Below are 111301 nucleotides of genomic sequence, written 5' to 3' on the forward strand. Positions count from 1 at the left end.
CGGTGAACCCTTCCGCCGCGACGCCATGAAAAAACCCGTCGCCGTCGCAGGCATCAACGCCAACGACATGAAACCGCAAGCCGAGGCGTAAGGTCAGTCAAAACAAGGACCCGGGTCTGACAGGACCCGGCAACCTTTGGGCTTTCCCGACGGGAAAGCCTGATTTTTTGATAGAGGAAGCATGATGCAAGATATGACTGCATCCCCATCACTGATGTCCAAAGCCGAGGCATTTGTGCGCAAGAACGGTCGCGGATTTCTTGTTTCCGTTGTTGTAGCCGCAGCGGCGAAATTTCTGTCCGAGCACTACGGCGCCCCGGCCATGCTGATGGCGCTTTTGCTGGGCATCGCGTTTCACTTTCTGGCGGAGGAAGACAGCGGAAGCTGCAGGCCCGGAATCGAATTTACCGCCCGCACCGTTTTGCGGTTTGGCGTGGCGCTGCTGGGCGCGCGCATCTCGGTGGAACTGATGATGAACCTCGGCTCGGATCTGATCCTTGTCGTGATCGCGGGCGTCATTCTGACGATCCTGTTTGGCCTTTTGGGCGCGCGTCTGCTGGGCCGCGGCTGGCGGTTCGGTATTCTGACAGGCGGGTCTGTTGCGATCTGCGGAGCATCTGCCGCGATGGCGCTGTCGGCCATTCTTCCCAAGAACGAACATTCCGAGCGCAACCTGATCTTCACGGTGCTGTCCGTGACCGTGCTGTCGACCATCGCAATGATCGCCTATCCGATCCTAACCGAAGCCTTTGATTTCAATGATGAGATTTCGGGCGTGTTTCTGGGTGGTACAATCCACGATGTTGCACAGGTGGTTGGTGCCGGGTTCTCGGTCTCGGATCAAACCGGTGAGGTCGCCACGCTGGTCAAGCTAATCCGCGTCGCCATGCTGGCCCCGGTTGTTCTGGTGATCTCGGCGCTGGTACGTCGCCACGCGGAGTTTGCCGAAGAGGGTAAGCGTCCCCCGATCCTCCCTATGTTCGTGGTTGGCTTTCTCGTCTTTGCGACGCTCAATTCGCTGGGGCTGATCCCGGCGATGGTGTCCGAGGCGATGTCGAGCCTCAGCCGGTGGGCGCTGCTGATTTCGATCGCTGCGGTAGGGATGAAAACCTCGCTCAAGCGCATTCTCGATGTGGGCGGGCAGGCCATTGCGCTGATCGTTGCTGAGACAGTGTTTATTGCGCTGTTCGTGCTGCTGGGCGTCTATCTGGTACATTACTGAAGCGGGTAAGGTGGCGTTTGGGTGCTTTGCGAATTGCCTGAACGCCAAGGGGGCTGATACCCGGCCCCTTAGCCCAGCGGCCTGCACCGTCACAGGCCCGCAACTAAAAAAGAAGGTGGAAAAATGAACACTCAGGTCATCAACCTTTTCGAAGCCCCCGAAACCCGTAGCGAACGCCGCCTTGCGGATTTGCCGGACCGCGTGGTTGAAGGCGACCCGTATCACAAGGTCGGTATGCATTTCACCAGCCCCGACGGAAAGTTGTCGGCCGGTACCTGGACATCGACGCCGGGCAAGTGGCATGCGTTCACGGACAAAGACGAATACTGCTATATCGTCGAGGGTCATTGCGCGCTGATTCATGAGGACGGAACCCGGCAGGATTTCCGCACCGGCGACAGTTTTATGATTCCGAACGGGTTTCGTGGGTTTTGGGAGGTGGTCGAGACCACAACCAAACACTTTGTCATTCGTGACCATAACTAAGGCGTACAAAGGATTGCGCGTCCCAAAATGCGCAACTTCACGGATCAGGTGGCCTGACCGGACCGCTTAAATTTCCCAGCGGTTCACTTTCTGAATATGTCCAGATTCCGGTCCAGCACCGCGCGTACATGCTTTCCAATGCCCGGTGCCTCGGAATTTCGGGGCCCAGCAACATTCAAAATTGCGATGGGCGTACTGTCCAACCAGGACCGAACCCTAAGCGCGCAAGCATCTGTCCCTTCCGTGACATCTACAACTAGATGCGGTTTTCCAGCCTCTCTGGCGAAAACAAGAGTTTGGTCCGTACCGGGGCTGTTTGAGCCATCCACAAAAATCAGTGTGGCGTCGCTGGTTTCAACGTTGCATCTTGTTCGTTCCGCAACATTTTCGGATTTCGTTTCCATCATTCCATTGAAGTGATCAGGAATGCGACCGGCTTCGTTGGCTCGCCCTTTGGGCACCCAACCCCCATAGGCAAGCCCGTTCTGGCGCGCAAATTCCAACGTCGCCAAATCCACACCGGTTTGCCCGCCTGACACAATCTTCATGGCATCTTCTCTCAGGTTTCGGCCAGCGTAGTCTCAACGCTTTGGTGCTGCAAACTGTTGATCCGAATTGCGGTGAAACCGGGGGTATTCACGACTTGAAGCAAGCGCGGGAAACGTCGTTGATGGACCTTGCAGCAGGGCGTCGAGAATACGCGTTCCGACCATAATATTGTCACGATGAAGTTTATGTCTGGCACAGAGCAGAAGATAACGGGAACAGGCATTGTTAAACGCCATAATTAACGCCGCAGCACAGCGTCACATGGATATCCGGTTGAATGCCTCGGGAGGGTATCGCGTTCGCATCGTCGAACGTCCGGGCCTTTGGATGTCGTCATCTGAGCTGGACGACCTGGTTGCCAAACTGCGTCAGGTGGCATCAAAAACTCTGCCCGCAGGGGATCTGACTTACGGTGTGTTCTCGGGCGATCGCGAAAGGCTGGGGCAATCGATCATTACTCTGGTGTCGCGTCGGGACGACAAGACACCAGTTGCCTTTAATGCTCTGGCGTTGATGGAGATTGATTTGGGGCACCGGACAGAACAGGTGCTGCATCTCGGGCTGGTCATGGTCGATCCGAACCTGCGCAGTCAGGGCCTGAGCTGGGTGCTGTACGGGTTGACGTGCGTACTGATGTTGTTCCGCAATGGCATGCGGCCTCTGTGGATATCAAATGTCACTCAGGTGCCCGCAGTGGTGGGGCTGGTCGGGCATGGGTTTGCGCGGGTTTTTCCAACGCCCGCTGGTGACGCGCAAAACCGGCGCAGTCTTCTGCACCTGATGCTGGCTCGCAAAATCATGCAGCACCACCGCTATGTGTTTGGTGTCGGGTCCGAGGCCGATTTTGACGAAGATCGCTTTGTCATTACCAATGCCTATACCGGGGGGTCGGATCACCTGAAGAAGACCTTTGCAGATGCGCCCAAGCATAGGGATCAGGCCATCAACGATTTTTGTCGCGAGCAGCTTGATTACGATCGTGGCGATGATGTTCTGCAATTGGGGCAGATGGATACGCCAACCGCGCTTTCTTATGTCGGGCGCGAGGTTCCCCGCGGATCGTTTGCCGCCGTAACGCTTGCCGTGGCCGCTGCGGTAATTCAACGTCTGGCGATGCCGCTGTGGCAATGGGCAGATACGCAGCGGGATTTTGGTATCCTGCGGGCAAGAGGGCAGGGGCAATGACCTTCTTTTCATATTCCGAATTCACGACGCGCAATCTCGGCTTTGTCTCTGAAGCCGACCAAGACACGCTGCGCAACTCCTGCGTATTTGTCTGCGGCACCGGTGGGATGGGAGGCAGTGTAATCATGACCCTGATCCGCGCCGGGGTGGGGCGATTGATCCTTGCCGATCTGGACAGTTTCGAAGTTTCGAACCTAAACCGGCAGTTGTTTGCGACCTTGGCGACTGTTGGCCGGGATAAGGCCATGGCGACCTGTGACCAGTGCCTTCAGATCAACCCTGAGGCCGAAATCGAAGTGCTGGGCGCAAACTGGTCTGATCAGGTGGATCGGCTGGTGCAAGCTGCAGATGTGGTCATCAATGGGACCGACGATCTTGGCGCAAGCCTGTTGCTATACCGGACAGCCCGCGCCAAGGGCCGCGCTGTGATTGATGCTTATGCGTCGCCGTTGCCGTCGGTTTACGTCACACAGCCCGCCGACCCGATGCCGGAACAACGTTTAGGTTACCCAACCCAAGGCACCGAATGGAACGCGTTGACACAAGAGATGCGCGATGGTGCTGCCGCTGCCGAGGCTGAATATGTGCTGACCCATTCTTCATCTCGTCATCATGTCGATCTTGCGTTGGCGGGTGAAGTGATTGCTGGGAAACGCAGCCGGATGTCCTTCGCGCCCATGGTGATCATGGCAGGCACGTTGATGGGGGGCGAGGCGTTGCACGCCGTCTTGGGGCGGGCGCATGGCGCGGATTATCGCGGCTGGTTTCTGAACCCCCATACCGGTAAGGTCGAACGCCCCTTACCCGGTGTTCTAGCTGCCATTATGCGGCCGTTAGTGCGTCGGCAAATGAACAAGCTGTTGGCGTCATGAGCGATACAGCCGCCTTTTTGTCTGACGCGTGGGTCTCGGCCTGCGCCGCATTGGGTGCGGTCATCGTGCTGTTGCATCTGAGTGATCTGGTGCGCAGGCCCGAGCTTGCCAGACGGTTTCGGTTCTGCCTGTGGCTACTTGTCATTCTGATGGTTGCTCGGATCGGACATTGGGGCGGCTGGGGATGGTTTTTTTCCGCTCTCACAAACTGTTGCGCCGCATTGTTGCCCTTGGCTGCGCTGCTTTTGGCCGAAGGTTTGTTGCGCCGCCATGCGCCTCCGGCATTAAAGCTGATATGCGTTTTAGGGGCAGCGGTGTTTGTGTTCCTGGGCCTCTTGCAATTTGCTAGCCTTGAGGTCTGGCGGCTGGCTGGTTTGTTGCTGTTCCAACTGGCAGGGCTGATAGGCGTGGCCTTGTTCGTGCTGAGGCGTGACTGCGACACCCTGTCACCAGCCGAGAACAGAACCATCAACAGAATGAGCCTGTCATTCCTGCTGATCCTGCCGTTTCTGGCTACAGATTTCATGCGCGAGGCGGTGATTGATGCACCGGTCCGATTGGGCGGTGTGGCCGTGCTGGTGTTGTGCTGGTTGTCCATTGGTATGAACCGGTCCGGATTGCGGGCAGTGGACATCTTACGAAGCTTTGGGATTGTTTTCTTGGTGACCGGACTTCTGACCCTGATCCTGTCGGGGCTCTTGCCTATGGACTGGAGCATCGCAGTGCAGGTCATGGCGGTCACGGTATCTGCGCTTATTCTGCTGGCGATCTGGCAGGCCGCAATTGCACTGCGGATCGAAGATCGCCAACTGATTGCATTGCGCGAGATTGCCGAGGTCGAGGGCCAAGGGCCAGAGGCCAGTCTCAGCCTGCTACGCCGCGCAGCAGGGGCACCGGACGCGGTTCTGGTGGAAGAGGCGGAATTGACGGAAATGGATGTAGACGACCTGACAACCTGCCTTACCGCTGCACCCGTCCAGCAACTGGGAACGGCTAGCGACGAGCAGGTCAATTGGCTGTTTGCCCGTTTCGATGCCACTCATGCCGTGCTGTTGTCTATCGCGCCACTCCGCGTAGTTATGATGAATAACCCAGACATCGCGACGCTGGACAGTACAGGGGCGGCCCTGCGTGCAGTGCAGCGGATGGCAGGCGTTGTGATGGCGAGGGGGGAAGCATGATCGACCTGTTGGAGCGGGATTTTCCGAGCTTCTTTGCCGCTCCGTTTCATGCCTATGGGCCTGATACGCCTTACGTTTCACCGATGAGAGCGGATCTGAAGCGGTTTTTGTCGCTCAACAACCCCCTGTTTTTCGAGGGTTCGGATTTTACCTACTTTACCGCTCTGCGTAGCGGAAAGCCGGTCGGCCGGATCACTGCGCATCTGCACCGTGCGTCGAATGAACTGCACGCCGAAGCCCGTGGGTGCTTTGGTTTCTTTGATTGCGCCGATGATCCCGAAACCGCCACCGTATTGCTGCAAGCCGCTGAGAATTGGGCCCGCACAAAGGGAATGACGCGACTGAGTGGTAATTTCAACCTGACGGCGATGCAGCAGGCCGGTGTCATGACCGGTGGGTTTGATCAGGCACCGTTTACCGATCAGATTTGGGGCGCGCCTTATCTGCCTGACCTCCTCAAGGCAAACGGGTATGCGCAGCATTTCCCAATGACCACTTTCGAACGCCGCTTGGACACCAGCCCAGCCCCACAGGTGTTGTCGGATGCGCAGCGCTCAGATTTGCTGGGGCAGGGTTTTTCCTTTGCACCGGTCACGCGCGCAACCATTGCGGCGCGGCTCGAGGATGCCCGCGCCATCCTGAACCGCAGTTTCAAGGACAACCCGATGTTTGTGCCGGTCTCAGCCGAAGAATTCACGTTTCAGGCAAAAGATTTGAAATGGATCATGGACCCGCGGATTTCCAAGGTTGTCCACTATCAAGGCAAACCCGCCGGAGCGGTGATTGCTATCCCGGACCTCAACCCGCTTTTGCGCAGGATCGGGTCACGGATGCGTTTGTCATTGCCTTGGCATTATCTGCGCTACAAATCTCGCCGTGACCGTGCCGTGGTGATTTTTCAGGGCGTGATGCCCGAGTTTCAAGGGCGTTCGGTCAACCCCTTGATGCTCAGTGAGATGACGGAAGACATGATTGCGGCTGGATATAAAACGGTGGGCGGCACATGGATCGCGGATGAAAATGCGGCCAGCCTCCGGCAAACCGAAAAGGCGGGGGCCGTACCGCTACATCGTTTGCATCTGTTTTCGAAGGAGCTGGTGTGATGGACCGCCAGGACTTTGAGCAGGTTGTTTCTCAGGCGATGCTGGCCCCCTCTGCCCACAACACGCAGCCGGCACGTTGGGCGCTGCGAGACGGAGCGATAGAAATTTACGCGGACCTCTTTAGGCGCTTGCCTGTAGGCGACCCCACTGATCGCGATCTTGAGGTCTCGTGCGGCGCGGCGGTCGAGGGCACTGTTCTGGCCATGGCCGCACATGGGGTAGGGGCCAAAGTGACGCTCGCCATCAGTACCACAGAAAAAAACCTGCGCCCCATTGCGCGCATTGTCACCAATGGGGCTCCGGACAACGAGGATATAGCATTGGCCTCGCTGGCGTCCGCGCGCCTGACGCATCGCGGCGGTTTTGCGCCGACGCCCCAGTCTGCCCTCCAAGGCTGGATGGCCGAGCACTTGACGCTTGTTACGGAGACGAAGCAGATCGATTGGTTGGCCGAACAGATTGACATCGCCTCGGCCCGGGTCATGCGTCCAAAACCTTTCCGCACCGAGCTGTTGCATTGGATGCGTTTGCGCAAGGGTGATGTGAACTATGACGTTGATGGCCTGAATCGCGATGTTTTGGCGATGGACGCCATCACGGCCAGGATGGTCCCGGTTGTTTTGGGAAGTGGGGTTTATGATCTGCTCAGCTCGCTGGGTCTTGGTCCGCAACTTTCGGGTGAGGCCGCTCGCAGTCGGAAAGCCGGGGCGATTGCTTTGTTTCATTGGCCTGCAGACAGATCGATGGTGCGGGCTGGGCGGGCGTTTTACAGAACTTGGTTACAGGCATCTGCACGTGGGTTGGTGGGCTGGCCTGCGGCGGCGCTGGCTGATGACCCTGATATACGCGCCGCTGTCACTGAGCGACTTGGTGTGCCGCGTGGTAGGGTGTTGTTCAATGCATTGCGGCTGGGGGTTGCCAACAAAGCCACCCCCAGCCGCGCGCGGCTATCACTGCGTGAGGTAATTGTTTAAGCGGCAATATTGTCCTCTACCTCTTTCAGAAGCTTTTCGGTCTTCGCCTCTTCGATCCGGTTGTGCAGTCGCTGGGATTCTTCGCGATCCCGCAGGGTCTTGGTGATCGACACGGTGGTATGAACCAGCATCAGTGCAGACATCGAGTAAAACCCTTTTGCCGCAAAACTGGCTTCGAGGAAGTAGATGCCACCGGCCATCATGGCCGCGGCGATAACGAATGAGACGATGGTGAACATGTTCCACGCGTTCGACTGGGGCAGGTTCAGATTTTCTTCGGCATTCATTGGTAAAGTCCTTTCAGTGTGTTGAATCTGGTACTTGAAGTTACTGTGATTTCGACTTGCTGGATTTCTGTGCCTTCTTCTTCAACCGTTCGAGCACTTCGTCGGCGCTTGAGCGCAGGGGCTTTCCACAGCCTGCCTCGGCCAGCCGATCCCGGATATTCTCCGCCGATCCGGTGGTTTCGAGCTCGGTCATGGCGCGGGCGGTTGCGTCCATTTCGCTCTGCCGCTCCTGCAGGCGCCGCAACGTATCTTCGGCTTCTCGCAGGGTAGATAGACCGCTGTCAGGGGCCACCTGCTGCAAGCGTTGGGTTTTGTCTGTCGCGGTGGCCAGACGCTGACCGCGCTGTAATTGCCGCAGTCGCGTCTCAGCCTCGCGCAGGACGGTACGCAACCGAGCGATTTCAGTGTCGAACCGGGCCTGCGCCTGGGTTGAAACATCACGCTCTGCCTCAAGATGGGCAATGGTATCGGCGGCGTCCTGCGCCAGATCCTCGCGGTTCTGCTGCAATGCGTCCAAAGTGCGGGTTTCCAAATCGGCAATCTGTTGGGTCAATCGCTCATGCTGTTTTTTCTCTTGTTCATTCTGAGCCATCGCAACCGCAACGGCCTTGCGAGACATCTGAACGGCATGGGCGCAATCGCGGATTTGCTGGCGTAAAATGGGAAGGGCGTGGCGATCCGTAACGACGGTTGCCGCCTCATAAGCCCGACCTCTTAACAATGTGGCAAACTGTTTGAACATCTTGATTTCCTCGTTTATGAACATTGTTCATGAGGTGAACATGCAGTGAATTTGAACATTGTTCAATGCAAAAAATGAACAATGTTCAAAAAAGCTCAAAGCTGGAGATTTAAGTGGTTAAGAATAAAAGGGAAAATCTGAAGAAAAATCTTCTAAATGCTGCTGAAAAGAGGATGGAATCGCATGGGTTGGCCGCCCTGCGTGCCCGTGATGTCACCAAAGATGCAGGTTGCGCACTGGGCAGTTTGTATAATGCGTATGAGGATCTGGACCTTTTGATTCTGGCGGTGAACTCGCGCACACTTGCACGTTTGCACACCGCTTTGCAGGACGCTGCCAATTCTATGGACACGCCCGAGGAGAAACTCCTGGCGCTGGCGTTGGCATATCTGCAATTCGGCACGGAAAACCAGAACCTCTGGGCAGCCTTGTTCGATCACAAAATGCCACCGGGGGTGCCTGTACCGCAGTGGCACCTTGAGGAACATGCGCTGTTGATCGCTGAGGTGATCGAACCGCTGTCCCAAATCAGCCCCGAAATGGATGAGGCCACTCTGGCCCTGCGTGCGCGCACTGTGTTTTCTGCCGTGCATGGGATCGTCAAGCTGTCGCTGGAGGGCCGGTTTGTCGCTTTGGACCCTGACGCGGTTCGATCAGAATTGTCGGAATTCCTTGTGTTGTATCTGCGCGGGTATCGCGGGAAGGGCGCACAAACCCCATGAAAAGCCGCCTCAAGTGGGCGGTGTTGTGGGATTTCTATTGCTGAACCGGGTAAAACCCGGACAAATTATCCTGATGGGCAGGGGCTGAAAAACGCATGGCGACACAATCTGAAAGCAGAGCCGTCTTTTTGACAGGCAGTCTGATGGGCCATGTCACTCGTATGTCCTTGACCACCAGTATCGGCCTGATGGCAATCTTCGCCGTTGATTTCGTCGATATGATCTTCATTTCGATGCTTGGGAACGATGCTTTGGCGGCGGCCGTGGGATATGCCGGAACACTTTTGTTTTTTACCAATTCGGTGAATGTCGGCCTGTCGATAGCTGCCGGAGCCTTGGTGGCACGTGAACTTGGGGCCGGGCGGCCCGAGCAGGCGCGCCAGTTCGGAACCAGCGTTGCGGTGCTGGGCGCTCTGACCGGGTTGATCGTTTCAATGATTGTCCTCTTCAACCTGACATTCTGCTTGTCCTTACTGGGGGCAGAGGGAGAGGTGCTGCGTCTGGCCGCCCGATATGTGTCTTTCATTTTACCAACCATGTGGGTGATGGCTGTCGCGATGACCGGGATGGCGGTGTTACGCGCTTACGGGGATGCGCGGCGTTCGATGCAGGCCACAATCTATGGTGGAGTGGTTAACGCGGTGCTGGACCCGATCCTGATTTTTGCGCTTGGGTTGGGGCTGGACGGCGCAGCCATCGCGTCTGTTATTGCACGCGTCTGTATTCTCATCACCGCGATCAGGCCGGCGGTGCGTGTGCATCGTGGTTTTGCCCGCCCCTCACTACCGCAAGTCCGAATGGATGTCCGGGCTGTGAGCACGATTGCGGTTCCCGCTGTGATGACAAACATCGCTACGCCCATCGGCAATGCCATCGTTATTCGCGAAGTGGCGCAATTTGGAACGGATGCCGTGGCAGGTATGGCGGTTATCGGGCGGCTGATGCCGGTGGCGTTTTCGGTGGTGTTTGCCCTGTCCGGGGCCATCGGACCAATTGTAGGGCAGAACTTTGGGGCCGGACAATATGACCGGGTGAAAGACACCTTTCTGGCCGGGGTAAAATTTACCGCCGTCTATGTCTGCTTGATGGCGGCGACGCTGTTCATATTACGCGCACCAATTGCGGATCTGTTCCAGGCGCAGGGTGAAACGCGGGCCTTGATATATCTGTTTTGCGGGCCATTGGCTTTGGCTTCGTTCTTCAACGGAGTAATCTTTGTCGCGAATGCCAGCTTCAACAATCTGGGTCACCCGGTCTATTCCACTTGGGTCAATTGGGGGCGGCACACTCTGGGAACTTGGCCCTTTGCCGTTGCCGGTGGTTATATTGCAGGTGCGCCCGGAGTGTTGTTGGGTCAGGCTCTCGGCGGTATTATTTTTGCGGCAATCTGTTGGGTTTTGGTGCGCCGGGTAGTGTCACATCTTTCCGTACCGCAGGCCGTCGATCCGTTCGCAGGACAGACCCGGTTGCAGGCGCTTTTCGGGCGACGTGGTTGGTAGGTGTATCAGTAGTCTCAAACTCGATCTTCCGGCCGCTCAGGGTTGATCACCGTTTACAACTGCAGCCCTTCGTCCGTTTGGGACGGGCAGATCTGTGCGCGACAATTTCGGTGTTCGAGGAAGGAAATGGCAGCCCGTAGGGGAATCGAACCCCTCTTTCCAGGTTGAAAACCTGGCGTCCTAACCGATAGACGAACGGGCCATTTGATCCAAACAAGCACAAGTGGCAGCCCGTAGGGGAATCGAACCCCTCTTTCCAGGTTGAAAACCTGGCGTCCTAACCGATAGACGAACGGGCCACGCTGGCTTGTGGAGGGCCTTTTACGGTTTACCTTACACCCCCGCAAGCCGAAAAATGCAGGGATGTGAAAGTTTTTTCCCACGCCCGAAATTGGGATCAATTTGCTTCTGCGGCGTCTTCAAGCCTTAGTTGTACAGACTGGCGTCCGCCCCAGGTGTTTACTTCAAGTCGCCCCGCGAAATGAAAGCGTGCACCGCCGTGATTGGACAGTTTTTCCCCCATGGGCCCGTCGAAGGCGCCAAAAGCGATGGCGTCTAAACCACCGCCCATTCCGTCGGTCAAGGATAGTTTCAGGTGGGTTTCGCCAACACGTTTGGCAAAGCGCACTTGCAGGTCTGGCAAGGCATATCGCGGGGCAGGAGCGCTGGCCCCAAACGGGCCTGCCTTTTCAATCTGCTCGATCAGATCAACAGTCGCTGCACCGGGCATCAATGCTCCGTCCAATTTTAAATCCGCCGGGCCGCCTTCGCCCGCGCCCTGTTTGGCTAGTAATTCGCTGAGCCGCTCCATCGCGGGCTCCAATTGGTCGCGCATGACGGTTAGGCCTGCTGCCATCTTGTGGCCTCCGCCTTTGACAAGTAGCCCCTCGGCCGCAAGCCTTTGGATTGAGGCGCCCAGATCAACGCCTGATACCGACCTGCCAGAACCTTTGCCTTCGTCCCCGTCGAAACCAATGACAATGGCGGGGCGGTTCGCGGTTTCCTTGAGGCGCGAGGCCACGATGCCGACCACACCGGGATGCCAGCCTTCACCTGCTGCCCAGACCAGAGGCGCATCCAACCCTCGTTCCTCAGCCTGTTCCATTGCCGCTGCCCGCACCGCGTTTTCAATGTCGCGCCGTTCGGTGTTCAACTCATCCAGCCGCTGCGACAACGCCTCAGCCTCGGTCATTGAATCTGTGCTGAGCAACCGCGCTCCCAGATCGGCCTGTCCAATCCGCCCTCCGGCATTCACACGCGGCCCGAGCAAGAAGCCCAGATGATAACTGTTGGGCGCGGCATCCATGCGGGCAACGTCGGACAACGCAACCAGCCCCGGTCTTTGCCGCTGGGCCATTACTTTCAACCCTTGCCGTACCAGCGCCCTGTTCGCACCGATCAGCGGCGCCACGTCGGCAACGGTTGCCAATGCCACAAGATCCAGCAGACTAATCAGGTCTGGGCATTTGGCACCGGCCTCACGCATTTGGCGCCCTGCCTCGACCAGCATCAGAAACACAACTCCGGCCGCGCAGAGATATCCCAGATCGCCGTCTTCGTCCTGCCGGTTCGGGTTCACGACGGCCACACAGTCCGGCAAAGTTTCTCCGCCCAGATGGTGATCCAGTACGATCACATCGGCCCCTTGCGCGGCAGCAATTGGTTCATGGCTGAGCGTGCCACAATCCACGCAGATAATCAGGTCATGATTAGCAGCCAGTTCCTGCATGGCGGGTACGTTCGGGCCGTACCCTTCGTCAATCCGGTCCGGCACATACAATGTTGCCTGACGACCCATCTGGCGCAGCCAGACAAGAAGTAGCGCAGCCGAACTGCCTCCATCCACGTCATAATCCGCAAATACCGCGACCCGTTCGTTGGCTTTCACGGCCCGCAGAAACCGTTGGGCTGCGGATTCCATGTCTTTCAGCGAACGCGGGTCGGGCAAAAGCTCTTTCAGTTTGGGCTCAAGAAAGCCTTGGGCTTCCATCGGCGGCACGCCCCTGCGCGCCAGCACCTGACACACCGCTTGTGGTAAGCCGACTTGCTGCACCAGCATTTCCGTTGCGCGGTCCACTTCGGGCTTTGGGCCAACCCAGCGCCGCCCGGACAATGAGTGTTCAACTCCAAGAAAGCTCATCGTCTGTCCCTCACATGCTAAGGCCGGACCCAATCGGACCCGGCCTCTTTATCATTTTCACAAATACTCTCACCGAAGGTGGTGGCGCAAGCCACTATACTGCGTCATGCGGCCATGTCGGTGTGCGATAGGACATGCGACGTACCGATCCGGTTTTCGAGCGCATCAACAGCGTGGTCGTTTCGACCCAGCCGGGCTCGCGCTTGATGCGCGGCAGTAACGAGCCTCCGGTCACGCCGGTTGCCGCAAAGATCACGTCCGCGGTCACCATCTCGTCGCGTGCATAGACGCGGTCCAGATCGGTGATGCCCGCCTTGGCCGCGCGGCCACGTTCGTCATCGTTGCGGAACAGCAGGCGGCCAAAGATCTGTCCACCCATGCATTTCAGTGCCGCTGCGGCCAGCACGCCTTCAGGTGCGCCACCTTGGCCCATGTACATGTCGATGCCGGTTACTTCGCTTTCGGCACAGTGCATGACGCCAGCCACGTCACCGTCGGTGATAAGGCGGATCGACGCGCCGGTGTCGCGCACTTCGGCAATCATCGCCTCGTGGCGGGGGCGCTCCAGAATGCAGACGGTGATGTCAGCGGGTTCGCAGCCTTTGGCTTTTGCCAGTGCTTCAACGCGCTCGCGTGGGCTCATGTCGAGATTGACGACACCCTCGGGAAAGCCCGGACCAATGGCCAGCTTGTCCATGTAAACGTCGGGCGCATGCAGCATCGAGCCGCGCGGTCCCATGGCGATCACGGTCAGCGCGTTCGGCATGTCTTTGGCGGTCAGGGTGGTGCCTTCCAGCGGGTCAAGGGCAATATCCACGCCCGGGCCGCTGCCGGTGCCAACCTCTTCGCCGATATACAGCATCGGCGCTTCGTCGCGCTCGCCTTCACCGATGACAACTACGCCTGCGATATCCAGCAGGTTCAGCTGCTCACGCATGGCATTCACGGCTGCCTGATCGGCGGCTTTTTCGTCGCCACGCCCGACCAGCGAAGCCGAAGCCAGTGCGGCCTGTTCTGCGACCCGCGCAAGGCCCAGAGACAGCAGTCGGTCGTTGAAATCAATCTTGGCAGCACTCATGTTTGGTATCCTCAGGTCAGTAAAGGCGCTTTGTTCGGCATAGCCTGCGTTTTATGCAGGCCGCAAGGGTCAAACCTCTTCAATCCGCAATGCGACGGGTTCTCCGTCAACAACGTGTGTGTTTCGCAGGCCGTCCAAAGCAACATCCAACGTGGCTTGCGTTGTCTTGTGGGTGACAATCAGGACCGGTGCGGTGCTTTCGGTATGGCCATACTGACGCATGCGGTCGATCGAAATGCCTGAATCGCCCAAAACGGCGGCTACTTTTGCCATCGCACCGGGTTTGTCGAGCAGCGCGAGGCGCAGATAATAGGGGGCGGGCAGGCCTGTTACGGCCGGCTTCGCCTCTTGCAGCGCGGCCGCTGGACGACCAAAGGTTGCGATTTGCAGCCCGCGCGCCAGATCGCAAACGTCGCCCATCACGGCGCTGGCGGTGGGGCCTTCGCCCGCGCCGGGGCCGCGCAGGACTACCTGCTCGACAGCGTCGCCTTCGATCACGACCATGTTGGTGCCGCCTTCCAGTTGCCCCAGAGGTGAACTGCTGGGCACAAGGCAAGGCTGCATCCGCTGTTCCAGACCGCGGGCCGAGCGTTGAGCAACACCCAGCAGCTTGATGCGATACCCCATATCGTCAGCCTGATGAATGTCATCCAGACTGATGTGCTGGATGCCTTCGATCTGAATGCCGTCGAAATTCGGCTTGGTGCCGAAAGCGATCGAGGACAGCAACGCCAGCTTGTGCGCCGCATCAATACCGCCCACGTCCAGATTTGGGTCAGCCTCAAGATATCCCAGCTGAGCGCATTCTTCGAACAAAGCGTTATAGCCCAGTTCCTGCGATTGCATGCGAGTCAGGATATAGTTGCAGGTGCCGTTCATCACGCCCATCACACGTGTGATTTCGTTGCCAACCAATCCTTCGGTCAGGGATTTGATAACAGGAATACCACCAGCCACAGCGGCCTCGAAACGAATGACGCGCCCGGCGGCCTCGGCCTTTTCAGCCAGTTCCTGGCCGTGGATCGCCAGTAGGGCTTTGTTTGCGGTGACCACATCCTTGCCAGTGGCTAGCGCCGCCTCAACCGAGTCTTTGGCCGGGCCACTGTCGCCACCGATCAATTCGACAAAAACGTCGATGTCATCCCGTTTTGCCAGTGCAACCGGGTCTGTTTCCCAGGCGTAGTCTGACAGGTTTACACCCCGGTCCTTGTTTGCGTCGCGCGCAGACACGGCGATGATTTCAATCGGCTTGCCAGTGCGTGCCTGCAACAGGTCCGCATGTCGACGGATAATCTTGACGACGCCCACGCCGACTGTTCCCAAGCCCGCAATTCCAAGCCGCAGTGCCTGTGTCATCCCGTGGGTTCCTTTCCGCTCGAATTTCTATGGTTTCAGGACCTTTGCCCGTTCAGCGCTGCCTTAGCGGGTTCGGCGCTAGGGTGCAATGCGTCGTCGCCTGTGAGGTGCCCGGAATTGCCGCAGGTCAGTTTATTTCTGCCCGTTGCAGCTTGTCGGCCTTTTTTTCCAGCTCTTTGCGTTGTGCAATCAGGTCTTTTTCGACCTCTGCCGCTTCGTTTATCGGATCCACCGGTGCACCCAGAGCTCCCTCCAGCGGTATAAGGGTCGGATAGCGTGCAGAGCTGATGTCAGGCACTTCTCGGCCTTCCAGATCCGGGAACTCAGCGCACCCGGCACAGGCGAGGACTAATATCAGCAAAGGCAGGGATTTCATCCGGCACTCTTTCAACGTCGATTGCAACCGTGATGCACCTTTTGCACTGTCGGTTCAAGCGGGCTTCTATCTGAACAAACGTTCAGATACGGTGATGCAATGGCACGTACTCAAGGTTCACATTCCGACATTACTGGCCCGCGAATCCGAAAGGCGGCGCTGGGGCTTTTTGCGCGTCACGGCTATGCGGCGGTGTCCATGCGCCAGATCGCGTCCGAGGTTGGGGTGCAGGCGGGCGCGCTTTACAACTATACTCCGGACAAACAAAGCCTGCTGTACAGGCTGATGCATGAGCACATGCAGGATTTGTTGTCAGCTTATGCAGAATTGAAGCCACCGTCAGATCCCGAACAGGCGCTGCGCCGCTTTGTCGGGTTTCATATCCGATTTCACCTGCAACGCCCGGACGAGGTGTTCATTGCCTATATGGAACTGCGTAACCTGACGCCCGAGAATTTTACCGAAATCGAGGCGCTTCGTCGCAACTATGAGGACGCCCTCGAGGCCATCCTGCGCAAAGGGCAGGAGGCCGGGATGTTTAATATTGCAGATACCAAAATCGCCACCCTGGCAGTGATTGCCATGCTGAACGGCGTGATGACCTGGTACCGCTCGGGCGGGCGTTTGTCGCTGGACGAGGTCGAGCAGATGTATTGGGACATGGTGCGCCGGTCGGTCTCAGCCTGACGGGATTAGTGCGCAGGGCGAATGAACGAGCCATTCCGCAGTTCCCGAAAAGCCTGCTCCAATTCCGCTTGCGTATTCATTACAATCGGACCGTGCCACGCGACTGGTTCGTTGATTGGTGCACCGGAAATCAGCAGAAACCGTACGCCTTCGGGCCCGGCCTGAACTGTGACTTCATCACCGGTGCCAAATCGAACAAGAGTCCTGTCGCCGGACATGTCTCGGATATTCACCTCTTGCCCGGCAACTTCCTTTTCCAGAAGCACTCCGGTGGGTTGTGAGGCATCAGCAAACGCGGCTTGGCCCTCAAACACATAAGCAAACGCTCGGCGATAGGTGTCGATGCGAAAGGTCTTCTTGACCCCGGCGGGGATATGAACATCCAGATACTGTGGATCGGCGGCAATCCCGTCGACCGGCCCAGTTTTTCCCCAGAACTCTCCGACGATTACCCGAACGGTCGTTCCATCGTCATCGGTGATTTCTGGGATGTCTTTGCTCTGTACGTCCTGATAGCGCGGTGCCGTCATCTTGTGCGCGGACGGAAGGTTTCCCCACAATTGGAACCCGTGCATCTGGCCCGCTTTGTTTCCTGCGGGCATTTCCTGATGAAGTATGCCAGAGCCAGCCGTCATCCACTGAACGTCCCCCGCACCTAATGTCCCGCTGTTGCCCAGCGAATCCGAGTGATCGACTGTGCCGGACAACACGTAAGTAATTGTCTCAATTCCACGATGCGGGTGCCAGGGGAATCCGGCCTGAAAATCTTGCGGACGCTCGTTCCTGAAGTCATCGAACAACAAGAACGGGTCAAGCTCGGACGGGTCCTGAAAGCCAAAGGCGCGGTGCAGCTTGACGCCTGCGCCTTCCATTGTGGGCTTGGATTTCCGGGTTTCCAAAATCGGTCGTATGGACATGGTGGTCTCCTGAAACTTGCGCGCAATGTATTCCCAGCACCGAAATGATCAATCGGCAGAAAAGAACGGGGACTGTGCGAAAATCAGCAGTATCGCCCCCCCTTGTCGTTTCTCAAACAAAACGGTTAAACCCAATCGAAAATAGCAGGGGCGCACATGCAACAAGAAGTACTGGCTACGATCAGGCCGTCACCCGGCAGAAGGTGGCTTGGTGTTGGGATGCTAAGCGTTGTCGGAGTGTTAGTCGTTTTTGTAGCCCTCGCAAAACCACCAGAACCCGCATGGCTGGTGTTTTTGCTAGTGGTTGGGGGCTGTGCATTCTGGCTGGCTTACCGGATGTGGCATGCGACCAATGACTGGATCGAGCTAACGCACGCTGAACTCAGAACAGGGTCGGGGCAGCTGATTGCCAAGGTCGAGGATATAGAATCTGTCGATCGCGGGGTCTTTGCGTTCAAACCGTCGAACGGGTTTCTGCTAAAGACGCGGGAACGTCAGGACAACTACTGGGCGCCCGGGCTGTGGTGGCGCTTGGGCCGCCGGGTAGGGGTCGGCGGAATGACAGCGGCCGCCGAAACCAAGTTTATGTCCGAAATCTTGTCTGCATTAATTGCGGACGGGGTCTAGGTCACAAGTTCGAAGCGATTTCATTGGTAAAGCGCGGGCGCGTGAACACAAAATTGGTGAATGTATGGTCGTCATCCACCCAAGCATTCTTGAAAATTGGTTCGTAACGATTTGATGTTTCGACGATGATCAAAGTGTCCTGATTTGGCATCGGTGGTAGAGAAGCCCGCAAATTTGCAATGTTGTCGTTATCCCAAACGTCATTGTACCCGCGTTCCGCTGACCACCTGACGTAGTGACGGTCATCTTCTTCATCGAACACGATCAGCGACATACGCAACTTCATTTCAGTGCGGTTATTCACCATCCTTTGCATCAGCAAATGCATGGAATCGACGTATGTTTGTGTCACGGCCTGAGTTTCGCGTGAGACCAGGTCACCGACCGTGTATGCAGCTTTCAGATTGGCAGCACTTTGACGAAAACCGTCAAAGAACGTGAATGCGAGAGTGACTGACCATACCAAAATCGGGAAGGCCAGAAGGGCTTCGACAGTTAGGACTCCATTTTCACTACGTGAGGTAGTGCCAAGGAATTCTCTGATTTTCAGGAAGAGGCGCATGGTTTATGGCTCCTGTACGAAAGCGGTGGTTGCGGTCAGAGCAATCTGCCCACCATCATCGGCCAGCGCCCGCCCCATCTGAGAGGTCGGGAAGATCGGATCGACTTGCGCGCACGCCCGAAGGATCATCAATTCGTTGGGTGCACCATTGACGAATTCCCGTACGGGCTTGACCTCTTCGGTATTGTCCGTGCAGTCCGCGTTGGCAGGGAGGCTGATACCGACAAACGCGTCCTGAACAATCATTTCAAGTCGCAAGTTGTTGTCGCAACCTCGGATTATACTTGCTTTGTCGCAAATCGAATCCTTGATTTCGTCGTGGGTCGGGTTGCTGCCGGTTCCCAGTCGAATGTCGCGTACGGCCAGATCGACGGCCCGTTCCAGCATTGATTGCTGAAGCGTGACCAGCGAGTATTCCACGGCGCTGAGAATGAAGAACATGAAAAGGGGGAAAAGAAGGACGAATTCAACCGTCACGGATCCGTCCTCGGTGCGCTTTAGGCGCAACGCTTTTCCCAAAATTCTCAGTGTCATTGGGTCAACCTAAGTTTTCTGATCGACGAAGCGATAGAGGCAAAGGCTTTTTCAAGATTCAAGCCATTCACATCGTAAACATGGCTGGCCGAGCTGGCGCAGTTCTTGATCGTCTTGACGCCGGCCGAAGGCGCTTCGAAGGCAATGCCATAAACGATGATGCCCTGATCCTTTGCGGAATTGCAGATGTGTTTGGTATGCTGGTTCTTAGCCGACGTTTCGACTTTGGAATACGCTTTACTGGTCCATTCGGCCCGCGCACTGGATTGATGTCCAAAAATGTAATCGGCGATGAAATACAGGGAAGCCCGGTTCAACAATTCAGGATAGGTCAGACGTTCGGCCGTACCAGGTTCTTCGTTTGTTGCGTTTTCCGGTTCCGGGTTACCATAAGGATTGTCTGCCCAAACTTCGCGCTGAGACCAGCGGAAATGCTTTGGCGTCCCTTGTGAATGATAGGCTGAGTAATCGCCTGCCAATATCTGGGGTACCTGAACCCATTGATTGTACTCATTCAATTCCCACTTGTAGCCCCATACATGTTCCGCGCCTGAATCCGGGTTGAACCAAACATCTGAATCACCTTCACGCAAGGAAGGGTTCAGCATGTACTGATCCGTATTCTGTCCATCGGTCATGACAATGGCGATTTTCAGAATGTCAGAGTCATAGTCAGATGGGCGTCCCCGGAAATGCGGTGGGACGATGTTTTCATCTGCAAGATCGGAGACAATGCCACGCATGCTGGGGTCCAACAGCGCGACGCCCCATTTCATTCCAACATCAATTGAAGTGTTGCCTTGTGCTGTAAGAGCCTTGATTTGGTCTTTCAGAGCTTGCAGATCGTCAGTGACCGGTGTGATCGCACTTCCTGCACGAACAGGGCAAACTGGAATTTCGATGCTGCCCTCCGAATAGGTGAAGGGATCGAAGTGTGCGGTACGTTCCAGGCGGTCGTCTCTGTGGAGATCTGAATCACTGTATTGTTCAGGGATGAAGTTCACGCAGTGAGAATAATTGTGCTCGTCAGTTACGTCTTCGAACTTGCTCAACAGAGACTCACCGGCATTAACCTGAGTGGCGTAAGGTATGATCGAGATCGAGATGTTCTGCCGAGTTTCATCTTTCGAAGTCAGCATCAACGTAACAAACTCAGTTGCTGCATCCTGAAGAAGCGCCAACTTGCTTTTGCCACCTGCTGTCGAATAGTTCGTCATCGAGCCAGAGATGTCGAGAATCAGCGATATTTCGACAGCACCAATCGCTTCTTCAGCCGCGCTGGCGGCTTGTGCTGTAAGAGTCTCGATGCCCGAGAAGGTCATGAAATGCGTAGGAACGATTGTTTCAGCTGTAGCTGTTACAGTTCTGGACCCAAATCCGCCTTCGACGGTCACCGTTTGCAGTTTTTCGATCAGGCCGGCCTTGTCGAGATACGCTTCCACGACGTCGCGAGGAGGGAGTTTTTGGTCAAGGTCAGCAGCCGCTAGAACCGCACGATCCAGTGTCGATTGCAAATTGGCGCGGTCGCGCTCATAGTTCATTACATCGACGCCAATCCCGGTCAGGGCAACAATAACCAGAAATCCAAGCAGCACGAATATGGTGAAAACACCGCCGTCTTCCTCTCGAGCAAAACGCCGAGCAGGTGAAGTTTCGCCAGATTGGTTTCCAGGGTTCCTTTGTAAAAAGTTCATTGCCATTTTGCAGACCTCGCTGAGCAGACATCCAAACTGCTAAGGAAAAGTTAATTCCCAGAAATTAACGTCGAATCGTGGCGGGAATTAGGCGAAAACGCCTCTGTCTTGGCCGGTTTCCTGGCAATTGAGGGATAATTATGGGGCGTTCTACACCTCTGTCTTTGATTGGGCGACAATGGGTTCGTCGTGTCTGGAATCCAGCGACTCAGCATAGGAGCGCAGAAATTTTCCCAGCTTTTTAAATTTTATTTCTGCTTAATTATTGATCGTTTGTGCATTGGGTGCGACAAAACGACAGAACGCAAGTCGTTCGATGGCACGGAGGGTTAAATGACGGCCACTAATGAACCCAGCTTTCGCGAGAGTGTAGATCTTATGTTCAACAGGGCGGCGTCCCTGATGGACCTGCCGCCAGGTTTGGAGGAAAAGATACGGGTCTGTAACGCCACTTATACAGTGCGTTTCGGTGTGCGTCTGCGTGGCGAGATTCATACGTTTACCGGGTACCGTTCGGTCCATTCCGAACATATGGAGCCGGTGAAGGGCGGTATCCGCTATGCGCTGGCAGTGAACCAGGACGAGGTTGAGGCGCTGGCGGCGCTGATGACGTACAAATGTGCGCTGGTTGAGACGCCGTTTGGGGGCTCAAAGGGCGGATTGTGCATTGACCCTCGCAAATACGAAGAGCATGAGCTGGAACAGATCACCCGTCGTTTTGCCTATGAATTGGCCAAACGTGACCTGATTAACCCGTCCCAGAATGTTCCCGCGCCCGATATGGGCACAGGCGAGCGTGAGATGGCGTGGATGGCGGATCAGTACGCGCGGATGAACACCACAGACATCAACGCGCGTGCTTGCGTGACCGGTAAACCGCTGAACGCGGGTGGGATCGCCGGGCGGGTTGAGGCGACTGGGCGGGGTATCCAATACGCCCTGCGTGAGTTTTTCCGCCACCCCAAGGATATTGAAAAGGCTGGGCTGTCCGGCAAGCTGGACGGCAAGCGGATCATCGTTCAGGGGCTTGGTAACGTGGGTTACCACGCTGCGAAATTCCTGAGCGAGGAAGACGGATCGCGCATTGTCGGCATTATCGAATGGGATGGTGCCCTGTATAATCCTGATGGCATAGACGTGGAATCCGTCCGTCAATGGATTGTTAAACACGGCGGGGTCAGCGGATATCCCGATGCAACCCATTCAGCCGAGGGCGGATCGGTCTTGGAGCAACCGTGCGATATTCTGATCCCGGCGGCGTTGGAGGGTGTGATCAATCTGGAAAACGCCGATCGCATCAAGGCACCGTTGATTATTGAGGCTGCGAACGGCCCGGTTACGGCTGGGGCTGATCAGGTTCTGCGCAAAAAGGGCACCGTTATCATTCCGGACATGTATGCCAATGCCGGCGGGGTGACTGTGTCTTATTTCGAATGGGTCAAGAACCTGAGCCACATTCGCTTTGGCCGGATGCAGCGCCGACAGGAGGAATCGCGGCACGAACTGATCGTCAGTGAGTTGGAGCGCTTGGATCGCTATCTGGGTGAGGCTTGGTCAATGTCTCCGGACTTCAAGTCCAAGTACCTCAAGGGCGCGGATGAGCTTGAGCTTGTGCGCTCGGGCCTGGATGACACCATGCGCATTGCCTACCAGTCCATGCGGGAGGTCTGGCACAGCCGTGATGATGTCGAAGACCTGCGCACGGCGGCCTATATTGTGGCCATCGACCGGGTCGCGAAAAGTTACCGCGCCAAGGGCCTCTGATCCTTGGTGTCAGGGGCGATCAGGTTCTGGCCTGATCGCCCCTGTTGCGGCCATGCCGAATTTGACCGCACAAGTCGAAATGGATGATGGCGGGCGCCGGGACAGGCGGGTAAGCTTCCGCGAAAGAATTGATTCCGGGAGATTCTGATGTTGCGTATCGCCATTGCGGCCCTTTTACTGGCCACACCTCTGGCTGCCGAGGAAACCAAAGAACAAAGCTGCAAGTACCAGTCCGAGGTTGTCGCGGCGATCCAAAAAGCGCGTCTGGACAAGGTAAAAGAACGGGATGTTCCGCAAGCGGTGGCAGATACGTCCCCGACGTGGCCGGAAAACTACAATGCAGCCATTCCACTGATCACGCCTTGGGTCTACGAACAGAAAATGCGCGATGTGCGTAAAAAGGACCTGGGTGCCGCTTGGCTGGAGCTGTGTTTGCAGCAGTAATCCACAATCAGACGAATTCGCTGTGGATAAGCGCGCCATCCCCTTGGCGCGCGTTTTCATTTCTGGCAGGTTTAGCGCATGTCTTTGCCCCCCGGATTTCTGGATGAACTACGCACCCGATTGAGCTTGTCTCAGGTCGTCGGGCGTAAAGTGATGTGGGATGCCCGCAAGTCCAATCAAGGTAAGGGGGACATGTGGGCCCCGTGCCCGTTTCACCATGAAAAGACGGCTTCGTTCCACGTCGATGACCAAAAGGGTTTTTATTATTGCTTTGGCTGCCATGCCAAGGGCGACGCGATCAGTTTTGTGAAAGAAACCGAGAATGTCTCGTTCATGGAAGCGGTCGAGATTTTGGCGCGCGAGGCCGGATTGCCCATGCCAGCCCGCGATCCGAAGGCGCAGGAAAAGCAGGACCGACGAAGCCAACTGGCTGAGGTGATGGAGCAGGCGGCGCAGTTCTTCCGCTTGCAGCTCAAGACCGGGGCAGGGACCGCCGCGCGGGATTACCTGACGCAGCGAGGGTTGAATGCGCAGGCCTTGGACCGGTGGGAGATTGGGTTTGCACCCGACGGGTGGCAGGCTCTGTGGGATCATCTGCGAGGCAAAAACGTACCCGAGGACCTGATCCTTGGTGCAGGGCTGGCCAAGCCGTCGAACAAGGGCAAGAAACCTTACGACACCTTCCGCAACCGGATCATGTACCCGATCCGCGATCCGCGTGGCCGCTGCATTGCCTTTGGTGGCCGGGCGATGGACCCCAATGACAATGCTAAATACCTGAACTCACCCGAGACCGAGTTGTTCGATAAAGGTCGCAGCCTTTATAACCACGGATCCGCAAGGCAATCTGCGGGTAAAGGGCAGCCGCTGATCGTGGCGGAAGGGTATATGGACGTGATTGCGCTGGTCGAGGCTGGGTTTGGTGCTTCGGTTGCACCGCTGGGTACGGCGATAACCGAACACCAGCTTCAATTGCTGTGGCGCATTTCGGACGAGCCGATTATCGCATTGGATGGTGACACCGCCGGTTTACGGGCTGCGATGCGGGCCGTCGATCTTGCCCTGCCTCTGCTGGAGGCCGGAAAATCCCTGCGCTTTGCACTGATGCCCGAAGGCAAAGACCCCGACGACCTGTTGCGTGTCGAAGGGCCGGGGGCAGTGCAGGCCGTTCTGGATGGGGCTATCCCGATGGTCAAACTGCTGTGGCAGCGAGAAACCGAAGGCAAGGTGTTCGACAGCCCCGAGCGCAAGGCGGCACTAGACAAGGTGCTACGCGACAAAATCAAGCTGATCCGCGACCCATCAATCCGCTCGCATTACGGCCAAGAGATCAAGGACCTGCGCTGGCAGTTGTTCCGTCCGCAGCGAAACCGACCATGGCAGCCGCGCGGCAAGTGGCAACCGCAGAAACAACCTGCAACGCCCGGTGCACGCGCCTCTTTCCTGGCCTCGTCCGAGGGGGCGGAAATACAGCTGCGTGAGGCGGCGATTCTGGCAATCACTGTGTTGAACCCGCAGGTTGTTGTGCAGTTCGAGCACCAGTTGGAAGAGATGGAGTGCCGCGATCCTGACCATGCGTCCCTGCGCCACGCTATTCTGCGTCATGCAATAGATGACCCGGACCACCTGCAAGACCACATTGCCGAAACTTTGGGGCCGGAAGCCCTTGAAAACCTGCTGGCCCTTCGCCATGTCGCAGTAATCCCCTGTGTGTATAAACCGGGCGATGTTGAGAAGGCCGAGATGACGCTGGCCGAGGAACTCGCAAAGATCAAAGCGCTCCGGGGGTTGGATGCTGAGATTGCCGAAGCAGAAGAGGAGCTGTCCGATCTGGCCGATGAGGCGTTGACTTACCGGCTGGCGCAAGCCGCCGAAGAGCGAAACCGTACAAGCCGCAGCCAGAATGAGGACAGGGCCATTTTCGACATCGCCGACAACGGCGCCCGAATCAACCGCGACGAGAAAGACGCGTTCAAGGCAATCATGTCCGGGATCAATTTTGAACGGAAACGCCGATAAAGTGGTGTTTTCGTAAGGCACTGGAAAAGAAAAACAGGTAAACGGGTGGCCGAATCACTTCTACGCGCTAATGATTCGGTACAAACGAATCACCCATCCCTGCAGGAGCATTGAATGGCCGCCAAAGACACGACCGAAGATCGCAAATCCGACGAGCAGGAACAGGAAATCTCGCTGGACATGAGCCAGGCCCAGGTCAAGAAGATGATCGCCGAGGCCCGTGAGAAAGGTTACATCACCTATGACCAGCTCAATCAGGTTCTGCCGCCTGATCAGGTGAGCTCGGAACAGATCGAAGATGTGATGTCGATGCTATCCGAAATGGGCATTAACATCATCGAAGATGAAGAGGCCGAAGAAGAAGAAAACAAGGGCTCGACCGAACTGACGACAACCGAAAGCAACCGTGAGGTTGCACTGGCTGGTGCTGCCACCGAAAAGCTGGATCGCACGGACGACCCGGTGCGCATGTACCTGCGCGAGATGGGATCGGTTGAACTGCTTAGCCGCGAGGGCGAGATTGCCATCGCCAAGCGGATCGAAGCTGGTCGCAACACCATGATCGCGGGGCTGTGTGAAAGCCCGCTGACATTCCAGGCGATTACTATCTGGCACGACGAATTGCTGTCCGAAGACATCTTGCTGCGTGACGTCATCGATCTGGAGGCCACGTTCGGCAACCAGATGGATGAAGATGGCGACGTCGAAGAACCGGTTGTGGACACCTCTGCGGTGCAAGCGGCCAAGCCTGCCAAGGAAACTGGCCCGGAGTTGGACGCAGATGGCAACCCGATTGCCAACGATGATGACGACGACGATGACGATCAGGCCAACATGTCGCTGGCCGCCATGGAAGCGGCCCTGAAAGATCAGGTTCTGACCACTCTCGAGCGGATTTCGACCGATTTCTCGATGCTGTCGGAAATGCAAGACAGCCGGATTTCGGCCACTCTGAACGAGGATGGCTCGTTCAGTGAGAAGGACGAAGAGACCTATCAAAAACTGCGCGCCGAGATTGTCGAACTGGTGAACGGGCTGCACCTGCACAACAATCGGATCGAGGCCCTGATTGACCAGCTTTATGGCATCAACCGCCGGATCATGTCGTTGGACAGCGCGATGGTGAAGCTGGCCGATCAGGCTCGCATCAACCGTCGTGAGTTTATTGATGCCTATCGTGGTCGCGAACTGGATCCGAACTGGCTGGCGGAAATGGCTGAAAAACCGGGCCGGGGTTGGCAGATGTTCATCGAACGCTCAACTGCCAAGGTCGAGGAGCTGCGCAACGACATGGCTCAGGTCGGTCAGTATGTCGGTCTGGATATCCCTGAATTCCGCCGCATCGTGCAACAGGTTCAAAAGGGCGAGAAAGAGGCGCGGCAGGCCAAGAAGGAAATGGTCGAGGCAAACCTGCGTCTGGTGATTTCGATCGCCAAAAAGTACACGAACCGCGGCCTGCAATTCCTTGATCTTATTCAGGAAGGCAACATCGGCCTGATGAAGGCTGTGGATAAGTTCGAATACCGCCGCGGTTATAAGTTCTCGACCTACGCGACCTGGTGGATTCGTCAGGCGATCACACGTTCGATTGCGGATCAGGCCCGCACGATCCGTATTCCGGTCCACATGATCGAGACGATCAACAAGCTGGTCCGGACCGGTCGCCAAATGCTGCACGAAATCGGCCGCGAGCCGACGCCGGAAGAGCTGGCCGAAAAGCTGCAAATGCCGCTTGAGAAGGTTCGCAAGGTGATGAAAATCGCCAAGGAGCCGATCTCGCTCGAGACGCCGATTGGCGACGAGGAAGACAGCCAGCTGGGCGATTTCATTGAGGACAAGAATGCTGTGCTGCCACTTGACAGCGCCATTCAGGAAAACCTCAAAGAAACGACAACCCGGGTATTGGCTTCGCTTACCCCGCGCGAGGAGCGGGTTCTGCGGATGCGTTTCGGCATCGGCATGAACACCGACCACACCCTGGAAGAGGTCGGCCAGCAGTTCAGCGTTACCCGTGAGCGTATCCGCCAGATCGAGGCGAAAGCGTTGCGGAAACTGAAACACCCCAGCCGGTCGCGTAAGTTGCGATCATTTCTGGATCAGTAGATTTCAAGGCGCCTCGGCTGAGGCGCCTTTTTTTGTGCTGCCCCGCGGTCGTTCACATTGACCTGTTCTGCGATCAAATTGGCGGGAACTCACAAGGCGTCGGGCAGACCTCTCTCTATATCTCCTTTGTCCACTCACGGGACAGGCCGGGGCGAGGTTGTATTGCTGATGACCCCCGGCCACCCGTTTCAGGTGTCGGACACAGGACTCAGACGACTCCGAAACGTGCTGGGCGCCTGACCGGTCCAGCGTTTGAAGGCGGTCGAAAATGCGGGCTGGTCAGAGTATCCCAGCGAATAGGCAATTTCGGACAGGGGCATTCGGTTTGTTATGAATGTTTGCGCCAAATCGCATCTTAGGTCATCGACGATTTCGCGATAGCTGATCCCTTCTTCTTTAAGCCGCCGGGCAAAGGTGCGGGAGCTCATCCCCAGATTTGCAGCTGCTTCGTCGGAATGGAGGATTGCACCGGGCATCGAACGGGTGATCAGCCCCTCGACCTGAGCCCGCAGCTTTTGTTGGGGCGAGCGCCGTTCGGCCAAAACACGTTCTCCATATTCCAGAAGATGTTCGCGCAGGTTCGAGTCATAGGTTGGAACCGGCATGTCCAATGACGAAGGTGCAATTACGATCTCTTGGCGTTCGGCGCCAAATACAACCGGGCATCCTACAAGCTTTTGAAAGGTGGCCCTATTTTCCCCAACCTCGTGTTGAAAGCGGATTTCGATGGGAAAGAAGTTGGTTTGCGTCAGGCTTCGCATCCGTGCCAGTCCTGCAAACATCAGAAACTCCGTTCGTCGATGATAGCGAGCAAAGCTGGCATCCTTCCATTCGGCTTCGATGGCGGCGAAGTTTCCGGCATGACGCAGGCTGAAGATTAGCGCGGGATCAATGATCCCGTGGAAACGTGAGGTATTCTCGATGACCTGCCTAAGGTCCCGCGAATACTTGCTGATATAGGCCGTCAGGCTGGAAGAGGATGAAAACTTCAACCCGGTCTGCGCGGCGAATGTGATATCCCCCAATGCATCGCAGGCGTATCGGACAAACAAAGCCTCTTGATGCGCGTCGTAAGTCGTTGCAGGCGGAGAGATCTTTTCCCGAGACAACTCACATTTTTCAAGTATCCGATCGGACAGGCCGGGATCATGCGCCTGTTGATCAAGTGCTTTGGTCAAAAGCTGGATGCGGGCAATATCAACTTCCATGACATTTTTTACGGTATACAGAGAATTTTTGCACGTTTTCGACGGGGGCGGGTCAAATCCAATACGACAATTGTCAGGAAATCGAATGTTTTTGTCCAGTGCGGGCAAGACCTGGGGCAGTGCGTTCACTTATTTAACGCCTTTGTCGGGTCAGTGTCTTGAAGGGGACAAGGCCAGAGCCACGGAAAACAGCAATACAGGTCCGATGGCTCCCCGGCACATTTCACCACCATTTCAAGGCGCGGTCCTCTTGTCGCATTGTCCGGTCTGAACAGCGGTGAAAGGGTGTATTCAGAGTAAGTTATCGGGCGCAGCTAACATGCCGGACCATGCGACGGTACGATTCATCGCTGATCAGGACCTTATCGTCTTTGACGGGGAGTGTGTTCTGTGTTCCGGGTTTTTTCGCTTCATGCTTGCGCGCGACACATTGCGTCGCTTCAACTATGCAACCGCACAATCTCGGTTAGGGAAACAACTGTATCGCGAGCTTGGTCTGCCAACGCAGGACTTTGAGACAAATCTGGTTGTCGTCAACGGACAGGTCTACCAACGTCTGGATGCGTTCGCGGCTGCCATGCGAGCCTTGCCGGGTATTTGGCCGGTTCTTTCGCTGTGCAGGTTTCTTCCGGGCGTTCTCAAAGACCCGCTGTACTTCGCCATAGCGCGGAACAGATACAGGATTTTCGGACGCGCAGAGACATGCATGATCCCGGACGCGGATTTGCGGTCACGATTTCTGCCCGGAGGATTTTGATTGCAACCTGACCCTTTTTACCAAACCCTCCCCACCGGAGCGATTTTACCGGCTGCCGTTCAACAACTGCATTGTAATCCGGGCCTTTATCGGGGCCGGTGTAGCGTTGAGAGGGGGAGGGGCTGGCTGAATGCGCTTTTCCTGCGACTGGGGCGCTTTCCTTCGTGTGCCGAGGACATTTCGGTGCAGGTCAACATTGACCACATTGGGCAGGAGTGGACCTGGGATCGTGACTTTGCGGGTCACACCACCCGTTCCCGGCTTACATACGATCAAGACACCAAAGGTGTACGTGAGAAACTAGGCTGGCTTACCCTGTGGTTGACGACCGAAGTCACGAATGGGTGTATGTTGATCCATATTCGACGCCTTACCATCTTGGGCGTTCCTTGCCCGGCTTTTCTGTTGCCGAAGTCCTCGACAGTAGAATGGCAGGATGAAAACGGGCGTTTTCAGTTTGATGTTTCCGCCGAAATGCCGGTTCTAAGGCGTTTGATCCGATATTGCGGTTGGCTGGTTCCCGTTCACGAGGTGGGATACGTTGACTGAATTCATCGTGAACCGGCGTTGCCCGATTACAAAGTAAACTATGTCCATGCTTACCTCGAAACAGGAAAGAGTATGATTATGAAACAGGCTTTTACATATGCCATTTTAGCCGCGCTGGTGCTTAGCGCTCCGGTCTCGGCGTCCAGCGGTCGTTTTGGGTTTCAGACGGTTTCCGTAAATAATTCCGTCTTTGAAGTGATCCCCAGAGGGCGCACAGATGTCGACGGCTACTGGTGCGCAGCCGCTGATTTCGCACGCAGAACACTTGGGGCAGGCTGGCAGCAGCGAATTTACGTCGTACGCGGTTACGGTCCAAGCGAAGCAACGGGTCGAAGGACTGCTGTTCAGTTTTCTCTTCAACAACCAGCAGCCCCTGCTCAGCAGAGCAATAGCTTTGTGTCTGTGGGATTTACACCGGGTGATAGCATGTCGGTGCAGGGGGCCAATGGCCGTTGCAATATACGCCCGATCCTCCGATGACAGCAGGCTGAGACATTGGTGCAGAGCGAGTTTATTATTTCGACGCAAGGTCCGGGATTGTACGAATTCACGGCGGATGTGCGAAACTGGATTAACCCGGTCGGGCGCGATGGGTTACTGACACTGTTTGTGCGGCATACGTCGTGCTCTCTGACTATTCAGGAAAATGCTGACCCTGAGGTGCAAACCGACCTGCGTGCCTTCTTCGAGAGGCTAGTGCCACCTTCGGATCACCCGTCAATGGCGTACCTGCGACACACATACGAAGGACCGGATGACATGCCCGCGCATATCAAGGCCGCCCTGTTGCCGGTGTCCTTGTCGATTCCCGTGATATCCGGGCAACCCGTACTGGGAACGTGGCAGGGTATTTACCTGTTCGAACACCGCTCTGCGCCGCACCATAGAAAGGTTGCAGCGCATTTCGCCTGACCCATTATCTTGCGGTGGAAATTTCCGACTACCCAAACTATAGCGGCTGCCCTATAGTTGTGGATAAGTAAGCCGAAGCGCTTACAAAAGAGGCCGAACCAGGGACGAGGAGACGGCGGATGCGCTGCCCGTTTTGCGGAAATATCGACACTCAAGTCAAAGACTCACGCCCGGCAGAGGATCACGTCGCGATCCGTAGGCGCCGGTTCTGCCCTGCATGCGGTGGGCGGTTTACCACGTATGAACGCGTCCAACTGCGCGATCTGGTGGTGATCAAGACCAATGGAAAACGTGAAGATTTTGACCGGGATAAGCTTGAGCGTTCGATCCGCATTTCGATGCAGAAACGCCCGATTGATCCGGAACGCATTGATCAGATGATCTCTGGTATCGTTCGACGTTTGGAAAGCATGGGCGAGACCGATATTCCGTCCAGTAAGATTGGCGAGATCGTCATGGAAGCTCTGGCGCGGATCGACACCGTGGCCTATGTTCGTTTTGCGAGTGTCTACAAGAATTTCCAGGCGGCCGATGACTTCGAGGAGTTTGTCCACGAACTGCGCCCGCCGCAGCCTTCGACGGACGAGTGAGCGAAACTGATAAGCGATATATGGCGCTGGCTTTGTCGTTGGGTCAGCGCGGTCAAGGGACGTGTTGGCCTAACCCGGCTGTCGGCTGCGTGATTGTGCGCGATGGTCGCATTGTTGGGCGTGGCTGGACACAACCAAGTGGCCGTCCGCACGGCGAAACCCTGGCCCTGGCCCAAGCCGGCGAGGCGGCGCGTGGCGCGACTGCCTATGTTTCATTGGAGCCTTGCTCTCATCATGGTCAAACGCCACCTTGCGCCGAAGCGTTGATCAAGGCTGGAGTGGTTCGTGTCGTCTCGGCTATCGAGGACAGCGATCCGCGTGTGGCCGGGCAAGGTTTTGCGATGCTGCGTGAGGCCGGGATCGAGGTCACCACGGGCGTTCTGGCCGATCAGGCCGCACGGGATCATGCGGGTTTCTTTCTGAAAACAGAACAAGGTCGGCCGTTTGTGACACTCAAGCTGGCCAGCAGCTTTGACGGTCGGATCGCTACGTCCAGCGGTCACAGCAAGTGGATTACCGGCCCCAAGGCGCGGCGGGCGGTACATGCCATGCGTGCACGTCACGACGCAGTGATGGTCGGCGCGGGCACAGCGCGGGCTGATGACCCTTCGCTGACTGTTCGCGATTTGGGCGTCGAAGTACAGCCCGTACGAGTAATTGTCTCGCGTCATCTGGACATACCGCTGATGGGCCATTTGGCGCGCACTGCTGCCGAGATTCCGGTCTGGCTGTGCCATGGGCCGCACCCGGACGCCGAACGTGCACGCGCGTGGGAGGGGTTGGGTGCGCGTTTAATCTCCTGCGCTTTGCAGGAGCATCACATCGATGCAGCCGACCTTTTGCAGCAACTGGGGCAGGCGGGGCTGACCCGCGTTTTTTGCGAGGGAGGCTCGGCGCTGGCAGCGTCTTTGTTGGCCGATGATCTTGTGGATGAGCTGGTCGGGTTTAGTGCGGGCCTGACCATCGGGGCCGAGGGCCTACCGGCCATTGGGTCTTTGGGGCTGGAAACGCTGGAAGCAGCGCCTCGGTTTGAACTGATCGAAACTCGGGCCGTCGGGCCAGATGTGCTGCATCGCTGGGCGCGGTCCCTGCGTTAACGGCGACGCCACAGATGCGCGTGTGTGGCAAACGCGCCTTGCAGTTTTGAGAGAATGCGCAGCGATGAACCAATGGCGGGATCATGCCCGTCTGTCAGGCGTTCCAGCGCGACTTCAACAGGGCAGGGTTGGCCCGTCACAGGATCCAGATAGCGCGGATAGTCAATCAGGGCAGCATGAACCAGCCCCAACAGGGAAAGCCGCGCCCCGCGCCGCGCGGGTACAGTTCCTAGATCTTCGGTCAGCCCCCACCCGGCATAGAATGGCGCGCCGAGTGTCGTAACGCGGACCCCGCGCAACAATGCTTCGAACCCGAGTAGTGAGGTCATGGTCCAGACCTCGTGCACCTGTGGCAGCAAGGCGGCTGGGTCGGTATTGGATGCTATGATATCGGCAAGGTCATTGTCTTCGACCGTGCCCTCGCGCAGTCTCGCTTCGACATCGGGATGAGGCTTGTAGATCAGGATCGCATTCGGGTTTGCCTCGCGCGCCGCACGAAGCAGGTCGGTATTCGTGCGTACCGTAGTGGCGCCGAGTAGGATCGAGGCGTCGTCTTCGACCTGCCCCGGCACAAGAATTCGGTGCCCTTCGGGTAAGTCTGGGGCTGGCCCTCCGGTGTTGTATTTGCTGAGTTTGCCCGTCACGATTTGCTCTATTAGCCGTTCCGCCCTTAATTCCTGATCGGGGCGCAGTGTTTCTCGCGACGCGATCAGCTCTTCCAACCGGCTCGGATGTGTCGGGTCGTAATAGATGCCCAAATCATCCGTCGCCAACGACACGGGCGGCACTAGACTGGCCCCGAGACCGCGAGAGCGTAAGAAACCGTCTTCGATTCTGACCGCGCCTTCAGCGCCACGGGCGTGGCTGGCCCAAACCATGTGGGGACGGTCGGAAGCTTCCGGTGGGGAGGCTACGAACCTTACCTTTTTCTCACGCCCGAACATTTTCTGAAGGTGCTTGCGCTTCCACAAACGCATGCCGGATGCAGTCCAGCCCTTGTGATCTTGCCGCCACGCCCGCGTCTGTGCCTCAAGCGTGTCCAGAACGGTTTCCAGTTCGCATAACCGTTCACGGTAGGGATCGTACCACGCAGGGTATAGTATCATCGCTGCTGCAAACAACTGGGCCCTTGTCAGGTTGCGCTGGCGGCGAGGCATGTAGACCTCATCCTGCGTCAGTCCCCAGCCCGCATAAAATGGCTGCCCAAAGACTCGGGGTTTGTGCCCCGCCATGATGGCCTCGAACCCAAGTTGCGACGACAAGGTGTAGACGCCCACAGCGCCTTCCAGCAGGGTCCAGGGGCTGATCGGCGCGCCGATCAGCGAAATTCTGTCAGACTGGTCCCGCTCCGAGAAATATCCGGTTCGATACCCCGCCAGTGTTTCCGGGTGCGTTTTAATCAGAATCCTGGCGCCTGGATTTTCCTCTTGCGCCATGACAAGCATCTCGCGAAACCGGGCTTCGTTTCCATCGCTGGCAGTAACCGACGCGTCGTCTCGAGCCTGATCTACTACCAGAACATATCCGGGCTCTGGCGGGGCTATGTCCGTTTCGATGGCCGAATATTTGCTAAGATGCAGTTCTCGAATCCTGTCAGCCGCGTAGCGTGCCCGGTTCAGCAGGGCAGTATCATCCAGCGGGTGCGTGGCCAGCAGGGCCTCAAGGTCCGATGGTTGCGCCGGATCGAAATGCGCCCCGGATTTGTCGAGCAGAAGTCCCAGTGGAGCCTCGCCAGTGCGCCCCGGGTGCAGCGAGCGGAGAAAGGGATCTTCAACGCGCAAAATTGGCACCTTGTGACGGGCTGCAATGGAAAGCCCGCGATGGGCAGTAGGGCTGTTGCCCCAAACTCCGACAATGTCTCCGTCCTTGGGCAGGCCCAACCGGATATCATAACCTTTGAGGTGTAAAATGCGCCGAATCCGGCCCTGCGTCAGGAAGCCGCCGTTATAAACAAGCAACCGGGTCCGCTGTGCACCGGCTGTTGGTTCACTTTGCATCAGCCGCCCGTCAGCGTGGCAACATTGGCAACCGGCGTCAGACCACCCGCGATCAGCGAGATCGACTTGCTCCATTGCGCATACGGAGCTTCGGTCACATAGATGGTGTCGTCGTCGCGAATGACGAAATCCCGCGCAATGAACAGTCCGTTGGGCGACGTGAGGTTCAACAGGTAGATCATGCGCTGATCACCTTGCAGGTCAGAGCGACCCATGACGGTGCGGGCGATGTCCTGCCGTTCCTTACGCAGTACGAAAATTCCGGTCGGGTCCGAGGAAATGGATTGTAGACCGCCTACCTGAGCCAGCGCTTCAAGCGCGGAAAGGTCCTGCGTGTCAAAGGCAACGCGGGATTGCCCGCCCGTTGCACCCAGCGCGATGTACGAGCGGCTGTCAGCCTCGACCAGAATGCGGTCTCCGCCCCGTAGAGCCACGTCCAGCTTGGGATTGAGGATCAAATCATCGTACCAGACCGTCCCGCGATCATTTCCCCGGATCAGCGTGACCTGCGCGATATCTGAGCCAACGGATACGCCACCGGCCTGAGATAGCATGCCGGACAAAGTGCGGCTGGGCCGCTCGATCGGGTAAACACCCGGCGCACCGATCTCTCCGGTCAAGGAAACCGTCGATCCATCCCCCGAGGTACGGCGGACTTCAACCTGTGGGTCAGGTGTCTGGTCCTGGAGTTTGCTGGTAATCAGCTGTCGCAGTTGCTCTGGCGTGTTGCCAGATGCCCGAATGCGTCCCGCATAGGGAACAAAGATGAACCCATCACTGTCGACTTGCATCTGCTCGAGGAGGGTGGCTGAACCTGTTTCTCCGGACAGCAGACCATCATCGACGTTTTCCCATATTGTCAGGCCCAAAATATCGCCGGGGCGTACGGTATCAGCCGCCAGGCTTTGCGCGCTGGTAAATGTGGAGGAAAACCCAAATTGCGGAATGGCGGCAGTGGCCTTTGTAACCCTGTCATCGACTTCAACCACAAACGCATTGCCGCCTTTCTCGACGGATCCAGACAAAATCTCAGATTTGTTCGGACCAGCCTTGGGCAGTTGGCATGCGGCCAAAAAGCCAATTGCGGCCACAAGGGAAATTCCCCTCATCCATCGGATTGGAAAGCGCTGCACTGCCGATTGTCCTCAGTCGTTTTGTGTCTTCTTTTGTTTGGCGCAGGCTACCCGGTTCGCCCGTCAACTTCCAGCATCAACCGGCCTAATTCACTCAACAAGTCTTAACTGTGGCGTCAGCGCCGCGTCGCCACCCAGCACGGTTTGGTAGGGGTCTTGAAGGTTCAACATTCGATCCACGACGCCTCTCAGTAATTGTCGGCGGCCACGGCGGGAATAGAAACCACCGGGTACTTGGCTCGTTTTCAGAAGAAACTGGCGGTAGGTTTGATAAGCGTTCAGATCGGGTGGCATCGGTGCTGCAAAAAACGCAGCCAGCGACTGGCGTGAAACAAACTCGGGCTTGTCGTAAACTGATTTACCGAAGATGCGCAGCGGGATGCCACGCCAAAGAACTTGTTGCCCGGCTGTCGAGTTGATTGTGACAGCGGAACTTGCATCATCCAGCAGCTTGGCGAGCTTCCCTCCGGGAACGTAATGCACGCGGTCCGCTATACCGTGCGCCTGCGCCATCTGCCGTACGCGGCGGTGCAATTGTTCGCGCTGGTTTTCAAGCGGATGCTCTTTGACCACCAGCCGGTGGTGCGCTGGGGCGCCTTTGGCGAACTCCTTGATCACGTCCGCTGCGAAATCGGCCATACATGAATAATCCGAATGCGATTGGACTGAACTATCGTGACCCAATTGCAGCAGAACGAGATGATAAGGATGTCCCGCCCGCCGAACACGTGCGGTCGCCAAACGGCGCTGGACTCGATGAACCGGCATTAGGGCCAGTCGCCTGAAATATAGCTTAGATTCCTGCGAGATCGGCAGTTCACGGTGCCGTCGAAAATGTCGGTATCGCTGGTTACGAAACATCACAAACCAGTGGTAGAGTGCGCCGTAAAATATGTGCTGCCGCATGTCTCCCCAATGCGACGGGGGCGGTGGTGTCTGGGATGCCGCATTTTCCAACCCGTGTTGCATCTGTTTGACTTCAAGCGACATCAGCCGAGAGTTTCCGTTCGAACCGAACCGCTCATACGTGACCCACCAGGGGCGCAGATACCCCTCTTCGAATACGTGGACAGTTACGCCCATAGCCTGCGCGATCTTTACGGCGCTGGCATGAACGGGGCGTATATCGCCATACAGCACAATGTCCGTAACCCTCTTGTCGCTGATCAATTGGGTAAGTTTGTCAGGCCAGAGTTCCAGTGCATCGAGGAATGGAATGAACGAAGTCTTATCGAACCAGAATACCTGATCACCTGCATTGAAGCCAACGCGCCAGACCTCGGCCCCCGAGGATTGCAACATCCGACCCAACCCGCTGAAGAACGGGCCGTGCGGTCCCTGCAGGAACAGGAAAACGCGGCGCCTCAGGCCTGTTGCGGGTGATGTCATCGATACTGCTCTGCCCTTTGTTGATAAATTTATGCCCGTTTTGACCATTCACGGCAAGGTGGGGCTTGCCCGTCCGGGCGCTTGGGCTTACCTCGGCTGGGAACACTGGGCCAGATTAGGAACTAAGGGTTAGCAGAATGTTTACAGGGATCGTGACAGATATCGGCACCGTAACCGAACTGGACCAGCAGGGCGATCTGCGGGCTCGGATTAAAACGGCTTATGACACGGCGGGCATTGATATCGGTGCTTCGATTGCCAGTGACGGCGTGTGCCTGACCGTAATTGCCTTGGGTAACGACTGGTATGATGTTCAGATCAGCGCAGAAACAGTGTCCAAAACCAATCTGGACACCTGGAAAGTTGGCAAGCGCGTCAACCTGGAGCGTGCGCTAAAAGTTGGCGATGAGCTTGGGGGGCATATTGTTTCAGGGCACGTGGATGGCGTGGCTGATGTGGTCGCGATTCAGGACGAAGGCGACAGCACCCGCGTTACCTTGCGCGCGCCCAAGGACCTCGCACGTTTTGTCGCGCCGAAAGGATCAGTTGCGTTGAACGGCACATCACTGACTGTCAACGATGTGGATGGGTGTGATTTCGGGATCAACTTCATCCCACACACCAAAGAGGTGACAACCTGGGGCGACGTATCCATAGGTGACCGTGTCAACCTCGAGATCGACACTCTGGCTCGCTATGTAGCCAGGCTTGCAGACTGGAACGGTGCCGAGCCCAAGTAGAAAGCTCTGGTCAGGACGCGGGCGAGATACCAGCAGACCAAAGCGACGAGCGTTCCGAGATAGCCGTCGACCGCGTAGTGCCATGCCAGATGCACCGAACCGATCTGGATGATTATCGCGAACACAGTGAACACCCAACCCAGCCAGCGCGCGTAGCGAAACGCGAAAAGTGCCATGATAACGCTGCTTGCGACGTGCATGCTGGGCATCGCGGAAATGCCACGGACCACGCCCTCGGTACTGAAGTTGTTAAAGAGCTTCTCATGCACTTCGAGGGCCCAAACAGGGCTGATCTCGTTTAGCATTTCAAGATTGCGCAGTTGCTGGGCAAATGTGTCGCCAAATCCGAATGCTTCGAAATAGACGGGGCCAACTGAAGAAAACATCGTCGCCAGAACATTGCCACCTAAGATGAACGTCAGGGCGAAGGCCACCAAATAGATCATCCCTCGTTCGGGATCGCGCCGATCATAAGCTGCTATAAACGCCATTACATAGATCAGTACGAACCAGACATGGTAAGCGACATTTATTATAGTCGTAACAAGTGGGTATCCGAAAACGGGCCAAAGCAGCGTCCAAACATCGAAGCCGCCATGCAGCATCCTATCCAGTTCGGCGAACATCGGATCCCAGGAAAAGGGCACAAAAACCGAGATCAGGTTCTTGAGGCATGTGAACGTGCTTGCCAGAACAGCAATGCCAACAAAGCACAACGTGCCGTCAAGAAGCCTCAAGTTTTGGGACGCAAATTTTTGGGTGTCTGAAAGAATCCAGTTAATTGGCTTTTCAGGTTTTACGCGGAACATTGCATAAAGAAGTCTCCACACTAAGAAAAACGCGGCGAAGACAACGGTGAACTTGAGGATCATCAACAGAATCGTGCCGAGGCTTGCCCAAAGCAACGTCCAATACGGAATACCGTTGAGTGAACTGATCACTGCGCCGACCAGCATGTGCAGCAGTACAATCGAAAGAAACAGGCGGTTACGCCAAAGCGACGCCCCAAGCGCTTGCCTGGTGGCAGCGAGGCTGGAATAAATTGTCCAGTGAACGAGTTGTGCCATTTGCTGAAATCTGACCGGTTAATTTCCCAGCGAAAATCCTGACACATTTCGGCGTGCGATGGGCGGCATCTGGGCATTTTTGTGGCCGTCTGGCGTTCAATAGTCACGGTTTGGGGTTATTGGTTTCGATCTGACGTCAAATTTGTCCGGTCATTGAAGTTGATGATCGACGCGTCTGACAGTGTGTCGTCGATGTATGCGGTCTGGCATTTGCCATCGGGTTGGTCTATCCACCCGTTCAAACTTGCTCTGCGAAAGGCTGCCTCATGAGCTTTGAAACCCCCGGACCCGTCGAAGCCCAGCTGCGCGACGCGATCAGCCCCATCGAAGACATCATCGAAGAGGCGCGCAAAGGCCGGATGTATATTCTGGTCGATCACGAGGATCGCGAGAATGAAGGCGATCTGGTCATTGCAGCCGAATTCGCCGATGCGGATGCAATCAATTTCATGGCGACCCACGGGCGCGGGCTGATCTGTCTGCCGATGACGGCCGAGAGAGTGGATGCTTTGGCCCTGCCGATGATGGCCGTGAACAACTCCTCGCGGCACGAGACAGCGTTCACCGTGTCTATCGAAGCGCGTGAGGGGGTATCGACCGGTATCTCGGCAGCTGATCGCGCGCTGACCGTGGCCACTGCGATCAACGAGCAGAACACGATGGCGCATATCGCAACACCGGGCCACATCTTCCCTCTGCGTGCCAAGCGGGGCGGGGTGCTGGTACGCGCGGGCCATACCGAAGCTGCCGTTGACATTTCTCGCCTGGCCGGGCTGAACCCGTCTGGCGTGATCTGCGAGATCATGAAGGCAGATGGCACCATGGCGCGGCTGCCCGATTTGGTGGCCTTTGCCAAAGAGCATGACATGAAGATCGGCACGATCAGTGATCTGATCACCTATCGGTCGCGCAATGACAATCTGGTGGTCGAAACCTCGCGGGAAACCGTCAACTCGGAATATGGCGGCGAATGGGAAATGCGGATCTTCACCGATCAGACTCATGGCATCGAGCATGTCGTAATGATCAAGGGGGATATCACCACGCCCGAACCGGTTCTGACCCGAACCCATGCCCTGCACGAAGCACCGGATATTCTGGGCCTCGGCCCGAAACCGGCGCAGGAACTGCCGCGTGCAATGGAGAAGATCGCCGAAGAGGGGCGCGGGGTGGTTTGCCTGTTCCGCCAGCCCCACAATTCGCTTTATGCCGCCGAGGACGAAGGCCCGCGTACCATCAAGCAAACCGGTCTGGGCGCACAGATCCTGTCCAAGATGGGCATTCAGGAACTGGAGTTGCTGACGGACTCGCCTGAAACCGTTTATCTGGGGCTCGACGCCTTTGGCCTGTCCATCGTCGGAACCCGCTCTATTCTCAAGGATGACTGATCGTGGCTGAACAAGACAAACACGGCGTTCTGCCGACACCGACCTTCGACAAGCCGGTAAAATTGCTTCTTGTGGTGGCTCCGTTCTATCGTGCCATTGCCGACAACATGGTCGCAGGTGCCAAAGCCGAGATTGAGGCCGCTGGCGGCACCTATGAGGTTGTCGAGGTGCCTGGCGCGCTGGAAATTCCCACCGCCATCGCAATGGCCGACCGTCAGTGCAATTTCGACGGCTACGTCGCGCTGGGCTGCGTCATTCGCGGTGAGACCACCCATTATGAAACCGTCTGCAATGACTCCAGCCGAGCCATTCAGCTGATGGGTTTGCAGGGCCTGTGTATCGGAAATGGTATCCTGACTGTTGAGAATGACGATCAGGCCGAAGTGCGCGCCAATCCCGAAAAGATGAATAAAGGCGGCGGAGCGGCCGCTGCGGCCTTGCATCTGATCGCACTCAGCCGTAAGTGGGGCGCTTCTAAAAAGGGCGTCGGGTTCAAACCGCCGTCCGAGTCCATCCTAGTGGCGGGCGACAGCAACGGATCCACGACAGCATGACCCAGACAGATGCGCCGAAACCGGCCAACCAGAAACGCCTGATGAAATCCGCCGCACGGCTGTACGCAGTGCAGGCGCTGTTCCAGATGGAGCAATCGGGCCAGACGACCGAACAGGTTGTGAACGAGTTTCTGGATCACCGGTTCGGTGCCGTCTACGAGGGCGAGGAGATGCTGGATGGCGATATCCGCGTCTTCCGCAAGCTGGTCGAGGATGCCGTGAATTATCAGGCGCCGATCGACCAGATGACCGACCGCGCGTTGGTCGCCAAATGGCCGATCGCACGCATTGACCCGACCCTGCGCGCTACATTCCGTGCCGCCGGGGCAGAGCTGACTCAAGGCGACACGCCGCCTAAAGTGGTCATCACCGAATTTGTTGATGTGGCCCGCGCCTTTTTCCCGGAAGGTAAAGAGCCCAAATTCGTCAACGCCGTGCTGGATCATATGGCGCGCGAGGCCAAGCCCGAGGCGTTCTGACGCCTTTACCCGGATCCCAGATGCGCTAGTTTGAAAGCATCAGCGCAATGAGGTCTGTCATGCCCAAACTGATCCGTTTGTACATCACTCAGGTGATATGGGGTTTTGTCATTTCGGCTATTTTTGTCGGGGTGCTTTTGGCATTGAACGTCGCCAACCTGCGCGGCTTGATAACCGGGTCTGATATTGGCCTGGTCGCGCTGGCGATGATCTGGTTCATGAACGGGATTGTCTTTGCCGGGGTACAGTTCGCCTATGCGATCATGAGCATGGCTGAAAAACCGGGCGGTCCACGTCGTGGCTCACCTGTTGTAAGCCGTTTCGAGCCCGCCGTAATCCGTCAGGACGCTCCTTCGGGCAAGTGAACTCTCTTTCGTAAAAATGTGGCGGGACCGCCAGTCAACCGTGCGGTGTGATTCCCGAGGACCTGTATGTACAGGTGGGCGCCGGGTAATCAGGCCAGGACCTGAACAGAGCCAGCCCCCTCGGAATTGCTTAAGGCCACCAGAATGCTACCAATCACAAGAAGGGCAGAACCCGCCACGCGCCTAAGTAGGGTGTATGACGGGCTTGCACAAGGGGTCAGGCGTCAACAGTTTCGTGCAATGCGGTGCGCATCTTGCCGAAATGCTCGTCCCAACCATTGTCCAGTGCGAGGATCAGCCCAAAGGCATCTGCACCTTGAGGCAACCCTTCGTGTTCCAGTTCAAGGCGTGTACCGCCGGCCACTGGCTCCAACGTCCATTTGACCACACTGACGGCGTCACCCATCGGTTTTACTGTGAATGTATATTCCAAATACTCTGGCGGGCGGGCAACGCGCACTTCACCCCAGATCAACAGATCGCCGCTGGTGGTTCCAAACATTTCAAGTTTCTGCCCCGCGGCCAGAGGGCGCTCGGGTTTATGGAACCATTCCGCCAGCCGGTCGGGTTCGGTCAGATAGGCCCAGACGGTCTTTGGGGTGGCCCGTAGAAAGATCGTTTTTTGCAGAACAGAATCCGTCATGTGTCTTTCCTTTCAATAGCTTCCTTCAGATTGTTCAGGCGCTCATCCCAGAACCGGTCAAAATAACTTAGCCAGTCAAGGACCGGAGCCATCCCCTTGGGTTCCAGCCGGTTAATGCGCTCTCTCCCGCGGGCCTCTACCGTGATGAGGCCACCATCCGACAACACCGTCAGGTGTTTTTTAACCGCCGCACGTGTCATGTCGAACCGATCCGTCAGTTGCGCGATTGTCATGTCCTGAGCAGCGAGCAGCCGGATTATGTCGCGACGAGTCGGGTCTGCCAGTGCCCGGAATGCGTTTTGCGTCAGTGTTTGCATCCGTCACCTCATCAAGTGATACCATTGGATATTATATTAATATGATACTAAATGGTATTGTGTCAAGGGGGATGCCGCACTTGATTATTGTTCACCAATTGTTCACATATTGAAGATGACTTTGGATATGCAGCCAGGACAAAAGCTTGCACGCGGTGTCGCACGCCACCTGTCGGCACATGGATTTGTTTCAGTTGAAGAATTTGTCCCAACGCGTGGGCTTCGCGTGGATGTTATGGGGCTGGGGCCCAAAGGTGAGCTATGGGTGATTGAATGCAAGTCCAGCCGGGCCGACTATCAGTCCGATGCCAAGTGGCAGGGCTATATGGATTGGTGTGATCGCTTTTTCTGGGCCGTCGATACCGAGTTTCCGACCGAATTGTTGCCTGAAGAAACCGGACTGATCATAGCCGATGCATACGACGCTGAGATTATTCGGATGGCGCCAGAAGACAAGGTTGCCCCAGCGCGACGCAAGAAAATGATCCAGAAATTCGCAACGGACGCGGCGCGCAGGTTGCAGGCGCTGCGCGATCCCAAAATCTGAACGTCAGGGCTTTACGGCGCGGGCGGCCTGTGCGGCTGCACGTATTTCGTCGGCGATTTCTTCGGCTTCTTCCGGTTCGAAGTCCATCGGAATTTCGATGCCGTCTGCTTCGATGAACAGCCGCACCATGCCGTGATCGGTGGGGCCGATCTGAAGGTTCGCCTGAATGTCACGTTCGGTGTTGATGCCCATGTTTGCCTCCGGGACTGAACGTTTGTGCTAGCGCGCAAAGGGTTGAGAATCAAGCTGCCTTTGCGGTCAGATGAGGAATGACAGACATTCAAATCAGGCGCTTTCTCGCGACGGACTTACCTTGGTTGGTCGACCAGCACAGCCAGCTTTATACGCGGGATGAGGGGTTCGATGCTACGTTTGGCGAACTTGTGCAGCACCTACTGGAAGAGTTTGTCGCGGCGCACGACCCAGTCCGCGAGCGGGGTTGGATCGCGGAATGTGGCGGAGAACGGCTGGGCAGCATTTTTTGCGTGGCGTTGGATCAGAAAACAGCAAAACTCAGACTTTTTCTTTTGATCCCGGAAGCCAGAGGGCGGGGGGTGGGGCAACGTATGCTGGATACCTGCGTAGGCTTTGCACGCAGTGCCGGGTACACGGAAATAAGGTTGTGGACGCACGAAAGCCACAAGGCGGCCTGCGCGCTGTATAAGCGCAATGGATGGCGTTTGTTGGACAGCAAACCCGTGCATTCTTTTGGTGTCGATCTTGTCGAACAAAGCTGGAAATTTCAGCTTTAATCCTCTTGCAATCCTCCGGCGCGTTCGGTACATCGCCCTTCACAAGTGCCGCCTTAGCTCAGTTGGTTAGAGCGCTGGATTGTGGATCCAGAGGTCCCCTGTTCAAGCCAGGGAGGCGGTACCATATCTCCCAGTTTCAAATAGCTTATCAAGATTTCGCGCGTGCTAATCCCTGTAGGTGCTGATGGCCCGAAAAGCCGCTAAAGCTGGTAGCTGACGCGCTTTTAATTAGCGCGCCAGGTTCAATCTGAGCTTCATTTTACTCCGCTTGGCCGCCGGCAAATGGCGGTTCAACCGTTTGTTGACCAAGCCGAAGCCCCAGATAACCACAAGGGTTAGCAGAATGAAGTAGAAGGCCAGTATCGGGTAGGGGATGAAGGGGTTGAATGTCTTGTCCGCGAAATAGCCTGCGTAATACAGCGCGTCCCCTCGCTGCTGCCAGACGGGAAACGCTGAGAAGAACACCAAAGTGGTGGCGTGAAACAAAAAGATTGCTTCGTTTGTGTATGCAGGCCACGCCAACCGCAGCATAGTCGGCCAGATGACGCGCCGAAATCGTGACCACCCGGTCATGCCGTAGGCATCCGCAGCCTCTATATCGCCCTTGGGAATGGACCTCAGGGCACCGTAGAATATCTCTCCCGAATAGGCGGCGGTATTGAAAAACAGCACGATCAGCGCGCCAAGCCAAGCAGAGGTAAGTGCGTCCAGGAATGGAAAGCTCTGTTTCAGCGACAGGAAGAGGAAGTAGGCAAAGAAAAACTGGATAAACAGGGGTGAGCCGCGAAACAGAAAAATGAACCACTCTGACGGTTTGCGCAGCCATTTATTTGTGGATGCCTTTCCAAGGGCGAGGGCCGTTGCCAGAAAAAAACCGATCGCCAGAGCCATAATCCCGAAATAGATGTTCCAAATCATACCCGAGCCGATCAGGGTGAACTGCTCGCACAGGGTAAAGTTATTCCGGGGCAGCAGACGTTCGCCAATACCGATCGAGCGCAGGCCGTAGTCCTGGATGGTCTGGATGCAGCTCATGCGGTGGTCTCCTTGCGCAGCAGCTCTCCACCCGAAGTTGCCTGACCGTGTGACAGGCGGCGCATCAGCCGTTCAAGGCCAATTTCCGATACGCGGGTCATACCCAAGTAGAACACGAGCAAGGCAAGGAAGTACCACATGCGCCAGTCACCGTGCGGGTACTGCGTGAATTTCGGGTTCTTAAAGCCCCCTAGCTCGCGCGCCCAATAGACGATGTCTTCGATGCCCAGCAGGAACAGCAGCGGCGTGGCTTTGATCAGAACCATCCAAAGGTTTGACAGGCCGGGCAGGGCGTAGACCCACATCTGAGGCACGAGGATGCGCCAGAATGTTTGGCGGCGGGTCATGCCGTAGGCTTCGGCTGTTTCCAGTTGAGCATGCGGGACTGCGCGCATACCTCCAAACAGGACATTTGCAGCAAATGCGCCAAAAACAATTGAGAATGTAACGACAGCCAAAAAGAAACCGTAAGTTTCGTGCACCCACTCCGGGGCGCTGCCCAAAGGCAGTTTGGCCGCCTGGCAAACAATGAAGTCATTTCCCTGCCGGATCGGATCAGTCCACTCAGGGCAAAGTATCTTGTGTCGTGTCCACTCAAACGCCTGATCCAATGCGATCACAAAGAACATGAAGAACGCGATATCCGGTACGCCGCGCACGATGGCAATATAGCCCTTGCCCAGCCAACTGAGCGGCAGGAAGTGCGATCGGGCCGCCATGGCACCCAGAAAGCCGAAGCCCAAAGCTACGGGCGCAGTAATGGCCAGCAACAGCAAGACCTTGAAGAAGGACAGGTAGAAAACCCAGTGCACACCATTGGTCAGATAGCAGGAAAACCAACGGAATGTGCCGAGTGTTTCGGGATCAGTGCAGAACGAGAAAATGGCGGGCCTCTTTGACTGGCAAAGGCGCAGAAGCGGCACGCCCCAGAGGTAGGCGCGCCGCAGATTTCAAGATTAGAAGGTCGAGGACACTTCCCACTTGGTGATAAGTTCGTTCAGGCTGCCATCATCCTTCATGGACTGGATGGCTGCGTTGAACTTTTCTTTCAGGTCGCCGTCGGATTCACGAATTCCCATGCCGACGCCACCGCCCAGCGGAACTTCCTCGCCGACGAAGATCAGGCCCGATCCGTCTTCGGTGAAAGGTGCGAGGAACGATTTATCCGCCAGAACCGCATCTGCTTCGCCGTTACGCACGGCGGCAAGGGTTTCTTCGGGGTTCGCGAACTCAACCAGTGTCGCACCGGAATCTGCGACGTAGCCCGCTTGAATGGTCCCGGTCTGGGCTGCGATTACGCCGCCGGCCAGGTCAACGCCATCCGACATCGCCAGATAGGCCGACGGATCTGGTGGCGTGTAGTTTTGAGTGAAGTCGATGACCTCATCACGCTCGTCGGTAATCGACATACCCGCGATGATTGCATCGTAGTTACCTGACACCAGGTTCGGAATGATTGAATCCCAGTCGTTTTTGACCCATTCGCATTCCAGATTGGCGCGTTTGCACAGTTCGTCGCCCAGTTCACGCTCGAACCCGTCGATCTCGCCTGCGTCGTTGACGAAATTCCACGGAGCATACGCGCCTTCCGTGCCCAGACGGATGGTGTCCGCCATGGCCATACCGGCGCTCAGCGCCAGTGCTGCAGTGGTCAGAATCAAGTTTTTCATTGGTTACTCCCCTTTTTTGGTTCTGTCCTGATTTTATGCCGCCTTGGTGGCGGAGAGAAAGCCCCGAAGCCGTTCGGACTCGGGGGACGTAAAGATATCTTCCGGCAGGCCCTCTTCTTCGATCAGGCCCTGATGCAGGAACACAACGTGGCTCGAGATATCGGCAGCCATCTTCATGTCATGAGTCACAATAATCATGGTGCGGCCTTCGGCGGCCAGATCCTTGATTACCTTAATGACTTCCTGTTCCAACTCGGGGTCTAGCGCGGATGTAGGTTCATCAAACAGCAAGGCCTCGGGTTCCATACACAGGCCACGCGCAATTGCCGCGCGCTGTTGCTGACCACCGGACAACTGAGCGGGGTACACGTCGCACTTGTCGCCGATGCCGACTTTTTCCAGATACTTCCGGGCCCTGTCCTCGACCTCGTCCTTGTCGTGCCCCAGTACCGTAACCGGTGCTTCCATCACGTTCTGCAGGATGGTCATGTGGGCCCACAAGTTGAACTGCTGGAACACCATCGACAGGTTGGTTCGGATGCGCAGCACCTGTTTGGGATCTGCGGGGCGACGGTGGTGCATATCACCGGACCAGCGTACGGGCTCGCCCTTGAACAGAATCTCGCCCTGTTGGCTGTCTTCCAGCAGATTGCAGCAGCGTAGTAAGGTGGACTTGCCCGATCCGGATGATCCGATCAGCGACACAACATCTCCGCGTTTCGCCGTGATATCCACGCCTTTCAGCACTTCCAGATGGCCGAAACTTTTGTGGAGGTTCTTGATCTCGATAACGGGAGTGGAATCTGTCACGAATTGTCCATGTGTTAGCGGTGTTGGTGCGGTAATAGGGCGCAAAAATCGATGCAATGCAATGCGCAATTGACATCAATGGGCCTGGAAATCACCAAATTGACCATACGTACTGGTCAAAATGATCAACCTTCAGTCTTTGAGGCTGCAATCCTGGGCGGATTGGGAACTGACAGGTAATCGCTCGATGGGATGTCGACCAGGCCCCGCAGGTGCAGAAGTAATCGGTCATTTCGCGACAGATCATTGATGGAGAGCCGAATGGCGCGGGCGATGCCCTTTGCGTCTTGCCCGTTGGCAGTAATAAACGGGAGGGCGGGCGTTGGGACGGTCGCGCCGATTTCGCGCAATTCGCTCCCCAACCCATTATGTTTTTTCAATAATTCCCAAGTCAGGGCATCCAACGCGGCATAGTCGGCGCGCCCAGTCGCAACAGCGTCGGCCGATTCTGCGTGACCGCCGGTTGCAAGAGTTGCTGCCGGGAGTTGACCGCGTTCGGCTAGGTGGACCATTGGTGCGGCCCAACCGGACTGCGATAAACCCTCATTAAAGGCGAAAGTACCGGCTGCAAGTTGGCCCAGATCCCGCGTTTCTTCCTTGCGGGCGACAAAAATGGATCGGTAATAACCCGGGGGACACCCCGCCAACCCGTAATCGGGTGTTCCCACCAGTTGTACCTTGCCGTGCAGTCGGGTGCGGTAGGGCATACCGCAGGTTTGGGCGATCGTCAGGGCAGGGTCCAGCCAGACATCCCACATATCCGCATCGCGTGTCAGATGATCTGGGCCATAGCCGAGATGGTCGCGAATCAGCGTCCAAAAGCGGTCATTCGCCGGTTGCAGCGCGGGCATGTCGTACATGCCCAGCATTGCGATCACGATTTGGCTGCCTTCTGACGGGCTCGCGCCGAATCCACATCGCTGACCCCTAGCAGGCTGACGACCAGGCGCAGCAAAGAATCCTCTTCGCCAGTGCGGTGCCCGTCGGCCAGAGCAACGGACCACATCGCCTGAACCACGGCGAGGCGGTCTTCATAAGCCACCGCGTCCTTGATCGCGCGGGTAAAGCGCACTGTATCCGGGGCTTGGGCCTCAAGATCTTCGGCGCGGGCACGCAGGGCGGCGGCCTCAAACGGAGACAGGCCGTAGCGTTCTGCCGCAATACGGTCAATTCGCGCCATTTCACTGTCAGCGTAGTCGTTGTCGGACCGGGCAATTCGTACCAGCAGGGCTGTTAGGGCCAGGCGGGCATCATCATCGGCAAGCGGGTCGGGGGCGGGCTGTGTAAGCCGGGACAGGAAATCGTGGAACATGAGACAGATATAGAGGCGGACTAACGTTCTTCCAAGCGCCTTTGCACGCGCTCATGCGCGGTCTGGCTGTCGTTGAAGCTCAGGCCCATTGCTATGCGCGCTTCCTCTACGATTTTCATCTCGCCTTCGTCAGAGTTGCCATCGGCCAGCACGACCTCCCACAAGGCATCCAGCGCGGCTAGCCGTTCCTGCAGGTCGGTGGTTTCGCGGATCAGTTTGCCAAATGTGTCGGTGTCCGGTGCGGCTGCATGCAGCTTTTCACAGGTAGCGCGGACCTTGGCGGCCTCAATCGCATTGTGCTGGTAGAGCCGCGCCAGAATACGGTCAATCAGCCTGATTTCTTCAAGCTTGTAGTCTCGATCGGCCTGCGCCACGCGCACCATAAGCGCACCCAAGGCCAGTTCGGCATCCGGGTCTGGCATCCTGTCGTGCTGCGGCGGACGAAAGGCCTGAAACAACTTCTTCAACATGCCGTGAGGTTATTCCCTATTTTGTGGCGCGCCAAGCGCTGACTACCCGTCATAGCCGCGGATGATCACAAGATCAGCCGACGATACCGGGTCGCGCAGAGCCTTGGCCTTCTGATACAAGTCGCTTTCATAACAGGCCAGGGCCTGTTCATAGCTAGGAAACTCTATGACGATGGTCCGGGCGCTAGCCTGTCCTTCTTTTTCGGTGCGTTCACCACCACGCACCAGAAACTTTGCACCATATTGCGCGAAAGGGGCGGCGTTTGCGGCGATGTATTTGCTGTATTCTTCCATATCGTCCACATCGACATGGGCAACCCAGTATCCTTTAGCCACAGTGAGCTCTCCTACAACTTCCCCGCAACGTGCAAAGGAAACCCCGGAATTGCAATCCCCTAAAGCCGGTCAGCCTTTGTACTGCAAAGCTGCGCGCGCCATGTCCTGAAGCCAGGCAATCATCTGCCTGTAGGGCACCGGGCCATAGCTGATCCGTGCCACACCCAACCCGGCCAGAGTTGTCGTGTCAGGTGTGCCGGGCAGTGCGATGATGTTGACCGGTAAATTTGTCGATTCGCACAGTCGGGCAATTAGCCCATCGTCTTTGAGCCCTGGTGCAAAGAACCCGCTTGCACCGGCGTCGGAATAGGCCTTGGCCCGTGCTATCGCCTCATCAACCATTGCATCGTTGTGGTCTTCGGGCTTGGCTTTCAGGAAGATATCAGTGCGGGCGTTGATAAAAGCCGGCACACCTGCTGCATCACACCCCTCACGCATCGCTCTGACCCGCGCTTCCTGTGTTTCAATGTCATAGAGATCGTTGGTGCCAATGATCTGGTCTTCGAAGTTGAACCCAATAACGCCGGTTTCAAGTGCCTGTCGGACGTTGGCTGCGACGCCAAGAACATCCTCAGCATAGGCACCTTCGAAATCCAACGAAACGGGAAGATCGACAGCCCCCACAATCCGGCGGACATTGTCCAGCGCAGCTTCCATCGGGATATTCTGGCCGTCAGCGTATCCCTGTGCCATCGCAACCGGAGCACTGCCGGTCACTATTGCCTTGGCACCTGCATCGCGCACGGCACCGGCGCTACCAGCGTCCCAGATATTGTAAAGGATGACCGGATCGCCCTTCTTATGCAGGGCTGCGAATGCTTCCGCTTGGGTAATCTGATTGGTCATGCCGATCTCCTGTCGCTGGTATGGCGGCAGTTAACCGTGCAAATCGTCGGCGCGTAAAGATGTTTCGCGCCGACTGGTACAATACCACGATCGGTTGGAGATCAGACCAGGCGCGAGCTGTCCTTCGCGGCGCGCACGAATTCACGGAACAGGGGGTGTGGGTCAAACGGTTTTGACTTCAGTTCCGGGTGGTATTGCACACCAATGAACCACGGATGATCTGACCATTCGACGATTTCGGGCAGACGGCCATCTGGCGACATGCCCGAGAAGTTCAGGCCAGCTTTCTCCAGCTTTTCTCGGTACTTGATGTCGACCTCATATCGGTGGCGGTGACGTTCTTCGATCTGGGTGCCACCGTAGACCTCGGCGACTTTCGAACCTTCGGCCAGTACCGCATTGTATGCGCCCAGACGCATGGTGCCGCCCTTGTCGTCGCCCACTTTGCGTTCGACCTTATGGTTGCCCTGCACCCACTCCTTGAGGTGATAAACCACCGGCTCAAAACGCCTTTTGCCGGCTTCGTGATCGAATTCTTCCGAACCTGCTTCGGCGATGCCAGCTGCGTTTCGTGCGGCTTCGATCACCGCCATTTGCATGCCAAGGCAAATACCCAGATAGGGAACCTTGTGTTCACGAGCGTATTGCGCGGCTTTGATTTTGCCTTCTGTACCGCGCTCGCCAAAGCCGCCCGGAACGAGGATTGCGTGGAACCCTTCCAGATGCGGTGCGGCGTCTTCAGTATCGAACACTTCGGCGTCGACCCATTCGACTTTTACCTTGACCCGGTTGGCCATGCCACCATGGGTCAGCGCCTCGGCAATCGACTTATAGGCATCTTCCAGCTGGGTATATTTACCAACAATGGCAACCTTCACTTCGCCTTCGGCGTTGTGGATGCGGTCGCTGACATCTTCCCACTTGGACAGATCGGGCTTGGGGGCAGGGCTGATCTGGAACGCGTCCAGAACCGCCTGATCCAGACCTTCTTTGTGATATGCAAGCGGCGCGTCGTAGATGGTGCTGAGGTCCTGTGCAGCTATCACGCTATCGGGGCGCACGTTGCAGAACAGCGCCAGCTTTTCGCGTTCCTTAGCCGGAATTGGCCCTTCAGACCGGCAGACCAGAATGTCGGGGGCCAGACCAATCGAGCGCAGCTCTTTCACCGAGTGCTGGGTCGGCTTGGTTTTCAGCTCGCCCGAAGCCTTGATGTAGGGCAGCAGCGTCAGGTGCATGAAAATACACTGACCGCGCGGCTTGTCCTGGCTGAATTGGCGAATAGCCTCGAAGAAGGGCAGGCCTTCGATGTCGCCCACGGTACCGCCGATCTCACACAGCATGAAATCAACCTCATCCTCGCCAATGGCAATGAAATCCTTGATCTCATTGGTGACGTGCGGGATCACCTGAATGGTTTTGCCAAGGTAGTCGCCGCGGCGTTCCTTCTCGAGCACGTTCGAATAAATGCGCCCCGAACTGACCGAGTCGGTCTTACGCGCAGCTACACCAGTGAATCGCTCATAATGGCCAAGGTCCAGATCGGTTTCGGCGCCGTCGTCAGTGACGAAGACTTCGCCATGTTCAAAAGGCGACATCGTGCCGGGATCGACGTTCAGATAGGGGTCCAGCTTGCGCAGACGCACCGAATATCCCCGGGCCTGCAACAGCGCGCCTAAAGCCGCCGAAGCCAGTCCTTTGCCCAAGGACGAAACCACACCACCAGTGATGAAAATAAAACGCGCCATGTTTTTCGGCTGCTCCCGTGAGACGTCAAAATCAGCTGCCCGACGGTTCCGAAAAACCGCTGCATCACGGGACTTCACGTATAAAGGATTCGCGCCAATAGCGCAAGAGAACCGCAAGATGCTGTTGCAGCTCTCTTTCAGAATTCTAGGTTTTGTGGATCAGTCGGCCTGCGGGATCAGCGGCGTGTTGTCGCCCTGCGCTGGAGGCAGAAGATCGTTCGCCGACGGAACCGCCGGAGTGCTTTCTTCGGTCGGTGCCGGGGCCGGAACGCCCAAACGGTCGATGACCGAGCTGCCCGATGATTTCTGGGCTGCCAGAATAGTCAGCGTGATCGATGTGACGATAAAACATGCAGCCAGAACCCATGTGACCTTGCCCAAAGCAGTCGCTGCTGCACGGCCGGTCATGGCACCACCGCCGCCGCCACCCATACCCAGGCCACCGCCTTCGGACCGTTGCATCAGCACAACGGCGATCAGGCCCAAAGCCAAGAGAAGATGGATGATGAGAACAACGTTTTCCATGGTGGTCCTGTACAGCGTGGCGTGTATCGCGAGGTACTTATGCAAGTTTGCCAGCGGGGGCAAGGGATGAGTTGGCATCACAAGCTGTGATGTGCGGTATCACATCAAAGAGACTGGACAGGTGAACAACAGGTAACGCAGGCTGCAGCCCATGCCTCATGACGATCACGACCATCCGCACGCCTTGCTACCGCCTGAACCGGCGCTTCGTGTCAAAGCGCTGGAAACGATTCTGACCCGCAAAGGGCTGATCGATTCCGGGGCGCTGGACGAAATCATCGATACCTATCAGAACAGGATTGGCCCCCAAAATGGCGCGCATGTCGTGGCAAAGGCCTGGTCCGATCCGGCATTCAAACGCGCTTTGCTGGAGGATGCGACACAGGTCGTCGCCGATCTTGGCTATTACGGGCGGCAGGGCGAACATATCGTGGTTGTTGAGAACACGCCGGATCAGCACAACATGGTCGTATGTACCTTGTGCAGTTGCTACCCGTGGCCCTTGCTGGGGATTCCGCCGGGCTGGTACAAATCCGACGCATACCGCGCTCGGGCGGTGCGTGAACCGCGCAAAGTGCTGGCCGAGTTTGGGGTCAGTCTACCGACAGAGATGTCTGTTCGCGTATGGGACTCTACGGCTGAGATTCGTTATCTGGTTCTGCCGATGCGACCCGAAGGCTCGGAAGGAATGAATGAGGGGGATCTGGCTGCGCTTGTCACCCGTGACAGCATGATCGGTACAGGCCTGCCCAAGGTGTCCCCATGACTCGCGTGCATGACATGGGTGGACGTTTCGGGGATGGCCCGGTCAAGCCCGAAGCTGAAGACGCACCGGTTTTCGTCGAGGACTGGCATGCTCGCGCGCTTGCCGTAACGCTGGCAGCCGGGTTTCTTGGGCAATGGAACATAGACGTAACGCGCCATGCGCGCGAAAGGTTATCTCCAAAAGACTACGCTCGGTTTTCTTATTACGAGAAATGGATATCCGGTCTTGCCGACCTGTTGGTTGAAAAGGGCGTGTTGACCTTGGATGACTTGTCCGGGGCCGGCAGTAACGATCCGCACCCTCTGTCATCTCGAATGCTGAAAGCTGATGCCGTCGCTGCGGCGCTGGCCAAAGGCGGGCCTTCAGACAGGTCCTCAGATGTGTTTGTTCAGTTTGAAATTGGGCAAAACGTCCGAACGGCTAAACGGGCGGCAAATCGGTTGGTGGAAGGCGGGCACACTCGACTTCCGGTTTACGCCACCGGCGCTCAAGGTAAGATTTTGCGGTTGCATGGTTCGCATGTGCTACCGGACTCCAGTGCGCATGGATTAGGGGAAGCTCCGGAGCCTCTCTATGCGGTTGTATTCCCAGCATCAGAATTATGGGCGGCTCCGGAAAACCCGAAGGATGAAGTGGTTCTCGACCTTTGGCAAAGCTATTTGGAGCCCGCATGAGCAACTGTACCAGTCATTCCGCACCCGAACCGGCATTTGCTGAGCCCTGGCATGCACAGGTTTTCGCCGTGACAGTGGCCCTGAACGAAGCAGGACGATTCGAATGGTCAGACTGGGCCGCACGGTTTTCAGAAACTCTCAGGCATCGAGGTCTGGGCCGAGACCTGGACGGAGGCGATGATTATTTCAATGCTTGGCTGGAGACCTTGGAGCGATTGCTGACCGAACAAGGAGCGGCCGACCTGATAGAAATAGAGAATCTCAGAGATGCGTGGGAAACGGCTTATTTGACGACACCTCACGGTATGCCGGTGCATTTGCCTGCGTCGTACTAGGGGGCGCTGCCCCTACCTGCTGTTCCCCCGGGGTATTTGGAGCAGATGAACAGGGGGGCACCATTTTTTGAAAAAATACCTCCGCCAAAGGCATCGGGTGTCGCGCAGATTATTATCTGCGGCGAATTACCGGTTTCCCTGCCGTTGCGTCCTCGTTATATGACCCGAGTTTGATAATTCAGCGCAAAAGGACCGGATATGGCCAATGTGGTTGTTGTCGGCGCCCAGTGGGGCGACGAAGGAAAAGGCAAGATCGTCGATTGGCTCAGCGAGCGGGCAGACGTAATCGCGCGTTTTCAGGGCGGGCATAACGCCGGCCATACTCTGGTCATCGATAGTAAGGTCTATAAACTGCACGCGCTGCCGTCCGGTGTTGTTCGTGGCGGAAAGCTAAGCGTTATCGGTAATGGTGTCGTGCTGGATCCCTGGCACCTGATCAAGGAAATCGAAACGATCCGGGCACAAGGCGTCGATATCTCGCCAGAAACGCTGATGATTGCCGAAAATACGCCGTTGATTCTGCCGATTCACGGCGAGTTGGACCGTGCGCGCGAAGAAGCTGCCAGCAAAGGTACCAAGATTGGAACAACCGGGCGCGGCATTGGCCCCGCTTATGAAGACAAGGTTGGCCGCCGTTCCGTGCGCGTTGCCGATCTGGCCGACGAGGCGACGCTTGAGGCACGTGTTGACCGTGCATTGCAACACCATGATCCGCTGAGAAAGGGACTGGGAATCGAGCCTGTCGATCGGGACGCCCTGATCGCTCAGTTGAAAGAGATCGCTCAGCAGATCCTGCCATTTGCAGCTCCGGTTTGGAAAGTGTTGAACGAAAAGCGCAAGGCCGGGAAACGCATTCTGTTCGAAGGGGCGCAAGGCGCGCTGCTGGATATCGACTTTGGCACCTATCCCTTTGTGACATCCTCTAATGTGATTGCCGGTCAGGCAGCGACCGGCGTGGGCATTGGCCCAGGGTCGATTGATTTCGTGTTAGGTATTGTGAAAGCCTATACAACCCGTGTCGGCGAAGGTCCGTTCCCGACCGAGCTGGAGGACGCAGACGGCCAGCGTCTGGGCGAGCGTGGGCATGAGTTCGGAACCACGACAGGACGCAAACGCCGCTGCGGGTGGTTTGACGCCTGTCTTGTGCGCCAGACCTGTGCGACCAGCGGCGTAAACGGCATCTCGCTGACTAAACTGGACGTTCTGGACGGCTTCGAGACATTAAAGATTTGCGTGGGTTACGATCTGGATGGTGAACGTCTGGATTACCTGCCGACTGCCGCTGATCAGCAGGCGCGTTGTACGCCTATCTACGAAGAGATGCCGGGGTGGAGCGAATCCACCGAAGGTGCGCGTAGCTGGGCGGATTTGCCCGCCAATGCGATCAAATATGTGCGTCGTGTTGAAGAGCTGATCGAATGCCCCGTTGCTCTGTTGTCCACAAGCCCGGAGCGGGAGGACACCATTCTGGTGACTGACCCGTTTGCAGACTGATGAGCAGCAACGATAAACCCGGCCTCAGTTATAAGGCCCGGCGCCGCTGGTCGCTGGTCCTGCTGTTGATCGGGTTGCCCCTCTATATCGTGGCGGTGGTGACTATCGTGAACTGGCTCGACCGTCCGCCGATCTGGCTGGAGTTGCTGGTTTATATCGGCTTGGGCATTGTGTGGGCCCTACCGTTCAAGTTCGTTTTCAAAGGCGTGGGCAAAGAAGACCCGGACAACCCATTGGAGTGAATTCTCTATCGTGGGTTCAATCGGATTACAGACAAAAAAGGGCCGGATGAACCACCGGCCCTTTTCCAATTGATGGTCTTGGGATCAACCGGCGGCGCGCTCGTCATCCGGGCGGAAACCGATCTGGGTTGAGGCCGCAAAACGACCGCCCCCTGCCTTTTCGATCTTACCGTCGCGCAGCAGTTGACCGAATGAACGCAGGCTTTCCTCGCGATTGAAGTCGTCCTGTTTAAGCGAACGGATTTTGTTCATCAGTTGCGGTCGAGAGAACTGTTCCTGGCCTTCAATGAACGACAGATACGCGGCGGCAGCCTCTAGCAAATCTGGAAGGGATTGTGCCCCTTGCTCCTGTGCAAAAAGGGCGAATCCGCCTTCCTCAACGTCTTCATCTTCAGCGTCGGAAGTAACGCGACGTGGTGTGACTGGACCTGCATCACCGCTTTGGTTGTCGATACGCTGTTCTGCCACCAGCTTGAGCGGAGCTGCAGCATCACTGGCAGGGCGCATGCTGGTCACCTGAATTTCAGGGCGGCGCGGGCTGACAACCGAGGACAGGTCGCCCCGGTATCCCTGATCGTCGCTGCCCTGATCAGATGAACCACGATCTTTGCGCTCGGCTTCGGTCGCCGCAACGGCCGCGCGCATCTGCGAATAGGTTTCCCGAGTGTCGCTTGTGGTCGGGTCGTCCAGTTGGACACCGGCTTTGTCCATCAGGCGTGATACATCCTGATCCAGGTTCGACACGTCGGCTTCAGCTCTGGCAGCGCGGTTGTCCAGAATAGCCTCGACATTAGAGATTTCTCTGAGCAGGCTGTGTTCGTCCTCTTCTGTCAAAACACCTTTTTCTGCGGGCTCATCGATTTCTTCGTCTTCGGAATCGTCGCTAAGGATGTTCTCTATGTCTTCATCTACGATCTCTTCGATTTCATCGGTTTCCGTAAACAACACGTCTGACGCAGCGGCTTCTTCTTCGATTTTGTAGTCAAAATCAATTCCGGCATCGGCCGCCACTTCTGGAATGTCATCGTCGGTGTCCAGGGACGACGGAATTGCTTGTTCGACTTCGACGTCCTCGGGCAATTCAGGTTCGTCCACAGCGTAAGCCGCGTCCTGCGCGTCGGTCTGAGTATGTTCGGGCTCTTCCGCGACTGTTGCATCCGGTGTCTGGGTTGCTGCCAGATCTGCAGGGTTCAGCGTGCCGGCCTCGAAAGCTGCCGCAACAGCGTCCGTTGGTCCGGCCGCGTTTTTCATCAAAGTCGTATCTTCATCCTCAGTGTAAATAACCGAGTTTTCCTCAGAATGGGACACGACGGCACGGATGCGCTGTAGTTTGGCCGCGATACTGTCCGCAGCAGGGGAGGGTGTACCTTCAACGGGATCGGCTTCGGCAAAGTCCGGCGGAGTGAACGGCGAGCGGAGTGGTCTGGTGACATTCCGCACTGCAGGCGCAACGGCAGCCGGTTGCGGCGTCACGGCTTCTTTTTCGGTGGCGCGGATCGTCAAGCCAGATTCGTCCTGGCTTGCCTCGACCTTGCGGGGCATTTCACGCTGCGCGATCCGCGTCAGCATTTCAGGGTCTGGCTGAGGTGGTTCAGATCCGAAATAGCGATCTTCTGCAGCGAGATCACGAAAGTATTCGGCAATAGCTTTCATCGTTTCGAAGGAATCATCAAAACCTTCCAAAGTGCAGGAGAAGGTTCCATAAGAAACGGTCAAAACCTTGTTATTCTGTACCATCAGACGCACGTCCTTTACAAACTACTTGAACCATCCAACCCGACGGTGGGCACACTGGTGGCTCTGAACTCTTTGCATGAACGTATCATTTTGTGGTCTCAATGTGTCCAAATCCGGGAAAAATGATCAATCCTAAAAAAAATCAGCCAATTGTACGGTCTGAGGAGCCAATCGCAGTGGTTGGTGGCGGTCAAATCGGGCCTGATGATCTAAATGTGGCGCTGATTCGCGTCAATGCCGTCGTAGCTGCTGATGGCGGGGCGATTCCCTTGATGGATGCTGGGTGTGTTCCAGATGCGGTTATCGGCGATTTTGATTCGCTGAGCAGTGAGTATCGCGACCGGATTCCCGCAGATAAGTTGATGCCGATACGCGAGCAGGACAGCACGGATTTCGACAAGGCACTGCGCAACATTGATGCACCACTGGTGCTGGGTGTTGGATTTCTCGGTGGGCGGTTGGATCATCAATTGGCGGTCCTCAATACACTGGTCCGGCACTCTGATCGCCCGTGTATCCTTCTGGGCGAGCAGGAAGTCGTATTTCATGCGCCGCCTCGAATAAAACTCAGTATCCCCCCCGGCGATGTGGTCTCATTGTTTCCGCTGCGTCGTGTGACGGGGCGCAGTACGGGGTTGGAGTGGCCTATCGACGATCTGGTCTTGGAACCTGATGGCCGCGTTGGAACGTCCAACCGCGCATTGGCCCAAGTGGAGCTTACGATGGACGGACCGGGGCTGTTGGTGATGGTGCCGCGTGATGCGTTGGATCTGGCCATTGAGGCATTTCTGTCGGGGGAAACCGGCCAATGGCTCGTTTCAACAGAGTAAATCGCAAGGGATCGCTTGTTCTTTTAAGCGTCGCGGGTTTTTGCTGGCACTAATCGGACTAGGGCAATGGATTCGCCTTGGTGTAATCCGGGCCGATGCAGATTGGAAGCTCATCACCCAGTTTCAGCCACGCCAGCTTTTCCTCATGCGCTACGTGTAGCGTGGGTTCCAACGCGTTCGGGTCGTCCAGTGTTGCCACATACAAATGCGTCACACCTGACATGGACTGCGAGCGGAATGAGAGAGGTGTACCACAATTGGGGCAAAAACTACGCTCGACCCCGGGTGAAGAATTGAAGGTCTTCGGCGCTTCGCCGGTCCACCGCCACTGCCCGTCGTGCACACCGAAGTAAGTCGTCATCGGCGCAGCGCATTGTCGTCTGCAACTGTCGCAGTGGCACGTCACACAAGACAGGACCGGAGGGTTAACTTCGTACCGGATGGTGCCGCACAGACATTGTCCTCGCATGGTGTGTCCCTCCAGTTACCTTGCCGTGACGTGTCAGCAGTTGGGAACGTTCACAGCCAGTCCGCCCAGTGATGTTTCCTTGTATTTTTCATGCATGTCATGCCCGGTTTGCCGCATAGTTTCGATCGCGGTATCCAGCGGAACAAAGTGTTTTCCGTCGCCGCGCAGTGCAAGTGAGGACGCAGATACCGCTTTGATTGCCGCCAATCCGTTGCGTTCGATACACGGCACCTGAACCAGCCCGGCAACCGGATCGCAGGTCATGCCCAGATGGTGTTCCAGTGCGATTTCCGCGGCATTCTCCACCTGCTCTGGCGTGCCCCCCATGACCGCGCACAGACCCGCTGCTGCCATAGCTGATGCACTGCCGACCTCGGCCTGGCAACCGGCTTCGGCTCCTGAGATCGAGGCGTTGTATTTGACCAGACCACCAATGGCGGCGGCCGTCAGCAGAAAATCTTCGATATGGCTTTCTGATGCTCCGGGGACGTGGTCGAGGTAATAGCGCAGAACGGCGGGCATCGTGCCTGCCGCTCCATTGGTTGGTGCAGTGACCACCTGACCACCGGCAGCGTTTTCTTCGTTCACCGCCATCGCATAAACGCTCATCCAATCATTGATGGTGTGCGGAGCGTTCAGGTTCATCCCCCGTTCGGCCAACAACGCGTCGTGAATACCTTTGGCGCGGCGACGGACGTTCAGGCCACCGGGTAGTATGCCGTCGGTTTTCAGGCCGCGTTCGATGCAGTTGTTCATAACTTCCCAAAGGCGGGCAGTGCCCTTTGCGAAACTGTCGGCACAGCCGCGCGCGATTTCGTTTTCGCGCTTCATCTGGGCGATACTCTTGCCGCTGTCTTTTGCCATCTGCAACATTTCGGCGGCCGATTGGAACGGGTAGGGCACGGGTGCGCCGTCATTGGTATCCTTACCCTCGGCCAGTTCCTCTTCGGTCAGGACAAAGCCGCCACCGACGGAATAATAGACCTGTCGCAGGATCACATCACCTTGCGCGTCCGTGGCCATCAGGATCATTCCATTGGCGTGACCCGGCAGATTGTTGTCGTAGTCAAAGATCAGGTCGGTCTTGGGGTCGAACTTCAGCGTCGGCAGACCTTCAGGAGTAACCGAGTGGGTCTTGGTAATCTCAGCCAGTGCGGCCTCGGCTTTATCATTGTCATAGTTGTCGGGTACGAATCCGGCCAGGCCCAGGACGGTCGCTCGATCCGTCGCGTGGCCAACACCTGTAAAGGCCAGCGAGCCATGCAGCGACCCACGTAGACCGGCAAACTCGAACGGTGACGCGCGCATCAGGTCCAGAAACCGCGCGGCAGCAACCATCGGCCCCATAGTGTGAGACGAGGACGGGCCGATGCCCACTTTGAACATATCGAAGACAGATAGAAACATGTCAGGTAGCTGAGCCTTCTTGAGGAGTAGCGTAACTTGGCGAGGTGAACGGCGTAACCCCCAATCCTTCAGCAGCGATAACGGCGCGGGTTGCGGGCCGGGTTTCAAGCTGCGTCAGGATTCTTTGCAGATAGGGCGTGTCTGCCAATTGGTACCAACTGCGATCGGATTGTGCCGGATAAAGAGCCATCCAGCGCATCTGGCACGCAAGGTAATAAGTCAGCACCGAGGGTTGGTCGGGGTGCAACCAGCCCGGTGTTTGCGCCGCCGCGGCGTCCAGGACTTTCAGATGCTGACGCAGGCGTGGGCGGATACCTTTGCGCAAGACCTGCGCCTGTGCGTCGTCGATGTACTTTTCAGCGTAAAACAGAATTCGCAGATCGGCGTGCAAGGTATTTGAGGCAAAGAATAGCCATTTCAGAAATGCCGCCCGGTCCGGGCTGTCTGGGACAGGTGCTAATTGCCCGTGAGTGTCCGCCAACCACAGCAGGATCGCCGCCGTTTCGAAAATCGGCCCCTGCGGCGTTTCCAATACCGGGATCAATCCATTCGGATTCAATGCCCGGTAGGCGGCACTATCCTGCTCGTTTCGGCGGCGATCCACCAGAACCGTGTCATAGGGCAGGCCCATCTCTTCAAGCGTCAATCTGATGATCAGAGACGCGTTGTCGGGGGCATAGTGCAGGCGGTAGGGCGCATTCATGACATCTATGTATACCGCATGCACGAGCTCCAAAGCCTTGATTGCGACGTTTCCAATCGGAAACGCGTATTTTAGCGACATGTTTCGGACATCGGCTTTACGCTTTGTGTGCGACCCAAATAAAATGTGTAATCGACATAAAGAAACGCCCTTGTTCCGCCAGATCATATTGCTCTTGCGCCCAAGCCTTGGCGGCCACTTCGGACATATAGCCTTTTTGCCAGGCAAATGCCTGCATCAGGCGGATCATCATCAGGGCCAGACCGTCTGGTTTTAGTGACGTATCGCAAAAGGCCATGGGAATGATCTGTGTCGGTTCAAATCCGCACTTTAACAAACCGGACGGCAAAGTTGCCGGTACGCAACGATTGGCAAGGTGATTGTCCCAGATTTCGATCATCTGAGACATCCTTGCCGGTTGCTCGCTGTGCCAGCACAGCGAATCCCAATGAGTGTCCGCAATTACAAGTCGGCCGCGGGGGCGCAAAACACGATGAAGTTCCCGAAGTGCAGGGCACGCGTCTTCGAAATACTCGAAGACCTGTATCGATACCGCCTTGTCAAAATGCCCGTCTGGAAACGGCATATGTTGAGCCGTTCCTTCGAACAATTCCACATTCTCGAACTCGGCAGATCGCATTCGGGCCGCCGATAACATGTCCTTGCTGGGATCGAGCCCCGTTACGCGACCCTGTGTTCCGACCGCACGAGCCAATTCGACGGTCAAAAGACCTGTTCCGCAACCCAGATCAAGGATTGCTTCGCCGGAGGACGGGGATAGGGCATCGAAACTGGCCCGCCGGCGGCGGGAGACGTCTGCGCCAAGATATCCATCGTCCAGCAGGCGGGTAGTGGCTTCGTCAAACTTCAGCATGGAATTTCCTTGGTAAACAGTAACAGAAATTCCATTTTTCATAAAGGAAACTGCCTTGCGCCCCTCGCGCAGTGAAAACTGTTTGCCTATAAGGGCTCCAAATCTGCTTGATACGAGGTTGCCATGACCGGAGAAATGTCACCCATAGACAAAGCCAAGTACGTCGCTGCACGCCGCGCGGCCGAACTGGTTCAGGATGGAATGCGCGTAGGGCTGGGCACCGGGTCGACTGCAGCCTGGATGGTGCGCCGCATCGGCGAACGGGTGAAAGAGGAAAGCTTGCGGATCAAGGGTGTTCCGACCTCAACCCGCACTGCGCAGTTGGCGCGCGAAGTTGGGATCGAAGTCGTCTCGCTGGATCAGGCCGGGTGGCTGGATTTGACCATCGATGGAGCAGATGAATTCGACGGAGAGTTCAACCTGATCAAAGGCGGCGGTGGTGCGCATTTGCAGGAAAAGATCGTGGCTACGGCCAGCGATCAGATGGTTGTTATTGCTGACGCGGGCAAAGAGGTCGAAACATTGGGCGCTTTTCCACTCCCGATCGAAGTGATCCCCTTTGGCTGGCAGACTACCCGTACGCTGGTCGAAGAGGCACTGGACACAATGGATGTTTTGGGCACCACAGCCAAGCTACGGATGAATGGTGAGGCTCCGTTCGTGACGGACGAGGGCAACCACATTCTGGACCTGCATCTGCAGCGCATTGGCAACGCACGGCAATTGGCGCTGGTGCTCAATCAGGTGCCTGGAGTGGTCGAGAATGGATTGTTCATCGACATCTGTGACAAAGTCGTGATCGGTCACGGCGATGGTCGGGTTGAATTGCGTGACCTCAACGAGGGCACCACCGAGCTGGATCAATCTGCGGAAAGTGGCGAGAACCTGTTTTCGGATCTGGCGGATTGATACAGACGGCAGGCGACGCAAGAACTGACAGTCGCGTCTCCAGCGAGGTGTTCGACCTTCCGCGACGTTTAAGCATCTCTGGGGGTTGGCAGAGCGTCATTTAGCCCCAAATTATCAACGAATTTTGGCCTGACGGAATAAGGAAACTCAGGATGAGCTTTGACTATGATCTGTTCGTAATCGGCGGAGGCTCGGGCGGGGTCCGCGCGGCGCGTGTGGCGGCGGGCGAAAACGGGGCCAAAGTGGCGCTGGCCGAAGAAGATCGCTATGGCGGAACTTGTGTTATCCGGGGCTGTGTTCCGAAAAAGCTGATGGTCTTCGCAAGCGAGTTTTCGGGCATGGTCGGTGATGCACAGGCTTATGGTTGGGACGTTCAGCCCGGTGAGCTGGACTGGAAAACCTTCCACGGAAAACTGGTGGCCGAACTGGATCGGCTGGAAGGTATCTATCGAAATATCCTAAAGAACAACGGTGTAGAAAGCTTTGACCAGCGCGCCCACGTGGTCGATGCGCACACGGTCGAACTGGCTGACGGCACGCGTAAGACCGCCAAACACATTTTGGTTGCGACTGGCGGACGTCCGGTTGTGCCCGAGTTTCCGGGATCGGACCTGGCGATTACCTCGAACGAGATTTTCCACCTGGAAAAACTGCCCGAAAGCATCCTGATCGTGGGCGGCGGATATATCGCCAGCGAATTCGCCGGGATCATGAACGGGATGGGCGTGAAGACCACTCAGTTCTATCGTGGCGCGCAGATCCTGCGTGGCTTTGATGAAGAAGCGCGCGGCCTGATCAGCGAAGAGATGTGCCAGAACGGCATCGACCTGCACCTTGGCACAAACGTGCTTGAGATGAAAAAGCAAGGCGACAAGATCTGGGTCAAAGCCACCAACGGTTCTGAGCAGGTTTTCGATGTGGTCATGTACGCGACAGGTCGTGCACCGAACGCGGACAATCTGGGACTTGAGGCCGTTGGAGTCGAACGCGGTCGTAAGGGCGAGATCGTCGTGGACGAATACAGCCAGACCGGCGTGCCCTCGATCTATGCCATCGGCGATGTAACCGACCGGGTGAACCTGACCCCGGTTGCGATACGTGAAGGCATGGCATTCGTTGAAACCGTGTTCAAAGGCAACCCGACACCGGTGGATCATGAGTTGATCCCGACTGCGATCTTCACACAGCCGGAATTCGGCACGGTTGGCCTGAGCGAAGAAGAAGCCGCCGCGCAAGAGCCGGTTGAGGTTTATGCAACCTCGTTCAAGCCGATGCAGAAGGCATTTGCAGGTGGTACGCAGCGGGTTTTGATGAAGTTGATCGTTAGTCAGGCAACCCGCAAGGTTTTGGGGTGCCATATCGTAGCGCCCGGTGCCGGTGAGATGATCCAGCTGGCCGGTATCGCCGTGAAAATGGGTGCAACCAAGGAAGATTTCGACCGCACGGTCGCCGTGCATCCGGTTATGGCCGAAGAACTGGTGACAATGCGGCAACCTGTACGCACTGCTTGATTTGCAACCGCGCGTACACAAGTTACAAGGGAACCCGTGATCACACGGTCCAACACAAGGGAATAGATACATATGGCGGGCAACAGCGGTGGCCCCTGGGGGGGCGGAGGCTCTTCCGGCGGCGGAGGAAATCGGGGTAACAACGGGGACGGGCGCAAGCCTCCCGAAGGCGACGGCTCGCAGATTCCCGAAATTGATGAGCTGATGAAGAAAGGTCAGGAACAGCTACGCGTCCTTATGGGCGGTCGCGGCGGTTCTGGTGGCGGTCGCGGTCAGGGCTCTGGCGGCGGTGGGCCTATCTTTACCAAAGGCACTGTCCTGATTGGTGTAGTTGTGGCGGCGGTGCTTTGGGGAGCTGCAAGCTTTTACACCGTTAAGCCCGAAGAGCAGTCAGTTGAGTTGTTTCTGGGAGAGTTCTCGGCCGTTGGTAACCCGGGTCTGAACTTTGCGCCGTGGCCTTTTGTAACCGCCGAAGTCATCCCGGTCACTCGCGAACAGACCGAAGACATGGGCGGCACACGCGGCAGCGATGATGGTCTGATGCTGACCGGCGACGAAAACGTGGTCGATATCGACTATCAGGTCGTTTGGAACATCAACGATCCGGCTAAGTTCCTGTTCAACCTGCGTGATCCGCGCCAGACGATCCGCGCCGTGTCGGAATCGGCTATGCGCGAGATTATCGCACAAAGCGAGCTGGCTCCGATCCTAAACCGGGATCGCGGGGTCATTGCTGACCGTCTGCAGGAATTGATCCAGGCGACGATGGACAGCTACGATTCAGGCGTGAACATCATTCGCGTGAACTTTGACAAGGCTGACCCGCCACAGGACGTGATCGCCGCCTTCCGCGACGTTCAGGCTGCCGCGCAAGAACGTGACCGTTTGCAAAACGTGGCCGACGCTTATGCCAACCGCGTGTTGGCGGAAGCGCGCGGTGAAGCAGCGCAGGTTCTGGAAGAGGCCGAAGCCTATCGCGCGCAGCAGATCAACAGTGCGCAGGGTGAGGCCAGCCGTTTCAGCGCGGTTCTGGAGGAATACTCCAAGGCGCCGGACGTGACCCGCAAACGCTTGTATCTGGAACGGATGGAGCAAGTTCTGGGTGACGTGGACAAGATCATTCTGGATGAAAACTCGACCGGTTCGGGGCAGGGTGTTGTGCCGTATCTGCCGTTGAACGAGCTGCGCCGTAATCAGGCCGAGGAGAGCAACTGATGCGTAAATCACCCATTATCCTCATCCTCATCGTGATCCTTGGCGTTGTTGGCCTGTCTTCGATCTTTATCGTCGACGAACGTGAACGTGCGCTCGTGCTGCAATTCGGTCGTGTTGTCGCGGTTAAGGAAGAACCCGGCCTGGCGTTTAAAATCCCTCTAATTCAAGAGGTTGTCCGCTATGATGACCGTATCCTGTCCATCGACGTGCAGCCCTTGGAAGTGACACCACTGGATGATCGTCGTCTGGTTGTTGATGCTTTCGCCCGCTATCGAATTTCCGACCTGAATCGCTTCCGGCAGGCGGTTGGTGTCGGCGGTATTCCGGTGGCCGAGGATCGTCTGGACCGTATCCTGCGCGCTGAAACCCGTGAAGTTCTGGGTTCGGTGTCGTCGCGCGATATCCTTAGTTCAGACCGTGCCGCGCTGATGCTGCGTATTCGCAACAGCGCGATTGCCGAAGCTCAGGCGCTGGGCGTCAACGTGATCGACGTGCGTTTGAAGGCCACCGATCTGCCACAGGCAAACCTCGAAGCAACATTCGACCGGATGAAGGCCGAGCGGGAACGTGAGGCGACCGACGAGCGCGCCCGTGGTAACGAAGCGGCGCAGCGCGTCCGCGCGCAGGCCGACCGGACCGTGGTTGAACTGGTATCGGATGCCAACCGTGAGGCCGAGATCATCCGCGGTGAGGCCGATGCCGAACGCAACGCGATCTTTGCCCAAGCTTATGGCGCAGACCCAGAGTTCTTTGAGTTCTACCGCTCGCTTTCGGCTTATGAAAACGCGCTGCGAGGCGGTAACAGTTCGTTGGTTCTGACCCCGGATTCTGAGTTCTTCAATTACCTGAAGTCTCCCACAGGGCAGGCCCGCCAGTAATGGGGCTGATCCTTTTGGCCTTCGGGCTGGTGCTGATTGTCGAGGGGCTGGCGTATGCGCTGGCCCCTTCTCTTATTGAGCGTATGCTTGAGGCCTTGCGCTCCCTTCCCGAACAGGCGCGGCGGTTGGCGGGGCTATTGTGCGTGGTCAGCGGTCTGATTCTGCTGTGGGGCGCCTATCAGGTCGGGTTTTAACACGTTGGTTTCAATTGCCGGTGATTTCCCCGCGATCCCGAGTTGCGGGCTTGAACAAACTGACTACATTGGTTGCTAAGAAAGGTTGCCACAAGGCGGCCGCGAATGAATTGTCGACAAGGAGTTTCCAAGTGCAGGCTCAAGCACGCAGTATTTCCGTCCGCCGGGGCGACAGTGTTGGTTTCATGCGGCTGATGTGGCTGGCCTTTGCCGGCATACTTCTTGTTCTGGCTCAAACCGTCGCCGCGCAGGCGAAAAGCGAAAGCCTGGCACCTCTGGCCGAAAAGATCAGCCCGGCGGTGGTGAACATTACCACTTCTACCCTGATCGAAAACCAGACCGGACCACAGGGGATCGTGCCCGAGGGTTCTCCGTTCGAGGACTTTTTCCGCGAGTTTCAGGACCGTGGCGACAACGGTGACAATCTTCCGCGCCGCAGCAATGCGCTGGGCTCGGGGTTTGTGATTTCCGAGGACGGGTATATCGTTACCAATAATCACGTCATCGCGGAAGCTGATGAAATTCTTGTAGAATTCTTCCCTGGTGATGGTCAGCCCAAGAAAGAATTGCCTGCCAAAGTGATCGGCACGGACGAGAAAACCGATATCGCGCTGCTCAAGGTCGAAGCATCGGGGCCGCTGAAATATGTGCAGTTCGGCGACAGCGACATTGCGCGCGTCGGCGATTGGGTCATTGCGATGGGTAACCCGCTGGGGCAGGGCTTTTCGGTCTCGGCTGGTATCGTCTCAGCCCGCAACCGCGCGCTGAGCGGGTCGTATGACGACTACATCCAAACCGACGCGGCGATTAACCGGGGTAATTCGGGCGGGCCATTGTTCAACATGAACGGCGAAGTGATCGGCGTAAACACCGCGATCCTTTCACCAAATGGCGGCTCGATCGGGATCGGGTTCTCGATGGCGTCCAATGTGGTCGTCAAGGTTGTCGATCAACTGCGTGAGTTTGGTGAGACCCGCCGCGGTTGGCTAGGCGTGCGTATTCAGGACGTAACCGAGGACATGGCCGAAGCCATCGGGCTGGACAAACCTGGCGGCGCGCTGATCAGTGATGTACCCGATGGCCCCGCAAAAGAGGCGGGCTTGCTGGCGGGTGACGTGATCCTCAGCTTTGACGGGGTCGAGGTTGAAGACACCCGTGGCCTGGTGCGTCAGGTCGGTGAAACCACCGTAGGCAAATCGGTCAGGGTCGTGGTGCATCGTGATGGGGGTACGCAGACTGTATTGGTAACCCTGGGACGTCGCGAAGATGCAGAACGTGCGGAAAATGGTGAAGAAGAGACACAGGACGCACCGGCAGAGGAAAATGCCGATATTCTGGGCCTTAAGATCGCACCCCTGACTGACACATTGCGCTCGGATATGGGTTTGGATGCGGATGCCGAAGGGTTGGTTGTGACCGAGGTGGACGAAGCGTCTGAAGCCTTTACCAAAGGGTTGCGCGCCGGAGATCTGATTACAGAAGCCGGTCAGCAGAAGGTGACCTCGATCGAAGACCTCGAGGCGCGGATGGATGAGGCACGTGAAGCGGGCCGCAAGTCCCTGCTGCTGCTGGTGCGCCGTGGCGGCGAGCCACGCTTTGTGGCGCTGAGCCTCGGGGAATAAAAACTTCTCCGGATGGGTGCAAAGGCCGGGGCGTATGCTCCGGCCTTTATTGTAAGTATTGCACGTGTAGCGTCACACCCATGTGTTGCTATTTTATGTTGAACAAAACTCCCGGTGATCTCTTCGGGAGTGGAGTGTTAAGGTATGGTCAGCAGGCAAAGCCACATTGATATTGTTATGCCTTTGCGACGAAAACATGCCCTTGAATACGGCCAGATATCGTGCCAGCACCCAAGGATTTCTCAATATCAGCCGCCGCTGCTTCTGTAATTTCATTTAGCAACCCTGTTGCACGTTCTTCCAACTCGTTCCTGAGCGGAGTTCCTTGGCAATAGGCCAACGCAGGAACCATCGAGTTACTTGCGCGGCTCTGTTCAGAGATAGTGAATGTATCCACGTGGCTAAACCCTGCTTCGCCTAGGTCGCTGACAATGGCAGTAATGTCCCCGTGCCCATGAGGTGTCCTTGCTAAAAACACAGGCGGGTCATCAGGAAAAAACCGTGACGCGGTCGCCGTTACGCTTTGAGCAAATTCATTCTGTTCTATCCGATCCCAAACGTTGAAAATAAAGCATCCATCTTCTTTCAGGACGCGTAGAGCCTCCCGATATCCTGCTATCTTGTCAGGGAAAAACATCACACCAAATTGGCAACAAACGACGTCGAATGATCCCGCCTCAAAAGGTAATTGCAGTGCATCAGCTTGCCGCCATTCAATTTGATCCGAAGGTGGCTGTTGGCTAGCCGCCCTGTCGAGCATCGGTTGGTTGAGATCAGTGACAACGTAGCGAACGGCTTCATTCAGGAGCGGAGCCAAAGCGCGCGTGACGACACCGCTACCAGCAGCAGTTTCAAGAACATCCTTGGGGTTCGTTCTTGCAACCCTCTTTGCAATGTCGGCAGCATATGGTTCAAAAATCAGTGGAACGAGATATTCGTCGTAAACATCAGGGATCGACCCGGTAAAGTTCTTGTCTTTGGATGACATTACGAACGCTCCCCGACTAGGTCTTGAACCTAAAAGATAAATTCATAGCACAGTTTTGTAGTTTGGTCACTTTGGGCTCGAAACTGGCAATACATTCCGAGCCTCACCATCGTTCACCTACACCACCTATGATAAAGGACAGGCGCGTACTCCGGTGTTTTTGTATTAGCGCAGATCAAAGGAAATGAGCCATATGCCGGGAAGGACATATGGCTCTGATACAGGGAGAGGTCAGTGGACAGATATCGGGGATGATTCTCTGACCTCCTACGGTAACAGGTATCAGAATAGTACTAACGCAACCGTCGTTCTGTGAAGCAGGTCACAGCCGGTCAGATCAGGTCCGACTCGGCCAGTTCTCTCAAGGCATCGAAGTCCTGAATCATCAGCCCGCCGCGCGAAGCCTCGACCACGTTGTCGCGTTTCCAGGTTGAGATCGTCTTGGACACGGCCTCGCGCGTGGCGCCCACAAATTCGGCCAGTTCGCTTTGTGACAGGGTGATCCGGGTCGATGGATCATCCTGAAGGCCTGACAAATGCAAAAGTTTCCGGGCTAGGCGGATCGGCATCGGCAGGAACACCTGCTCGTTCAGCTGTGAGCCCATCCATCGCATGCGCAGGCCGGCCAGTCGGATCAGATCGACCGCAAGATCGGGATGCAGGCGAACCTGCTCCATCACATCACCCTGGCGGACCCGCAAAATGCGCGAGGGTTCTGCCGCTGCGATTGTTGCAGTGCGTGGGCCGCTGTCAAACAGGGCTATCTCACCAAAGACCTCTCCGGGCCGCATCAGGGACAGGGATAGTTTGCGGCCACTCATCGCCAGAAAGGAGACTTCGAGCGTCCCCTCCAGGATTGCATAGAGCGCGTCGCCCTCATCGCCCTGTTCAAACAGAACCTCTCCACGGTCCAGTGAAATCTCGGTTGCCTGGGCCGAGAGCATAGCCTTCAATCCGTCGGATGCCTCGGACAGAAAGCCGCTGTCTGGAAAAGCCGTCATGAGGTGCAGATGCTCCGGCTGTGAGTGGTGGGTGGTGACACAACTTTCCACAGCTTAGGCGTTAAGCCAAGGTTTTTGTCTGCTTTTCCCAGTAAACTGCCCGAGAAAGCGCATAAATTACCCTAAACGCAGGGGTGAGTGGCCGTGTTGCCTGTTCACCTACTGGTGGTCGGGGTCGTCCATGTAGTTTTGCAACAGGCTGAATTGCAGCATCAGAAACACCATCAGTGCGATGGGAAAGCCGAAAGTTTCGATTTTGACCCATAGGTCGGTCGACATCGTGCGCCAGACGAATTCATTGGCGATGGCCAGAACCGCGAAGCAGGCGTTCAGGCGCCGGGTCAGGATCATCCAACCTTCGTGACGCATCGGCAGCATCTCATCCAGAACATAGGCCAGATAGGATTTCCCTTGCAGCAATCCGATGCCGAGGACGATCGAGAAGAACCCGTAAACCAGCGTGGTTTTCATCTTGAAAAACCGTTCGTCATTGAACCAGGCGGTCAGACCGCCAAAGAAAATGACCATGAAAGCAGTGAAAATCTGCATTCGGCTAAGTTTACCCGTCAGCGCCCACAGAATCCCCATGGCCGCAAGCATCAGTGGCACAAAGATGATCGTGGCTACGATGAAACCGGAATACTCGATACCGCCAACCAGGAAGCTGTCATCACGCAGGCGCAGGTAGATGAAGAAAAATGCCAGCGGAGGCCCAAGTTCCAGCACTTGTTTCAGAAAAGGATTGATCTCTTTTTTAGCTGTCATCGGTTCTTCCTGCTGCTTACCCGCCCATTTCAACTATTACGGCGCCGAGTGCAATCAATGCCATCAGGGCGATCCGCCGAGGCCCCACGGTTTCTTTCAGCACTAACCAGCCGATCAACGCTGCGAATACAGTAGACGTTTCGCGCAACACGGCGGCCTCGCCGACTTTGTCGAGGCGCGTGGCCAGCATGATGGCCCCGAAAGACATGGGGGCGATTATTCCGCCTGCAAGGCCACGCAACATCAAGGGGCCAACAGTGGGACGGTTGACCATGGCGCGCCATCGCAGGAACGCATAGATGGGCATCGCCGCCCCGTCGATCATGAAAAACCACGCCAAAAACGTGAAGGGGTCAGCGGTCGCGCGGATGCCATAGGCGTCATAGGTCGTATAGAGCGCCACAAAAAGGCCCGTTACGATCGCCAGTGTCAGGGCCATGCCCAATGTTTCACGGTTGGTTTCAAGGTAACGCAGGTTGTAGGCCGCAAGCCCGAAGATGCCTGCCATCAGCGTGGCGACCCCTAGCCATTGCGTGACCGAGAATGTCTCTCCGAAAAGAAGATAGGCACCGATGACGGTGAAAAGTGGTCCGGTGCCGCGAACGACAGGATAGACGACCGTGTAGGAGCCCTTGGAGTAGGCCATGGCCTGCAGGACTTTGTAGCCAATGTGGATCAGCCAGACCACGGCAAAGATGGGCCACATATAGGGCTCGGGCCAGGGCACCACGAAGAACGCAAACGGTGCGGCCAGCAGGCAATAGCTGGCGTCTATAGCCCCGCGCGAAAGCCAGGGGTCATGGCGGCCTTTTTGCAAGGCCCCGAAGACTGCGTGCAGGAAGGCCGCCATCAGGGCAAGGCCAAGCGCGAGCTGATGGCCCGCTTCGGTGCCTTCTAGAGAGATCAGCCAGTCGCTCAAGTGTCAGATCTTTTCGCTGGGTGGCGAGGCTGGGGGTGTTCCTCCCCCAGACCCCCGGAGGATACTTGGGGTCAAATTAAGCTTGGATCAGGTTTGGTCCAGACCGGTCAGGGCGGCGGCGAATTCTTCGGGGTCGAAGGGGGCCAGATCGTCGATCTGCTCGCCGACACCAATGGCATGGATGGGCAGGCCGAACTTGTCTGCCAACGCCACCAGCACGCCGCCTTTGGCTGTGCCGTCCAGTTTGGTCATCACAAGGCCCGAGACGTCGGCCAGTTTGCGGAAGGTTTCCACCTGGCTGAGTGCATTTTGCCCTGTAGTTGCGTCGAGGACCAACAGGGTATTATGGGGGGCGGTTTCGTCCTTTTTGCGGATGACGCGGACGATCTTGGCCAGTTCTTCCATCAGATCAGCGCGGTTTTGCAGGCGGCCTGCGGTGTCGATCATTAGCAGGTCGGCGCCCTCTGCCTGAGCTCTGGTCAGTGCGTCGAATGCCAGCGAGGCGGGATCGGACCCTTCAGGCGCGGTCAGAACGGGCACACCTGCGCGTTCACCCCAAACCTGAAGCTGCTCGACGGCGGCTGCACGGAAGGTGTCGCCGGCGGCAATTACGACTTTTTTGCCAGCGGCTTTGAACTGGCTGGCGAGTTTGCCGATCGTTGTGGTTTTGCCGGACCCGTTCACACCGACAACCAGCACCACTTGCGGGCGCTTGGGGTAGATGGGCATCGGTTTGGCGACAGGCTCCATCACACGGGCGACTTCCTGAGCCAGAAGCTGTTTGATTTCCTGAGTCGAGAGTTTTTTTCCGTAGCGCCCTTCAGCCATGTTTGCAGTGACACGCAGCGCCGTATCGACGCCCATGTCTGAGGCGATCAGCAGCTCTTCGAGTTGCTCAAGCATGTCGTCGTCCAGCGTGCGCCGTATGGCGGTTTTGGCTTCGTTGCGACCGAACAAGCGGCTTAGAACACCTTTGGATGCTGCGGCCTCGGGCGGCGGTGGTGCAGGCGTCGGATCGACGGGTGCAGGTTCAGGCACCTCAACCGGCTGGGGGGCTGGCGCAGGCTGTGGAACTTCTGGCACCGGTTGCGGAACCTCCGGCACCGGCTCGGGTTGCGGTTCAGGTTCGGGGATAATCGGATCGGGCGCGACCGTTTCCTCGCCACCGTCTTCTACGATGGCCTCAAGCCCCTGTTCGAGACGGGACGAGGATTTGAACAGTTTGTCCTTGAGCTTTGAGAAAAACGCCATTTTTGGTCTCCGCAGGTGTTACCTTCACCTAATGCGGATTTGCGGCAGTTGCAAAGGGTCAGGAAAATGCGGTCAGCAGCCCCGCTTGTGCCGCCCAATAGAGGATCCAAACCAGAAACGGCGTGATCTTCAGGGCGGGGTGATTTGCTGGCAGCAGAAATTTTTCGGTTGCCAGAATCAGGTCGGATGCAATGAAGGCCAATGCGGCAGGCAAAGCCCATTTTAACGCTCCGGCTTCGGGCAGGGCCAGTACTGTAACTCCCATACCCAGAATGATCGGGATGTAGCCCAGCACCGGCCCTTTGAGATCACCGGCGCGCGGGGTGAGCAAAGTGGCCGCGATGATGCCGAGGATGATGAGTGACCAGAAAATCCCGGGCTTGTCGAAAATCAAAGCTGGGTCGCTGGCCGGATGGGTGAGGAACAAGGCAATATAGGCAAGGTGACCTGCAGCAAAGGCACCTATGCCTGCCATGAAGGTGCTGTCCGTTTCGCGCGATAAAAGCGCATCACCTACGGCGCATAGGGTGAGGGCCAAAAACAGAAACAGCGGGGCTGCGTTAAGAGCCGCGATACCCGCCAGCAGAGCGACCGATGCCGTTTTCAATACCGACCGCGCAGTGCCTGCCGGGCGGGGTGATAGGGGCAGATAGGCCAAGGCACAGGCCGCTGCCAGGCAGAACAGGATTGTCGACATGAGTTCCTCTCCCCGTTTTTTGTCAGCATGTTACGGGTTGCTGATTCAACTCAACCGGTGACGTCAAGGCAGGTGGTTCTGCGGAAATGGTGATTGGCACCGGGCAAGGGCATCTGACACAATGTCGTTATGTTCAGATACCTTGCGATTCTTCTTTTGCTGCCTGCGTTTTCTGCGTCGGCTCAGCCCGCCTTGTCCGGGAAGGAATTCGACGCCTACACACGCGGCAAAACCCTGTTTTATGGTTTTCAGGGTCAGGTTTACGGGGTTGAGCGATACTTGCCAAATCGCCGTGTCATCTGGTCTTTTCTGGACGGCGATTGCAAGGAAGGGCTCTGGTACGAGCGAGGTGAGCAGATCTGTTTCATCTACGAAGACCGTCTGGACCCGCAATGCTGGGTGTTTTCTCGCTCAGGTGGTGGGCTGATCGCTCAGTTCGAAGGCGACCCGGCCCAGACCGAGCTCTATGAGGCCGAGGATATCGACGAAGAGATGGTCTGCTATGGGCCAGATGTCGGGGTATAAGATCGTTTCAGAATAGAGAGCCTTGATCCGGCGCGTCTTTCTTGGGGGCTTTCTTGGTCGCCGGTCGAGGGGCTTCGGGTCGACCAGTGGTCAGAACCCCATCGGCGAATTCGATCTCAAGTACGCTGTGTTTGGCGGCCTGGATTTTGGTTGTGATCACCTGTTCCTCGGCGCGGACCACGGCATATCCCCGTTGCAATGTTGCCTTGTAACTGAGCGTTTCGCGCAGGCGATCCGTAGCATCTAATTGCTGCCGCATCCGATCCAATCGCGCCGCCTGCGCCGCGTTCAGGCGATCGGCAAGACGGGTGATGTTTTGGCGATGTACCTCAATTTCACGCTGGATCGGTCGCAAGGACAGACGGGAAGACAGGTTTCGCACTGCTTCCTGCCGACCTGAAACAAGGTTGCGCAGGGTCGAAGGGCGCAGATGGGCCGACAGTTTCACCACTTGCAGGTGTCGGTTCTGTACACCGCGTTCAAGTGCCGGGGTCAGGCGGTCCGCAATCAAATCAAGACGTTGGCGTGGGTTGTTCAACAGGCTGTCCGGACGTGGCAGCGCGCGGGACAGATCGCGCAGACGCTGCGAACGACGTTGAACCGCATCAGTTGCGGCGCGGGACAGGCGCGCGCCTTGTTCACCGGTCCAGGCCAGCAACTCCATGCGCACGGGCACGGCCAGTTCGGCAGCGGCGGTTGGGGTGGGAGCGCGACGGTCCGAGACATAGTCGATCAGGGTGGTATCAGTCTCGTGTCCCACTGCGGAAATCAGCGGAATGTCCGAGGCCGCTGCGGCGCGCGCGACGATTTCCTCGTTGAAGCCCCAAAGGTCCTCGATCGACCCGCCGCCCCGGGCCACGATGATCAGATCGGGGCGGGGAAGGGCTCCGCCGGGTGTCAGTTGGTTGAAGCCCTGGATGGCATTGGCGACCTCGGGTGCACAATTCGATCCCTGAACGGCCACCGGCCAGATGAGCACTTTGCGCGGAAAGCGGTCACGCAAGCGGTGCAGGATATCCCGGATCACCGCGCCGGATGGCGAGGTCACAACGCCGATAATTTGCGGCAAGTAGGGCAGTGGCCTTTTTCGTTCGGAGGCGAAAAGCCCTTCGGCCTCAAGCTGTTTCTTTCGCTTTTCCAGCAAAGCCATCAGCGCGCCTTGTCCAGCGACGGCGACCTCATCGACGTTTAGGTTATATTTCGACTGCGCCCCAAAGGCGGTCAGGCGGCCGGTGACGACGACTTCCAACCCTTCTTCGGGAACGACGGACAGGCCCGAGATTTGACCCTTCCATGTGGTGCAGGCCAGAACGTTCCGGTCGTCCTTGATGTCATAGTACAAATGCCCCGAGCGCGCTTTGAAGACACGCCCGACCTCACCGCGCACTCGGATTCGCCCGAATGTGCCTTCGAGCGTACGCTTCACCTCTCCTGAGATGTCCGAGACAGTGTATTCGGGTGTATTTTGACCGGGAATAGGGTCGTCAAGCAGGTCGGACATTTCAGCGCCTTGTGTCAAATGCCGGGCCAGCTTAGAACGCCTCGCAAGCAAGGCCAAGCAGATCGGAGTGCATTCATGAATATCCTCATTCTCGGCAGCGGAGGGCGGGAACACAGCCTGGCCTGGGCAGTGATGCAGAACCCCAAATGCGACCGCCTGTTTGTGGCGCCGGGCAATGCCGGGATCGCCCAAATTGCGGATTGCGCAGCGCTCGATATCGAGGACGGCGGAGCGGTTGCAGGCTTTGTCGAAGAAAACGCAATTGATTTCGTGATTGTCGGCCCCGAAGCGCCTCTGGCTGCCGGAGTGGCGGACCGTCTGCGAGAAGCGGGTGTGTTGGTTTTCGGACCTTCGGCGGATGCAGCGCAACTTGAGGCCTCGAAAAGCTTTACCAAAGAAATCTGTGACGCATCGGGTGCGCCGACCGCGGCCTACGCACGGTTCACAGAGGCCGAACCGGCTAAGGCCTATATACGCGAACAGGGTGCTCCGATTGTGGTCAAGGCTGATGGTCTGGCCGCAGGTAAGGGGGTGATCGTTGCTATGGATGAGCAAACCGCTCTGGACGCGATCGATGACATGTTCGGCGGGGCATTCGGTGGCGCAGGTGCCGAGGTTGTCATCGAAGAGTTCATGGAAGGCGAAGAGGCATCGCTGTTCGTGCTGTGTGACGGTGAGAACATCCTGTCCGTCGGCACGGCGCAGGACCACAAGCGCGTGGGCGAGGGTGATACCGGGCTGAACACCGGCGGAATGGGGGCGTATTCGCCGGCGCCAGTGCTGAGCGCCGAAATCGAAGCGCGTGCGATGAATGAGATCATCAAGCCGACCGTCGCCGAGATGAAGCGTCGCGGTATGCCGTTCCAGGGTGTCCTTTATGCCGGTCTGATGATCAAGGACGGCCAGCCACGGTTGGTGGAATACAATGTACGTTTTGGCGACCCGGAATGTCAGGTCCTGATGATGCGTCTTGGCGCGCAGGCGATGGACCTGATGCATGCCGCCGCGGAAGGGCGTTTGGGCGACGTGCATGTGAACTGGGCAGATGATCACGCCTTGACTGTCGTGATGGCAGCGGATGGCTATCCCGGGGCATATGAAAAGGGCAGTGTCATCAGCGGTCTGAACGGTTTGCCCGAAGATAGCGCGAATATGGTGTTTCATGCCGGGACCAAGGCCTCGGGCGGGCAGATTGTGGCCTCGGGTGGTCGAGTTCTGAATGTCACAGCTCGCGGTGATACCCTGCAGGAGGCGCGGGATCGCGCCTATGCGATGGTGGATGGGGTCGACTGGCCGGACGGGTTCTTCCGTCGCGATATTGGTTGGCGGGCGCTCTGAATTGTTGGCTTACTTAGGGTAAGGGGCTTTGCCCCTTCGGCCTGCGGCCTCACCCCCAGGATATTTTTAGCCAGATGAAGGGACGGATCAGCAGGTCAGGGCTGAACTCAGGTCTTTGCGGTTTCTGAGTGGGCCGAGGTCTTTTCTTTTCCAGCCGTCATTAAATGAGACGCTGATGATCCTGGACCAGTCGGCACTTGCCAGGATCAGTTCTGGGTGGTTTTCGCAATCCCTTACACCGCCGCTGATAAAATCCTCACCGATCTTATGGTTGGTCAGGCCAGGCAAGTTGGCAATTTCGGTAAATTGGCCTTCCCTGAAGCGCCAGATACGCAGGGTCTTGGCCAAGTGGGGGCGGTCGATATAGGCGATTTCGATATAGCCGTCGCCATCTAGATCCGCCGCGCCAATGGTTGCCAGCCAGCGGTTGCGTGTGCCGATATGAGGGGTGGCGGCGATCTTTTTGCCTTTGGCATTGTAGATTGCGAGTTGGGCACCGGTGTCTTGCTGTGACTCAATAGCGAGAACCTCGAATGTTCCGTTCTGATCGACATCTGCCAGTCGGGGTTCGAGGTCTTCAAATACACGATCTAAGGGTAGGCGTATGGTCACGACTGAACGCCGATAGACAAGAGGTTCGGTCGTCGTGAGCTCTGGCGGCGCCGTGTTTTGAACTGTAATTTCGAGAGCACCGAACTCGATGGCGTCGCCCAACACTCCATGTGCGTAGCGTGTTGTCGGCTCGATATATCGGGCAGCAACGATCGTGTCGGCAGCCATTGCTGGGTTTAATGTACCCAACCATATGGACAACACGATTATCGCGCCGCGTACCCGGCGTGGCCAAAGGCGGTCGGGCAGGCGCGGCGCTTTGTGGGTCATTAGATCTGCTTTTCGGGCATCTGAACGACAAGACCGTCCAGTTCATCCGTGACCTTGATCTGGCAGGTTAGTCGTGAACGGGCCGGGTCGGGTTCAAAGGCAAAGTCCAGCATGTCCTCTTCCATGTCGTCCTTGGCTGGGACTTTCTCGACCCAGTCGGGGTGAAGGTAGACATGACAGGTTGAGCAGGCACATGCGCCGCCGCAATCGGCCTCGATGCCGGGGATGTTGTTGTCACGGGCTCCTTCCATGACGGTCAGTCCGTTGGCGACCTCGACTGTGTGTTCGGTACCGCCGTGCTCGACATAGGTGATCTTTGCCATTGCGTGCGTCTTCCTTTTGCGATGTTCGAAACCTTCCTTAGTCAAGGCATTTAGGTCTTTCCAGCCTCATTTGCGACTCGGCATGCCGCGACTGGACTTTCCTGCATGTTGTTCTATCTTTGTTCTCATGCTTGTTGCTCCTACCTGCCCTACAGCGTCGGATCGGGACTGGCCACGCCCGCCCGCCTGCCTGCCTGCCTGCCAATTGGGTACCCCGCCCGAGGGTGCCCGTGTGACCGTCGCAGGGCTGGTGATCCTGCGGCAACGACCGGGAACGGCCAAGGGCGTAATCTTTGTCACGCTTGAGGATGAGACCGGAATCGTGAACGTGGTGGTCTGGCGCAAAATCTACGAACGCTTCCGCCGTGCGGTGATTTCGGGGCGGCTGCTGAGGGTGACAGGCCGGATGCAGCGGGCGCATTCGGTAACCCATGTGATTGCGGAAGAGGTCGAGGACATCTCGGACATGCTGGATGTACTGGTGCAGGGGCAGGGCCGCTAACGGCACACAGATCCGCTGCGACGGCGTGCCGTGTCCAAATGGAAATGACCTTTGTGATATTTGTCTGCGTTGGGGCCAAGTACCGTGCCGAACAGGTCGCAGGCGCCTGCGTGCAACTCTCGCATGACATCACTGGTGTCTTCCTCGGTCCATCCGTCGAGCACGGTAATCACAGTGCCATCCTTCAGCACAAAGGAGGATATATCAACCGCTCGCCCCCGGGCATGTTCCGAAAGGCGCGCGCGGGGCTGGTTGTTCTGTGTCTTGCACGCATAATGGCCGGCCAGCCGCAACCCTTTCAAGCCGCCCCCTTGATCCGCAAACGCTGGTTTAGCGGTATTTTCGAGCCATGTTTTGAGCGTAATGGCAGTCTCGCAATCCATAAGCGCCAATTGGCTGAGGAAAACATCAGAGATTACGCGGACGCGGACCGGTTTAGCAATTCCGCAGCCTCTGAATTTACCCGAGAAGGGATTGCGTTCTTCGCCAATGATCGTCCAGTCGCCGCACACCGCACCGCGCGTACGCATGAGTTCACGACCAAGTTCGAGTTTGCGAAACCTGCAGGGCCGCAGCCGAGGTCTTGGGGAAACAGTCAGCTCTCGGTCAGGGATGGCAGCGGCTTCATCTTCGTCAGGAAGCACAGCGAGATCGATTGGTGGTTCAAAGGCAACGAGATTGGCGGATTGAGGCAGAGGACTTTCCGCGCAATCCGGTGCAGACTCTGACATGCTGGCGCAAAAAATAAACAGGGTTACCAATACTCGCATAAAATAACTCGTTCCCTTCGGCGGTGGGCAATAATCTTCGAGCCGCCCTCGAAATATTCACGTTATGCTTCGGGTGTGGTCTTAAATTGATCCTCTTGGCGTTTAAAATCGCAGTATAGCAGCGAATATTTGGCACTCAAACCACAGCTTGCTGCCTGTTCGTGTCAGTTTGGGGTCGATGATTGCCTTATTTACGCCCTGGTTGAGGGTGTAGCGTGCCCTCATCTTTAGGGTGTATTTTTATGAAAAACAAATATTTATATCGCATTTTGCGACTGAGAAGGCTTGCTTTGGCAAGTATGGCCATTGTGTTTGCTGGATTGTTCGCCGGTGAAGCTTTGTTCGGAACCACAGCATTACTGGCCGATCCGATAGTTAAGACATGTATTGTGGCCGCGTGCCTGACAGCTGTTTTCGGCCTGATTTTGGCTTATCCTCATGTTTGGTGGGAGACAATCTGCGCCGCATTGGTTCTGGGATTGCTGCTTATGCTTTTGCCTTTTTTCGCAGTTTTGCCGAACTACATGCCAAGAGATGAGGGTATCATGGCCCTGTTTTGGGTAATTTTCATCGTCGTTTTCGGTGGGATTTTCTTGTGGCTGGGATTATTTTTGTTGATGTTAGCTTTGTATGTGATCCCCTCTTATACAATGCGCGACAAATCCCGCATAAGTACTGGACTTCCAGTTGAAAAAGCCTTCGAAATTCTGAAGCTGAAACCAGATTTCGATGATGGGTTTCACAGGTCAGGCCCGGTCGAATCCGATGGCTTTTTTACGGTATCGTTGGATACAAATACTTTTGAACCCAATAGTTATTTGCCCGTCACAGAAACGCTTTCGATCCAAGCCCGCATTGAAGAGGAAGGGCCGCACTATCAGATCGCAACCTACGCATATGACGTTGATCAGAAGCCCAGGCATGATGTTCAGACGTTGGTTGTGCGAAAGGTTAGGGGGAAAACTCGGTGCGAAGCCATAACACAGAAAAGCGAATCCAACCTGTTCGAGAGCATAGGGTTTTGGATGCAGGACTATGGTTCAGACCATTTGATGTCTCATCTGATTAAAGCGCAGGGAGGCAAATCGAATTGTATCAGAGATTTACCATACCGAAGCCCCATCTACGATCTGGCACGCTATTTTGACGAGAAAACCGGAGGTGCCAGGGACCGGAAGTCAGGGTACTGAACTCAGCGTGTTCTATGATGATCCGGCGGCTTGTCGATCAGTTATCTTTTGAACAAAACGCTCTGCGCCTGCTGGCCCCGGTTGTCCGATCGCAGCTCGGCATGTAGCGCACGTCCGGCCTGCACACCGGGGCGTGCGTTCATTATTTCCAGCCAACGGGCAAAGTGGGGTTTGTCGTCCAGAGTCTGTTGCTGCCCTTCCCACAAACTGGCCCAGCCCCAGATAGACATATCGGCGATCGAGTAGAAATCGCCTGCAACGAATTCATGCTCGGCAAGCCGCCGGTCAAGTACGCCGTATAGCCGACCAACCTCGGCGCGGTAGCGGTCTTTGGGATAGGGCAGGTCCTGGGGTGGGTCCATGTTGGGCGCATATTTCAGAAAGTGATGAGCCTGACCTGCCATGGGGCCGACGCCGCCCATTTGCCACATCAGCCACTCTTCGACCGCAACTCGGTCGCGCTCGGTTTTTCCGTAAAACCGGCCGGTCTTGCGGGCCAGATACATCAGGATTGCACCGCTCTCGAAAACCGAGATGGGCGCGCCATCTGGCCCATCCGGGTCAAGGATCGCAGGCATGCGGTTGTTGGGAGAGATGCGCAAGAACTCGGGGTCGAACTGGTCGCCTTTCCCGATGTTGACCAGATGGGTTTTGTAAGGCAGTTCCATCTCTTCCAAAGCGATGGATACTTTCCAACCGTTTGGTGTGGGCCAGAAATACAGGTCGATCATGATGTCTCCTCAGGTTGAGAGGATCATGATGCTATCCGCGAGAACGGCAAGAGGTTTTGTAGTCAACTCGGGTAGGCTTTGTATGACGGCGGCATCCTTTCGCCGCGCAGTGGTGCTTGGGTTAGACGGTTACAGAACCGTGACACACTGCCGTCAGGGTTGACGTGTTCGCCTGCGGGGCGTAAGGGCATCAGCACTACGTGGCGATTTGTTACCGGATTGCGGGCCACGCTAAACAAAACCGCTAAAAGGTCAGGATGAAAGGCCCCTTTCGCTTGACCGCGTCTGGGGTTTTTTTGATGCCCTTGCCAGACAAGGGTCGAGAGGAATGACATGAGCGAAAGCTGGAACAAACGCACCCAAGCCGTCCATGGCGGCATCCGTCGCAGCCAATATAATGAGGTCAGCGAGGCGATTTTTCTGACCCAAGGCTTCGTTTACGAAAACGCTGAACAAGCCGAGGCGCGGTTCATCGAATCCGGCCCGGATGAGTTCATCTATGCCCGCTACGGCAACCCGACCGTGTCGATGTTCGAACAGCGTATTGCGGCGCTTGAAGGGGCGGAAGATGCGTTTGCAACGGCCTCTGGTATGGCTGCTGTGAATGGCGCGCTGACTTCGATGCTGAAGGCCGGTGATCACATTGTTTCGGCCAAGGCTCTGTTCGGATCTTGCCTATATATCGTTGAAAATATTCTGACCCGTTTTGGTGTAGACGTGACGTTTGTCGACGGCACCAATCTGGACGAATGGAAAGCTGCGATCCGGCCGGATACCAAGGCCGTGTTCTTCGAATCCATGTCGAACCCGACGCTTGAGGTCATCGACATCTCGGCCGTTGCAGCGCTGGCCCATGAAGTTGGGGCGCTGGTTGTTGTGGACAACGTCTTTTCCACGCCTGTTTTCTCGCGTGCGGTCGAGCAGGGGGCGGATGTGGTCATCTATTCGGCCACCAAGCATATCGACGGACAGGGCCGCGCGTTGGGCGGTGTGATCATCGGAACCAAGGAATTCATCCGTGGTACAGTTGAGCCTTACATGAAACACACCGGTGGCGCGCTCAGCCCGTTCAACGCCTGGATCATGCTGAAGGGGCTGGAAACCATGGCCCTGCGGGTCAATGCACAGGCAGAGACCGCCCAAATCCTGGCAGAAGCGCTCGAGGGACATGCTGCGCTGAAGCGCACGCTGTATCCGGGGCTGAAAACTCACGCTCAGAACGCGTTGGTGCAGACGCAGCTAGGTGGCAAGGGTGGCACGGTTCTTTCCCTGGATATCAAGGGCGGGAAAGAGGCGGCGTTCGCGTTCCTCAATGCGATGAAAATTCCTGTGATCTCGAACAATCTGGGCGACGCCAAGTCGATTGCGACCCATCCCGCAACCACAACGCATCAGCGCCTGAGTGATGAACAGAAAGATGAGCTGGGCATTACGCCTGGACTGGTCCGCTTTTCGGTGGGTCTTGAGGATGCGGATGACCTGCTTGCCGATATCAGGCACGCTTTGGCCGTTTCTCAGCAGTAACCGGGTGATAGGACCTGCTATTGGTGGACCAAATAACTGTGTGTGGGGTGGTAAATTGCTCATCCCGCACCGAAATTCGATCCGGGCTGTGTTTTCCGGCGTATACGGATAAACTGGAAAACGCGCCAAAGCTGAGTATAGTCCGGCGATCAACCCGAGGAACCTTGATCGATGAATGTGCATCCCCGTGACATTGATGACGCACCTGACCATGATGAGGCCGCAGCGGCACTGAAAACACTGCGCGAATGGGCTGAAACGGCATCCGAGGCCGAAATCAATCAGCTCGACCCGGCAATTGTACGCCTTGTACCGAGATTGACTCAGATGAATTACCCATCGCTTTCGCGGGAATACCCCAGCGAATTTGAAGTCGATGCGGCCTATCGTGCGGGTTTGCCTGATCTTCAAAACGGGCCATCCAGTCTGATCCGTGGGGCCAAGCAGCAAATTCAGCATGTCGGCATTTCGAACTTTCGCCTGCCGATCCGGTTCCACCGCAAGCATGGTGAGGACCTGACGCTGGAGACCTCGATCACGGGGACGGTCAGCCTTGATGCCGAAAAGAAGGGCATCAACATGTCCCGGATCATGCGTTCGTTCTACAAACATGCCGAGCGCACATTCAGTTTTGAAGTCATTGAGGCCGCGCTGAACGACTATATGACTGATTTGGACAGCTTTGATGCGCGCATTCAGATGCGCTTTTCCTACCCGGATCGGGTGAAAAGCCTGCGATCTGGGCTGGAGGGGTATCAGTACTACGACATCGCGTTGGAACTGGTTGAACAGAATGGTGTGCGCCAGAAGATCATGCATCTGGACTATGTTTATTCGTCGACCTGTCCATGTTCACTGGAACTCAGCGAACATGCGCGTTCCCAGCGCGGTCAGTTGGCGACGCCGCATTCCCAGCGCTCGGTTGCCCGGATTTCGGTTGTGGTCGACTGTGACGCAGATTGTCTTTGGTTCGAAGACCTGATTGCGTTGTGCCGCCGTGCCGTGCCAACGGAAACCCAGGTGATGGTCAAACGCGAGGACGAACAGGCCTTTGCCGAGCTCAACGCCGCCAACCCGATCTTTGTGGAAGACGCGGCCCGCCTGTTCTGCGCCGAGCTGTTGGCCGACCATCACGTTGGTGATTTCCGAGTGGTGGCCAGCCATCAGGAAAGTCTGCACAGCCATGATGCGGTCTCGGTATTGACCGAGGGTCCGACGTTCGTGTCCGGCAGCCTCGATCCGCGTCTTTTCTCGACTTTGTTCCATGTTGGATAACTAAGCAGAACGGGCCTCGGGAAGTCTCAAAATTAGTCAACAGGCGAAATTTTGCCGCATCGCAGCAAATCATGCTGCGTATGCGAGGTATTTTGCGTTACACTGGCTTGGATTGCAGCCGTGGTGTGTGCCCAGAAGGTATCATGCTGCACTGAAAGGAAGCCGAGACGTGAAACGCCCCGGAACTTCAACCCTGAACAGCCCGCCCGAAGTGTCGGGGCGGGCAAGGATCTTCTTTCCCAGGGTGGTTGCACTGTTTTTTTACAGGAGAAACGACTAATGAATCCGATTACCCAACCGCTGGAATTTCAGGCGGCGGCTATTCGTATGGCTGGATACGCGGTTAGCAACCAACTGAAGATCATGCAAATTCTGGCCAACTCGGCCATGGAGCTGCCGTTTGTTCCGGTCCATGCGCTGCACGCGTCGGCGGCGACCCCTGCGCCAGTTGAGCCAAAGCCAGAGTTCCGGTCCAAGGCAAAAGCGAACAAGCCCGCAGTCAAGGCTGAAGCGGCGCCTACTGCAAAATCTAAGCCGACCGCACGGGCAAAGACAGCAGTGAAGCCAAAGGCCGAATCACCCAAGCCTGCGTCCCCTAAGAAAGCTGCTGTTCGGACCAAAACGTCGCCAGCGAAACCAGCGAACAAGGCAAATCCACAGATACCGGCGCCCACCGCCGTAACCGCGTCAATGGCCGAAACACCCACGCGTGCTGCGGCTAATGCAAAGCCCGCGCCCAAGGCACAAGTTGCCAAACCCACCGCTGCAAAAGCGGCGGCCAAGCCTTCGGTTGCCAAAACGGTTAAGGTTAAGCCCGCTGAGGTCAAAGCCGAAGTTAAACCCGCAGCCCCAAAGCCTGTGGCGGCAAAGACACCAGCAAAACCTGCGGCGCCCAAACCGGCAGGCACACCTGCGGCTCTCAAGACACAGGCTTCAACACCTGCGGCACCTAAAGCAGCTGCTCCCGTCGCCAAACCGGCAGCCACAAAATCCACGCCGAATGTCACAGCAACCAAAGCGGAAACTGCTCAGGCTCCGGCACCGCAACGCCGGACGCGCGCGCCTTCTAAGCCACCTGCGATGCCCAAGCCCGCCAGCAAAACAGAAGGGTAATACCGGACATCCGCTTGACACAGTCGTGCAGGCGCGCCAACGCTGCGCCTCATGACGGACATGCGCCCGGTTGGATATGTGATTGGCCTGTTGGTCGCCATTCTTGGGGCGACCATGATGCTGCCTATGCTTGCGGACTTTATCGAAGGCCGTGGCCAGTGGCATGTGTTCTTGGAAAGCGGCATCATTACAATCCTGACAGGCGTGGTTCTGTCCATCAGCTGCTCGAACGGGGTGGGCGAAGGTCTGACGATCCGTCAGACCTTTCTGCTGACCACTGGTGTCTGGGTGGCGCTGCCGTTTTTTGGTGCTATCCCGTTTTTGCTGGGTGAGACAGAACTGCGATTTGTCGATGCCTATTTCGAGGCGATGTCTGGGTTGACGACCACCGGCTCGACCGTCATTTCGGGGCTCGATGAACTGCCGCAGGGGTTGCTGCTGTGGCGGGGCCTTCTGCAATGGCTGGGCGGTATCGGCATTATTGTTGTCGCCATGGTGTTTCTGCCCGAACTTCGGGTTGGCGGAATGCAGATTTTCCGCTCGGAAGGGTTTGAAACCATGGGGAAAATCCTGCCGCGCGCGCAGGAAATTGCGGGACAGATATCCCTGATTTACGTCTTTCTGACCTTTGTCTGCGCACTCGTTTACGCTGGACTGGGCATGAGCTTTTTTGACGCGATAGTCCACGCTATGACGACTATCGCAACCGGCGGGTTTTCCAATTACGATTCATCCTTTGGAACGTTTTCTGGGCCAACGGAATACGCGGCCTCTGTGTTCATGGTTCTCGCGGCCCTGCCGTTCGTACGTTACGTGCAGTTTGCCAACGGCAACACCACCTCGATCTGGCATGATAGTCAGATACGGGCCTTTCTGGCGACAATACTGGTGCTGGTCGTGATCATGGCGGCCTTTCTGACGTCGGTGTTCCCGCATCACTGGGAGCAGGCATTCCGGGAATCCCTTTTCAATATCACCTCGATCATTTCCGGCACCGGTTATGCCAGCGTGGATTATATGGGGTGGGGCAGTTTCCCGGTCATGTTGTTCTTTCTGATCGGCCTGATTGGAGGCTGCGCGGGTTCGACGGCCTGTTCGATCAAAATCTTCCGGTATCAGTTGCTTTTCGCCTCGATCAAAACGCAGATCCAGAGAATCCGAACGCCGCATGGTGTGTTTAGGCCGCAATATGACGGGCGCACCATCGGGACAGACGTGCTGACATCGGTGATGAGCTTTTTCATGTTCTTCGTGGTGTCATTGGGGGTGCTGGCCTGGGCACTTGCTTTGACGGGGCTGGACTTCATCACGTCGGTCTCGGGCGCAGCAACGGCTCTGGCTAATGTGGGGCCAGGTTTGGGGTCACAGATCGGGCCCGCTGGCAACTTTGCGGGGCTGAACGATACTGCGAAATGGCTGTTGTCGGTCGGCATGTTGGTCGGGCGACTGGAACTGCTGGCCGTCTACGCACTGTTTACCGTCCAATTCTGGAGAAATTGATGAAAAGACCTCTTGGAGCCCAAATTTCACATATGCTGAAGGACAGGGGTGTTGATGTGATTTTTGGCATACCTGGGGTGCATAACCAGGAAATGTACCGCGGCATCGAAGAAGCCGGTATCACGCATGTACTGGCCCGGCACGAGCAAGGTGCAGGTTTCATGGCTGACGGTTACGCGCGTGCAACAGGAAAACCGGGGGTGGCTTACGTGATCACTGGGCCGGGCCTTTGCAATATCATGACACCAATGGGGCAGGCCTATACGGATTCAGTGCCTTTGCTGGTGATGTCTTCGTGTCTGGACGATCCGCAGCGGGTTCAGGGGCAATTGCACCAGATGAAAGATCAGCGTGCTGCAGCCGAGGGCGTGGCGGATTGGTCGCATCAGGCCAGTACCGCTCAGGCGGCATATGGTCTGGTTGAACGTGCTTTTGAAGAATTCGAATTGTCCCGCCCGCGACCCAAGCACATTCAGGTGCCGATCGCGCAGCTGGAGGCTGAGGTCGATCCCGCGCCATTTCCCAACCAGCCAGGTCTGCGCACCAAGGTTTTGCCACCGGATTTGGGTCCAGTGTTGTCGCTGCTCAATATCGCGCAACGACCACTGTTCATTCTCGGCGGCGGAGCGCGGTCCAATCTGTGGCGACAAATCCTGACCCAACTGGGGGCTGCCTGTTTCACAACCTTCGCCGGGCGCGGGATGGCGGGGCAGGGTTATGCGCTGGATTTCGGCGCAGCGCTGACGCGCCCGGGCAGCGCTGACGTAATCGGATCGGCCGATCTTGTGGTCGCGGTTGGTGCTGAACTGGGCGAAGTTGATTTGTGGCGCGATTCGCTGGGTTATAGCTCTCACCTTGTGCGGGTCGATCTTGATCCCAAAGTTCTGTCTGATCACCACCGGGCGGCGATCAAGCTGCAAGCTGATGGGGAAAGCTTTGCTCATGCGCTTTGGGCGGCGATTGACAACGCGAAGCCCGCGAAAGGCTGGACCAGTGACGAAGTCGCCGAGGCCCGCAATCGCTGGCGCGCCGAAGCAGACGCCGAACGTCCGGGAATTGTTCCCGTGTTGAACGCGTTGCGGGAGGCCATGCCTGTCGGCACAATGATCTACTCTGACATGACCCAATTCGCCTATGTCGCCAAAGAGGTTTGGGACATGGCTTATCCATACCACTGGCATCATCCGACCGGCTTCGGCACGTTGGGTTATGCTCTGCCCGCGGGAATTGGCGGCGCGGTCGCGCGTCGGGGCAAACCTACGGCGGTGATCGCGGGGGATTACGGGTTTCACTATACCATGATGGAGCTAGGTGTGGCTGTCGAACTGGGTTTGTCCTTGCCCATCATCTTGTGGGATAACGGCAAGCTGAAAGAGATCGAAGACAGTATGGTTCGCGGCCAGATTGCCCCGAACGCAGTCGTCGCGCATAACCCGGATTTCTGCAAGCTGGCCGAAGCGTTTGGCGCACGGTCCGCAGCTCCGTCTAATTTGGAAGAGATGCAGGCCGACGTTCGTGCGGCCTTCGATGCCCCGGTTCCGACCCTGATCCGGGTAACCCCCGATATCACCTAAAAAAAGCCGCCCAAAGGGGCTGCGTTTCAAGGGTTTTCCGCAACTCAATCCCAACAATGCACCAGCACGGTCATACCATTTGCCCTGCGGCTGAGTTCATTGGGTGAGATTTCAGCGGTTGATTGGCTGGGTTGACCAGCTACGCCAGCTTTGGACAGAACCTCATTCAACCGATCCGCCGTGGCTGCAAGACTAACCGAGCCGGGCAGAGTACGTCCCTCGGATGGGGTAGGAAGCAGCATACCGACAACCTGACCGTTGTCGTCAAATACTGGACCACCCGCATCACCCGGCTGAGCGGCCAGCGCCAGACGTTTCACTCCGTCCTCACCGTTCAGGCCGCGCACATCAGCTATTTGGCCATAGGTCAGCGTCGGTGCGCCCAACGCACCCTGATAGGAAAAGCCCGAAACCGCGACCTCGGATTGAATTCTGGGTTTATCGGCACTGAATTCGGCAATGCTGATCGGGACCAGTGTGCGGCTGGGGCGCAGAACCGCGACGCCCAGATCGTTATCGGTTAGTGCAACCTGAACCTCCTGATCGCCGCCCAGCGTGATCCGTGTACAGCTTTCAGCCGCCTCCGAAACCGTCAAGACCGTGCCGTTTGCATCGGTGAAGAACCCAGAGCGGGACAGCCGGGGTTTGCGCACCTGCAAGCCCGACACCAGATCGATCCGTTGTTCGACATCCGCGCCTGCACCGGCGTCCAATACTGCGTCATTGGCGACGAAGCTGGCCTTGATCGCCGCCAGAACCCGTGCTCGGCGGGCGTCGTCACCTTCCGGCCAGACCAAAGTAAAGCCTTTGATCTGATCATCCTTCAGTGTTGCCTCGGTATAGGACACGATCCCGTTGCCGCGTCCTTCCAGCGTAAAGCCGTTGCGGCGCAATTCCCGAGGGCCGTCCAGCGGTACAATTTCCAGGGACTGCAACACCTCGTATAGTGCCCGCAACGTCGCCTTGTCGCCTTTCTGGCTGATCAGCAGAGCCTTGGCACCCAGATCGGTTGTGCCATTGAAATGGGCGAACGGGGCCTCATAGCGGTCAAAGGCAATGACGCCCAAGGGCAGATCCAGATCAATGCCGGCCTGCGTATCCGAATGCCGTCCCATACCAACGCTGAGCAGCGGCGCATTGTAGTCGTCCATCAGCGCTTTGCGCTGAGCCGAGGTCAGGACGCCTGTTGCCTCGTGACCATTGAACCGCTGCCAGTCTCCCATCGAACGACGCGTGCCCTGACCGAATGCGCCGTCAATTGTCGAGTTGTAGAATCCTGCCGCTTTAAGCGCAGTTTGCAAGCTCTTGCGTTCCTGTGCTGTCAAAAGGCGTTCGGATTGCAAGGCTTGTGCCCGCGTTTCGTCCGCAGGTTCGGGTGTCAGCCCGGGCACGGGTTGTTCAGATTGCGATGTGTTGTCCACCGGCGGTACCACTGCATCCCTATCGAGAATACTTGAACCAACAGGCCAGAATTGCTGACCCAGAGAACTTGAGAACGCGATATAGCTGTCTGCCGGGATCTGGCCTTCGGCCCGATAAACACGCAGAACCTGCTCGGCATCACTGCGTAAATAAGGACCAATAACAATGGCATACCAGCCAGAGTTCAGGCGAAATCCGTTCACATCAGGTAGGCTGTTGGAATAAGCTTGTGCCCGTTCCTGGGCCTCGCGCAGTGAGGGTTGAGCCTCAACCTGAACCCAGACGCCCTCGTCCTGCTGCGCAAATACAGCGCGCACGCTGAAGAGAAATAGAAACAAAATTGCAGTGAATATGCGTGTCATTGTCTGCCCGTGTCCGCAGTGTTTTAGCTTTGCTGCAGACTACGCGATTTGCAGTGGGGAATGCCATGCCCGGAATACGGGGAATTTCCAGTGTGGCGGCGCAGTGACAGCGCGCGGGCATTGGCCCGTTGACGCCCCTCGGCCCCTTGCATAGGAAGGGCAAAACCGACCGGAACCGGGCGCAGCTGCGTCCAAAGGGAATGTCATGACCGAACAGTCCAGCGCACCACGTTCTTTTCAGGAAATTATCCTGCGACTTCAGACCTATTGGGCTTCCAAGGGCTGCGCCATCCTGCAACCTTATGACATGGAAGTTGGGGCAGGTACCTTTCACCCGGCCACCACGTTGCGCGCATTGGGATCAAAAGCTTGGGCTGCCGCCTATGTGCAACCGTCCCGGCGCCCGACGGACGGACGGTATGGTGAAAACCCGAACCGGTTGCAGCATTACTACCAGTATCAGGTGTTGATCAAACCTAGCCCGCCGGACCTACAAGAGCTATATCTGGGCTCGCTCGAGGCCATCGGCATCGACATGAACCTGCACGACATCCGCTTTGTCGAGGATGACTGGGAAAGCCCGACCCTTGGTGCATGGGGGCTGGGTTGGGAAGTTTGGTGCGACGGCATGGAAGTCAGCCAGTTCACCTATTTCCAGCAGGTTGGCGGTCATGATTGTGCTCCGGTGTCGGGCGAGCTGACCTATGGGCTCGAACGTCTGGCGATGTATGTGCTGGGCATCGATCACGTGATGGACATGCCCTTCAACGACCCGCAATCGCCCAGCCCGCTTACTTATGGCGACATCTTCAAGCAGACTGAAGAGGAATATGCCCGCTGGAACTTTGACGTAGCCAACACCGAAGTTCTTTTGCGTCATTTTGAAGAGGCGGAAACCGAATGCGCCACCATTCTGGCGCAGGAACACGACGACCCGAAGACTGGTAAGCGTATCATCATGGCGCATCCGGCCTATGACCAATGCATCAAGGCGTCCCATATCTTTAACCTGCTGGACGCGCGGGGGGTGATCTCAGTGACGGAACGGCAGGCTTATATCGGGCGTGTTCGTGCACTGGCCAAGCAATGCGCCGACGCCTTTGTTCAGACCGGGGCCGCCGGGTTCGAGGGCTAATGAGGGGTTCAGGCCAATCCCGGCAAAAGCACCTTCAACCCGTCTGCAATCATGCTGATGGCAATGGCCGACAGGATCATGCCCATGAAACGGCTCATGATGACGCGTGCGTTGTCCGACAGCCGCTTGGACAGGGCCGAGGCATTCCAGAAGGTGATGAACAGCAGAAACAGAACGGCCAGAAAGACGCCTGCGTAAATAATGGCGTCCTTGGGTTTCGAGATGTGGTGCGCGTACAGGATCAGCGTCGTGATCGTGCCGGGGCCGACCAGAATGGGAAATGCCAGCGGGTAGAAAGCCACGGTGTCGGGTTCGGGATACGTTTCTTTTTCCCCTTCGGTTCCGTGATGCGTGGTGCTTTCGGTGCCGCTCAGCATATGCAGGCCGATCATCAGAACGACCAGACCGCCCGCAACACGCAGATCGTCTACGCTGATGCCGAACAGACCCAATGCCTTATTGCCAATGGCTGCGAAAGCGGTGCCAAGGATCAGGCAATAGGTAGCCGTTTTGATCGCAACCTTGCGCTGGTCGGCTGGCTTCAGGCCGTCGGTCACGCTGAGAAAAACGGGCAGGTTGGTGATTGGGTTCATGATGGCAAACAATGCGCCGAAAAACCCAACGGCAAGGGTCGAATCCATGTCAAAAGCCCTGTTTCTACCTGTATCGTTTTGGAAACTGGCCTAATTCCTCTGAAGATGAAAGAGGCGGCGTGATCGGGATGCTCACAAGATGACAGGAAAGCTACTTGCAATCATTCTCATGGTCTCTGCGGCTTTGGCCGGTGCGGGCATGTATTACCTGCAGGTGTACGGGTTTTACTACGACGTCACACCGCAACCCGGCGAGGATGTGGTTTTGCTGACCAGGGATGCCGAAACCACGAAGCCGATTTCGTATACCAATTTTCAGGCGATCAATGCGGATAGCTCGCCAATTCGCTATCGGGCCTGTTTTGAGACCGATGTGACGGCCGAGGATCTGGCTGCATACCAGCAGGTTGAAAATGCAGAACCCCTGACTGCTCCTGGGTGGTTTGATTGTTACAACGCGGTTGCAATAGCTGATGCCCTCAGAACCGGGCAGGCGCAGGCTTTTATGGGGGTGAAGAATGTCCAGTATGGTGTTGATCGAATTGTTGCTGTGACCACAGATGGTAAAGGCTATGTCTGGCACGCGCTGAACAATTGCGGTGAAAAGGCCTATGACGGAACTGTGGTGGGCGAGGAATGCCCGCCGCGCCCGGAAAACTGAGGTTGGTTGATGACCGAAGGTGCGTTGCAAATCCCGGACTTTCTGACCGCGACTCTTGGGTTTGCGGTCTATCTGATTGGTGCCGAGATCAATGCACGAGTCGCAACCTTGCGCCAGTTTAACATACCGGAACCTGTAACCGGCGGGCTGCTGGCGTCTCTGGTGGTGTTGGCCCTGTATCTCAGTTTCGATCTTGAGCTTTCGTTCGGATTGGCAGCCCGCGATTTTCTGTTGCTTGTGTTCTTTGCTGGGATCGGTCTGAACGCTCGTCTTTCCGACCTTATTGCAGGGGGTAAACCTCTGCTGATCCTGCTGGTTCTGACCCTTGTAACCATTCTGGCCCAAAACGTGATTGGTGCAGTGGGGGCGGCCATGTTTGGGTATCCCGCACAGGCTGGCGTGCTGTTCGGATCGGCGGCGCTGATCGGCGGTCATGGCACTGCAATCGCCTGGGCGCCCGAGGTGGCCTCTGCAACCGGACTGGCGGGCGCAACCGAACTGGGGGTTGCCGTGGCCACGCTGGGCCTTGTTCTGGCTGCCTTGGTCGGTGGCCCGATTGCGCGCCTTCTGGTCGAAGGCCGCCACCTTGTACCCGACCGGCCGGATGAAGCGCATACAATTGGTTTGCCCGACACGCCCGACAGCCAATTGTCGTCAATTGACCACCTGACAATCATGCGCGTTCTGCTGCATCTGAATGTGGCAATCATCCTGGGCTATATGCTGTCCGAAGTGATCACCGCTGCGGGGCTGAAACTGCCGCTGTTCGTGCCCTGTCTGATCATGGGGATTGTCATCGCCAACCTTCGCACGGCTTTTGCCCCTAAAGCACCGCCTGTATCGCGCACGCCATCGCTCGCGCTGATCTCCGAGTTTTCTCTGGGCGCGTTTCTGGCGATGTCTCTGATGAGCCTGCAACTCTGGACCATTACCGAGCTCGGGCTGGCCATCGCCGTCATCATGTCCGCACAGACCTTGTTTACCGTCGCTTTTGTGATCTGGGTGCTGTTCCCCGTGATGGGCAGCAACTACCGGGCCGCCGTTCTGGCTGCTGGGTTTGGCGGGTTCGCCCTCGGCGCGACCCCCACTGCCATCGCCAATATGACCGCCGTAACCAAGCGATATGGCCCGTCGCCTATTGCCTTTATCGTGCTGCCCCTTGTATCCGCCTTTTTTGTGGATATCGCCAATGCCATCGTCATCCAGACGATCGTCAATTTCTAAGGACCGAAAATGCCCGACCTGCTGATCGAACTGTTTTCCGAGGAAATCCCCGCCCGTATGCAAGTCCGTGCGGGCGAGGACCTGAAAAAGCGGATCACCGACGGTTTGGTCGAGGCCGGTCTGACCTATGCCGGGGCCGCTGCCCTGACCACCCCGCGCCGCCTGACACTGGCGATCGAGGGGCTGCTGGCTGAGAGCCCGACGGTCCGCGAAGAACGCAAAGGTCCGAAAGTCGGCGCGCCTGACAAAGCTATCGAAGGGTTTCTGCGCGGCGCGGGCCTGACCCGTGGCCAGCTTGAGGAACGCGAGACCCCCAAGGGCGCGGTCTATTTCGCCACAATCGAAAAACCCGGTCGCCCGGCGGCCGAGATCGTGGCTGAAGTGCTTGAGGCGACGATCCGCAACTTCCCATGGCCCAAGTCTATGCGTTGGGGTAGCGGTGCGTTGCGCTGGGTGCGCCCGTTGCATTCGATCCTGTGCATCCTCAGCGATGAGGCCGGGGCGCAGGTCGTGCCGCTTGAGGTCGAAGGCATCAAATCCGGCGATACCACCGCAGGGCACCGCTTTATGGCCCCCAACCGCTTTTCAATCACGTCGTTCGACGACTACGCCGCCAAGCTAAAGCGCGCTTTTGTGGTGCTGAACCCCGCAGACCGTGCCGAGCATATCTGGAACGACGCCCAGAACATGGCCTTTGCCGCCGGTCTGGAAGTGGTCGATGACAAGGGCCTGCTGGCCGAGGTTGCCGGACTGGTCGAATGGCCGGTGGTGCTGATGGGGCAGATCGACGAAGAGTTCCTCGAATTGCCGCCCGAGGTGCTGCAGACCTCGATGAAAGAGCATCAGAAGTTCTTTTCCGTGAAGAACTCGAAAACGGGCCGGATCGAGCGTTTCATCACCGTTGCCAACCGCGAGACCACGGATAACGGCGCGACCATTCTGGCGGGGAACCAAAAGGTGCTGTCGGCCCGTCTGGCCGATGCAAAGTTCTTTTGGGAGAACGACCTGCGCGTTGCCAAATCGGACATCACCCAATGGACCCGCGCGCTGGAGAACGTGACATTCCACAACAAGCTGGGCACACAGGCCGAGCGGATCGACCGCATCGCCGCACTGGCCCGCGAACTGGCCCCGGTGACCGGTGCGGATGCCGATCAGGCCGAGAAAGCCGCGCGTCTGGCCAAGGCCGATCTGAACTCGGAAATGGTCTATGAATTCCCCGAACTTCAGGGGCTTATGGGGCGGTATTACATCGAAGCGGCGGGCGAAGACGCCGCCGTTGCTGCCGTGGCGCAGGAGCATTACTCGCCGCTGGGGCCGTCGGATGACGTGCCGACCGCACCACTGTCGGTGACCGTGGCGTTGGCCGACAAGCTGGACACACTGACCGGTTTCTGGGCGATTGATGAGAAACCGACCGGATCGAAAGACCCGTTTGCCCTGCGCCGGGCGGCGTTGGGGGTTATCCGGTTGGTGCTGACGAATGATCTGCGCGTAAAACTGCACGACTCTCAATCAAACCAACTCGGACGATGCAACGAGTCGATCGGCAATACGTCCGCTAAAGCTGCTAAAGAAGCAGCAAAGGTGTTCAAGGAAAAGACCGGAGGAGGCGCATCATTCGGACTTGGTGCGGCTATCACAGTTTCAAACCTAGTCGATGGCCGGCACGTTGACAGCAGATCGATCGACCTCCTGTCCTTCATTCACGACCGCCTCAAAGTCTTCCTCCGTGACGAAGGCATCCGTCACGACATCATCGACGCCTGTATCGCGATGGAGGGCAATGACGACCTCAACCTGCTGGTCAAACGCGCCCGTGCCCTGAATGCGGTGATCGCGACCGAGGATGGGGAAAACCTCGTGCAGGGGTTCAAGCGCGCCAACAACATCCTGACTCAGGCTGAGGAGAAGGACGGGGTCGAATACTCCTACGGTGCGGATGTGAAATTTGCCGAGACGGACAGTGAAAAGGCGCTTTTTGCAGCCCTCGACGCGGCACAGGGCCAGATCAATGCGGCATTGAAGACCGAAGATTTCCCCGCCGCCATGTCCGCCATGGCGGCGCTGCGCGGTCCGGTCGATGCGTTTTTTGAAGATGTTCAGGTCAACACCGACAATGACATCCTGCGCCGTAACCGCCTGAACCTGCTTAGCCAGATCCGTCAGGTCTGTTCCAGTGTGGCCGACCTCAGCAAGATCGAAGGCTAGATCAGAACGCCCTTGCGCCATTGGTGCAGGGGCTTATGCTGCGGTGAAATCAAAAGGTGCCGCAGTGCAGAATAACCCGCATACCACTCTGATCACTCCTGATGCGCCCGTTGCCGCCAATACCCATGGTGGACGGGCCAAATGTCTGCAACGTCTGGCGCGTCTGGATCTGCCGGTACCAAAGACAGTGGCGCTGTCTTTCGATGCCGTTCATCGGATTGCGGAAGGTGAGATGCCGGATATTGCAGCAGTTCTTGATCAATTCGATCAGACCGCGCTGTTGTGTGTCCGGCCCAGCTCGGAAGACCCAGACTGGGGCGGTCCCGGCGCGATCCTGAACATTGGCATGAACGATGCCCGCTATGTCGACCTGTCCGATCAAATAGGGGTCGAGGCTGCGGCCGCGTTGTATTTGCGGTTTGTCCAAAGTTACGCGGTCCATGTGGCACGTTTGGACGCTGATGTGTTCGACGAGATCGAGGCCGATGGCCGCGAAGGGCTGCGCCAGTCGCTTCGGGCTTATGAGGACGAGACTGACGAGGCTTTCCCTCAGAACCGCGGCGAGCAGTTGATCGCCGTTTTGCGGTCGATGGCGCGGGCCTGGGACGGAACTTCGGCCCGGTTGTTGCGTCAGGCCAAGGGTGCGCCAGCAGATGCGGGGCTTGGCCTGGTCATTCAGGAAATGGTTCCGGGCGTCGGGCAGGGTGAGTCCGGGTCAGGCGTGCTGCAATTGGTTGATCCGACGACAGGAATGCCGCAGATCACCGGCCGTTATCTGAGTCAAAGCCAGGGGCGGGACGCGCTTGGTGAAGGTGTTGCCGCGCTTTATCTGGAAAAGGACCCGCGCGGAATGTCGCTGGAAGAGGTCGCGCCCGAAGCATTTGCAGAACTCAAGGTGCATGCCGCGTTGATGCGGGTCAAGCTGCGCGAGGAAATGCAGGTCGAGTTCGTGATCGAGAATGGGCATGTCCACCTTTTGGATGGTGTGCGTGTGCAACGCAGCGCGCGGGCCGCATTGCGGATCGCGGTTCGGTTGGCCGAAGATGGCATCATCCCGCCGCAAGAGGCCGTGATGCGGATCGATCCGCATTCCCTGAACGAGATGCTGCACCGGCAGGTCCACCCCGAGGCAAAACGGGATGTGCTGACAACCGGTATTGCGGCCAGTCCGGGGGCAGCTACGGGCAAGATTGTGTTCACCGCCGCCGAAGCGCAGGCAAGCGCCGCGCGAGGAGAACCCTGTATTCTGGTGCGTCGTGAAACCTCGCCGGAAGATGTGCGCGGCATGCATGCGGCTGTGGCGGTGCTGACCGAAAAGGGCGGTATGACCAGCCATGCCGCCGTGATCGGTCGTGGACTCGGTTTGCCCTGTATCGTCGGCGCGTCCGAGATGCGTTTCCAGACCAAGAAGAAAATGCTGACCGCACCCGACGGGCGCGTGTTCAAGACAGGTGACACGCTGACGATCGACGGAACATCCGGTCAGGTATTGGCGGGGACGCCACAAATGCTGGAAGCGGCGCTGGATGATTGTTTTCAAACCCTCATGAGCTGGGCCGATGACGAACGCGACATTGCCATAAGGGCAAACGCAGATACACCGGCAGATGCACAGACCGCGCGGAACTTTCTGGCGGAAGGAATTGGCCTTTGTCGGACCGAGCACATGTTCTTTGACCCCGGACGGCTTACTGTGATGCGCGAGATGATCTTTGCGCAAACCCCCTCGGGCCGCGCTGCGGTGCTGGAGCGGCTTTTGCCGATGCAGCGCGAGGATTTTGTACAGCTGTTCCGCATCATGGAAGGGCAGCCCGTTTGCATCCGTCTGTTCGATCCTCCGCTGCACGAGTTCCTTCCCACCACACGCAGCGGCCAGCGTGAATTGGCCGAGGCATTGGATTTGCCGGTCTCGGACGTTGAACGACGCGTGGCAGCCATGACCGAGTATAATCCGATGCTTGGCCTGCGCGGTGTCCGATTGGGTGTAACTGTGCCCGAAATCTATGACATGCAGGCGCGCGCGATTTTTGAAGCCACGCTAGAGGCCAGCAAGGATGGCGCGCCGGTGGTGCCCGAAGTGATGATTCCGCTGGTTTCGGCCAAGCGGGAAGTCGAACTGGTCAAATCCCGAATTGATTCCGTCGCTGCCTCGGTTTCGACGGAGCAGGGGCAGGAAGTCGAGTACCGACTGGGCGTCATGGTTGAAACGCCCCGAGCCTGCTTGCGGGCGGATGAAATTGCGCCCCAGACCGCATTTCTGAGTTTCGGCACCAATGACCTGACCCAGATGACATATGGTCTGTCGCGCGATGATGCCGGTCGGTTTATGTCGGCCTATGTCCGTCAGGGCGTGTTTATCGAAGACCCGTTTCACGTTCTCGACCCCGACGGGGTCGGCGAATTGCTGAAACTTGGGGCGGAACGCGGGCGGAAGGTGCAACCGGACGTTACGCTGTCTGTGTGCGGCGAACATGGTGGTAACCCCGAATCAATCGCGATTTGCCGTGACCTGGGCTTTGACTATGTGTCCTGTTCCCCTTTCCGGGTGCCGGTTGCTCGGCTGGCTTCCGCTCAACTGGCGATTTCGTCCAGACTTGGGGGTTGACACTGCCTGTTCACCCAAGGATTAGTGGTTTTCATGCAACCCTGTAGCGGAATTATTTTTCTCTACGGGCGATTTTCCACTTGCATTTTCATCTAAGCTGGACGTTTGCAAAAGTCTGGGCTAAATGCCTCGTCGCGCCCGCCGGGGGAGGGTACGGCGCGTTATGTGCCTGTGCGAGGTTATCTGATGCTACGATACATACTGGCTGTTGCCGCAATGGCAGCAACCACTCTGCCGAGTGTGTCTTTCGCGGAAAGGGAAGCCACCGATACTGCCGAACGTGAACTGGTCACCCGAACCGAGGTGCCCGGACAAAATTTTCGCGATTACCTGACTTTGTTCAAGCCCCGAAAAGAGCTTGAGCCACAAAAAATGTCGTACTCAAAGGACTGGCTGGACCAACAGCCAGCGGCCACCGGGGACGACAACTTTAAGTGCCTGGCCGAAGCGCTGTACTTTGAAGCACGCGGTGAAAGCGTGCGCGGTCAGTTTGCCGTAGCCGAAGTGATCCTGAACCGCGTCGAAAGCGGCCGCTTTCCGAACTCACTCTGCGGTGTGATCAAACAGGGCACCGGCAAAAAATACCAATGCCAGTTCACCTATACCTGCGACGGCCACAAAGAAGTGATCCACGAGAAGAAGGCCTATGAGCGGGTGTCCAAGGTCGCGCGCGCCGCGATTGACGGGGTCGTCAAGGACCTGACTGAAGGTGCCACTCACTACCACACCACCGCTGTGCGCCCATCCTGGTCGCGCGTCTACAAGGAAACCGCGCGGATCGGTGTGCATATTTTCTACAGGCACAACTACCAAACTGCGAGCAATTGATCGACGCACCCGCGCCGGAAGTATGATGCGCGGGGCGACTTATAACCTGTATTGCGGGCCAGACGGCCCGCAATTCCTATTATCTGCGGGTTGACGGCGCCGGACGCTAGAAATTGCCGAGAATGGCTGCGATATCGTTACACGCAAGGACACGCGCTCTGGATGTGATGGGGTGGTTTCATATCGCCCAACGACGCATTCAACCGCTGGAATGGCGTTTGCTGCGGTGTTATACGCCCGCGCATCGTGTAGTTTGCGCAGACTAGTCTACCCATGTCCGAAAAGGTCCACCGTATGAGCTCTGAAATTCGTCTTGCCTTTGCGCACCCGTCCGAGCGGTCCGAAGCGACCGCCACGCGTGGCCCGCTGGATCGCATTTCGTTGCGGGATCATATCGTTGAGGTCGAAATCGGGGCGTTCCAGGCGGAACGTGGCACCACGCAGCGCATCTGTTTTAATATCGTGGTTGAAGTGCGTCCATTGACTGACCCGATCGACGACGATGTGGATCGCATCTTGTCCTACGATCGTGTGACCGAAGCGATTGCCTACGAGCTGGCCGCGGAACGCCTGAACCTGCTGGAGACACTGGCAGATCGCGTGGCAGAACGTATTTTACTTGAGCCGCAGGCAGTAAGAGCTTTTGTTCGCATTGAAAAACTGGATCGTGGCCCAGGTGCTCTGGGCGTCGAAATTGTGCGCGGCAAAGACAACATTCACCATGACGTCGTGGAAGAAGAACGCCCACATCCACGCTTGGTATTTTTGTCGAACGAGGCTATCACCTCGCCAAACCTAACCGGGTGGATTGACCAATTGGAAAATCGCCAGCGCCCTCTGATCCTGTGCGTAGGTGCCTCGGAGTTCGCTGTGCCGCAGACTGGCCATGCGATGACACAGCGCCGGATTGACCTGCTTGCGATTGAACAAAATGCTTGGGTTCTGGCTGCGCGGGATCACCGGTGTGTCGTGGTTTCTACAAGGACCGAGTTGGACTGGGCAATGAAAAACGGCCAGATTTGTGTATGGGCACCATCCAAGATTGTTCTGGACGCCGTGGATGGCCCGTCTGCGGCTCCGTCGGACGCTGTTGCTCTGGCCGCATGGTTCGCGGCCACCTTTGAGGCCAGCGAGATGATGGTAATTGGAGGTGCATTGCCAAACGCGCCGAAAACCCCCCTGCGTGCAGTGCCTGTGGAACAGGCACAACTGTGACCGAATACTTCCGACCGCTGGTCCAGCATGGCTCGGCCCGCTCGGACGGGGCGGTGCCCCTTGCTGGGCAGGCCCTTTGGTTCACCCATGCCGAGCGGCTGACTCGTGCGGGGTCTTCTGCGATTGTCGCCGCGCAGGACATTCCAGAGGCAATGCTGGAGCGCTTGACTCGTCCGCGCCCTGACCTTGCTGGGGTCAGCATGATTACCCCGCAAATCATGGGAATTCTCAATGCGACGCCTGACAGCTTCTCGGATGGAGGGGTGCATAACTCGGTCGAGGCAGCGCTGACGTCTGCGGAAAGCATGGTGTCTCACGGAGCCAGCATTTTGGACATAGGTGGTGAGTCCACCCGCCCGGGGGCTGCCTTTGTGCCTGAGAGCGAAGAAATCGCCCGCACTCAGCCTTTGATCGAAGCCATTCATGCCAAAACGAACGCACTGATCTCTATCGACACGCGCAAAGCCAGCGTCGCCCGGTCAGCATGGCAGGCAGGAGCTGGGCTGATCAATGACGTGTCCGGGTTTACTTATGACCCGCAATTGGCGCCGTTTTGTGCCGAGGTTGATGCGCCGGTCTGTGTGATGCATATGCAGGGTGATCCAGCCACTATGCAGGACAATCCGCAATATGATGATGTTCTGCTGGATGTGTACGATTTTTTGGAATCGCAGGTGACAACTCTTGAAAAAATGGGGTTGAAACGCGACCGCATTGTCGTTGACCCTGGTATCGGGTTCGGCAAAACCGAAACGCACAACCTGACTTTGCTACAAAATCTCAGCCTGTTTCACGGGTTGGGTTGCCCTGTGCTTCTGGGTGTCTCGCGCAAGGGTTTCATCGGCCAAATCGGAAAAGAGCCGCGAAAGGATGCCCGCGCGCCGGGATCAATTGCGGTCGCCTTGTCGGGTGTGACGCAGGGGGTGCAGATAATTCGGGTTCATGACGTCGCTGAAACCGCTCAGGCCTTGCGCCTTTGGGCTGCGGTCCGGTAAGTCGGGCGCAGGCAAGAATTGATGGAGTGGCACCTATGCGCAAGCTGTTTGGAACCGACGGGGTACGAGGAACCGCGAACACGCACCCGATTACCGCTGAGATGGCGTTGCGCATTGGGGCAGCCGTAGGGCGATACTTCCGCCGTGATCAGTCTGGCGCGCATCGGGTGGTGATCGGCAAAGATACCCGCCTGTCGGGCTATATGCTGGAAAACGCACTGACAGCAGGATTGACCTCGACCGGTATGAACGTGTTGTTGCTGGGGCCGGTGCCAACCCCGGCGGTCGGGCTGATGACCCGCTCAATGCGTGCGGATCTGGGTGTGATGATCTCCGCCAGCCACAACCCCGCTATTGACAATGGCATCAAGTTTTTTGGCCCAGACGGCTATAAGCTATCGGATCAGGCAGAAAGCGAAATTGAGCAACTGATCGAAGACGGCGTTAAACCCGCACAGGCGCATAATATTGGGCGCGCCCGCCGGGTTGACGATGCGCGGTTTCGGTATGGAGAGCGAGTCAAATCCTCGTTGTCGCGTGACCTGCGTCTGGACGGATTGAAAGTGGTGGTGGATTGCGCCAATGGCGCCGCGCACCGCACCGCACCCGAGGTTCTGTGGGAACTGGGGGCAGATGTCATTCCGGTCGGCACCGCGCCAAATGGTAAGAACATCAACCTGAATTGCGGATCGACCAATCCTCAACTGGCGGCCGAAACCGTTGTGGCTCATGGGGCCGACGTTGGAATTTGCCTGGACGGAGATGCGGACCGCGTGGTCATGGTCGATGAGAATGGCCAGGTGGCGGATGGCGATCAGCTAATGGCGTTGCTGGCGACAAGCTGGGCCAAGGCAGATCGTCTTGCAGGGGGGGCTCTGGTCGCGACGGTCATGTCGAACCTCGGTCTGGAACGCCATCTTGCAGCGCAGGGGCTGCGGCTGGAACGTACGTCTGTCGGTGACCGTTATGTTGTCGAACGGATGCGCGAAGGCGGATTCAATCTGGGCGGTGAGCAATCCGGCCACATCGTAATGAGCGATTACGCCACTACCGGCGATGGCCTGATGGCTGGCCTGCATTTCCTGGCCGAGATGGTGCATTCGGGCCGCAAGGCGTCCGAGCTGTCTGTTCAGTTTGAAACCGTGCCGCAGCTTCTAAAAAATGTACGCTATGGCGAGGGGCAGGCTCCGCTTGAAACCTCCAGTGTGCAGGCCGCAATTGCCGATGCCGAGGCGCGTCTGAACGGGCAGGGGCGCTTGCTGATCCGTAAATCGGGGACCGAGCCGCTGATCCGTGTGATGGCTGAATGCGAGGACGACGCGCTGTTGACGCAGGTCGTCGATGGCATCGTGGCCGAGGTCGAGGCGGTTGCCGGTTAACGACCCAAAAGCATCCTGCGCAGGCTGAACCATTGGCTGATTGCCAGCCCGGTCAGGATCATGGCCAAGGCAATATAGAACCGAAGCGGCAATGCCTCGGACAGAATCCACGCGCCGAAGATCATCGACCAGATCGGCACCTGATAGTTGACCAGCGTCAGAAAGACGGACCCGGCGCTGCGAATGATTGACACGCGCAGCAACGTTGCAAGTGCCGTGGGCAACAGGCCCAGTGCGACGATGGCCAGACCGGGGCGGGTACCTTCCCACCGAGGGATACCTTCGATTATCACCATGATGGGCAGCAACAGCACGGCCCCAACCACCAACGAAAGTGCAGCCAGTACAACCGGGTCAATGGGCGGACAGCGCCGTGTAAAGATCGACGCGAACGCATAGCTTAACGCAGCGGAAACACAGGCCAGTTGTGCCAGCGGTTCATTCCCTTGCCCTAGCTGAGCCAGACCTGGACCAATCAACACCAGCGCCCCGCAAAACCCCAATGAAACTCCAATAAATCTGCGAGTATTCAACGGTTCATCGGAAAAGAAATGTGCCAGGGGCAGGACCATCAGCGGGATTGCTGCCATGGAAAGGCCGGCAAAAGCCGATGGTACGTATTGCTGCCCCCAACTTAGTAATACGAATGGCAAAGCGGTGGAGAGGACACCAATGAGAGTTATGTAGCCCCAAAGCGTTGGATCGCCCGAAGGCAACCTGCGCCCGGTCAGTGCCACTAGGCCCAATAAAGTCACCGCGCCCAGCGTAGTACGCGCGGTGGCGACAGTAATAGGTCCGTATCCCTCGAGTGCCATGGCGACGACCATAAAGGTGCCGCCCCATATCAGGCCCAAGGCTATTACGCCGCTCCAATCGCGGGATGTGGGGTCAGCAACCATCTGCGTCTCGGGTTCCTAGGGACAAAAAAGGGCGGCACGAATGGCCGCCCTTGCGCTGACAACGGCCAGACTTAGTTCTTTTCTTTGTCGACCATTTTACCGGCCGAGATCCAGGGCATCATGGCGCGCAGCTTGGCTCCGGTTTCCTCGATCTGGTGTTCGTCATTTGCGCGACGCGCCGCTTTGATCGTCGGTTGGCCGACAGCGTTTTCCAGCATGAAGTCACGGACGAACTTGCCTTGCTGGATGTCGTCCAGAACCGCTTTCATGCGCGCTTTGGTTTCGTCGTACTTCAGGATGCGCGGGCCGGTGACGTACTGGCCGTACTCGGCAGTGTTCGAGATCGAGTAATCCATGTTGGCGATGCCGCCTTCGTAGATCAAGTCAACAATCAGCTTCACTTCGTGCAAACACTCGAAATAGGCCATTTCGGGCGCGTAGCCTGCCTCGACCAGAGTTTCAAAGCCGCAGCGGATCAGTTCGACCAGACCGCCGCACAGAACAGCCTGTTCACCGAACAGGTCGGTTTCGCATTCTTCACGGAAGTTGGTTTCGATGATGCCCGAGCGGCCGCCACCGATGGCCGAGCAGTAGGACAGGCCGATTTCCAGCGCTTTGCCAGTTGCGTCGTTGTGGACTGCGACCAGGCAGGGCACGCCGCCGCCTTTGACGTATTCGCCACGCACGGTGTGGCCAGGGCCTTTGGGGGCCATCATGATGACATCTACGCCTTCTTTCGGCTCGATCAGGCCAAAGTGGACGTTCAGGCCATGAGCGAATGCGATGGCTGCGCCCGGCTTGATGTTGTCATGCACGTATTTCTTGTAGGTTTCAGCCTGCAGTTCGTCGGGCATGGTGAACATGATGACATCGCACCAAGCCGCTGCTTCGGCGATACCCATGACCTGAAGGCCTTCGGCTTCGGCCTTTTTGGCCGAGGGCGAGCCTTCACGCAGGGCGATGACCAGATTCTTCGCGCCCGAGTCGCGCAGGTTCAGCGCGTGGGCGTGACCTTGCGAGCCATAGCCCAGGATGGCCACTTTTTTGTCTTTGATCAGGTTGATATCGCAATCGCGATCGTAATAGACGCGCATTTCGCCGGTCCTTTCAGTTTTGATTGATGTGCTTTTAACGAGCCTTGGGGGTATTGGCGAGGGTTGTATGGTTGAGTATTTGGGGAAAAGGTGAAGAATAATTCGTGAATTAGCAGAAAGGCGTGAAAATCATGCTTGACGATGTGGATCGGCGCATCCTGCGCCACTTTCAGGCAGAACCCAGCCTGTCCATGGCCGAACTGGCCGAGCGATGCCGGATCAGCCAGGGAGTATGCTGGCGAAGGATTGAAAAGATGCAGGCGGCGGGTGTTATCGAGGGGCAGGAGGCCGTGATTGACTGGGTCGCACTGGGCTATGCCGTCGAGGTGTCACTGAGGGTCACGCTAGACAAGACATACGCGCGTGCCTTCGATGAGTTTACGGCCGCCGCGCGGGGGGTGGCCGAGGTGATTGAAATCCAGACCTTTTTAGGCCGTGTTGATGTTCGGCTTTCAGTGCTGGCCCGGGATATGGGGCATTATCAGCAAGTGTATCGCGACCGAATTCTGACCTTGCCACACATCGCCGATATCGAGGCGCTGATGCATATCGCGCGGGTGAAACAGGATGAGGCGCTTCCGGTATGATTGAGCTTGATGAAACGGATCGTCAAATTCTACGGGCGATGGTGAAGGACGCAACGCAAAGTGCAGGCGCGTTGGGGCGTAAACTGGGGCTGTCGCAACCGGCGACCTGGCGCCGGATTCGTCTGCTCGAGGGTGCAGGCGTGATCAAAGGCCGTCGACTGCGATTGAATGCCGAGGCGCTGGGGTTTGGCGTTACTGTTTTTCTGGGTGTCAAGTTGGCGCGCAAGGGGCAAGTTAGTCTGGAAGATTTTGAACGCGCTGTCAGTGCCATCCCTGAGGTGCAGACCGTCGAGCATGTGCTGGGCCTGTACGACTATCGTCTGCGAGTAGTCGCTCGGGACTTGTCCGATTTTGAACGCGTTCTGCGGCGTCGGATCATGACATTGCCTGGCGCGGGCGATGTTGAGGCCAACGTCTTGCTAAGCGAGGAGCGATTGCCCGGTCCAATAGGTTGAATGGATCAGTATTTGGTTCGAATGCAAAAGCCGGGGTGGTGAGTCATCCGGGCAAACGTCATTGGTGCCCCATTTTTCCATGTGGTGCGTTCCAGTTGAATCATGGACGTTCCCGCAGTGGTTCCCATGAACTCGGCCAGTCGCCCGTCAGCGGAGATTGCGCAAAATGCAACCTCGGCCTCAGTGAAGGGGGCAATTTGCAGCAACCACTCATGCGGACCTTGTGAATTCAGATCGGCATGTTCCACTTCGGGCACGGTATCTATGTTGATCCAGCGTTCCTCAAGTTGGAAAGGCCGGTTGTCCGCATAATGCATACAGATCACGTGCAGCACACGCGTGTCCGAAGAAACGCTAAGTTGGGAGGCCAGCCAGCTGGGGCTGGTTACGATGCTACGTTCGACCAGCGCATAGCGGTAGGTCGCATTCTGGTTTTCAACAGATTGCCTAGCCAGAGAAAACTCGAGCTTCGCATGTTTGCTGGGTTCTTTCTTGACCCGCGTACCGCTTTTACGCTTTCGCTCTACAACGCCTTGATCGGCCAGCTCTCGCAGGGCACGGTTCACTGTTGCCCGGGCGCAATTGAATTCCTCGGCAAGTTGCGTTTCCGTAGGCAATACAGAACCCTGTGGCCAGATGCGGCTTTCTATACGGCGTTTAACTTCATCCCGTACAACCTGAAAACTGATCCGCTTGTGCGCAGTCACGAGTGGAAATACCTTTCTTCTACAAAGTGTATGTATCTGTTCAGAAACACGTCAGGGTGTAAAGAGGGTCTGACACTAATTGGCGTCACAAGTTGCGCTAAATGGGGGCCTGTGGAGGCAAATTCTTAGTAGGAATCTGGGTGACGTTGGGGCAATTTGTTACCGGGTAGGGGGGCTTTCCCATTTTTGGTTAAGTTCCAGACATCCTGAAGACGCTAGGAAAGGACAAATCATGCCAGCGCTATTGGATAGCATCGATCCGAACGGACTCGAGGAATTCTCGGTTGTGTTTACGGATCGATCCCTGAACCACATGTCCGCTCAGTTTCAGCAGGTTATGCGGGATATCTCGGGGATGTTGCGGGAAGTGTACAATGCTGATGGTGTGGCCGTTATCCCGGGCGGAGGTACCTATGGGATGGAGGCCGTCGCCCGCCAGTTCGCGCGCAATGCCAATGTGCTGGTTGTGCGAAACGGATGGTTTTCCTATCGCTGGAGTCAGATCATAGAATCAGCAACGCTGACGGCGTCGGCGACAGTTATCAAGGCGCGAGAAACTGGCAATTCCAGCCCGTCACCGTTTGCCCCCGCGCCGATTGAAGAAGTCGTGTCTGCAATCCGCGAACAGCGCCCGGATGTTGTGTTTGCTCCGCATGTCGAGACTGCGGCTGGCCTCATTCTGCCGGATGACTATGTGACGGCTATGGCCGCCGCAGCACACGAAGTCGGCGCGTTGATGGTGCTAGACTGTATCGCATCCGGCTGTGCCTGGATCGACATGAAAGCCACCGGCGTGGACGTTCTGATCTCGGCCCCACAAAAGGGGTGGAGCGCATCGCCCTGCGCCGGGTTGGTCATGCTGTCAGAACAGGCCGAGGCGCGGTTGGAGGAGACGACATCCGACAGCTTTGCGGTGGATCTCAAGAAATGGCGCCAGATCATGCAAGCTTATGAAAATGGTGGACACGCTTACCACGCCACCATGCCGACCGATGCCTTGCGTGCGTTCCGCGATACGATGGTTGAGACCCGCGACTACGGTTTTGAAAAACTGCGTGACGCGCAGTGGGCTTTGGGCGACGGTGTTCGCGCGATGCTCAAGGATAAGGGCATCGTGTCAGTCGCGGCGGACGGGTTTGGCGCGCCCGGGGTTGTGGTCAGCTATACTTCGGACCCGGATGTTCAGAACGGCAAGAAATTTGCCGCATTGGGTATGCAGATCGCTGCGGGCGTTCCGTTGCAGTGCGATGAGCCCGATGGGTTCAGCACCTTCCGTCTGGGCCTGTTCGGACTGGACAAGCTGTATGATGTGGACGGCACGATTGCACGTTTGAAGCGCGTTTTGGATCAAGTGCTTTAACGGCGGGGCCTCAGCGAACGCCAAGGCCCATTTGCATCAATGTCTTGCGCACAGGGGGCAACGAATAAAGCGCATTCAGCCCCATCGCCCGCACATCCCGCAACGGCCGTGCTTCGATCATCGAGGCACGGTTGAGCAGGTCGATGCCTTTGACCCGCATCTCAATCTCGGTGTGGCGGGCTTTGTGATAGGCGTCCAGCATCTGCGCATCGCCCAGCTCGTTGGGGCGAGCTTGTGCAAGGTCCAACAGGCTTCGCAGATCGCCCAACGACATGTTCAGCCCTTGCGCGCCGATTGGTGGCACTACATGAGCGGCTTCTGCCATCAAGGCGACACGCTCACCCGACAGGCGTTCTGCAGACTGGCTGATGATGGGCCAGATCGTCCGGCGCGATGCCAGTTTCAGCTGACCAAACAACCCACAGGATCGTTCGGTCATCAGTTCTTCGAATGCTTCGGATTCCGTGTCCAGCAGCTCAACCGCACGGGGGCCGCGCTCCATCCACACGATGGCCGAGGAGGGCTGCCCCTGCCAGTCGGGCAGGGGAACCAGCGTAAACGGCCCGCCCGAGCGGTGAATTTCGGTCGAGACATTCTCGTGCGGGATCGGGTGCGTGACGGCAAAGGCCAATGCCTTCTGACCATAGCGCGTTGTGTGGACGGTTATCCCAGCCGCCTCACGCATGGGAGAGCTCCGTCCGTCTGCCGCGACCACCAACTTGCAGCGTATGCGGCTGCCGTCGCTAAGTCCCACGCGCGCCTCGGCGGTGCGAGTGAACAGGCTTACTGTTCCAGTGCCTGGACGAAAATCCACATTTGGCAGTTCGGCCAGTCGGGCCACCATTTCGCGCCGCAGCAACCAGTTGGGCAGGTTCCAACCGAAAGGCTGATCCGAAATGTCGGCGGCATTGAAATCCCGCACCACGCGGGGCTCGGGCACGTCGCCGCCGGCATCCACGATGCGCATGATCTGCAGGGGGGCGGCATGGGCATCCAGCCGTTGCCAGAGCCCGCACTGTTCCAATAACCCACGTGCCGGTTGAAGAAAGGCAGTGGTCCTCAAGTCGGATCCGTCCACGTCACGCTCGGTGATGGGCGGGGTGGGGTCGACGCAGATCACGTCGAACCCGGCAGTTCCAAAAGCCGCCGCAGCGGTCAGTCCGGCGATCCCTCCGCCGGAAATCAGGATGTCACAGCTGTCTGTCATGGCCTTGGTCCTCGAGTCTTGGACAGAACCTAGTTCGGTTCCAAGGCCAGTACCAAGTGACATCCTGTCCCGTGTGTCAGCCGCGAGAGATCAGGATGAGGATCAAGAACATCACCGGCACCATCAATACAGCGGGGATGTACAATCCGGGCAGGCCGAACAGCAGAACTGAACATCCCCACATACTGAAAATCGCAAGGGCGGTATAACCCCAGTCCTCGCCTTCACCCTGCGCCATATCACGGGCCATCCAACCAAACAGGGGGACTGCAAACAAAAGACGCTGCCAGATTGGCAGGCGCCGAGGCATCTCGATCGCGCTCATGGGATTCTCCGGTTCTGTTCGTCGCTGCTGCGCATATAGGGGCGATGCTGCACTTGCAGAATGAGCAGATCGTCGCAGTGCGTCAGCCTATCGCAGGCGGGCCAGAAACGCAGTCAGATCGTCGGTGTGGTGGTGAATATGCACGGCATCGTGCGGCTCGGGCGCGACGTGAACAGTTCGCATTCCCATCTCATACGGAGCGGCCAGATTGCGGGGTTCATCCTCAAACATTGCCGCGCTGGCAGCCTCGATTCCATCCCGCGCAAAGATCGCCTCAAACGCGACTTTTTCAGGTTTGGGCCGATACCCGGCGTGCTCTACGCCATAAATCGCATCGAACAAACCGCTGAGGCCGCGCGCCTCAAGCACCCGTTCTGCATAGGGGGCACTGCCGTTGGTATAGACGATACGGCGGCCGGGCAGGGCCCGGATGTGGTCGGCCAGAATTTTGTCGGGATCCATGTGGCTCATGTCCACCTGATGGACAGCGTGCAGGTAGGGGTCGGGGTCCAGATCATGCTCGGCCATCAACCCGGCCAGAGTGGTGCCGTATTGCCGCCAGTAATGCGACCGTAGTCGATCCGCTTCGGCGCGGTCGACACCGATGGCCTGCACCACGTAGTCCGTCATCAGCACCTCGATTTGATCAAACAGGCGCATATGCGGTGGGTACAGCGTGTTGTCGAGGTCGAACACCCATTGGGTGACGTGAGCAAAGGCAGGTTTGACCATGGTTTGGGTTTAGGGCGCTTGGGCGCAGTTTTCAATGCCGCACTTGATTGCGAGTGCCAGTGACGGATAGACATGTCCGAACGAGGAGACAAACCACCCAATGCCCCAATCCAGACAGCCCACCAAAGACGCCTACAGCCTAATTCTCGAAGCAATTGACGTGGGCGTTTACAAGCCCGGTGATCGTCTCGTCGAAAGCGAGCTGGCCGAACGGTTCGGCGTATCCCGCACACCGATCCGCGAGGCGTTGCAACGGCTGGAAACCCAGTCACTGCTGGAACGCGATGGCCGGTCACTTATCGTGGCTTCGCTGGATCACAATCAGATGGCCGAGCTGTATGTGGTGCGGCGCGAGCTTGAGGGACTGGCGGCGAAACTTGCTGCCAAACACGCCACCGAAGAAGAAATCAAGGTGCTGCAGGATATGGTGGCCGCCGATGATGCGCTGGTGGATGACCCTACTGCGTTGTCGCGTGCGAACCGGCGGTTCCACGAGCAGATTCATCTGGCCTCTCACAACCGGTATTTGGTGCAGCAACTGGACCTTGTGCACCGCACTATGGCGCTGATGGCCACTACGTCGTTGGCGGTTCAAGGACGGGGCGAGATTGCGCAGAGCGAGCACAAGGGTATCGTCGATGCGATCGCAGCCCGCGACGAAGAGGCCGCGGAACGCGCGCTCAAAGACCACATCTCGGTCGCCTTCATGACACGCCTGAA

The 111301-nt window shown here is 57.1% G+C and carries 116 protein-coding genes, 3 tRNA genes and 1 riboswitch (1 of these 120 cut by a window edge); of the genes, 63 read left to right on the forward strand and 56 right to left on the reverse strand.

Annotated features, from left to right (window positions below; translation table 11 throughout):
- Window positions 1-193 precede the first annotated feature (193 nt).
- Entirely contained in the window at window positions 194-1222 is a 1029-nt protein-coding gene (locus tag ACR0IY_RS00005) for a YeiH family protein (protein ID WP_480669670.1), read from the forward strand.
- 123 nt (window positions 1223-1345) lie between these two features.
- A complete protein-coding gene (locus ACR0IY_RS00010; RefSeq protein WP_480669671.1) occupies window positions 1346-1708 on the forward strand; it encodes a cupin domain-containing protein in 363 nt (120 codons plus the stop codon).
- An 83-nt stretch (window positions 1709-1791) separates the two neighbouring features.
- Here the strand turns inward: ACR0IY_RS00010 and ACR0IY_RS00015 are convergent, their stop codons facing one another.
- Complete coding sequence (locus ACR0IY_RS00015; RefSeq protein ID WP_480669672.1) at window positions 1792-2256, reverse strand: putative molybdenum carrier protein; 465 nt, start codon at window positions 2254-2256, stop codon at window positions 1792-1794.
- A gap of 223 nt (window positions 2257-2479) precedes the next feature.
- Between ACR0IY_RS00015 and ACR0IY_RS00020 the strand changes: the two genes are divergently transcribed.
- The 5 genes from ACR0IY_RS00020 to ACR0IY_RS00040 are packed head-to-tail and all read left to right on the forward strand — an operon-like array spanning window position 2480 to window position 7572.
- Window positions 2480-3442: a hypothetical protein gene (locus tag ACR0IY_RS00020; RefSeq protein ID WP_480669673.1), complete on the forward strand. Its 963-nt coding sequence runs from the start codon at window positions 2480-2482 to the stop codon at window positions 3440-3442.
- The gene (locus tag ACR0IY_RS00025) at window positions 3439-4314 is read left to right on the forward strand and encodes a HesA/MoeB/ThiF family protein (protein WP_480669674.1); all 876 of its coding nucleotides are present in this window, start codon (window positions 3439-3441) and stop codon (window positions 4312-4314) included. The genes ACR0IY_RS00020 and ACR0IY_RS00025 overlap by 4 nt, the downstream gene beginning before the upstream one ends.
- Window positions 4311-5495: a hypothetical protein gene (locus ACR0IY_RS00030; RefSeq protein WP_480669675.1), complete on the forward strand. Its 1185-nt coding sequence runs from the start codon at window positions 4311-4313 to the stop codon at window positions 5493-5495. Before ACR0IY_RS00025 ends, ACR0IY_RS00030 begins: the two co-directional genes overlap by 4 nt.
- Window positions 5492-6598, forward strand: a complete 1107-nt coding sequence (locus ACR0IY_RS00035; RefSeq protein ID WP_480669676.1) for a GNAT family N-acetyltransferase — start codon at window positions 5492-5494, stop codon at window positions 6596-6598. The genes ACR0IY_RS00030 and ACR0IY_RS00035 overlap by 4 nt, the downstream gene beginning before the upstream one ends.
- Window positions 6598-7572 carry a nitroreductase family protein gene (locus ACR0IY_RS00040; RefSeq protein ID WP_480669677.1) on the forward strand — a complete coding sequence of 325 codons (975 nt, stop codon included), beginning with the start codon at window positions 6598-6600 and terminating at the stop codon, window positions 7570-7572. Before ACR0IY_RS00035 ends, ACR0IY_RS00040 begins: the two co-directional genes overlap by 1 nt.
- On the opposite strand, the gene ACR0IY_RS00045 is transcribed toward ACR0IY_RS00040, so the two are convergent.
- Window positions 7569-7859, reverse strand: coding sequence for a YiaA/YiaB family inner membrane protein (locus ACR0IY_RS00045; RefSeq protein WP_480669678.1), 291 nt, complete (start codon window positions 7857-7859; stop codon window positions 7569-7571). The genes ACR0IY_RS00040 and ACR0IY_RS00045 overlap by 4 nt on opposite strands.
- Before the next feature lie 40 nt (window positions 7860-7899).
- Window positions 7900-8601 carry a PspA/IM30 family protein gene (locus tag ACR0IY_RS00050; RefSeq protein WP_480669679.1) on the reverse strand — a complete coding sequence of 234 codons (702 nt, stop codon included), beginning with the start codon at window positions 8599-8601 and terminating at the stop codon, window positions 7900-7902.
- A 113-nt stretch (window positions 8602-8714) separates the two neighbouring features.
- Here ACR0IY_RS00050 and ACR0IY_RS00055 point away from each other — a divergent pair, with 113 nt between their 5' ends.
- Window positions 8715-9323, forward strand: a complete 609-nt coding sequence (locus ACR0IY_RS00055) for a TetR/AcrR family transcriptional regulator (RefSeq protein ID WP_480669680.1) — start codon at window positions 8715-8717, stop codon at window positions 9321-9323.
- A 95-nt stretch (window positions 9324-9418) separates the two neighbouring features.
- Window positions 9419-10822, forward strand: a complete 1404-nt coding sequence (locus tag ACR0IY_RS00060; RefSeq protein ID WP_480669681.1) for an MATE family efflux transporter — start codon at window positions 9419-9421, stop codon at window positions 10820-10822.
- A gap of 127 nt (window positions 10823-10949) precedes the next feature.
- On the opposite strand, the gene ACR0IY_RS00065 is transcribed toward ACR0IY_RS00060, so the two are convergent.
- The 6 genes from ACR0IY_RS00065 to ACR0IY_RS00090 form a co-directional block, all read right to left on the reverse strand.
- Window positions 10950-11024: transfer RNA gene (locus ACR0IY_RS00065), tRNA-Glu, on the reverse strand.
- Between the two features lie 22 nt (window positions 11025-11046).
- Window positions 11047-11121: transfer RNA gene (locus ACR0IY_RS00070), tRNA-Glu, on the reverse strand.
- A 98-nt stretch (window positions 11122-11219) separates the two neighbouring features.
- Window positions 11220-12962, reverse strand: coding sequence for a single-stranded-DNA-specific exonuclease RecJ (gene recJ, locus ACR0IY_RS00075; RefSeq protein ID WP_480669682.1), 1743 nt, complete (start codon window positions 12960-12962; stop codon window positions 11220-11222).
- Between the two features lie 94 nt (window positions 12963-13056).
- On the reverse strand, window positions 13057-14040 hold the full coding sequence (gene glpX, locus ACR0IY_RS00080) for a class II fructose-bisphosphatase (protein WP_480669683.1): 984 nt from the start codon (window positions 14038-14040) through the stop codon (window positions 13057-13059).
- A gap of 69 nt (window positions 14041-14109) precedes the next feature.
- The gene (locus tag ACR0IY_RS00085) at window positions 14110-15396 is read right to left on the reverse strand and encodes a homoserine dehydrogenase (RefSeq protein WP_480669684.1); all 1287 of its coding nucleotides are present in this window, start codon (window positions 15394-15396) and stop codon (window positions 14110-14112) included.
- Window positions 15397-15523: 127 nt separating this feature from the next.
- Complete coding sequence (locus ACR0IY_RS00090) at window positions 15524-15772, reverse strand: hypothetical protein (RefSeq protein ID WP_480669685.1); 249 nt, start codon at window positions 15770-15772, stop codon at window positions 15524-15526.
- 99 nt (window positions 15773-15871) lie between these two features.
- Between ACR0IY_RS00090 and ACR0IY_RS00095 the strand changes: the two genes are divergently transcribed.
- A complete protein-coding gene (locus ACR0IY_RS00095) occupies window positions 15872-16459 on the forward strand; it encodes a TetR/AcrR family transcriptional regulator (protein ID WP_480669686.1) in 588 nt (195 codons plus the stop codon).
- A gap of 5 nt (window positions 16460-16464) precedes the next feature.
- Here ACR0IY_RS00095 and ACR0IY_RS00100 read toward each other — a convergent pair whose 3' ends face one another.
- Complete coding sequence (locus tag ACR0IY_RS00100; protein WP_480669687.1) at window positions 16465-17376, reverse strand: pirin family protein; 912 nt, start codon at window positions 17374-17376, stop codon at window positions 16465-16467.
- A 156-nt stretch (window positions 17377-17532) separates the two neighbouring features.
- Here ACR0IY_RS00100 and ACR0IY_RS00105 point away from each other — a divergent pair, with 156 nt between their 5' ends.
- On the forward strand, window positions 17533-18003 hold the full coding sequence (locus ACR0IY_RS00105) for a hypothetical protein (protein ID WP_480669688.1): 471 nt from the start codon (window positions 17533-17535) through the stop codon (window positions 18001-18003).
- A 1-nt stretch (window position 18004) separates the two neighbouring features.
- Here the strand turns inward: ACR0IY_RS00105 and ACR0IY_RS00110 are convergent, their stop codons facing one another.
- From ACR0IY_RS00110 to ACR0IY_RS00120, 3 genes are read right to left on the reverse strand one after another with little or no spacing between them, the layout of a single operon-like run.
- Window positions 18005-18565, reverse strand: a complete 561-nt coding sequence (locus ACR0IY_RS00110; protein ID WP_480669689.1) for a TadE/TadG family type IV pilus assembly protein — start codon at window positions 18563-18565, stop codon at window positions 18005-18007.
- A 3-nt stretch (window positions 18566-18568) separates the two neighbouring features.
- On the reverse strand, window positions 18569-19099 hold the full coding sequence (locus ACR0IY_RS00115; RefSeq protein ID WP_480669690.1) for a TadE/TadG family type IV pilus assembly protein: 531 nt from the start codon (window positions 19097-19099) through the stop codon (window positions 18569-18571).
- Entirely contained in the window at window positions 19096-20799 is a 1704-nt protein-coding gene (locus ACR0IY_RS00120) for a TadE/TadG family type IV pilus assembly protein (protein ID WP_480669691.1), read from the reverse strand. Before ACR0IY_RS00120 ends, ACR0IY_RS00115 begins: the two co-directional genes overlap by 4 nt.
- 327 nt (window positions 20800-21126) lie before the next feature.
- On the opposite strand from ACR0IY_RS00120, the gene ACR0IY_RS00125 reads away from it, so the two are divergent.
- The 4 genes from ACR0IY_RS00125 (at window position 21127) to rpoD (ending at window position 27123) form a co-directional block, all read left to right on the forward strand.
- The gene (locus ACR0IY_RS00125) at window positions 21127-22557 is read left to right on the forward strand and encodes a Glu/Leu/Phe/Val family dehydrogenase (RefSeq protein ID WP_480669692.1); all 1431 of its coding nucleotides are present in this window, start codon (window positions 21127-21129) and stop codon (window positions 22555-22557) included.
- Window positions 22558-22704: 147 nt separating this feature from the next.
- On the forward strand, window positions 22705-23001 hold the full coding sequence (locus ACR0IY_RS00130) for a hypothetical protein (protein WP_480669693.1): 297 nt from the start codon (window positions 22705-22707) through the stop codon (window positions 22999-23001).
- A 78-nt stretch (window positions 23002-23079) separates the two neighbouring features.
- On the forward strand, window positions 23080-25020 hold the full coding sequence (dnaG, locus tag ACR0IY_RS00135) for a DNA primase (RefSeq protein ID WP_480669694.1): 1941 nt from the start codon (window positions 23080-23082) through the stop codon (window positions 25018-25020).
- A 114-nt stretch (window positions 25021-25134) separates the two neighbouring features.
- Complete coding sequence (rpoD, locus tag ACR0IY_RS00140; RefSeq protein ID WP_480669696.1) at window positions 25135-27123, forward strand: RNA polymerase sigma factor RpoD; 1989 nt, start codon at window positions 25135-25137, stop codon at window positions 27121-27123.
- A 188-nt stretch (window positions 27124-27311) separates the two neighbouring features.
- Here the strand turns inward: rpoD and ACR0IY_RS00145 are convergent, their stop codons facing one another.
- A complete protein-coding gene (locus ACR0IY_RS00145; RefSeq protein WP_480669697.1) occupies window positions 27312-28331 on the reverse strand; it encodes a helix-turn-helix domain-containing protein in 1020 nt (339 codons plus the stop codon).
- A 319-nt stretch (window positions 28332-28650) separates the two neighbouring features.
- Between ACR0IY_RS00145 and ACR0IY_RS00150 the strand changes: the two genes are divergently transcribed.
- The 6 genes from ACR0IY_RS00150 to ribD all read left to right on the forward strand — a co-directional run bounded on the left by ACR0IY_RS00150 (window position 28651) and on the right by ribD (window position 32236).
- Window positions 28651-29088 (forward strand): thiol-disulfide oxidoreductase DCC family protein, encoded by a 438-nt coding sequence (locus ACR0IY_RS00150; RefSeq protein WP_480669698.1) that lies wholly within the window; start codon window positions 28651-28653, stop codon window positions 29086-29088.
- On the forward strand, window positions 29089-29637 hold the full coding sequence (locus ACR0IY_RS00155) for a DUF4166 domain-containing protein (protein ID WP_480669699.1): 549 nt from the start codon (window positions 29089-29091) through the stop codon (window positions 29635-29637).
- Between the two features lie 78 nt (window positions 29638-29715).
- Window positions 29716-30117 (forward strand): hypothetical protein, encoded by a 402-nt coding sequence (locus ACR0IY_RS00160; RefSeq protein WP_480669701.1) that lies wholly within the window; start codon window positions 29716-29718, stop codon window positions 30115-30117.
- A gap of 18 nt (window positions 30118-30135) precedes the next feature.
- Window positions 30136-30549 carry a secondary thiamine-phosphate synthase enzyme YjbQ gene (locus tag ACR0IY_RS00165; RefSeq protein ID WP_480669702.1) on the forward strand — a complete coding sequence of 138 codons (414 nt, stop codon included), beginning with the start codon at window positions 30136-30138 and terminating at the stop codon, window positions 30547-30549.
- A gap of 119 nt (window positions 30550-30668) precedes the next feature.
- Window positions 30669-31139, forward strand: a complete 471-nt coding sequence (nrdR, locus tag ACR0IY_RS00170; RefSeq protein ID WP_037307671.1) for a transcriptional regulator NrdR — start codon at window positions 30669-30671, stop codon at window positions 31137-31139.
- Entirely contained in the window at window positions 31136-32236 is a 1101-nt protein-coding gene (gene ribD / locus ACR0IY_RS00175; RefSeq protein WP_480669703.1) for a bifunctional diaminohydroxyphosphoribosylaminopyrimidine deaminase/5-amino-6-(5-phosphoribosylamino)uracil reductase RibD, read from the forward strand. The genes nrdR and ribD overlap by 4 nt, the downstream gene beginning before the upstream one ends.
- Here ribD and ACR0IY_RS00180 read toward each other — a convergent pair.
- From ACR0IY_RS00180 to ACR0IY_RS00190, 3 genes are all read right to left on the reverse strand, one after another.
- Window positions 32233-34233: a capsular polysaccharide biosynthesis protein gene (locus tag ACR0IY_RS00180; RefSeq protein WP_480669704.1), complete on the reverse strand. Its 2001-nt coding sequence runs from the start codon at window positions 34231-34233 to the stop codon at window positions 32233-32235. The two genes, ribD and ACR0IY_RS00180, sit on opposite strands and share 4 nt — an antisense overlap.
- Window positions 34233-35366 (reverse strand): polysaccharide biosynthesis/export family protein, encoded by a 1134-nt coding sequence (locus ACR0IY_RS00185; protein WP_480669705.1) that lies wholly within the window; start codon window positions 35364-35366, stop codon window positions 34233-34235. The genes ACR0IY_RS00180 and ACR0IY_RS00185 overlap by 1 nt, the downstream gene beginning before the upstream one ends.
- 90 nt (window positions 35367-35456) lie before the next feature.
- Window positions 35457-36755, reverse strand: a complete 1299-nt coding sequence (locus ACR0IY_RS00190; protein WP_480669706.1) for a capsule biosynthesis protein — start codon at window positions 36753-36755, stop codon at window positions 35457-35459.
- A gap of 137 nt (window positions 36756-36892) precedes the next feature.
- Between ACR0IY_RS00190 and ACR0IY_RS00195 the strand changes: the two genes are divergently transcribed.
- Window positions 36893-37495 (forward strand): riboflavin synthase, encoded by a 603-nt coding sequence (locus ACR0IY_RS00195; protein ID WP_480669707.1) that lies wholly within the window; start codon window positions 36893-36895, stop codon window positions 37493-37495.
- On the opposite strand, the gene ACR0IY_RS00200 is transcribed toward ACR0IY_RS00195, so the two are convergent.
- Window positions 37450-38562 carry a phosphatase PAP2 family protein gene (locus ACR0IY_RS00200; protein ID WP_480669708.1) on the reverse strand — a complete coding sequence of 371 codons (1113 nt, stop codon included), beginning with the start codon at window positions 38560-38562 and terminating at the stop codon, window positions 37450-37452. The two genes, ACR0IY_RS00195 and ACR0IY_RS00200, sit on opposite strands and share 46 nt — an antisense overlap.
- Before the next feature lie 266 nt (window positions 38563-38828).
- On the opposite strand from ACR0IY_RS00200, the gene ribB reads away from it, so the two are divergent.
- Genes ribB through ACR0IY_RS00220 form a run of 4 tightly spaced genes read left to right on the forward strand, consistent with a single transcriptional unit; the run spans window position 38829 to window position 41348 of the window.
- Window positions 38829-39950, forward strand: a complete 1122-nt coding sequence (ribB, locus tag ACR0IY_RS00205; RefSeq protein ID WP_480669710.1) for a 3,4-dihydroxy-2-butanone-4-phosphate synthase — start codon at window positions 38829-38831, stop codon at window positions 39948-39950.
- Between the two features lie 2 nt (window positions 39951-39952).
- On the forward strand, window positions 39953-40504 hold the full coding sequence (locus ACR0IY_RS00210) for a 6,7-dimethyl-8-ribityllumazine synthase (protein ID WP_480669712.1): 552 nt from the start codon (window positions 39953-39955) through the stop codon (window positions 40502-40504).
- On the forward strand, window positions 40501-40983 hold the full coding sequence (gene nusB / locus ACR0IY_RS00215; protein WP_480669713.1) for a transcription antitermination factor NusB: 483 nt from the start codon (window positions 40501-40503) through the stop codon (window positions 40981-40983). The genes ACR0IY_RS00210 and nusB overlap by 4 nt, the downstream gene beginning before the upstream one ends.
- 59 nt (window positions 40984-41042) lie before the next feature.
- On the forward strand, window positions 41043-41348 hold the full coding sequence (locus ACR0IY_RS00220) for a hypothetical protein (RefSeq protein ID WP_480669714.1): 306 nt from the start codon (window positions 41043-41045) through the stop codon (window positions 41346-41348).
- Window positions 41349-41565: 217 nt separating this feature from the next.
- On the opposite strand, the gene ACR0IY_RS00225 is transcribed toward ACR0IY_RS00220, so the two are convergent.
- Window positions 41566-41991, reverse strand: a complete 426-nt coding sequence (locus tag ACR0IY_RS00225) for an SRPBCC family protein (RefSeq protein WP_480669715.1) — start codon at window positions 41989-41991, stop codon at window positions 41566-41568.
- Window positions 41988-42308, reverse strand: coding sequence for an ArsR/SmtB family transcription factor (locus ACR0IY_RS00230; protein WP_480669716.1), 321 nt, complete (start codon window positions 42306-42308; stop codon window positions 41988-41990). Before ACR0IY_RS00230 ends, ACR0IY_RS00225 begins: the two co-directional genes overlap by 4 nt.
- A gap of 115 nt (window positions 42309-42423) precedes the next feature.
- Here ACR0IY_RS00230 and ACR0IY_RS00235 point away from each other — a divergent pair, with 115 nt between their 5' ends.
- On the forward strand, window positions 42424-42855 hold the full coding sequence (locus ACR0IY_RS00235) for an MmcB family DNA repair protein (protein ID WP_480669717.1): 432 nt from the start codon (window positions 42424-42426) through the stop codon (window positions 42853-42855).
- A 3-nt stretch (window positions 42856-42858) separates the two neighbouring features.
- Here ACR0IY_RS00235 and ACR0IY_RS00240 read toward each other — a convergent pair whose 3' ends face one another.
- On the reverse strand, window positions 42859-43047 hold the full coding sequence (locus ACR0IY_RS00240) for a DUF6324 family protein (RefSeq protein WP_480669719.1): 189 nt from the start codon (window positions 43045-43047) through the stop codon (window positions 42859-42861).
- A 77-nt stretch (window positions 43048-43124) separates the two neighbouring features.
- Here ACR0IY_RS00240 and ACR0IY_RS00245 point away from each other — a divergent pair, with 77 nt between their 5' ends.
- Window positions 43125-43607 carry a GNAT family N-acetyltransferase gene (locus tag ACR0IY_RS00245; protein ID WP_480669720.1) on the forward strand — a complete coding sequence of 161 codons (483 nt, stop codon included), beginning with the start codon at window positions 43125-43127 and terminating at the stop codon, window positions 43605-43607.
- Window positions 43608-43654: 47 nt separating this feature from the next.
- Window positions 43655-43731, forward strand: a tRNA-His gene (locus tag ACR0IY_RS00250).
- A gap of 104 nt (window positions 43732-43835) precedes the next feature.
- On the opposite strand, the gene ACR0IY_RS00255 is transcribed toward ACR0IY_RS00250, so the two are convergent.
- From ACR0IY_RS00255 to secG, 11 genes are all read right to left on the reverse strand, one after another.
- A complete protein-coding gene (locus tag ACR0IY_RS00255; RefSeq protein WP_480669721.1) occupies window positions 43836-44642 on the reverse strand; it encodes an ABC transporter permease in 807 nt (268 codons plus the stop codon).
- Complete coding sequence (locus tag ACR0IY_RS00260; protein ID WP_480671082.1) at window positions 44639-45526, reverse strand: ABC transporter permease; 888 nt, start codon at window positions 45524-45526, stop codon at window positions 44639-44641. Before ACR0IY_RS00260 ends, ACR0IY_RS00255 begins: the two co-directional genes overlap by 4 nt.
- 72 nt (window positions 45527-45598) lie before the next feature.
- A complete protein-coding gene (locus ACR0IY_RS00265; RefSeq protein WP_480669722.1) occupies window positions 45599-46312 on the reverse strand; it encodes a transporter substrate-binding domain-containing protein in 714 nt (237 codons plus the stop codon).
- A gap of 33 nt (window positions 46313-46345) precedes the next feature.
- Window positions 46346-47122, reverse strand: coding sequence for an ABC transporter ATP-binding protein (locus ACR0IY_RS00270; RefSeq protein ID WP_480669724.1), 777 nt, complete (start codon window positions 47120-47122; stop codon window positions 46346-46348).
- 125 nt (window positions 47123-47247) lie between these two features.
- Window positions 47248-47991, reverse strand: coding sequence for a phosphate/phosphite/phosphonate ABC transporter substrate-binding protein (locus ACR0IY_RS00275; RefSeq protein WP_480671084.1), 744 nt, complete (start codon window positions 47989-47991; stop codon window positions 47248-47250).
- Window positions 47992-47996: 5 nt separating this feature from the next.
- Entirely contained in the window at window positions 47997-48434 is a 438-nt protein-coding gene (locus tag ACR0IY_RS00280) for a tellurite resistance TerB family protein (protein ID WP_480669725.1), read from the reverse strand.
- 20 nt (window positions 48435-48454) lie between these two features.
- Window positions 48455-48904 (reverse strand): tellurite resistance TerB family protein, encoded by a 450-nt coding sequence (locus ACR0IY_RS00285; RefSeq protein WP_480669726.1) that lies wholly within the window; start codon window positions 48902-48904, stop codon window positions 48455-48457.
- Window positions 48905-48946: 42 nt separating this feature from the next.
- A complete protein-coding gene (locus tag ACR0IY_RS00290) occupies window positions 48947-49240 on the reverse strand; it encodes a DUF1330 domain-containing protein (RefSeq protein WP_480669728.1) in 294 nt (97 codons plus the stop codon).
- Window positions 49241-49309: 69 nt separating this feature from the next.
- Window positions 49310-50086 carry an isocitrate lyase/PEP mutase family protein gene (locus ACR0IY_RS00295; protein WP_480669729.1) on the reverse strand — a complete coding sequence of 259 codons (777 nt, stop codon included), beginning with the start codon at window positions 50084-50086 and terminating at the stop codon, window positions 49310-49312.
- 101 nt (window positions 50087-50187) lie between these two features.
- The gene (locus ACR0IY_RS00300) at window positions 50188-51831 is read right to left on the reverse strand and encodes a CTP synthase (protein WP_480669731.1); all 1644 of its coding nucleotides are present in this window, start codon (window positions 51829-51831) and stop codon (window positions 50188-50190) included.
- Window positions 51832-51990: 159 nt separating this feature from the next.
- Complete coding sequence (secG, locus tag ACR0IY_RS00305; RefSeq protein WP_480669732.1) at window positions 51991-52356, reverse strand: preprotein translocase subunit SecG; 366 nt, start codon at window positions 52354-52356, stop codon at window positions 51991-51993.
- 151 nt (window positions 52357-52507) lie between these two features.
- Here secG and nthA point away from each other — a divergent pair, with 151 nt between their 5' ends.
- The 5 genes from nthA (at window position 52508) to ACR0IY_RS00330 (ending at window position 55867) form a co-directional block, all read left to right on the forward strand.
- Window positions 52508-53122 (forward strand): nitrile hydratase subunit alpha, encoded by a 615-nt coding sequence (gene nthA, locus ACR0IY_RS00310; protein WP_480669734.1) that lies wholly within the window; start codon window positions 52508-52510, stop codon window positions 53120-53122.
- Window positions 53119-53796: a nitrile hydratase subunit beta gene (nthB, locus tag ACR0IY_RS00315; RefSeq protein ID WP_480669735.1), complete on the forward strand. Its 678-nt coding sequence runs from the start codon at window positions 53119-53121 to the stop codon at window positions 53794-53796. The genes nthA and nthB overlap by 4 nt, the downstream gene beginning before the upstream one ends.
- Window positions 53793-54131 (forward strand): nitrile hydratase accessory protein, encoded by a 339-nt coding sequence (locus ACR0IY_RS00320; RefSeq protein WP_480669736.1) that lies wholly within the window; start codon window positions 53793-53795, stop codon window positions 54129-54131. The genes nthB and ACR0IY_RS00320 overlap by 4 nt, the downstream gene beginning before the upstream one ends.
- A gap of 198 nt (window positions 54132-54329) precedes the next feature.
- Window positions 54330-55625, forward strand: a complete 1296-nt coding sequence (locus ACR0IY_RS00325; RefSeq protein WP_480669737.1) for an adenylosuccinate synthase — start codon at window positions 54330-54332, stop codon at window positions 55623-55625.
- Window positions 55625-55867, forward strand: a complete 243-nt coding sequence (locus tag ACR0IY_RS00330) for a DUF2842 domain-containing protein (protein WP_480669738.1) — start codon at window positions 55625-55627, stop codon at window positions 55865-55867. The genes ACR0IY_RS00325 and ACR0IY_RS00330 overlap by 1 nt, the downstream gene beginning before the upstream one ends.
- An 84-nt stretch (window positions 55868-55951) precedes the next feature.
- On the opposite strand, the gene ACR0IY_RS00335 is transcribed toward ACR0IY_RS00330, so the two are convergent.
- A complete protein-coding gene (locus tag ACR0IY_RS00335) occupies window positions 55952-57604 on the reverse strand; it encodes a hypothetical protein (RefSeq protein WP_480669740.1) in 1653 nt (550 codons plus the stop codon).
- A gap of 122 nt (window positions 57605-57726) precedes the next feature.
- Here ACR0IY_RS00335 and ACR0IY_RS00340 point away from each other — a divergent pair, with 122 nt between their 5' ends.
- Entirely contained in the window at window positions 57727-58434 is a 708-nt protein-coding gene (locus ACR0IY_RS00340) for a thiamine diphosphokinase (RefSeq protein ID WP_480669741.1), read from the forward strand.
- 58 nt (window positions 58435-58492) lie between these two features.
- On the opposite strand, the gene ACR0IY_RS00345 is transcribed toward ACR0IY_RS00340, so the two are convergent.
- The 4 genes from ACR0IY_RS00345 to ACR0IY_RS00360 form a co-directional block, all read right to left on the reverse strand.
- Window positions 58493-58903, reverse strand: a complete 411-nt coding sequence (locus ACR0IY_RS00345; RefSeq protein ID WP_480669742.1) for a GFA family protein — start codon at window positions 58901-58903, stop codon at window positions 58493-58495.
- A 33-nt stretch (window positions 58904-58936) separates the two neighbouring features.
- Entirely contained in the window at window positions 58937-60310 is a 1374-nt protein-coding gene (locus ACR0IY_RS00350; RefSeq protein ID WP_480669743.1) for an L-serine ammonia-lyase, read from the reverse strand.
- 1 nt (window position 60311) lies between these two features.
- Window positions 60312-61013 (reverse strand): glutathione S-transferase family protein, encoded by a 702-nt coding sequence (locus ACR0IY_RS00355; RefSeq protein WP_480671085.1) that lies wholly within the window; start codon window positions 61011-61013, stop codon window positions 60312-60314.
- 97 nt (window positions 61014-61110) lie between these two features.
- Complete coding sequence (locus ACR0IY_RS00360) at window positions 61111-61887, reverse strand: methyltransferase domain-containing protein (protein WP_480669745.1); 777 nt, start codon at window positions 61885-61887, stop codon at window positions 61111-61113.
- A gap of 123 nt (window positions 61888-62010) precedes the next feature.
- Here ACR0IY_RS00360 and rpiA point away from each other — a divergent pair, with 123 nt between their 5' ends.
- The 6 genes from rpiA to ACR0IY_RS00390 all read left to right on the forward strand — a co-directional run bounded on the left by rpiA (window position 62011) and on the right by ACR0IY_RS00390 (window position 68216).
- Window positions 62011-62796 (forward strand): ribose-5-phosphate isomerase RpiA, encoded by a 786-nt coding sequence (gene rpiA / locus ACR0IY_RS00365; protein ID WP_480669746.1) that lies wholly within the window; start codon window positions 62011-62013, stop codon window positions 62794-62796.
- A 152-nt stretch (window positions 62797-62948) separates the two neighbouring features.
- The gene (gene gor, locus ACR0IY_RS00370; RefSeq protein WP_480669747.1) at window positions 62949-64307 is read left to right on the forward strand and encodes a glutathione-disulfide reductase; all 1359 of its coding nucleotides are present in this window, start codon (window positions 62949-62951) and stop codon (window positions 64305-64307) included.
- Between the two features lie 72 nt (window positions 64308-64379).
- On the forward strand, window positions 64380-65522 hold the full coding sequence (gene hflK / locus ACR0IY_RS00375) for an FtsH protease activity modulator HflK (protein WP_480669748.1): 1143 nt from the start codon (window positions 64380-64382) through the stop codon (window positions 65520-65522).
- Window positions 65522-66400, forward strand: a complete 879-nt coding sequence (hflC, locus tag ACR0IY_RS00380; RefSeq protein WP_480669749.1) for a protease modulator HflC — start codon at window positions 65522-65524, stop codon at window positions 66398-66400. Before hflK ends, hflC begins: the two co-directional genes overlap by 1 nt.
- Complete coding sequence (locus tag ACR0IY_RS00385) at window positions 66400-66594, forward strand: DUF2065 domain-containing protein (protein ID WP_480669751.1); 195 nt, start codon at window positions 66400-66402, stop codon at window positions 66592-66594. Before hflC ends, ACR0IY_RS00385 begins: the two co-directional genes overlap by 1 nt.
- Window positions 66595-66725: 131 nt before the next feature.
- Window positions 66726-68216 carry a Do family serine endopeptidase gene (locus ACR0IY_RS00390; RefSeq protein ID WP_480669752.1) on the forward strand — a complete coding sequence of 497 codons (1491 nt, stop codon included), beginning with the start codon at window positions 66726-66728 and terminating at the stop codon, window positions 68214-68216.
- A gap of 175 nt (window positions 68217-68391) precedes the next feature.
- Here the strand turns inward: ACR0IY_RS00390 and ACR0IY_RS00395 are convergent, their stop codons facing one another.
- The 6 genes from ACR0IY_RS00395 to ACR0IY_RS00420 form a co-directional block, all read right to left on the reverse strand.
- Window positions 68392-69204, reverse strand: a complete 813-nt coding sequence (locus ACR0IY_RS00395) for a class I SAM-dependent methyltransferase (RefSeq protein WP_480669753.1) — start codon at window positions 69202-69204, stop codon at window positions 68392-68394.
- A 332-nt stretch (window positions 69205-69536) separates the two neighbouring features.
- Window positions 69537-70205: a Crp/Fnr family transcriptional regulator gene (locus ACR0IY_RS00400; RefSeq protein WP_480669754.1), complete on the reverse strand. Its 669-nt coding sequence runs from the start codon at window positions 70203-70205 to the stop codon at window positions 69537-69539.
- 159 nt (window positions 70206-70364) lie between these two features.
- Window positions 70365-70970: an inner membrane-spanning protein YciB gene (locus ACR0IY_RS00405; RefSeq protein ID WP_480669755.1), complete on the reverse strand. Its 606-nt coding sequence runs from the start codon at window positions 70968-70970 to the stop codon at window positions 70365-70367.
- A 16-nt stretch (window positions 70971-70986) separates the two neighbouring features.
- A complete protein-coding gene (locus ACR0IY_RS00410) occupies window positions 70987-71889 on the reverse strand; it encodes an EamA family transporter (protein WP_480669757.1) in 903 nt (300 codons plus the stop codon).
- 87 nt (window positions 71890-71976) lie between these two features.
- Window positions 71977-73140, reverse strand: a complete 1164-nt coding sequence (gene ftsY / locus ACR0IY_RS00415) for a signal recognition particle-docking protein FtsY (protein WP_480669758.1) — start codon at window positions 73138-73140, stop codon at window positions 71977-71979.
- Window positions 73141-73198: 58 nt separating this feature from the next.
- A complete protein-coding gene (locus ACR0IY_RS00420; RefSeq protein WP_480669759.1) occupies window positions 73199-73837 on the reverse strand; it encodes a lysoplasmalogenase in 639 nt (212 codons plus the stop codon).
- A 129-nt stretch (window positions 73838-73966) separates the two neighbouring features.
- On the opposite strand from ACR0IY_RS00420, the gene ACR0IY_RS00425 reads away from it, so the two are divergent.
- Window positions 73967-74362 (forward strand): hypothetical protein, encoded by a 396-nt coding sequence (locus ACR0IY_RS00425; RefSeq protein WP_480669760.1) that lies wholly within the window; start codon window positions 73967-73969, stop codon window positions 74360-74362.
- 7 nt (window positions 74363-74369) lie between these two features.
- Here ACR0IY_RS00425 and xseA read toward each other — a convergent pair whose 3' ends face one another.
- Complete coding sequence (gene xseA, locus ACR0IY_RS00430) at window positions 74370-75863, reverse strand: exodeoxyribonuclease VII large subunit (RefSeq protein WP_480669761.1); 1494 nt, start codon at window positions 75861-75863, stop codon at window positions 74370-74372.
- Between the two features lie 75 nt (window positions 75864-75938).
- Between xseA and purD the strand changes: the two genes are divergently transcribed.
- Window positions 75939-77201, forward strand: coding sequence for a phosphoribosylamine--glycine ligase (gene purD / locus ACR0IY_RS00435; protein ID WP_480669762.1), 1263 nt, complete (start codon window positions 75939-75941; stop codon window positions 77199-77201).
- 87 nt (window positions 77202-77288) lie between these two features.
- Here purD and ACR0IY_RS00440 read toward each other — a convergent pair whose 3' ends face one another.
- Together ACR0IY_RS00440 and ACR0IY_RS00445 are read right to left on the reverse strand one after the other, a co-directional pair.
- Window positions 77289-77981 carry an FG-GAP repeat domain-containing protein gene (locus tag ACR0IY_RS00440; protein ID WP_480669763.1) on the reverse strand — a complete coding sequence of 231 codons (693 nt, stop codon included), beginning with the start codon at window positions 77979-77981 and terminating at the stop codon, window positions 77289-77291.
- Between the two features lie 101 nt (window positions 77982-78082).
- Window positions 78083-78406, reverse strand: a complete 324-nt coding sequence (locus tag ACR0IY_RS00445) for a 2Fe-2S iron-sulfur cluster-binding protein (protein WP_420584333.1) — start codon at window positions 78404-78406, stop codon at window positions 78083-78085.
- A gap of 127 nt (window positions 78407-78533) precedes the next feature.
- Between ACR0IY_RS00445 and ACR0IY_RS00450 the strand changes: the two genes are divergently transcribed.
- Entirely contained in the window at window positions 78534-78908 is a 375-nt protein-coding gene (locus tag ACR0IY_RS00450; RefSeq protein WP_480669764.1) for an OB-fold nucleic acid binding domain-containing protein, read from the forward strand.
- On the opposite strand, the gene ACR0IY_RS00455 is transcribed toward ACR0IY_RS00450, so the two are convergent.
- Window positions 78905-79438, reverse strand: a complete 534-nt coding sequence (locus ACR0IY_RS00455) for an extensin-like domain-containing protein (protein WP_480669765.1) — start codon at window positions 79436-79438, stop codon at window positions 78905-78907. The genes ACR0IY_RS00450 and ACR0IY_RS00455 overlap by 4 nt on opposite strands.
- Before the next feature lie 482 nt (window positions 79439-79920).
- Here ACR0IY_RS00455 and ACR0IY_RS00460 point away from each other — a divergent pair, with 482 nt between their 5' ends.
- The gene (locus ACR0IY_RS00460) at window positions 79921-80868 is read left to right on the forward strand and encodes a hypothetical protein (RefSeq protein ID WP_480669766.1); all 948 of its coding nucleotides are present in this window, start codon (window positions 79921-79923) and stop codon (window positions 80866-80868) included.
- 41 nt (window positions 80869-80909) lie between these two features.
- Here the strand turns inward: ACR0IY_RS00460 and ACR0IY_RS00465 are convergent, their stop codons facing one another.
- A complete protein-coding gene (locus ACR0IY_RS00465) occupies window positions 80910-81599 on the reverse strand; it encodes a glutathione S-transferase N-terminal domain-containing protein (protein ID WP_480669767.1) in 690 nt (229 codons plus the stop codon).
- 190 nt (window positions 81600-81789) lie between these two features.
- A riboswitch (SAM riboswitch) is annotated at window positions 81790-81867 on the forward strand.
- Window positions 81868-81932: 65 nt separating this feature from the next.
- On the opposite strand from ACR0IY_RS00465, the gene metZ reads away from it, so the two are divergent.
- The 5 genes from metZ (at window position 81933) to ACR0IY_RS00490 (ending at window position 88585) form a co-directional block, all read left to right on the forward strand.
- Window positions 81933-83123, forward strand: coding sequence for an O-succinylhomoserine sulfhydrylase (gene metZ / locus ACR0IY_RS00470; RefSeq protein WP_480669769.1), 1191 nt, complete (start codon window positions 81933-81935; stop codon window positions 83121-83123).
- Window positions 83124-83294: 171 nt separating this feature from the next.
- Window positions 83295-84398, forward strand: coding sequence for a GTP cyclohydrolase FolE2 (gene folE2 / locus ACR0IY_RS00475; protein ID WP_480669770.1), 1104 nt, complete (start codon window positions 83295-83297; stop codon window positions 84396-84398).
- Between the two features lie 279 nt (window positions 84399-84677).
- Window positions 84678-85511, forward strand: coding sequence for a hypothetical protein (locus ACR0IY_RS00480; RefSeq protein ID WP_480669772.1), 834 nt, complete (start codon window positions 84678-84680; stop codon window positions 85509-85511).
- A gap of 51 nt (window positions 85512-85562) precedes the next feature.
- Window positions 85563-87011, forward strand: coding sequence for a TrkH family potassium uptake protein (locus ACR0IY_RS00485; RefSeq protein WP_480669773.1), 1449 nt, complete (start codon window positions 85563-85565; stop codon window positions 87009-87011).
- Window positions 87011-88585 (forward strand): thiamine pyrophosphate-binding protein, encoded by a 1575-nt coding sequence (locus tag ACR0IY_RS00490; protein ID WP_480669775.1) that lies wholly within the window; start codon window positions 87011-87013, stop codon window positions 88583-88585. Before ACR0IY_RS00485 ends, ACR0IY_RS00490 begins: the two co-directional genes overlap by 1 nt.
- A gap of 44 nt (window positions 88586-88629) precedes the next feature.
- Here the strand turns inward: ACR0IY_RS00490 and ACR0IY_RS00495 are convergent, their stop codons facing one another.
- Window positions 88630-90369 carry a serine protease gene (locus ACR0IY_RS00495; protein WP_480669776.1) on the reverse strand — a complete coding sequence of 580 codons (1740 nt, stop codon included), beginning with the start codon at window positions 90367-90369 and terminating at the stop codon, window positions 88630-88632.
- A gap of 205 nt (window positions 90370-90574) precedes the next feature.
- Between ACR0IY_RS00495 and ACR0IY_RS00500 the strand changes: the two genes are divergently transcribed.
- Window positions 90575-91504: a glycine--tRNA ligase subunit alpha gene (locus ACR0IY_RS00500; RefSeq protein WP_480669777.1), complete on the forward strand. Its 930-nt coding sequence runs from the start codon at window positions 90575-90577 to the stop codon at window positions 91502-91504.
- Window positions 91505-91512: 8 nt separating this feature from the next.
- Here ACR0IY_RS00500 and ACR0IY_RS00505 read toward each other — a convergent pair whose 3' ends face one another.
- Window positions 91513-92145: a MarC family protein gene (locus ACR0IY_RS00505; protein WP_480669779.1), complete on the reverse strand. Its 633-nt coding sequence runs from the start codon at window positions 92143-92145 to the stop codon at window positions 91513-91515.
- A 91-nt stretch (window positions 92146-92236) separates the two neighbouring features.
- Between ACR0IY_RS00505 and ACR0IY_RS00510 the strand changes: the two genes are divergently transcribed.
- The 8 genes from ACR0IY_RS00510 to glmM all read left to right on the forward strand — a co-directional run bounded on the left by ACR0IY_RS00510 (window position 92237) and on the right by glmM (window position 103215).
- Complete coding sequence (locus ACR0IY_RS00510) at window positions 92237-92758, forward strand: DUF6446 family protein (RefSeq protein ID WP_480669781.1); 522 nt, start codon at window positions 92237-92239, stop codon at window positions 92756-92758.
- Between the two features lie 9 nt (window positions 92759-92767).
- Window positions 92768-93982, forward strand: a complete 1215-nt coding sequence (gltS, locus tag ACR0IY_RS00515) for a sodium/glutamate symporter (protein WP_480669783.1) — start codon at window positions 92768-92770, stop codon at window positions 93980-93982.
- A 9-nt stretch (window positions 93983-93991) separates the two neighbouring features.
- On the forward strand, window positions 93992-96193 hold the full coding sequence (glyS, locus tag ACR0IY_RS00520; protein WP_480669784.1) for a glycine--tRNA ligase subunit beta: 2202 nt from the start codon (window positions 93992-93994) through the stop codon (window positions 96191-96193).
- A gap of 43 nt (window positions 96194-96236) precedes the next feature.
- Window positions 96237-98798 carry a putative PEP-binding protein gene (locus ACR0IY_RS00525; protein WP_480669785.1) on the forward strand — a complete coding sequence of 854 codons (2562 nt, stop codon included), beginning with the start codon at window positions 96237-96239 and terminating at the stop codon, window positions 98796-98798.
- Window positions 98799-98984: 186 nt separating this feature from the next.
- Window positions 98985-99626, forward strand: coding sequence for a cell wall hydrolase (locus tag ACR0IY_RS00530; protein ID WP_480669786.1), 642 nt, complete (start codon window positions 98985-98987; stop codon window positions 99624-99626).
- A gap of 294 nt (window positions 99627-99920) precedes the next feature.
- Complete coding sequence (locus ACR0IY_RS00535) at window positions 99921-100841, forward strand: dihydroneopterin aldolase (RefSeq protein WP_480669787.1); 921 nt, start codon at window positions 99921-99923, stop codon at window positions 100839-100841.
- Entirely contained in the window at window positions 100838-101836 is a 999-nt protein-coding gene (folP, locus tag ACR0IY_RS00540) for a dihydropteroate synthase (RefSeq protein ID WP_480669789.1), read from the forward strand. The genes ACR0IY_RS00535 and folP overlap by 4 nt, the downstream gene beginning before the upstream one ends.
- Before the next feature lie 35 nt (window positions 101837-101871).
- On the forward strand, window positions 101872-103215 hold the full coding sequence (gene glmM / locus ACR0IY_RS00545; protein WP_480669791.1) for a phosphoglucosamine mutase: 1344 nt from the start codon (window positions 101872-101874) through the stop codon (window positions 103213-103215).
- Here glmM and ACR0IY_RS00550 read toward each other — a convergent pair.
- Complete coding sequence (locus tag ACR0IY_RS00550; RefSeq protein ID WP_480669793.1) at window positions 103212-104114, reverse strand: DMT family transporter; 903 nt, start codon at window positions 104112-104114, stop codon at window positions 103212-103214. The genes glmM and ACR0IY_RS00550 overlap by 4 nt on opposite strands.
- A gap of 71 nt (window positions 104115-104185) precedes the next feature.
- Window positions 104186-105208, reverse strand: a complete 1023-nt coding sequence (gene ilvC / locus ACR0IY_RS00555) for a ketol-acid reductoisomerase (protein ID WP_480669794.1) — start codon at window positions 105206-105208, stop codon at window positions 104186-104188.
- A gap of 131 nt (window positions 105209-105339) precedes the next feature.
- Here ilvC and ACR0IY_RS00560 point away from each other — a divergent pair, with 131 nt between their 5' ends.
- Both ACR0IY_RS00560 and ACR0IY_RS00565 read left to right on the forward strand, forming a co-directional pair.
- Window positions 105340-105795 (forward strand): Lrp/AsnC family transcriptional regulator, encoded by a 456-nt coding sequence (locus tag ACR0IY_RS00560; RefSeq protein WP_480671087.1) that lies wholly within the window; start codon window positions 105340-105342, stop codon window positions 105793-105795.
- Window positions 105792-106250: an Lrp/AsnC family transcriptional regulator gene (locus tag ACR0IY_RS00565; RefSeq protein ID WP_480669796.1), complete on the forward strand. Its 459-nt coding sequence runs from the start codon at window positions 105792-105794 to the stop codon at window positions 106248-106250. Before ACR0IY_RS00560 ends, ACR0IY_RS00565 begins: the two co-directional genes overlap by 4 nt.
- Before the next feature lie 5 nt (window positions 106251-106255).
- On the opposite strand, the gene ACR0IY_RS00570 is transcribed toward ACR0IY_RS00565, so the two are convergent.
- Entirely contained in the window at window positions 106256-106957 is a 702-nt protein-coding gene (locus tag ACR0IY_RS00570) for a GntR family transcriptional regulator (RefSeq protein WP_480669797.1), read from the reverse strand.
- A gap of 232 nt (window positions 106958-107189) precedes the next feature.
- Between ACR0IY_RS00570 and ACR0IY_RS00575 the strand changes: the two genes are divergently transcribed.
- The gene (locus ACR0IY_RS00575) at window positions 107190-108317 is read left to right on the forward strand and encodes an aminotransferase class V-fold PLP-dependent enzyme (RefSeq protein ID WP_480669798.1); all 1128 of its coding nucleotides are present in this window, start codon (window positions 107190-107192) and stop codon (window positions 108315-108317) included.
- A 10-nt stretch (window positions 108318-108327) separates the two neighbouring features.
- On the opposite strand, the gene ACR0IY_RS00580 is transcribed toward ACR0IY_RS00575, so the two are convergent.
- The 3 genes from ACR0IY_RS00580 to ACR0IY_RS00590 all read right to left on the reverse strand — a co-directional run bounded on the left by ACR0IY_RS00580 (window position 108328) and on the right by ACR0IY_RS00590 (window position 110581).
- Window positions 108328-109524, reverse strand: a complete 1197-nt coding sequence (locus ACR0IY_RS00580; RefSeq protein ID WP_480669799.1) for a UbiH/UbiF family hydroxylase — start codon at window positions 109522-109524, stop codon at window positions 108328-108330.
- A gap of 76 nt (window positions 109525-109600) precedes the next feature.
- Window positions 109601-109849, reverse strand: a complete 249-nt coding sequence (locus ACR0IY_RS00585; protein WP_480669800.1) for a hypothetical protein — start codon at window positions 109847-109849, stop codon at window positions 109601-109603.
- 87 nt (window positions 109850-109936) lie between these two features.
- Window positions 109937-110581, reverse strand: a complete 645-nt coding sequence (locus tag ACR0IY_RS00590; RefSeq protein WP_480669801.1) for a pyrimidine 5'-nucleotidase — start codon at window positions 110579-110581, stop codon at window positions 109937-109939.
- A gap of 100 nt (window positions 110582-110681) precedes the next feature.
- Between ACR0IY_RS00590 and ACR0IY_RS00595 the strand changes: the two genes are divergently transcribed.
- Window positions 110682-111301 carry the 5' portion of a GntR family transcriptional regulator gene (locus tag ACR0IY_RS00595; RefSeq protein ID WP_480669802.1) on the forward strand. Its footprint extends 28 nt past the window's final position, so only the first 620 of its 648 coding nucleotides appear in the window; the start codon lies at window positions 110682-110684; the stop codon falls past the right edge of the window.

This window comes from Ruegeria sp. BC1 (assembly GCF_056539305.1).

Bases quoted from the DNA above. Each gene is read 5' to 3' on its own strand.
- ACR0IY_RS00505 (WP_480669779.1), bottom strand. From the start codon at position 92,145: ATGGATTCGACCCTTGCCGTTGGGTTTTTCGGCGCATTGTTTGCCATC.
- ACR0IY_RS00530 (WP_480669786.1), top strand. From the start codon at position 98,985: ATGCTACGATACATACTGGCTGTTGCCGCAATGGCAGCAACCACTCTG.
- metZ (WP_480669769.1), top strand. From the start codon at position 81,933: ATGAGCGAAAGCTGGAACAAACGCACCCAAGCCGTCCATGGCGGCATC.
- glmM (WP_480669791.1), top strand. From the start codon at position 101,872: ATGCGCAAGCTGTTTGGAACCGACGGGGTACGAGGAACCGCGAACACG.
- ACR0IY_RS00425 (WP_480669760.1), top strand. From the start codon at position 73,967: ATGTTCAGATACCTTGCGATTCTTCTTTTGCTGCCTGCGTTTTCTGCG.
- ACR0IY_RS00580 (WP_480669799.1), bottom strand. From the start codon at position 109,524: ATGACAGACAGCTGTGACATCCTGATTTCCGGCGGAGGGATCGCCGGA.
- ACR0IY_RS00005 (WP_480669670.1), top strand. From the start codon at position 194: ATGACTGCATCCCCATCACTGATGTCCAAAGCCGAGGCATTTGTGCGC.
- ACR0IY_RS00100 (WP_480669687.1), bottom strand. From the start codon at position 17,376: ATGTCCATACGACCGATTTTGGAAACCCGGAAATCCAAGCCCACAATG.
- ACR0IY_RS00350 (WP_480669743.1), bottom strand. From the start codon at position 60,310: ATGTTTCTATCTGTCTTCGATATGTTCAAAGTGGGCATCGGCCCGTCC.
- ACR0IY_RS00560 (WP_480671087.1), top strand. From the start codon at position 105,340: ATGCTTGACGATGTGGATCGGCGCATCCTGCGCCACTTTCAGGCAGAA.
- ACR0IY_RS00090 (WP_480669685.1), bottom strand. From the start codon at position 15,772: ATGAAATCCCTGCCTTTGCTGATATTAGTCCTCGCCTGTGCCGGGTGC.
- ACR0IY_RS00510 (WP_480669781.1), top strand. From the start codon at position 92,237: ATGACAGGAAAGCTACTTGCAATCATTCTCATGGTCTCTGCGGCTTTG.
- folE2 (WP_480669770.1), top strand. From the start codon at position 83,295: ATGAATGTGCATCCCCGTGACATTGATGACGCACCTGACCATGATGAG.
- ACR0IY_RS00295 (WP_480669729.1), bottom strand. From the start codon at position 50,086: ATGACCAATCAGATTACCCAAGCGGAAGCATTCGCAGCCCTGCATAAG.
- nusB (WP_480669713.1), top strand. From the start codon at position 40,501: ATGACCCAGACAGATGCGCCGAAACCGGCCAACCAGAAACGCCTGATG.
- ACR0IY_RS00125 (WP_480669692.1), top strand. From the start codon at position 21,127: ATGACGGCCACTAATGAACCCAGCTTTCGCGAGAGTGTAGATCTTATG.
- ACR0IY_RS00150 (WP_480669698.1), top strand. From the start codon at position 28,651: ATGCCGGACCATGCGACGGTACGATTCATCGCTGATCAGGACCTTATC.
- ACR0IY_RS00335 (WP_480669740.1), bottom strand. From the start codon at position 57,604: ATGGTACAGAATAACAAGGTTTTGACCGTTTCTTATGGAACCTTCTCC.
- rpiA (WP_480669746.1), top strand. From the start codon at position 62,011: ATGACCGGAGAAATGTCACCCATAGACAAAGCCAAGTACGTCGCTGCA.
- xseA (WP_480669761.1), bottom strand. From the start codon at position 75,863: ATGTCCGACCTGCTTGACGACCCTATTCCCGGTCAAAATACACCCGAA.
- hflC (WP_480669749.1), top strand. From the start codon at position 65,522: ATGCGTAAATCACCCATTATCCTCATCCTCATCGTGATCCTTGGCGTT.
- ACR0IY_RS00245 (WP_480669720.1), top strand. From the start codon at position 43,125: ATGACAGACATTCAAATCAGGCGCTTTCTCGCGACGGACTTACCTTGG.
- ACR0IY_RS00275 (WP_480671084.1), bottom strand. From the start codon at position 47,991: ATGCTGGGCATGTACGACATGCCCGCGCTGCAACCGGCGAATGACCGC.
- ACR0IY_RS00385 (WP_480669751.1), top strand. From the start codon at position 66,400: ATGGGGCTGATCCTTTTGGCCTTCGGGCTGGTGCTGATTGTCGAGGGG.
- ACR0IY_RS00300 (WP_480669731.1), bottom strand. From the start codon at position 51,831: ATGGCGCGTTTTATTTTCATCACTGGTGGTGTGGTTTCGTCCTTGGGC.
- ACR0IY_RS00235 (WP_480669717.1), top strand. From the start codon at position 42,424: ATGACTTTGGATATGCAGCCAGGACAAAAGCTTGCACGCGGTGTCGCA.
- ACR0IY_RS00445 (WP_420584333.1), bottom strand. From the start codon at position 78,406: ATGGCAAAGATCACCTATGTCGAGCACGGCGGTACCGAACACACAGTC.
- ACR0IY_RS00395 (WP_480669753.1), bottom strand. From the start codon at position 69,204: ATGTCATCCAAAGACAAGAACTTTACCGGGTCGATCCCTGATGTTTAC.
- ACR0IY_RS00565 (WP_480669796.1), top strand. From the start codon at position 105,792: ATGATTGAGCTTGATGAAACGGATCGTCAAATTCTACGGGCGATGGTG.
- ACR0IY_RS00190 (WP_480669706.1), bottom strand. From the start codon at position 36,755: ATGACATCACCCGCAACAGGCCTGAGGCGCCGCGTTTTCCTGTTCCTG.
- ACR0IY_RS00255 (WP_480669721.1), bottom strand. From the start codon at position 44,642: ATGAGCTGCATCCAGACCATCCAGGACTACGGCCTGCGCTCGATCGGT.
- ACR0IY_RS00485 (WP_480669773.1), top strand. From the start codon at position 85,563: ATGACGGACATGCGCCCGGTTGGATATGTGATTGGCCTGTTGGTCGCC.
- ACR0IY_RS00180 (WP_480669704.1), bottom strand. From the start codon at position 34,233: ATGCAAAGTGAACCAACAGCCGGTGCACAGCGGACCCGGTTGCTTGTT.
- dnaG (WP_480669694.1), top strand. From the start codon at position 23,080: ATGTCTTTGCCCCCCGGATTTCTGGATGAACTACGCACCCGATTGAGC.
- ACR0IY_RS00500 (WP_480669777.1), top strand. From the start codon at position 90,575: ATGACCGAACAGTCCAGCGCACCACGTTCTTTTCAGGAAATTATCCTG.
- ACR0IY_RS00010 (WP_480669671.1), top strand. From the start codon at position 1,346: ATGAACACTCAGGTCATCAACCTTTTCGAAGCCCCCGAAACCCGTAGC.
- ACR0IY_RS00480 (WP_480669772.1), top strand. From the start codon at position 84,678: ATGAATCCGATTACCCAACCGCTGGAATTTCAGGCGGCGGCTATTCGT.
- ACR0IY_RS00095 (WP_480669686.1), top strand. From the start codon at position 15,872: ATGGCACGTACTCAAGGTTCACATTCCGACATTACTGGCCCGCGAATC.
- ACR0IY_RS00460 (WP_480669766.1), top strand. From the start codon at position 79,921: ATGAAAAACAAATATTTATATCGCATTTTGCGACTGAGAAGGCTTGCT.
- ACR0IY_RS00285 (WP_480669726.1), bottom strand. From the start codon at position 48,904: ATGTTGAAGAAGTTGTTTCAGGCCTTTCGTCCGCCGCAGCACGACAGG.
- nthA (WP_480669734.1), top strand. From the start codon at position 52,508: ATGCCTCATGACGATCACGACCATCCGCACGCCTTGCTACCGCCTGAA.
- ACR0IY_RS00030 (WP_480669675.1), top strand. From the start codon at position 4,311: ATGAGCGATACAGCCGCCTTTTTGTCTGACGCGTGGGTCTCGGCCTGC.
- ACR0IY_RS00330 (WP_480669738.1), top strand. From the start codon at position 55,625: ATGAGCAGCAACGATAAACCCGGCCTCAGTTATAAGGCCCGGCGCCGC.
- ACR0IY_RS00465 (WP_480669767.1), bottom strand. From the start codon at position 81,599: ATGATCGACCTGTATTTCTGGCCCACACCAAACGGTTGGAAAGTATCC.
- ACR0IY_RS00355 (WP_480671085.1), bottom strand. From the start codon at position 61,013: ATGAATGCGCCCTACCGCCTGCACTATGCCCCCGACAACGCGTCTCTG.
- ACR0IY_RS00280 (WP_480669725.1), bottom strand. From the start codon at position 48,434: ATGTTCCACGATTTCCTGTCCCGGCTTACACAGCCCGCCCCCGACCCG.
- nthB (WP_480669735.1), top strand. From the start codon at position 53,119: ATGACTCGCGTGCATGACATGGGTGGACGTTTCGGGGATGGCCCGGTC.
- ACR0IY_RS00110 (WP_480669689.1), bottom strand. From the start codon at position 18,565: ATGCGCCTCTTCCTGAAAATCAGAGAATTCCTTGGCACTACCTCACGT.
- ACR0IY_RS00340 (WP_480669741.1), top strand. From the start codon at position 57,727: ATGATCAATCCTAAAAAAAATCAGCCAATTGTACGGTCTGAGGAGCCA.
- ACR0IY_RS00585 (WP_480669800.1), bottom strand. From the start codon at position 109,849: ATGAGCGCGATCGAGATGCCTCGGCGCCTGCCAATCTGGCAGCGTCTT.
- gltS (WP_480669783.1), top strand. From the start codon at position 92,768: ATGACCGAAGGTGCGTTGCAAATCCCGGACTTTCTGACCGCGACTCTT.
- ACR0IY_RS00400 (WP_480669754.1), bottom strand. From the start codon at position 70,205: ATGACGGCTTTTCCAGACAGCGGCTTTCTGTCCGAGGCATCCGACGGA.
- ribB (WP_480669710.1), top strand. From the start codon at position 38,829: ATGAGCTTTGAAACCCCCGGACCCGTCGAAGCCCAGCTGCGCGACGCG.
- purD (WP_480669762.1), top strand. From the start codon at position 75,939: ATGAATATCCTCATTCTCGGCAGCGGAGGGCGGGAACACAGCCTGGCC.
- ACR0IY_RS00225 (WP_480669715.1), bottom strand. From the start codon at position 41,991: ATGACGGATTCTGTTCTGCAAAAAACGATCTTTCTACGGGCCACCCCA.
- ACR0IY_RS00025 (WP_480669674.1), top strand. From the start codon at position 3,439: ATGACCTTCTTTTCATATTCCGAATTCACGACGCGCAATCTCGGCTTT.
- ACR0IY_RS00035 (WP_480669676.1), top strand. From the start codon at position 5,492: ATGATCGACCTGTTGGAGCGGGATTTTCCGAGCTTCTTTGCCGCTCCG.
- ACR0IY_RS00495 (WP_480669776.1), bottom strand. From the start codon at position 90,369: ATGACACGCATATTCACTGCAATTTTGTTTCTATTTCTCTTCAGCGTG.
- ACR0IY_RS00160 (WP_480669701.1), top strand. From the start codon at position 29,716: ATGAAACAGGCTTTTACATATGCCATTTTAGCCGCGCTGGTGCTTAGC.
- ACR0IY_RS00195 (WP_480669707.1), top strand. From the start codon at position 36,893: ATGTTTACAGGGATCGTGACAGATATCGGCACCGTAACCGAACTGGAC.
- ACR0IY_RS00265 (WP_480669722.1), bottom strand. From the start codon at position 46,312: ATGAAAAACTTGATTCTGACCACTGCAGCACTGGCGCTGAGCGCCGGT.
- ACR0IY_RS00240 (WP_480669719.1), bottom strand. From the start codon at position 43,047: ATGGGCATCAACACCGAACGTGACATTCAGGCGAACCTTCAGATCGGC.
- rpoD (WP_480669696.1), top strand. From the start codon at position 25,135: ATGGCCGCCAAAGACACGACCGAAGATCGCAAATCCGACGAGCAGGAA.
- glyS (WP_480669784.1), top strand. From the start codon at position 93,992: ATGCCCGACCTGCTGATCGAACTGTTTTCCGAGGAAATCCCCGCCCGT.
- ACR0IY_RS00325 (WP_480669737.1), top strand. From the start codon at position 54,330: ATGGCCAATGTGGTTGTTGTCGGCGCCCAGTGGGGCGACGAAGGAAAA.
- ACR0IY_RS00115 (WP_480669690.1), bottom strand. From the start codon at position 19,099: ATGACACTGAGAATTTTGGGAAAAGCGTTGCGCCTAAAGCGCACCGAG.
- ACR0IY_RS00450 (WP_480669764.1), top strand. From the start codon at position 78,534: ATGCTTGTTGCTCCTACCTGCCCTACAGCGTCGGATCGGGACTGGCCA.
- ACR0IY_RS00040 (WP_480669677.1), top strand. From the start codon at position 6,598: ATGGACCGCCAGGACTTTGAGCAGGTTGTTTCTCAGGCGATGCTGGCC.
- ACR0IY_RS00405 (WP_480669755.1), bottom strand. From the start codon at position 70,970: ATGACAGCTAAAAAAGAGATCAATCCTTTTCTGAAACAAGTGCTGGAA.
- ACR0IY_RS00120 (WP_480669691.1), bottom strand. From the start codon at position 20,799: ATGGCAATGAACTTTTTACAAAGGAACCCTGGAAACCAATCTGGCGAA.
- ACR0IY_RS00440 (WP_480669763.1), bottom strand. From the start codon at position 77,981: ATGGCTGCCGACACGATCGTTGCTGCCCGATATATCGAGCCGACAACA.
- ftsY (WP_480669758.1), bottom strand. From the start codon at position 73,140: ATGGCGTTTTTCTCAAAGCTCAAGGACAAACTGTTCAAATCCTCGTCC.
- ACR0IY_RS00130 (WP_480669693.1), top strand. From the start codon at position 22,705: ATGTTGCGTATCGCCATTGCGGCCCTTTTACTGGCCACACCTCTGGCT.
- ACR0IY_RS00320 (WP_480669736.1), top strand. From the start codon at position 53,793: ATGAGCAACTGTACCAGTCATTCCGCACCCGAACCGGCATTTGCTGAG.
- ACR0IY_RS00590 (WP_480669801.1), bottom strand. From the start codon at position 110,581: ATGGTCAAACCTGCCTTTGCTCACGTCACCCAATGGGTGTTCGACCTC.
- ACR0IY_RS00345 (WP_480669742.1), bottom strand. From the start codon at position 58,903: ATGCGAGGACAATGTCTGTGCGGCACCATCCGGTACGAAGTTAACCCT.
- ACR0IY_RS00015 (WP_480669672.1), bottom strand. From the start codon at position 2,256: ATGAAGATTGTGTCAGGCGGGCAAACCGGTGTGGATTTGGCGACGTTG.
- ACR0IY_RS00200 (WP_480669708.1), bottom strand. From the start codon at position 38,562: ATGGCACAACTCGTTCACTGGACAATTTATTCCAGCCTCGCTGCCACC.
- secG (WP_480669732.1), bottom strand. From the start codon at position 52,356: ATGGAAAACGTTGTTCTCATCATCCATCTTCTCTTGGCTTTGGGCCTG.
- ACR0IY_RS00575 (WP_480669798.1), top strand. From the start codon at position 107,190: ATGCCAGCGCTATTGGATAGCATCGATCCGAACGGACTCGAGGAATTC.
- glpX (WP_480669683.1), bottom strand. From the start codon at position 14,040: ATGAGTGCTGCCAAGATTGATTTCAACGACCGACTGCTGTCTCTGGGC.
- ACR0IY_RS00050 (WP_480669679.1), bottom strand. From the start codon at position 8,601: ATGTTCAAACAGTTTGCCACATTGTTAAGAGGTCGGGCTTATGAGGCG.
- ACR0IY_RS00060 (WP_480669681.1), top strand. From the start codon at position 9,419: ATGGCGACACAATCTGAAAGCAGAGCCGTCTTTTTGACAGGCAGTCTG.
- ACR0IY_RS00105 (WP_480669688.1), top strand. From the start codon at position 17,533: ATGCAACAAGAAGTACTGGCTACGATCAGGCCGTCACCCGGCAGAAGG.
- ACR0IY_RS00230 (WP_480669716.1), bottom strand. From the start codon at position 42,308: ATGCAAACACTGACGCAAAACGCATTCCGGGCACTGGCAGACCCGACT.
- ACR0IY_RS00085 (WP_480669684.1), bottom strand. From the start codon at position 15,396: ATGACACAGGCACTGCGGCTTGGAATTGCGGGCTTGGGAACAGTCGGC.
- nrdR (WP_037307671.1), top strand. From the start codon at position 30,669: ATGCGCTGCCCGTTTTGCGGAAATATCGACACTCAAGTCAAAGACTCA.
- ACR0IY_RS00420 (WP_480669759.1), bottom strand. From the start codon at position 73,837: ATGTCGACAATCCTGTTCTGCCTGGCAGCGGCCTGTGCCTTGGCCTAT.
- gor (WP_480669747.1), top strand. From the start codon at position 62,949: ATGAGCTTTGACTATGATCTGTTCGTAATCGGCGGAGGCTCGGGCGGG.
- ACR0IY_RS00550 (WP_480669793.1), bottom strand. From the start codon at position 104,114: ATGGTTGCTGACCCCACATCCCGCGATTGGAGCGGCGTAATAGCCTTG.
- ACR0IY_RS00220 (WP_480669714.1), top strand. From the start codon at position 41,043: ATGCCCAAACTGATCCGTTTGTACATCACTCAGGTGATATGGGGTTTT.
- ACR0IY_RS00535 (WP_480669787.1), top strand. From the start codon at position 99,921: ATGAGCTCTGAAATTCGTCTTGCCTTTGCGCACCCGTCCGAGCGGTCC.
- hflK (WP_480669748.1), top strand. From the start codon at position 64,380: ATGGCGGGCAACAGCGGTGGCCCCTGGGGGGGCGGAGGCTCTTCCGGC.
- ACR0IY_RS00145 (WP_480669697.1), bottom strand. From the start codon at position 28,331: ATGGAAGTTGATATTGCCCGCATCCAGCTTTTGACCAAAGCACTTGAT.
- ACR0IY_RS00490 (WP_480669775.1), top strand. From the start codon at position 87,011: ATGAAAAGACCTCTTGGAGCCCAAATTTCACATATGCTGAAGGACAGG.
- ACR0IY_RS00045 (WP_480669678.1), bottom strand. From the start codon at position 7,859: ATGAATGCCGAAGAAAATCTGAACCTGCCCCAGTCGAACGCGTGGAAC.
- recJ (WP_480669682.1), bottom strand. From the start codon at position 12,962: ATGAGCTTTCTTGGAGTTGAACACTCATTGTCCGGGCGGCGCTGGGTT.
- ACR0IY_RS00360 (WP_480669745.1), bottom strand. From the start codon at position 61,887: ATGCTGAAGTTTGACGAAGCCACTACCCGCCTGCTGGACGATGGATAT.
- ilvC (WP_480669794.1), bottom strand. From the start codon at position 105,208: ATGCGCGTCTATTACGATCGCGATTGCGATATCAACCTGATCAAAGAC.
- ACR0IY_RS00455 (WP_480669765.1), bottom strand. From the start codon at position 79,438: ATGCGTACGCGCGGTGCGGTGTGCGGCGACTGGACGATCATTGGCGAA.